The 115,343-nt window shown below is 61.4% G+C and carries 80 protein-coding genes, 6 tRNA genes and 2 pseudogenes (2 of these 88 cut by a window edge); 39 read left to right on the top strand and 49 right to left on the bottom strand.

Annotated elements, in window-relative coordinates; all coding sequences use genetic code 11:
• Nucleotides 1–285 carry the 3' end of a ParA family protein gene (locus tag G1C98_RS09020; protein ID WP_169080868.1) on the top strand. Its footprint begins 681 nt before the window's first position, so the window shows 285 of its 966 coding nt (coding positions 682–966); the start codon falls outside the window, past its left edge; it ends in the stop codon at nt 283–285.
• 1 nt (nt 286) lies between these two features.
• On the top strand, nt 287–1,705 hold the full coding sequence (locus G1C98_RS09015; protein ID WP_169080867.1) for a ParB/RepB/Spo0J family partition protein: 1,419 nt from the start codon (nt 287–289) through the stop codon (nt 1,703–1,705).
• Nucleotides 1,706–1,863: 158 nt separating this feature from the next.
• Here G1C98_RS09015 and G1C98_RS09010 read toward each other — a convergent pair whose 3' ends face one another.
• The 4 genes from G1C98_RS09010 to G1C98_RS08995 form a co-directional block, all read right to left on the bottom strand.
• Entirely contained in the window at nt 1,864–3,507 is a 1,644-nt protein-coding gene (locus G1C98_RS09010) for a RecQ family ATP-dependent DNA helicase (RefSeq protein WP_169080866.1), read from the bottom strand.
• A 1,211-nt stretch (nt 3,508–4,718) separates the two neighbouring features.
• A complete protein-coding gene (locus G1C98_RS09005) occupies nt 4,719–8,366 on the bottom strand; it encodes a murein biosynthesis integral membrane protein MurJ (RefSeq protein WP_169080865.1) in 3,648 nt (1,215 codons plus the stop codon).
• Nucleotides 8,363–10,558, bottom strand: a complete 2,196-nt coding sequence (locus tag G1C98_RS09000) for a DUF6049 family protein (protein ID WP_169080864.1) — start codon at nt 10,556–10,558, stop codon at nt 8,363–8,365. Before G1C98_RS09000 ends, G1C98_RS09005 begins: the two co-directional genes overlap by 4 nt.
• Complete coding sequence (locus G1C98_RS08995; RefSeq protein WP_169080863.1) at nt 10,555–11,259, bottom strand: NUDIX hydrolase; 705 nt, start codon at nt 11,257–11,259, stop codon at nt 10,555–10,557. The genes G1C98_RS09000 and G1C98_RS08995 overlap by 4 nt, the downstream gene beginning before the upstream one ends.
• Nucleotides 11,260–11,346: 87 nt before the next feature.
• On the opposite strand from G1C98_RS08995, the gene G1C98_RS08990 reads away from it, so the two are divergent.
• The gene (locus tag G1C98_RS08990) at nt 11,347–12,786 is read left to right on the top strand and encodes a CCA tRNA nucleotidyltransferase (protein WP_169080862.1); all 1,440 of its coding nucleotides are present in this window, start codon (nt 11,347–11,349) and stop codon (nt 12,784–12,786) included.
• 122 nt (nt 12,787–12,908) lie between these two features.
• On the opposite strand, the gene G1C98_RS08985 is transcribed toward G1C98_RS08990, so the two are convergent.
• From G1C98_RS08985 to gdhA, 8 genes and pseudogenes are all read right to left on the bottom strand, one after another.
• Nucleotides 12,909–13,541: a LytR C-terminal domain-containing protein gene (locus G1C98_RS08985; protein ID WP_169080861.1), complete on the bottom strand. Its 633-nt coding sequence runs from the start codon at nt 13,539–13,541 to the stop codon at nt 12,909–12,911.
• 31 nt (nt 13,542–13,572) lie between these two features.
• Nucleotides 13,573–14,484: a 4-(cytidine 5'-diphospho)-2-C-methyl-D-erythritol kinase gene (locus tag G1C98_RS08980; RefSeq protein WP_169080860.1), complete on the bottom strand. Its 912-nt coding sequence runs from the start codon at nt 14,482–14,484 to the stop codon at nt 13,573–13,575.
• Nucleotides 14,485–14,570: 86 nt separating this feature from the next.
• Nucleotides 14,571–15,386, bottom strand: a pseudogene (gene rsmA, locus G1C98_RS08975) (16S rRNA (adenine(1518)-N(6)/adenine(1519)-N(6))-dimethyltransferase RsmA); the annotation flags it as partial.
• A gap of 23 nt (nt 15,387–15,409) precedes the next feature.
• Nucleotides 15,410–16,963 carry an aggregation-promoting factor C-terminal-like domain-containing protein gene (locus G1C98_RS08970; RefSeq protein WP_169080858.1) on the bottom strand — a complete coding sequence of 518 codons (1,554 nt, stop codon included), beginning with the start codon at nt 16,961–16,963 and terminating at the stop codon, nt 15,410–15,412.
• Between the two features lie 341 nt (nt 16,964–17,304).
• Nucleotides 17,305–17,378 (bottom strand) — tRNA-Thr (locus G1C98_RS08965).
• Nucleotides 17,379–17,474: 96 nt separating this feature from the next.
• The gene (locus G1C98_RS08960) at nt 17,475–18,452 is read right to left on the bottom strand and encodes a DsbA family protein (RefSeq protein ID WP_169080857.1); all 978 of its coding nucleotides are present in this window, start codon (nt 18,450–18,452) and stop codon (nt 17,475–17,477) included.
• Nucleotides 18,453–18,536: 84 nt separating this feature from the next.
• Nucleotides 18,537–20,675: a serine/threonine-protein kinase gene (locus G1C98_RS08955; RefSeq protein WP_169080912.1), complete on the bottom strand. Its 2,139-nt coding sequence runs from the start codon at nt 20,673–20,675 to the stop codon at nt 18,537–18,539.
• Between the two features lie 538 nt (nt 20,676–21,213).
• Nucleotides 21,214–22,560: an NADP-specific glutamate dehydrogenase gene (gene gdhA / locus G1C98_RS08950; RefSeq protein WP_003825256.1), complete on the bottom strand. Its 1,347-nt coding sequence runs from the start codon at nt 22,558–22,560 to the stop codon at nt 21,214–21,216.
• Nucleotides 22,561–23,196: 636 nt separating this feature from the next.
• On the opposite strand from gdhA, the gene G1C98_RS08945 reads away from it, so the two are divergent.
• On the top strand, nt 23,197–24,159 hold the full coding sequence (locus G1C98_RS08945; RefSeq protein ID WP_169080856.1) for a metallophosphoesterase: 963 nt from the start codon (nt 23,197–23,199) through the stop codon (nt 24,157–24,159).
• 44 nt (nt 24,160–24,203) lie between these two features.
• On the opposite strand, the gene G1C98_RS08940 is transcribed toward G1C98_RS08945, so the two are convergent.
• Both G1C98_RS08940 and metG read right to left on the bottom strand, forming a co-directional pair.
• Nucleotides 24,204–24,977 carry a LytR/AlgR family response regulator transcription factor gene (locus G1C98_RS08940; RefSeq protein WP_169080855.1) on the bottom strand — a complete coding sequence of 258 codons (774 nt, stop codon included), beginning with the start codon at nt 24,975–24,977 and terminating at the stop codon, nt 24,204–24,206.
• Nucleotides 24,978–25,427: 450 nt separating this feature from the next.
• The gene (metG, locus tag G1C98_RS08935; RefSeq protein WP_169080854.1) at nt 25,428–27,290 is read right to left on the bottom strand and encodes a methionine--tRNA ligase; all 1,863 of its coding nucleotides are present in this window, start codon (nt 27,288–27,290) and stop codon (nt 25,428–25,430) included.
• Nucleotides 27,291–27,554: 264 nt separating this feature from the next.
• Between metG and G1C98_RS08930 the strand changes: the two genes are divergently transcribed.
• Nucleotides 27,555–28,310, top strand: coding sequence for a hypothetical protein (locus G1C98_RS08930; protein WP_169080853.1), 756 nt, complete (start codon nt 27,555–27,557; stop codon nt 28,308–28,310).
• An 89-nt stretch (nt 28,311–28,399) separates the two neighbouring features.
• On the top strand, nt 28,400–28,684 hold the full coding sequence (locus G1C98_RS08925; protein WP_205831963.1) for a variant leucine-rich repeat-containing protein: 285 nt from the start codon (nt 28,400–28,402) through the stop codon (nt 28,682–28,684).
• Between the two features lie 23 nt (nt 28,685–28,707).
• Here G1C98_RS08925 and rsmI read toward each other — a convergent pair whose 3' ends face one another.
• On the bottom strand, nt 28,708–29,634 hold the full coding sequence (gene rsmI / locus G1C98_RS08920) for a 16S rRNA (cytidine(1402)-2'-O)-methyltransferase (protein WP_240944996.1): 927 nt from the start codon (nt 29,632–29,634) through the stop codon (nt 28,708–28,710).
• Nucleotides 29,635–29,858: 224 nt separating this feature from the next.
• Between rsmI and G1C98_RS08915 the strand changes: the two genes are divergently transcribed.
• Both G1C98_RS08915 and G1C98_RS08910 read left to right on the top strand, forming a co-directional pair.
• Complete coding sequence (locus tag G1C98_RS08915; RefSeq protein ID WP_169080852.1) at nt 29,859–30,173, top strand: type II toxin-antitoxin system Phd/YefM family antitoxin; 315 nt, start codon at nt 29,859–29,861, stop codon at nt 30,171–30,173.
• Nucleotides 30,163–30,528 carry a type II toxin-antitoxin system YafQ family toxin gene (locus G1C98_RS08910; RefSeq protein ID WP_169080851.1) on the top strand — a complete coding sequence of 122 codons (366 nt, stop codon included), beginning with the start codon at nt 30,163–30,165 and terminating at the stop codon, nt 30,526–30,528. Before G1C98_RS08915 ends, G1C98_RS08910 begins: the two co-directional genes overlap by 11 nt.
• A 151-nt stretch (nt 30,529–30,679) precedes the next feature.
• Here the strand turns inward: G1C98_RS08910 and G1C98_RS08905 are convergent.
• The 4 genes from G1C98_RS08905 to G1C98_RS08890 all read right to left on the bottom strand — a co-directional run bounded on the left by G1C98_RS08905 (nt 30,680) and on the right by G1C98_RS08890 (nt 34,124).
• Nucleotides 30,680–30,752 (bottom strand) — tRNA-Ala (locus G1C98_RS08905).
• Between the two features lie 320 nt (nt 30,753–31,072).
• Nucleotides 31,073–31,966, bottom strand: coding sequence for a phosphogluconate dehydrogenase (NAD(+)-dependent, decarboxylating) (gnd, locus tag G1C98_RS08900; protein ID WP_169080850.1), 894 nt, complete (start codon nt 31,964–31,966; stop codon nt 31,073–31,075).
• A gap of 115 nt (nt 31,967–32,081) precedes the next feature.
• On the bottom strand, nt 32,082–33,410 hold the full coding sequence (locus G1C98_RS08895; RefSeq protein WP_169080849.1) for a GntP family permease: 1,329 nt from the start codon (nt 33,408–33,410) through the stop codon (nt 32,082–32,084).
• Between the two features lie 174 nt (nt 33,411–33,584).
• Nucleotides 33,585–34,124, bottom strand: a complete 540-nt coding sequence (locus G1C98_RS08890) for a gluconokinase (protein ID WP_169080848.1) — start codon at nt 34,122–34,124, stop codon at nt 33,585–33,587.
• A 223-nt stretch (nt 34,125–34,347) separates the two neighbouring features.
• On the opposite strand from G1C98_RS08890, the gene G1C98_RS08885 reads away from it, so the two are divergent.
• Complete coding sequence (locus tag G1C98_RS08885; RefSeq protein ID WP_169080847.1) at nt 34,348–35,058, top strand: FadR/GntR family transcriptional regulator; 711 nt, start codon at nt 34,348–34,350, stop codon at nt 35,056–35,058.
• 73 nt (nt 35,059–35,131) lie between these two features.
• On the opposite strand, the gene G1C98_RS08880 is transcribed toward G1C98_RS08885, so the two are convergent.
• A complete protein-coding gene (locus G1C98_RS08880) occupies nt 35,132–35,695 on the bottom strand; it encodes a M48 family metallopeptidase (protein WP_417852315.1) in 564 nt (187 codons plus the stop codon).
• A 112-nt stretch (nt 35,696–35,807) separates the two neighbouring features.
• Between G1C98_RS08880 and G1C98_RS08875 the strand changes: the two genes are divergently transcribed.
• A complete protein-coding gene (locus G1C98_RS08875) occupies nt 35,808–37,166 on the top strand; it encodes a hemolysin family protein (RefSeq protein ID WP_169080845.1) in 1,359 nt (452 codons plus the stop codon).
• Nucleotides 37,167–37,344: 178 nt separating this feature from the next.
• On the opposite strand, the gene G1C98_RS08870 is transcribed toward G1C98_RS08875, so the two are convergent.
• Together G1C98_RS08870 and G1C98_RS08865 are read right to left on the bottom strand one after the other, a co-directional pair.
• Nucleotides 37,345–37,417: transfer RNA gene (locus G1C98_RS08870), tRNA-Ala, on the bottom strand.
• Nucleotides 37,418–37,457: 40 nt separating this feature from the next.
• Nucleotides 37,458–37,531, bottom strand: a tRNA-Ile gene (locus tag G1C98_RS08865).
• Nucleotides 37,532–37,765: 234 nt separating this feature from the next.
• Between G1C98_RS08865 and G1C98_RS08860 the strand changes: the two genes are divergently transcribed.
• Nucleotides 37,766–38,419 (top strand): sugar O-acetyltransferase, encoded by a 654-nt coding sequence (locus G1C98_RS08860; RefSeq protein WP_417852314.1) that lies wholly within the window; start codon nt 37,766–37,768, stop codon nt 38,417–38,419.
• 254 nt (nt 38,420–38,673) lie between these two features.
• Here the strand turns inward: G1C98_RS08860 and G1C98_RS08855 are convergent, their stop codons facing one another.
• The 4 genes from G1C98_RS08855 to G1C98_RS08840 all read right to left on the bottom strand — a co-directional run bounded on the left by G1C98_RS08855 (nt 38,674) and on the right by G1C98_RS08840 (nt 43,394).
• Nucleotides 38,674–39,369, bottom strand: coding sequence for a carbonic anhydrase (locus tag G1C98_RS08855; protein ID WP_169080843.1), 696 nt, complete (start codon nt 39,367–39,369; stop codon nt 38,674–38,676).
• Nucleotides 39,370–39,472: 103 nt separating this feature from the next.
• Nucleotides 39,473–39,868, bottom strand: a complete 396-nt coding sequence (locus tag G1C98_RS08850; RefSeq protein WP_169080842.1) for an arsenate reductase ArsC — start codon at nt 39,866–39,868, stop codon at nt 39,473–39,475.
• Nucleotides 39,869–39,973: 105 nt separating this feature from the next.
• The gene (locus tag G1C98_RS08845; protein WP_240944995.1) at nt 39,974–40,483 is read right to left on the bottom strand and encodes a hypothetical protein; all 510 of its coding nucleotides are present in this window, start codon (nt 40,481–40,483) and stop codon (nt 39,974–39,976) included.
• 163 nt (nt 40,484–40,646) lie between these two features.
• The gene (locus tag G1C98_RS08840) at nt 40,647–43,394 is read right to left on the bottom strand and encodes a phosphoenolpyruvate carboxylase (RefSeq protein ID WP_169080841.1); all 2,748 of its coding nucleotides are present in this window, start codon (nt 43,392–43,394) and stop codon (nt 40,647–40,649) included.
• Between the two features lie 368 nt (nt 43,395–43,762).
• Here G1C98_RS08840 and G1C98_RS08835 point away from each other — a divergent pair, with 368 nt between their 5' ends.
• Nucleotides 43,763–45,523, top strand: coding sequence for a threonine/serine exporter family protein (locus G1C98_RS08835; RefSeq protein WP_205831972.1), 1,761 nt, complete (start codon nt 43,763–43,765; stop codon nt 45,521–45,523).
• A gap of 173 nt (nt 45,524–45,696) precedes the next feature.
• The gene (locus G1C98_RS08830) at nt 45,697–47,292 is read left to right on the top strand and encodes a sodium/proline symporter (RefSeq protein ID WP_205831971.1); all 1,596 of its coding nucleotides are present in this window, start codon (nt 45,697–45,699) and stop codon (nt 47,290–47,292) included.
• Between the two features lie 337 nt (nt 47,293–47,629).
• Here G1C98_RS08830 and trpS read toward each other — a convergent pair whose 3' ends face one another.
• Nucleotides 47,630–48,730: a tryptophan--tRNA ligase gene (gene trpS / locus G1C98_RS08825; protein ID WP_169080838.1), complete on the bottom strand. Its 1,101-nt coding sequence runs from the start codon at nt 48,728–48,730 to the stop codon at nt 47,630–47,632.
• 146 nt (nt 48,731–48,876) lie between these two features.
• Here trpS and G1C98_RS08820 point away from each other — a divergent pair, with 146 nt between their 5' ends.
• Both G1C98_RS08820 and G1C98_RS08815 read left to right on the top strand, forming a co-directional pair.
• Nucleotides 48,877–49,251: a DUF3073 domain-containing protein gene (locus G1C98_RS08820; protein ID WP_169080837.1), complete on the top strand. Its 375-nt coding sequence runs from the start codon at nt 48,877–48,879 to the stop codon at nt 49,249–49,251.
• Between the two features lie 431 nt (nt 49,252–49,682).
• The gene (locus G1C98_RS08815) at nt 49,683–51,071 is read left to right on the top strand and encodes an MFS transporter (protein WP_169080836.1); all 1,389 of its coding nucleotides are present in this window, start codon (nt 49,683–49,685) and stop codon (nt 51,069–51,071) included.
• A gap of 45 nt (nt 51,072–51,116) precedes the next feature.
• Here the strand turns inward: G1C98_RS08815 and G1C98_RS08810 are convergent, their stop codons facing one another.
• The gene (locus G1C98_RS08810) at nt 51,117–51,515 is read right to left on the bottom strand and encodes a sterol carrier family protein (protein WP_169080835.1); all 399 of its coding nucleotides are present in this window, start codon (nt 51,513–51,515) and stop codon (nt 51,117–51,119) included.
• A gap of 298 nt (nt 51,516–51,813) precedes the next feature.
• On the opposite strand from G1C98_RS08810, the gene G1C98_RS08805 reads away from it, so the two are divergent.
• On the top strand, nt 51,814–54,270 hold the full coding sequence (locus tag G1C98_RS08805; RefSeq protein ID WP_169080834.1) for a glycogen/starch/alpha-glucan phosphorylase: 2,457 nt from the start codon (nt 51,814–51,816) through the stop codon (nt 54,268–54,270).
• A gap of 512 nt (nt 54,271–54,782) precedes the next feature.
• Here G1C98_RS08805 and G1C98_RS08800 read toward each other — a convergent pair.
• Nucleotides 54,783–55,007: a hypothetical protein gene (locus tag G1C98_RS08800; protein ID WP_169080833.1), complete on the bottom strand. Its 225-nt coding sequence runs from the start codon at nt 55,005–55,007 to the stop codon at nt 54,783–54,785.
• Between the two features lie 153 nt (nt 55,008–55,160).
• Here G1C98_RS08800 and G1C98_RS08795 point away from each other — a divergent pair, with 153 nt between their 5' ends.
• Nucleotides 55,161–55,877, top strand: coding sequence for a rhomboid family intramembrane serine protease (locus G1C98_RS08795; protein WP_169080832.1), 717 nt, complete (start codon nt 55,161–55,163; stop codon nt 55,875–55,877).
• Between the two features lie 297 nt (nt 55,878–56,174).
• Here the strand turns inward: G1C98_RS08795 and crgA are convergent, their stop codons facing one another.
• Nucleotides 56,175–56,618 carry a cell division protein CrgA gene (gene crgA / locus G1C98_RS08790; RefSeq protein WP_169080831.1) on the bottom strand — a complete coding sequence of 148 codons (444 nt, stop codon included), beginning with the start codon at nt 56,616–56,618 and terminating at the stop codon, nt 56,175–56,177.
• 130 nt (nt 56,619–56,748) lie between these two features.
• Between crgA and G1C98_RS08785 the strand changes: the two genes are divergently transcribed.
• From G1C98_RS08785 to G1C98_RS08775, 3 genes are all read left to right on the top strand, one after another.
• Nucleotides 56,749–57,564 carry a DUF881 domain-containing protein gene (locus G1C98_RS08785; RefSeq protein WP_169080830.1) on the top strand — a complete coding sequence of 272 codons (816 nt, stop codon included), beginning with the start codon at nt 56,749–56,751 and terminating at the stop codon, nt 57,562–57,564.
• Entirely contained in the window at nt 57,471–58,670 is a 1,200-nt protein-coding gene (locus G1C98_RS08780) for a class E sortase (protein ID WP_417852313.1), read from the top strand. The genes G1C98_RS08785 and G1C98_RS08780 overlap by 94 nt, the downstream gene beginning before the upstream one ends.
• A gap of 81 nt (nt 58,671–58,751) precedes the next feature.
• Nucleotides 58,752–59,396, top strand: coding sequence for an anthranilate synthase component II (locus G1C98_RS08775; RefSeq protein ID WP_169080829.1), 645 nt, complete (start codon nt 58,752–58,754; stop codon nt 59,394–59,396).
• 520 nt (nt 59,397–59,916) lie between these two features.
• Here the strand turns inward: G1C98_RS08775 and pknB are convergent.
• The 7 genes from pknB to G1C98_RS08740 are packed head-to-tail and all read right to left on the bottom strand — an operon-like array spanning nt 59,917 to nt 68,772.
• Entirely contained in the window at nt 59,917–61,983 is a 2,067-nt protein-coding gene (gene pknB / locus G1C98_RS08770; RefSeq protein WP_417852312.1) for a Stk1 family PASTA domain-containing Ser/Thr kinase, read from the bottom strand.
• Complete coding sequence (locus tag G1C98_RS08765) at nt 61,980–62,939, bottom strand: serine/threonine-protein kinase (protein WP_169080828.1); 960 nt, start codon at nt 62,937–62,939, stop codon at nt 61,980–61,982. The genes pknB and G1C98_RS08765 overlap by 4 nt, the downstream gene beginning before the upstream one ends.
• Nucleotides 62,936–64,402 carry a peptidoglycan D,D-transpeptidase FtsI family protein gene (locus tag G1C98_RS08760; protein ID WP_169080827.1) on the bottom strand — a complete coding sequence of 489 codons (1,467 nt, stop codon included), beginning with the start codon at nt 64,400–64,402 and terminating at the stop codon, nt 62,936–62,938. Before G1C98_RS08760 ends, G1C98_RS08765 begins: the two co-directional genes overlap by 4 nt.
• Entirely contained in the window at nt 64,399–65,826 is a 1,428-nt protein-coding gene (locus G1C98_RS08755) for an FtsW/RodA/SpoVE family cell cycle protein (protein ID WP_169080826.1), read from the bottom strand. The genes G1C98_RS08760 and G1C98_RS08755 overlap by 4 nt, the downstream gene beginning before the upstream one ends.
• Nucleotides 65,823–67,505, bottom strand: coding sequence for a PP2C family protein-serine/threonine phosphatase (locus tag G1C98_RS08750; RefSeq protein WP_169080825.1), 1,683 nt, complete (start codon nt 67,503–67,505; stop codon nt 65,823–65,825). Before G1C98_RS08750 ends, G1C98_RS08755 begins: the two co-directional genes overlap by 4 nt.
• A 7-nt stretch (nt 67,506–67,512) precedes the next feature.
• Entirely contained in the window at nt 67,513–68,046 is a 534-nt protein-coding gene (locus G1C98_RS08745) for an FHA domain-containing protein FhaB/FipA (protein WP_169080824.1), read from the bottom strand.
• Nucleotides 68,047–68,070: 24 nt separating this feature from the next.
• Complete coding sequence (locus G1C98_RS08740) at nt 68,071–68,772, bottom strand: FhaA domain-containing protein (protein ID WP_169080823.1); 702 nt, start codon at nt 68,770–68,772, stop codon at nt 68,071–68,073.
• 267 nt (nt 68,773–69,039) lie between these two features.
• On the opposite strand from G1C98_RS08740, the gene G1C98_RS08735 reads away from it, so the two are divergent.
• The 4 genes from G1C98_RS08735 to G1C98_RS08720 all read left to right on the top strand — a co-directional run bounded on the left by G1C98_RS08735 (nt 69,040) and on the right by G1C98_RS08720 (nt 74,534).
• Nucleotides 69,040–71,595, top strand: coding sequence for a S9 family peptidase (locus tag G1C98_RS08735; RefSeq protein ID WP_169080822.1), 2,556 nt, complete (start codon nt 69,040–69,042; stop codon nt 71,593–71,595).
• Between the two features lie 151 nt (nt 71,596–71,746).
• Nucleotides 71,747–72,808, top strand: a complete 1,062-nt coding sequence (locus tag G1C98_RS08730) for an alpha/beta fold hydrolase (protein ID WP_169080821.1) — start codon at nt 71,747–71,749, stop codon at nt 72,806–72,808.
• 222 nt (nt 72,809–73,030) lie between these two features.
• Entirely contained in the window at nt 73,031–73,960 is a 930-nt protein-coding gene (locus G1C98_RS08725) for a DMT family transporter (protein WP_169080908.1), read from the top strand.
• Between the two features lie 268 nt (nt 73,961–74,228).
• The gene (locus G1C98_RS08720; RefSeq protein ID WP_169080820.1) at nt 74,229–74,534 is read left to right on the top strand and encodes a hypothetical protein; all 306 of its coding nucleotides are present in this window, start codon (nt 74,229–74,231) and stop codon (nt 74,532–74,534) included.
• 285 nt (nt 74,535–74,819) lie between these two features.
• On the opposite strand, the gene G1C98_RS08715 is transcribed toward G1C98_RS08720, so the two are convergent.
• From G1C98_RS08715 to G1C98_RS08705, 3 genes are all read right to left on the bottom strand, one after another.
• Complete coding sequence (locus G1C98_RS08715; RefSeq protein WP_169080819.1) at nt 74,820–75,719, bottom strand: SIR2 family NAD-dependent protein deacylase; 900 nt, start codon at nt 75,717–75,719, stop codon at nt 74,820–74,822.
• Nucleotides 75,712–76,782, bottom strand: coding sequence for a macro domain-containing protein (locus tag G1C98_RS08710; RefSeq protein WP_240944994.1), 1,071 nt, complete (start codon nt 76,780–76,782; stop codon nt 75,712–75,714). The genes G1C98_RS08715 and G1C98_RS08710 overlap by 8 nt, the downstream gene beginning before the upstream one ends.
• A 540-nt stretch (nt 76,783–77,322) precedes the next feature.
• Complete coding sequence (locus tag G1C98_RS08705; protein ID WP_169080818.1) at nt 77,323–77,952, bottom strand: NAD(P)-dependent oxidoreductase; 630 nt, start codon at nt 77,950–77,952, stop codon at nt 77,323–77,325.
• 178 nt (nt 77,953–78,130) lie between these two features.
• Here G1C98_RS08705 and G1C98_RS08700 point away from each other — a divergent pair, with 178 nt between their 5' ends.
• Nucleotides 78,131–78,454 carry a winged helix-turn-helix transcriptional regulator gene (locus tag G1C98_RS08700; protein ID WP_169080817.1) on the top strand — a complete coding sequence of 108 codons (324 nt, stop codon included), beginning with the start codon at nt 78,131–78,133 and terminating at the stop codon, nt 78,452–78,454.
• A gap of 399 nt (nt 78,455–78,853) precedes the next feature.
• A complete protein-coding gene (locus G1C98_RS08695; protein ID WP_169080816.1) occupies nt 78,854–79,312 on the top strand; it encodes an Hsp20/alpha crystallin family protein in 459 nt (152 codons plus the stop codon).
• A 161-nt stretch (nt 79,313–79,473) separates the two neighbouring features.
• On the opposite strand, the gene G1C98_RS08690 is transcribed toward G1C98_RS08695, so the two are convergent.
• The 3 genes from G1C98_RS08690 to G1C98_RS08680 all read right to left on the bottom strand — a co-directional run bounded on the left by G1C98_RS08690 (nt 79,474) and on the right by G1C98_RS08680 (nt 82,473).
• Entirely contained in the window at nt 79,474–80,877 is a 1,404-nt protein-coding gene (locus G1C98_RS08690; protein WP_240944993.1) for an ATP-binding protein, read from the bottom strand.
• 460 nt (nt 80,878–81,337) lie between these two features.
• A tRNA-Leu gene (locus tag G1C98_RS08685) sits at nt 81,338–81,420 on the bottom strand.
• A 393-nt stretch (nt 81,421–81,813) separates the two neighbouring features.
• A complete protein-coding gene (locus tag G1C98_RS08680) occupies nt 81,814–82,473 on the bottom strand; it encodes a hypothetical protein (protein ID WP_169080815.1) in 660 nt (219 codons plus the stop codon).
• A 414-nt stretch (nt 82,474–82,887) separates the two neighbouring features.
• Here G1C98_RS08680 and G1C98_RS09400 point away from each other — a divergent pair.
• Nucleotides 82,888–83,484, top strand: a pseudogene (locus G1C98_RS09400) (dicarboxylate/amino acid:cation symporter); the annotation flags it as partial.
• Between the two features lie 88 nt (nt 83,485–83,572).
• Nucleotides 83,573–84,382: a dicarboxylate/amino acid:cation symporter gene (locus tag G1C98_RS09395; RefSeq protein WP_335341306.1), complete on the top strand. Its 810-nt coding sequence runs from the start codon at nt 83,573–83,575 to the stop codon at nt 84,380–84,382.
• Nucleotides 84,383–84,646: 264 nt separating this feature from the next.
• Here G1C98_RS09395 and G1C98_RS08670 read toward each other — a convergent pair whose 3' ends face one another.
• Both G1C98_RS08670 and tgt read right to left on the bottom strand, forming a co-directional pair.
• A complete protein-coding gene (locus G1C98_RS08670) occupies nt 84,647–86,560 on the bottom strand; it encodes a S8 family serine peptidase (protein ID WP_169080814.1) in 1,914 nt (637 codons plus the stop codon).
• A 191-nt stretch (nt 86,561–86,751) separates the two neighbouring features.
• On the bottom strand, nt 86,752–88,053 hold the full coding sequence (tgt, locus tag G1C98_RS08665; protein ID WP_169080813.1) for a tRNA guanosine(34) transglycosylase Tgt: 1,302 nt from the start codon (nt 88,051–88,053) through the stop codon (nt 86,752–86,754).
• Nucleotides 88,054–88,358: 305 nt separating this feature from the next.
• Here tgt and G1C98_RS08660 point away from each other — a divergent pair, with 305 nt between their 5' ends.
• A complete protein-coding gene (locus G1C98_RS08660; protein ID WP_169080812.1) occupies nt 88,359–90,230 on the top strand; it encodes a S1C family serine protease in 1,872 nt (623 codons plus the stop codon).
• Between the two features lie 361 nt (nt 90,231–90,591).
• Nucleotides 90,592–92,772, top strand: a complete 2,181-nt coding sequence (locus tag G1C98_RS08655; protein WP_169080905.1) for a heavy metal translocating P-type ATPase — start codon at nt 90,592–90,594, stop codon at nt 92,770–92,772.
• A 163-nt stretch (nt 92,773–92,935) separates the two neighbouring features.
• Here G1C98_RS08655 and G1C98_RS08650 read toward each other — a convergent pair whose 3' ends face one another.
• Both G1C98_RS08650 and G1C98_RS08645 read right to left on the bottom strand, forming a co-directional pair.
• Nucleotides 92,936–93,946, bottom strand: a complete 1,011-nt coding sequence (locus tag G1C98_RS08650; protein ID WP_169080811.1) for an asparaginase — start codon at nt 93,944–93,946, stop codon at nt 92,936–92,938.
• 152 nt (nt 93,947–94,098) lie between these two features.
• Nucleotides 94,099–95,577: an amino acid permease gene (locus G1C98_RS08645; protein WP_169080810.1), complete on the bottom strand. Its 1,479-nt coding sequence runs from the start codon at nt 95,575–95,577 to the stop codon at nt 94,099–94,101.
• Nucleotides 95,578–96,257: 680 nt separating this feature from the next.
• On the opposite strand from G1C98_RS08645, the gene G1C98_RS08640 reads away from it, so the two are divergent.
• From G1C98_RS08640 to yddG, 6 genes are all read left to right on the top strand, one after another.
• On the top strand, nt 96,258–97,982 hold the full coding sequence (locus G1C98_RS08640) for an ABC transporter permease (RefSeq protein ID WP_240944992.1): 1,725 nt from the start codon (nt 96,258–96,260) through the stop codon (nt 97,980–97,982).
• Nucleotides 97,983–99,110: 1,128 nt separating this feature from the next.
• Nucleotides 99,111–100,562 carry an FAD-dependent oxidoreductase gene (locus G1C98_RS08635; protein ID WP_169080808.1) on the top strand — a complete coding sequence of 484 codons (1,452 nt, stop codon included), beginning with the start codon at nt 99,111–99,113 and terminating at the stop codon, nt 100,560–100,562.
• A gap of 795 nt (nt 100,563–101,357) precedes the next feature.
• Nucleotides 101,358–102,296, top strand: coding sequence for a zinc metalloprotease HtpX (htpX, locus tag G1C98_RS08630; protein ID WP_169080807.1), 939 nt, complete (start codon nt 101,358–101,360; stop codon nt 102,294–102,296).
• A gap of 206 nt (nt 102,297–102,502) precedes the next feature.
• Nucleotides 102,503–102,576 (top strand) — tRNA-Gly (locus G1C98_RS08625).
• A gap of 557 nt (nt 102,577–103,133) precedes the next feature.
• The gene (locus tag G1C98_RS08620; RefSeq protein WP_205831961.1) at nt 103,134–104,147 is read left to right on the top strand and encodes a hypothetical protein; all 1,014 of its coding nucleotides are present in this window, start codon (nt 103,134–103,136) and stop codon (nt 104,145–104,147) included.
• Nucleotides 104,148–104,275: 128 nt separating this feature from the next.
• A complete protein-coding gene (yddG, locus tag G1C98_RS08615; protein WP_169080806.1) occupies nt 104,276–105,259 on the top strand; it encodes an aromatic amino acid DMT transporter YddG in 984 nt (327 codons plus the stop codon).
• 521 nt (nt 105,260–105,780) lie between these two features.
• On the opposite strand, the gene G1C98_RS08610 is transcribed toward yddG, so the two are convergent.
• Nucleotides 105,781–108,057: a YhgE/Pip family protein gene (locus G1C98_RS08610; protein ID WP_169080805.1), complete on the bottom strand. Its 2,277-nt coding sequence runs from the start codon at nt 108,055–108,057 to the stop codon at nt 105,781–105,783.
• Nucleotides 108,054–110,783, bottom strand: coding sequence for a YhgE/Pip domain-containing protein (locus G1C98_RS08605; RefSeq protein ID WP_169080804.1), 2,730 nt, complete (start codon nt 110,781–110,783; stop codon nt 108,054–108,056). Before G1C98_RS08605 ends, G1C98_RS08610 begins: the two co-directional genes overlap by 4 nt.
• 311 nt (nt 110,784–111,094) lie before the next feature.
• Between G1C98_RS08605 and fbaA the strand changes: the two genes are divergently transcribed.
• The 3 genes from fbaA to G1C98_RS08590 all read left to right on the top strand — a co-directional run.
• A complete protein-coding gene (fbaA, locus tag G1C98_RS08600; RefSeq protein WP_169080803.1) occupies nt 111,095–112,162 on the top strand; it encodes a class II fructose-bisphosphate aldolase in 1,068 nt (355 codons plus the stop codon).
• 270 nt (nt 112,163–112,432) lie between these two features.
• Nucleotides 112,433–113,719: an adenylosuccinate synthase gene (locus tag G1C98_RS08595; RefSeq protein ID WP_169080802.1), complete on the top strand. Its 1,287-nt coding sequence runs from the start codon at nt 112,433–112,435 to the stop codon at nt 113,717–113,719.
• Between the two features lie 625 nt (nt 113,720–114,344).
• Nucleotides 114,345–115,343 carry the 5' portion of a ClC family H(+)/Cl(-) exchange transporter gene (locus G1C98_RS08590; RefSeq protein ID WP_169080903.1) on the top strand. Its footprint extends 537 nt past the window's final position, so 999 of the gene's 1,536 nt are visible here — the first part of the coding sequence; the start codon lies at nt 114,345–114,347; its stop codon lies off the right edge, out of view.

Genomic DNA, 115,343 nt, shown 5'->3' with positions numbered 1-115,343 from the left:
CCGATCCTCACCGTCTCGACCATGATGGTCACCATGTTCGATAAGCGCACGTTGCTGAGCCGCGAAGTGTACAACGAGGTGAAGAGCCACTACCCGTCGATCGTGCTGGACACCACGATCCCCCGAACGGTGAAGATCTCCGAGGCCCCGAGTTTCAACAAGAGCGTCATCTCCTATGATCCGCGAGGCATGGGCGCCATCGCGTACGGCGAAGCGGCGCTGGAGATCGCACGCCGTTCCCCGGTGGTGCTGGATGCGATCGCATCTCGAATGAAGGAGGCCTGATATGGCATCGAAATCCCGTCTTGGGAAGGGCCTCGGCGCTTTGTTCCCCGCATTGCCCGGCGAGGGTTCCCATGAGCAACACGTTGTTTCACGTGAAACTGCACGTGACGATATGAAACAGTCCCTGGCTGCGGAGCGTGAGCGGAAGGTCGTGCTTGGCGAGCCACGCAGTGCCGCCGCACAGAACGCAAAGCCGACCGAACCGAAGACTACAACCCAGTCCACGAAGCCGACCAGCGTTGTGGAGGAAGACGCTCCGGTTCATATCCCGTCCATCCAGCATGCCGTGTCCCCGCATAGCAGCACATCGAAGGGACGCGTCACCATGCCGGGCATCGAAGACATCGCGCACCCCAGCGACATGTTCTTCGACGATACCGTCTCGCTTCAGCCCAAGCGCCGTGGCAAGGCCGATGCAACGAAAACCGATGCGCCGTCGGATACCAAGCAGCAGGATGAGCAGTCCAACCAAGCCAAGCTGAAGCCGGTCGAAGGCGGGTACCTTGCCGAGCTGAATCTTGATGAGATCGGGCCGAATGCTCATCAGCCGCGTTCCATCTTCGATGAGAACGAACTGAACGAACTTGCCGCCTCCATCAAGGAAGTCGGCATCCTCCAGCCCATCGTGGTACGGAAGCGCCCCGCCGAGCAGATCGCCGAGGCACGTAAGGCGCAGGCCGGCACGAAGCCGGCGAACCGTTTCGACGGACGCATGGACAGCCCCTACGAGCTGATCATGGGCGAACGCCGTTGGCGCGCATCGCAGCTTGCCGGATTGGATACCATTCCCGCCATCGTCAAGACCACCGCCGACAACGACATGCTGCGCGACGCACTGCTGGAGAATCTGCATCGCGTGGCGCTGAATCCGTTGGAAGAAGCCGCAGCCTACCAGCAGATGGTCGATGAATTCGGCCTGACCCAGGCGCAGTTGTCCAAGTCGGTGTCGAAGTCCCGCCCGCAGATCGCCAACACCCTGCGTCTGCTGAACCTACCTGCCAGCGTGCAGAAGAAAGTCGCGGCAGGCATTCTCTCCGCAGGTCACGCGCGTGCGCTGCTCGGCCTGAGCGAAGCGGAGGAAATGGACAAACTCGCCAACCGCATCATCGCCGAGGGCCTTTCTGTACGTAGCACCGAGGAAATCGTTGCCATGGCGAACCTGAACTCCACCAAGCCGAAGAAGCCACGTGCACGGAGGGGAGACCCCTGGGCGAATTCTCCTATCAAATCTAACCTTGAGCATCGCTTTGAAACCAAGGTTTCCATCAAGGGAACACCAAAGCATGGGCATATCGAAATCGTGTTTTCCTCGCCGGAAGACATGGATCGCATTCTTGGCCTGCTGATGCCCGATCAGAAAGGTGATCAGCAGAACGAGCAGAAGAACGAAGAGCAGGGCAAGGAACAAGGCAAGGCGTGATGCCTCGGCCTGGCAGACGGGTCGCCTGATTCGTTTGCTGCGCTGTTCGCTGTGAAGCATATTCAACGGCGTGACTCCTCCGGCAATACGGAGGGGCACGCCGTTATTTGTTCCGCTCTGTGTGGCAGTACGCCTGTGCGGATCTAGCGGGTATGAGACTACTGGTCGTCCTCGTCCGATGCCGGAAGAACGATGCCCTGTTTCCCGTGGACCAGTCGACCATCATCCATGAGCAGCCGGATCACGGCCCGGATTCGCGTGCCGCTGTAGTCGGCCAACGAGCCGTATCCCTCGATGCGATCCAGTCCACTTCCCACAATCGACACGCTGCGCGACCCATGGAGCGCGTTGACGATTTTGACAATGCTATATCCGGTGCCTTGCTTGCGATGCACGGCTTGGATGAAATGCAGCACGGATTGAACCAGATCGGTGTCGATGACCTGTTCCTCATCGGAATGTTCCACATGTTCCACGTGAAACGATGCCGTGCGCCCGAACACCGCAGGGGTATCCCGTGTGCTTGTGGCACCGGCAAACCCACTGTTACCCGTGCAGCAGTCGCAGGCACCGCAATGCCGTCCCACCGATTCCTCGCCGAAATAGCGCAGCATATGCGCTCTCAGGCAGCTTCGTGTGGTGCAGTAGTCCTCCATGGCCTGGCATCGTTCCAGTGCCGCTGTCTTGGCCAATCTGCGTTCTCGGTCCTCCAACGCCGATCCCGCCGACTCGTCTATGCGCTGTTCGAGCAGATCGAACTCGTACCGCCCCCAGATCAACGTGCAGCTGGCCGGTTTGCCGTCGCGCCCCGCACGTCCGGCCTCCTGGTAGTACTCCTCAAGACTGCCGGGCATGCCGTCGTTGATGACCCATCGCACGTCGGGCTTGTCGACCCCCATACCGAACGCCGTGGTGGCGACGATGACGTTGATGGCTCCGCCAAGGAACGCGTCCTGCACATAGGCCTTGCGATCCTCATCCATTCTGGCGTGGAAGTATTCGGCCTGTACCCCTGCCGTACGCAGCTCTTCCGTCAGTTCCTCGGTTCGTGCACGTGATGTGCAATAGATAATGCCGCTTTCGGTGCGATGAGCCTTGGCATATTGCGTTATTCGTGTGGTGCGATCCTGTTTGGAATGCGCCTCGTACCGTCCAAAGTATAGGTTAGGACGATCAAAACTGGAAACAACCTGCAAAGGATCCTGTAGTTGCAGGTTATGGACAATGCCGTCACGTACGGCAGGAGTTGCGGTGGCGGTACATGCGGCTATGACCGGTCTCTCCGGTAGCTGTTCGATAAACGAGGCGATGCCGAGGTAGTCCGGGCGGAAATCCTGCCCCCATTGGAACACGCAATGTGCCTCGTCAACGGCGATGAGGCGGATTCTGAGCGATTGTGCGAACCGGATGAACTCCGGTGAGGGGAGACGCTCTGGAGCGACGTACAGCAGGCGTATACGCCCTTCACGGGCCGCCTGGTAGATGATGCCGCGGTCGGCGGCGGTGGTTTCAGAATCGATGAAGGCGGCAGGGATGCCGTGTGATCCCAGATGGGACACTTGGTCGCGCATGAGTGCACGAAGCGGTGTGATGACGAGAACCAAGGCCGGTGCGCCGTCCTTGCTTGGCGCACAGGCCGGGATCTGGTAGCAGATCGATTTGCCGGCACCCGTCGGCATGACGGCCAGCACGTCGCGATGCTGCAGGATCGCAGTGATGACGTCCAACTGCTTGCCGCGGAACGAATCGTAGCCGTAGAAGCGCTTCAAGGTACGTAATGCCCATCCTGTGATGTCTGCCATACGCACGTGTCTACCGCAGACGGTGGTCACCAATGGGAAATAGAGGCTCGCGACACGCCCGAAGCCATTGTGGATAACTTAAAACAGGTTGTGCACAGCGTGCCAAAAATCGGTGGATAAGTTATCCACAATCAGTGGATAACCCAAGTATTGCAAGGGAAGCGGTATTGTGGATAACTGTGCCGGCATGCGGTGCATGCATGGCGAAATACCCTCAAAAGTGCTGGTTGTGTGAGTTACTTTTAAAAAAGTACATCAAAAATAGCATTGCAAAACCCTTATTTTCCAACTACTTAAGCGTTTCAGTAGGACTTAATATAAGGTCATCACGAAGACGAGATGCATTGTGGATAACTCACTCCTCACCATCCACCGAGCTCTGGTAGATGCCCTCAATGCGACACAACCCCCTGAATATTCATGGCTTTCCCAGTGCTTTTTCAAGGCACATAGGCATCGATACGCCCGAACATGCTTGGCTGTACCGTCATTGCGCCGTCAAAGCCGTCATTCCTGGCGCTTGTGGCTGCGTGTAGCCCTATATCGCCGCATCGGGCTCGTTCATCAAGGCTTGTTCCTGGCCTATGGTCTTCCTTCTGCGCTCATTGAAGCTCATTGAGAGCCGTATCGACGCTGATAAAGGCAAAAACGCGAGGAAACGTCGATATATGGCCGTCGGAATCGCGAAAATCGGCAGTGTAATCGGTGTAATAGGGGGGGGAGTGAAAAAAGAGGGGTACAAGGGAAGGAAAGAGAGGGAATGAAGGGGAAAAACGAAGGGAAAACAGTGGAACAAGACGCAAACAACTGGTTGTGATTTACCAGAGGCATAGGTATGGCCCTATATGCCCTTACGTCACCCCTTATATGGCTATGATTCAGCCTTCTGCGGGGCGAAGAAGTCCGTGCATCCATAGGGAGAGCGGCTATATTCCGGGCATGCATAGGGCGAAACCCATATTCGCGATCTCTAGGGTAAAACGCCGGTAGCGCACATGCCGGAAGCATAGGGACAGGCCGCACTTTCGCCGTCAATCGCCGTTGATTGCCGTTGATTGCCGTTAGTTGCCGTTAGTTGCCGGTCATCACCAACAGTCGAACCTCCAGCCGCCAATGCAACAGCCGCCAATACAAAAAAGGGGTCGGGAACGTCAATCGCTCCAGACCCCATTCATACAGGACACCTATAGGTCACAGGCCCATAATCGAAGCTACTTGGTGAACAGATCCGTTACCTCGATATAGTCGTACTCGCCTTCATCGCTGGCGTTATTGGCACCATCGGCCTTGCCCGAGGACGTATTGCCCTCATCGCTGCCTTCGTCGCCGAACGGCACATTGTCGATGTTGCTATCAGACCATTCGTTCTGCTTGGACGTCGGATCGTTCGAATTGCTGTTGGCATGCATAATGGCCAACGCGATGCCAAGCGCCAGCAACACGACCACGGCCGCCACGGCCACCACCACGGTTGCGGTGGTGTATTTGCCGAACAGACGGGTGTCCGCAAGATCGTCGTCCTCGCTGCCTGTTGTGGCGGGCTTGGCCTGCGGGGCGAAGCTCGGAGGCTGCTGCATGGACGTGCTGGCGGCCTGATGCGTTGCTGGGTACGAGGCCGGATACGAGGGTGCCGGCGGCACGACCGGGGGCTGGGCTTCCGGGGTGCTGCTCTTGGCCGGCATATCGCTGAGACGGATCGCCTGGGTCGGGGAATCGGCATCCTCGAAGACGGGGATCTGGGTCGTCATATCGAACTTGCCGGCACCGGAGCTGATCTCGGAATCGGCCTGGAAGGAGAAGTCCTCGAACAGGTCGGTATTGCTGTATTCCTTGGCATTGGTGTGCTTGGACGGGCGGTTCAGACGCTCCTTGAACGCCTCCTCGCCTTCCTGGCCCTTGTGCCACACGGCGGAGATCGTGTTTTCGGTGGACGTGGCGAGCTTGGAAAGGCTCTCCTCGCCCTTGCGCCGCAGCTCGGACTCGTTGCTGGGCTTGGAGCTTGCCGTGCGCGGCTGGGGCGTATGCTCGATGGTCAGTTCGCGCAGCTTCTCCGTGGTGATGATGGCGGAGGGAAGATCCGCAAGCGTCTCCTTGTCGATGGGAACGACCTCGGCGGTGACGATGGAGCCCTCGCCGGCGGCGCTCGGCAGGGCGATGTCCTGCGTCGGCAGTTGGGCCAGCGGGATCCAATCGCCCAGCAACGCGGTCAGCTCGCTGAGCGAGACCATCGGAATCGTATGGTTCGTGCCGTCATCCATTCCCAGGCCGCGCATGATGATCATGCGGAACTCGCTGGGAACGGAATCGTTCAGCTTGCGAAGATCGAAGGTCATATCCTTCGACGACGGCGTCTTGGTAAGCAGGGAGTACAGCAGAGCCGCCAACTGGCGGATGACGAGCTGATCGCCCCGTACACGGTCCTCGGCCTGCGTGGGTTCCTCCAGCATGGACGCGATGGCGGTGTCCGCGATTTCCAGACCGTTGGTGGAGATGCGGAGCGTGGCGGTCGACAGGCGGGGCGTGTGCAGGTTGCCGGCCAGGGCCGCAGCGCTGCCGATGATGGAACGAATCGCCTCGTAGCCCAGGATGCCGCCGGACTGCCCTTGGAGATAGTCGGTAAGCGACAGGCCGGATTCGATGTCGGTGATCAGCACGGCCGCATTGCCGGCCTTACGGAACTGTACGACGTGGGTGAATCCCTTGGTACGACCCAAGGTGGATGCCGCCGCGGCAACATGCTCCAGATATTGCGTGGCGGTGAGGATGAACACCTGGCAATCGCGTGCCATCACGCGGTCGTTGGCCTTCCAAGCTTGGATGCCAGGTTCGTCGCGCAACAGTGCAATCAGTGTATAGCGATTGAACAGGGTGTCTCCCAGCTGAGGCTTGGTCATGTTCTCGACTCCGATTTGCGCAGATGAATGCAACGCCGAATGCGTTGACGCTGGTGTCATTTTAGCTGTGGGACTGGTCGAAATCACGGCTGGCTCAACAGTTGTTTGTGATGTTTTGGTGGGGGATGCGTCGGCGGCTGGCATGTCCGCTTCCTGCGATGCTTCGGAATCGGGCTCGGCGGCTGTCGCTTGCGGTTCCTGGGCCGCAGCGTCGAACGAGGGAATATCCGGTACGGGAACGGTGCCGGTGATTTCGGAGGGCGCGTCGATCACTTCGGCCGCCGCGTTTGCAGAATCGGATTCCGCATCGGCCGGCAGCAGGTGGAAGCGACGTGCCACGGAGGCGAGGATGCTCGTGAATTCCCGGCAGCGCAGGATGATGAGCATGCCGGCGTATACGACCACCATGATCACCGCCAGAATCGCGCAGAATGCGATCGCCTGGAACCAGTTCAGTCCCATGATGCGGTTGCCTTGCATATCCGCACGCAGCAGGGCGAACAACGGATCGGTGAACAGCTTGCCGATCGCAATGGTCACGATCATGGCGACCAGCGCCTTGCCATAGGTCACGGCGATGCGTCTGCCGTCGATGCTGCCGCCGAGCCTGCGGCGCAGCATGACCACCAGCATCGGGAAGCTCAACGCGTAGCCGACGGTGATGGACAGGCCGACGCAGATGGTCCAGTCCTTCGGTGGCAGCAGCGACATGCAGGTGAGCGAAAACGCGATCTGGATGATGTTCATGGCCAACTGGAACAGGAACGGGTGCTTGCCGTCCTCGAACGCGAAGAACGTGCGCTGGATGAGCAGGTAGGCGCTGGTCAGCGGCAGGCCCAGCACAAGCGCCATCATGGGGCCGGCGATCAACTGCGCCTCCTGGATTCCCACGCTCGGCAGCAGCGCGATGATGATCGGCACCGGCATGACCAGATAGGCCGCGGTGAAGAACATCATCAGGATGCCGACGTTACGCAACGCCTGGCTCAGATCACCACGCGCCTCGTCCAGATTGTTATCCGCGACGGCGCGCGAGATCTTCGGGAAGATCGCCGTTCCGATCGACACCGCGATCAGCGAGTACGGAAGGATATACAGCGTGAAGGCGTTTTGGTACGAGCCGTTGCCCGCGATGCCGTACAGGTCGTGACCGGCGAACGGGGCGCCGTTGGTGATGCGGGCGTTGACGATATTGGCCACTTCCTGAACGCCCATGACGCCAAGGCTCCATGCCGCCACCGGGCCCATGGAACGCAGGCCGATGCCGCGGATGCCCCATTTCGGCTTGTATCTGAACCCCAGACGGATCAACGGAATGAACAGCACCAGCGCTTGGAACGCCACGCCGAGCGTCCATGTGCCTGCGGACAGCATGACCTTCTCCGTGGTCCAGAACGACATGGGTTCATGGCTCGCGCGGCCGAACAGGCAGAGGAACACGACGAAACCGGCGCAGCTGATGATATTGGCGCCGACCGAACTCCACGCGTACGTGGCGAAATCGTCCTTTGCGGCGAGCAGCTGCCCGAGAAGGGTGTACAGGCCGTAGAAGAAGATCTGCGGCATGCACCACAGGGTGAAGGAATTCACCAATGCGCGCTGCGCGGGCCCCCAGCTGGAATTCAGGTACAGCATGGTGAGCAGCGGTGTGGCCGCCATCATCAGCAGCGTCATGGCCAGCAGCAGCGTGATGGCCACGGTGATGAGCTTGTTCAGTCGCTCATGCGCGTCGGCCATCTTCAGCGTGCGCACGATCTGCGGAACCAGCACGGCGTTGAAGATGCCGCCGGAAATGACGGTGAACAGCACCTGGGGAATCATGGCGCCGGTCTGGTATGCATTCGCCGCGATGCCGGTGGTGCCGAGGCAGGCGGCGAGCAGGATGGTGCGGATCTGGCCGGTGATGCGCGAGGCCAGCGTTCCGGACGCCATGATCAGGGAATTACGGCCGACACTGGAACTCATTCGTCAGGGTCCTTTTTTCGATGGAATTGGCGCCAGAGTCCAAGCAATCCAAGGACCACTGCCGCGGCGATGATGATGAAACCGGTCATATCGCTGATCTTCAATATGCAGGAAATGGCGGTCTGCTGCGCTTGCCCGAACTGAACCCCCGCGCGGTCCTCCAACGTGATGGATGTCATCGCCGAGCCCGATGTGGCGGCCCTCAGGCGGAACGTCGCCTGGGCCTCGCCATGGGCCGGCACGGTGATGGTGGTTCGTCGGGAGGTAGCGATCTCCGACGAATCGGTGATCGAAGAGATGGTGACCTCGGCCGGGAAAGGCGTGCCGTTGCTGACCGTCACCGGCATGGTCGCCGTTTCAGAAACCATGGTGATGGCCTCGGACGGGGTGAGCGCGATGCTGTTGAGCAGGGCGCCGGAAAGCCGCTGCGCGCCGGAGACCATGGCATTGGGCAATGCCGCATTGGAATCGTCGGCGGTGAAGGCCCGCAACGCCATGGCGCTTTGGGCGGTGAGCATGCGGTTGATCCACGCCTCCTGACCGTCTGCCGCGCCGTCATCGCGCTGGTCGCGGGACGTGGCGGGCTTCATGATGTTATTGCGGAACTGGACGATGCTGTTGCGGCTTGCCGTAAGCGCCGCGATGGCGGAATCCGTCACTGCGGCGTCATCCTTGTCGATGCCGCTTTCGCTCGGAATATCGCTCTGCGTGATCTCGTCGGACGCTTGCGGGCTGGCCTGGCAGAGCGTCGCCAGATCGGTGGCCTGCAGCCAGGGGGACGATTCGACCGCGCTCATGAAGGAATCCAAGGTCGAGGAACTGGCACCGAAACCGAAATTGACCAGCAGATTGCGCTGCGTATACGGCTGCTCCATCTGGTAGAACGCGCTTTGCGCGACGAACCGCGCCAAACGTCCCGCCTCGCTGCGCTCCGCACGCGCCTTACGACTGGTGGCGGTGCCCTGCGCAAGCTTGCTCAACTCGCGCTGCTCGACCAGCACGGTGACATCTCCGGCATCCGTGGAGACCACATTGGTGCCGGTACGCACGGTATCGCTGCTGGAAGCCTCGAAATCGGCGGTGGAGATCACCGTGTCATACCCGTGACGGCGTGCCTCGGTGAGCGCCTGCAACGTCCAATGCCCCTTGCCCTGCCACGCCACAGTGGCGATGTCGGCGGTATTGCTGCCGATCGCGCTTCGGTACTGCGACACGGCGGCCGCAGTGCTCCACATGCTGCTCTCCACGCCGGCCCCGGTATAGCGCTGCGCGTTGCTTTCCGCCGCATACGCGGTGATATCGAACGCCGCGGGCTGCATCAGCGCGGACACCTTCGGCGGCAGGCTCAATGCGTCGAGATACGTGGGGTCGGCGACGACCTGCAGCATGGCATGCCTGGACAGCACGTTGTTCAGCGTACGGTCGAACCGCGCGTGATTGTCTTCAAGCGCCACGGCCGACGATCCGTTCGTACCGTCGGCATTCGTTCCGTTGGCGCTCGCGGTTCCGTTCGCCGTCTTGCCGTTCCCGGAATCCGATTCGACCGGATCCCTCACCATCGAGGCCAGCGTATCGTCCGATATCTGCCAGTGGCCGCTCGACAACGGCGCCACCATCGTGATCTGCATGGCCGGCGTCTGCGCCGCGGCCAGGCCGGCCGAGGAACGCGTCAGGAAGCTGCGCAGCGCCTCATCCTGGCCATCATGCGTGTAGATTGCCAGCAGCGGCTTGGGACCCCATGTCACGATGCTTTTCAGCGCTTCGTTATCGGCCTTGGCGTCGATGGTCGCCGTCGTGCTCTGGCCGGGGGCCAGGGCCGGCACCGCAACGGAACCGAGCTGGTTCGGCGCGGGGATCATGTTCTGTGCCTGCGCCCACTCCTGCATATCGGTGCGCGAGGTGAACGTGTACTCGGAATTGATGTTCAGCGACAGCTGCCCTGCCTGCCACTGCTGGTCGTCGGTATTGGTGATCGTGACCTTGAAATGGTAGCCGGACGTATCCGTGACGACCGAGGTCGCCTCGTCCAGCGACAGCACCTGCTTGTGCTGCGTGCTTGATTGCGTTGTGGTCTGCGCCTGTGCCGCCATGGCCTGCGCCGGCATGCAAGCCAGCCCACAGGTGATGGACAGCACCGCGCTGAGTATACCGATGATGCTGCGGCGCAGCATATGGGGGGCGTTTTGGCTCACGCTTCCGCCTGCCTGTTCATTTTTTTGGCATAAAGCCACACGATTTTCCGTTCATTAGGATAACTGAGCACGTCGTCCAGATCCTTGAAATCCACCCAGATGGCATCTTCCGCCTCATGGTCGGGATCGCCTTCCACCGTAAGGCTGCCGCCGATCTGACGCAGCGCGAAGTGATGCACCAGCTTGTGCACGCGCTGCGAGGTGCCGGTGAACCAGTAGTCGATGGTCGCGATGGAATCGATGATCTCGCCCAGAATGCCGGTCTCCTCGTGCACTTCGCGCACGGCCGTCTGCTGAGGCGTCTCGCCCTTTTCGATATGCCCCTTCGGCAGGCACCATTCCAGGTGTCCGCTGCGCGAATGACGTGCGATGATCGCCACACGGCCCTTGTCGTCGAACACCAGGCCGCCCGCCGAATACTCGCGTACGACCGGCAGCTCCTGTGCGTCGAGCGAGGCGAACGTCGTCGGACCGTCCGTGGTGCGCTTCTGCGGCATCATGGCCGGCGTGGGGCCGCTGCTTACGTGCGTGGAAGCCACCGTGGCGATGGCGGCGAACGCGAAATCATCGCTGCGACCGTTGGCGGGAGCGGACTGCGACGTCCACAGCGGGCGCTCCTCGCCGGGGTGGTTTTGGGTATGGTTATCCGCGTCATCGTCGGCATGCTGAAGCATGCGGGCCAGGTCCGCGGGAGTAATCATGCTTCCTACCTTACTCAAACCCGTGTGGATATAGGGTAACGGTTATGCTTGTTGGCAGTAAAAAAGACATGATGGGAAAGGTTCCGCGTGAATTTCGAAGTATGGCCGGAGGCCATGGAACTGGGAGAAATGTTCGCCGCCGAAGGCTATGAACTGGCTCTGGTCGGCGGGCCGGTACGCGATCTGCTGCTGCATCGGCGCAGCCACGACCTTGATTTCTGCACGTCGGCGCGCCCCGAGCAGTTCGAGCCGATCCTGCGCCGGTTCGGGCATGACGGGTTCTGGGATATGGGCCGCAAGTTCGGCACGCTGGGGGCCATGCGCCGCCGCCCCGACGGCACCGAAGTGCAGGTCGAGGTGACCACGTACCGCACCGACGCGTACAACCCCGATTCACGCAAGCCCGAAGTGGCATACGGCGATACGCTTGAAGGCGACCTGTCCCGCCGCGACTTCACGGTGAACGCCATGGCGTTGCGCGTGCCGGAACTGGAATTCGTCGACCCGTTCGGCGGTGCCAGCGACCTGGCCAAGGGCATCCTGCGCACGCCGGTCGACCCGAGGCAGTCGTTCGACGACGACCCGCTGCGCATGATGCGCGCGGTGCGTTTCGTGGCGCAGCTGGGCTTCAGCATCGAACCGGAAACCGCCGAGGCGATGTACGACATGACCGATCGCATACGCATCGTCTCCGCCGAACGCGTGCGCGACGAACTGGTCAAGATGCTGCTGTCCGACAGGCCGCGCGCCGGCATCGAGGCCCTGGTCGAATCCGGGCTTGCGGACATCGTGTTCCCGGAGATCCCCGCGCTTGAACTGCAGATCGATGAGCATCACCGCCATAAGGACGTGTTCGAGCACACCATGATCGTGGTCGACCGTGCAGTGGCGCTGGAAACCGACGATGACGGCCCGGTGCCGCGCCCCGACCTGACGCTTCGTCTCGCCGCGCTGATGCACGACATCGGCAAGCCGAAGACCCGCCGCTTCGAAGCGGGCGGCAAGGTGAGCTTCCATCACCATGATGTGGTCGGCGCGAAGCTGACCCGCAAGCGTCTGCGCGCGCTGCATTTCGACCACCATATGGTCGAGGACGTCAGCGAACTTGTGAACCTGCACCTGCGGTTCCACGGCTACGTGGACGAACCGTGGACGGACTCCGCGGTCCGCCGCTACGTGAAGGACGCGGGCCACCTGTATGAGCGCCTGAACCGCCTTACCCGCGCCGACGCCACCACGCAGAACCGCCGCAAGGCCATGGTGTTCGCCAGCGCCATGGACGAGATGGAGGAGCGCGTGCGCGAGCTGAAGAAGAAGGAGGACTTCGACGCGATCCGCCCCGACCTCAACGGCAACGAGATCATGGATCTGCTGGGCCTCGAACCCGGCCCGGTGATCGGCAAGGCGTACAAGCACATGCTGGATTACCGTCTCGATAACGGGCCGGTGGAGCATGATGTGGCCGTGGCCGAGCTGCGGCGCTGGTACGCCGAGCAGCAGGGTGAGCAGAGTCAGAAGGTCGACTGAGCCCGGTCTGAATGGCCTGGACGGCCTATGAACGACGAAGGGCCGCTCCCGAATGGTACGGGAGCGGCCCTTCCTGTCGCTTGCGGACTGAATCGCAGGTTCAGCCGGCCAAGCGATTCCGATCAGTTGACGGCGGTATGCTCGGACGCCTTCGGCAGGCCGGCCTTCTTCAGCTCGTCGACCGTCTTGCAGCCCTTGAAGTCCTTGATGGTATCGCCCTGCTTCTTGACTTCCTTCTCCTTGTTCAGGTCGTTGAACGTGGCGCCGATCACCACGTCGACCAGACGATCCTGACGGTCGTCCATCACCATGACGGCATCCTTGAAATACGCGTTGAGCGTATAGGCCGGATTGATGGCGTTCACACCGAAATAGATCGTGGTGCGGGTGACGTTGGAAGTGGGGTAGTTGTCGATCGTCACCACATTGAACTGGCGATCCTGCAGCGCCTCGCCCACGGCCTTGGCCAGTCCGGCGAACTCGGTGCCGTTGCGCACGCGCACGGGCACGGTGTTGTTATCCGCCCACTTCATCGCGGTGCCGTCCTGGTTCTTGGCGGCGCAGGGAACTGCCTGGCCGTAATTTGGCTGGACGACGCTTTTCGAATGCGGCTCCACATCGATGATCTTGAAGGAAATCAGGCAGGAAACAACCAGCGCGATCACGAGGATCACGGCTATAACGGTGAACACCGTCTTCTGACGGCGACGAATATACGCTTTGCGGGCTGCACGTTCGTCATACGGCTCAGTCATTGCGTTTTTCCCTTCGCTTCGAAATGCTGTTTCACTGTATCGCGTCACCGTGACGCGTGATGGACGGTACCGCCGGTGCGCTCGCCGCGATGATGCGGTCGACGCAGGAGCCTTGTTTCCACGCCTCGACAACGGCCTGACGGATGGCCGGGGTGGGGGTGAATGCGACGACGGACGGGCCCGAACCGGACACGAAGGCATGCGATGCGCCTGCCTTCAGCGCGGCGTCGATGGCCTGACCGCTGCGGGGATGAAGACTGACGGCGGCCTTCTGTAGGTGATTGGCATCGCCCTCGCCGGCCCCGATCTGGTCGAACGCGGCGTAGACCTCCGGTGTGCTCAGCTGCGACTGGTAGGCACCCACCACCAGCGAACCCGCATAGCCCTGTGCGCGAAGATCCGTGGCCGTGGGCGAATCGGGCGCGAAACATTCGATGCGCTCGCCGTATCCGGTGCCGCGTGCATATCCGCCGGTGACGCAGAACGGCATGTCGGCACCCAGCGTCGCGGCCACCTGCCGCAGGCGTTCCGCTGGCCAGTGCAGATCCCACAGCTCGTTCAATCCGAGGATCGTGGCGGCGGCATCGGCCGATCCGCCGGCAAGTCCGCCTCCCACCGGAATGCGCTTGGTGATGGACAGTCCCACGTTCGGTTCGCGGTTCGCGGCCTTGGCCATGGCGAACAGGGCGAGTACGGCGTGATTGCGGCGCATATCCGCCTGCGAGGAGGCCAGATCGCCCAGATGCGTGCCGTCAAGTTCCAGCGAGAACCCCGTGTCTGCGGGCTTTTCGGTGACTGTGACGGTATCCGTCAGGCTGATGGCGCAATAGATGGTGTCCAGCTCGTGGCGGCCCGCCCACTCCTCGCGCGGTTTGCCCACGGCAAGGGTGAGATTCGTTTTCGCCGGGCATTCGACGACGACGCTGCGGGGGGATTCGCTCATGAGCGCTTCTCCTTGTTTGCCGCGTTCTTCGGGGTTTCCGCGCCTTCCACGGCTGCGGCCAAGGCCGTGAACTCGTCGATGGTCAGCGTCTCGCCGCGCCTGGTCGGATCGATGCCGGCCTTGGCGAACGCCTCGGCGGGAACGACCTTCTTCAGAGCCGCGTGCAGGGTCTTGCGGCGCTGGCCGAAGGCGGCATCGATCAGCGAGAAGGTACGTGCGCGCAGCTCCTGCGGGCGTGGCGTATCGAAACGCTGGAAATGCACCAGTGCCGAATCGACGTTCGGGGCAGGCCAGAACACGTTGCGGCCGATCGTGCCCACGCGCTTCGCCTCGCCGTACCAGGCGAGCTTCACGCTGGGGGTGCCGTAGATCTTGTTGCCGGGAGCCGCGGCCAGACGGTCGGCGACCTCCTTCTGCACCATGACCAGGAAGGAATCGAGATTATCGAAGCGCTCCAGCAGCGTCAGCAGAATCGGCGTGGCCACGTTGTACGGCAGATTCGCCACGAGCGTGAACGGCTTGCCGTCAGCGAATTCCGGTAGCGTATCGGGGCCCACGGTGAGTGCATCGCGGTTGACGATGGTCAGGCGGCCGGAAGCGTCCGGCATGAACTCCGCTACGGTCTGCGGCAGGCGTTCGGCCAGCGGCGGATCGATCTCCACCGCGGTCATGGTCGCGCCCGTCTCCAGAATCGCCAGCGTCAGCGAGCCAAGGCCCGGTCCCACCTCAAGCACATGCGTGGAGGCATCGACGTGCGCCTCGCGCACGATGCGGCGCACGGTGCCCGGATCGATGACGAAGTTCTGCCCGAACTTCTTGGTGGGGCTTACGCCAGCCTCGTCGGCGATGCGGCGGATGTCGGCGGCACCGAGCAGGTGCGCGGCGGATGCGGTATCGGAAATGTCGGTCATCGTAAAGCCTTCGATCAGTACCAGTTATGCTGCAGCCAATATTGTTTGGCCTGGCTTGGGCTGCCATAGCGTCCAGCAATATAGGTCAGACCCCAGTCAATCTGCACGGCGGCGTCGTCCCTATAGCCGGCGCCCATCTTATCGGGTGGCAGTGCCTGCGGAATGCCGTATGCGCCGGAGGAGGGGTTCTCGGCGTTCCACATCCAGCTGGACTCGTGGTTCCAGATCCAGACCAGGGCGTCCCAATCCGCGCCGGTCCAGCCGCGTTGCGCCGCCGCGGCGGCCGCGTAGGCCTGAGCCTGTGCCGGGCTGGGGTGCCAGAGGCGGCCGCTGGTGGAGGTGTTGTTCTGGCTGTTCTGGTTGTTTTGGCTGTTCTGATTCTGGTTCGATTGGTTGTTGTTCTGCTGGTTGTTTTGGTTGCTGCTCTGGTTGTTGTTTTGATTGTTTTGATTGTTCTGATTCTGCGACTGGCTGTTCTGCTGTTGCTTCTTGTCGCTGTCGCTCTTCGTGCCGGTATCGGATGTGCCTGAATCCGTCTTGGTATCCGTCTTGCTGTCCGCCTTGGTATCAGTCTTGGTATCGCTCTTGGCATCCGAAGCGCCGTTTGACGTATCGGACTTGCTGTTCTTCGACGTGTTCTGGTCATTATCGGACTTACTGTCGGAATCGCTGTTCGACGTACCATCCGACTTGCTGTCGCTGTCGGACTGCGCGGGCTTCGCCGGCCCGACCGCCACGATCTGATTCACCGACGCCTTGGTGGTGGTCTCGCTGTCCAGCGTCTCGCTTGCGGCCACGCCGTCGACGTATGTCACGTTGTACACCTGCTGGAGCTCGCCGTTCTCGCCCTGCTGGCGGATCGCCGTTTCGCCGGGCTGCAGCGAGGAATCCTCTATGGTCTGCGTCTCGAACGGTACGACCTTGGTGCGCGTCTCCTGGCCATGCGTCACGCGCTGCACGCGCAGAATGGTCTGCGAGCCCTGCTCGGTCACGCTCACCTTGTCTTCCTTGCCCACGGTGATGCCCTTGGCATCGAGGATCGAGGCGGCGGGCAGCTTGCCGTTGGGAGCCTGCGAGCTCTTGCCGTCGGCGATGACCGTGACCGGTCCCTTCTTGTTGATCACCATGCCGCCGGTGAGCTGCTTGTACACGTTGTCGATATTGACGGTGATGCTGGAGGCCTTGCTTTCGTTGGCCTTGAAGAAGCCGATGAGCTGATCGGCGCTGTCGGCGACCGTCCAGAACGGGATCTCCTCGCCATCGACGTTCACGGTGGTCTGGTAGGCGTTGCGTACGGTGACGACCGCATGATCGGTCAGAGTGCCGCCGGACGTGGATTTCACGATGTCGTGCGACCGTACGGCGATGTGCTGCTCCTGCAGCAGACGGTCGACGGTCATGGCGTATGTGGTCACCGTGGTGGTCTTGCCGTTGACGTTCAGCGCTACGGCCTTCCGTGTGGTCAATGCGAACGTCGCCACCGCCATCGCGGTCACCGCGATCACACAGACGACGACGCGGACGCGGCGCAGCATCATAAACCGTTGCGGTGTCCATCTGCGTGCCATACCAACCTCTTTCCTGACTCGCCAACGGCTGACTCGCCGCCGGTGGCGTATCGGGCATACTAGCGCCCAATCCTAGTGGCTGCGGCTGAAGTTGCGGTTGGCGGGAACCAAGTACAAGCCATTTCCCCACAAAAAATCCCCCGCGCCAAGGCGGGGGAGAAGTAGAAAGAGGGGGCGGGAGAGAAGGGGAATGTTCCCGCCCCCTCTAGGGGCAGAGCAATTTAGGGGGACGCTCCTGCCCCATTAATGGAAGGGCCGATTTTAGGGGGTGAGGCCCTTCACTCTTACTCGCGCGACGTGTTGTATATACCCCAGTCGTACGCTCCCCTGTGTGGGGAGAGAGCCTCTTGTCGGGATCGAACCGACGACCTGCCGCTTACAAGGCGGCCGCTCTGGCCATCTGAGCTAAAGAGGCGCGTGCGCTTGCGCACACAGACACAGAGAAGCATATCAGTTCCGCTGGAATGAAACGCGTATCTGCGTCTACTTATCTTATTTGCCTAGTACCTACTTACTTGTCGGCAGAGGGCGCGATGGGCTTGCCGTTCTCGCCGATCGACGGCATGGTTCCCTCGACGCCCACCTTGTTTTCCTCGATGCCGAGAGCCGCAAGCAGACCGGACTTGGTGTCGGAATACACCGACTGGGACTGGTTCATATCCCAGAACTTGCCGTTGATCGTGATGGTCGGCGTGGTCATCTGACCCTTGAGGTCGCCGCTCTTGTTCCACAGTTCGCTGCGCTTCGGGGTGTACGTGTCGATGGCGTCCAGCCAGGCGGTGTACTTGTCAGTGACGGCGGCGTCGGCGACCTTCTTCGGCACGCCAGCCTTGGTGGCCTGCTTCTTCATCTGATCGTCGGACGTGGTGACGCCGGAGTTCTCGGCCGGCTGGAAGTCGTCGGCGTACATGTTCGAGATGAAGCCGAGGATATGGTTCGGGTTGTCGTCATGCTCGGTGATGTACAGCAGCATGTTCGCGGCGCGGGTGGAATAGTTGTCGCTGCTCCAACGGTCGCCGAACGACATGGGGTGCAGTTCGAGATTCAGCTGGCCGGCGTCGAGCATCTTCTCCAGCGTGGGGTCGACCAGGCGGTTGAAGCTACCGCAGCCGGAGCACATGAAGTCCATGTAGACGGCCACCGTGGGCGCGCCGCTGACCTTCTTGTTCACGCCGTTCTTCGAGAGCAGAATGCCGCCCTTGCTGTTCGCGGTGGTCGGCTTGTTCTTCACCTTCTGCAGCTGGTCGTACGCCTGCTGCACGGTCACGTTGCTGCTACTGCTTTCCGAGGACTTGCTGTTCTTCCAGGGCTGCCAGATCGAGAGCGCGATCACCGCGATAAGGACCACGATGACGCCCAGAACGCATGCGCCGATGATGGTCTGCTGGCGGCGTTCCTTGGCGGCACGTTCGGCGGCCGCCTTCGCCGCGGCTTCGTTGGCTGCACGGCGTTCGGCACGGGATTGACGGTGATTGTCCTTGTTGGACATGCGTGCTCCTTTGTCTTGAGATTCGCTCCGTGCCCAGTGTAGCCCACAGAACCTTGAAAACGATGCCAGGCATCGGAGCGTAATTCAGCTTGATTGTATTGCAGGCGAGGGGACATCGCGTCCTGCACGTCCGCCGGTCAGTACGCCTGCGCCAAGACGGAGTATCGGCGCCTTGGGCCAGAACGCCGTCAACATCCACGTTCCCGCAGCCGCGCACGCCACAGTCAGGCCGGTAAGCGTGAAGGGCCCGTCGACCAGGTAGGGAAGCTGATGCGGCCAAATGTCGCCGATGAACACCATCTGCCAAGGCAGGTGCAGCGCCAGCACCGCGATGACGATCACGATGACATCGATCAGCATGAACAGCACGGTGCGAAGCAGAGCATGGCAGGCCGCGCGCACCAGATGCCAAGGCAGCTGCAGTATGCGCACGGCCGTATCCGACCCCTTGCGCCTGCCGCCGCGCTTACCCTCACGCTCCAGCTGGGATTCGGTGCTGAACCCCACCGTCAGCAGCACCCAGAACAGCAGCAGCGCCGCCGCAGGGCCCGCAAGCGGAGTGAACAGGGCGGCGACCGCCGGAATGACGGCCGCGAACACCAGCGGAACCGTGCTGCGGGCAAGGTAGCGGCCGCGCTTGATATCGGCCGGATTGGCCTGATACTGCGGCTGCTGTGTTTGCGGCATCGGTTGCGGTGCCTGCGCCATCGGACGTGGGAACGGCTGCTGCTGCGCTGCCGGGGGAGCGGGGCGGACTCCAGGCCAAGCTCCAGTCCGGGCCGGTTGCGCGTATCGCGGCATCCGCTGCGTTGCCTGCTGTGCTGCCTGCCGTGGCGTCTGCTGACCCTGGCCCATCCGCTGCGCCAAACCCGGCATGACCGCGGTCCGCGCGGTTTCGATCGGCGTCGTCATCGCAGGCATTACGCGTGTGGAAGCGGCGTCGCCCGCCGTCGCGGAAGTCAGCGGCCGGGTCGCCTGTTCCGGGCCCATATGGTCGCTGGGAAGCGGCACAGTGCACTGCCCGGGCGACAGCGCCATGGTGGCGGCGACGAACCCAGGGTCCGCGCCATCGGCGTCGGCGTCGACAGTATCCCAATCGGCACGCAGATTACCCGGCTGATTACGCTGCGCAAGCCGGTTCAACGCCGCCGAGCGTCGTGGTGTAGTGTCGCCTGCCTGCCCGGATTGCCTGTTCTGTCCGACCTGCCCGGTCTGTCCGGTCCGCCCGGCCTGCGATGCAGGCGCACGCATGCCCTCGGGGAGCGGCACGTCAAAAGGGCGCACCACCTCCGAAGCGTCCGCGCCATTGGTCGAATCGAACAGATCATCGGAACCCGACGTCTGCCAGGCGAATGGATTCAACGCATCCAACGCAATGGCATGCAACAGCTGATCGGACGTGCAGCGCTTACGAGGATCAGGATTCAGCGCACTGCGGAACGCTGCCAGCGTATTGGGTGGCAAACCGGCAAGATTCGCATTGCCCGACGCGGCACGCTCCAGTACTGCCATCATCGGCTTCGTGCCGAACACCGGCGACCCCGTAGCGGCAAACGCCAGCACCGACGCGGTGGACCACCAGTCGGTCGTCTCATTGGAATCCGCGCCATCGATGATCTCCGGCGCGATGAAGCCCGGCGTGCCCATGACCAGACCGGTACGGGTCACATGGCTCTCGTTCTCGCCCATGGCAATGCCGAAATCGACCAGCACCGGCCCCGTGGCCGAGATCATCACATTGGTCGGTTTGATATCGCGGTGGATGATGCCTGCCGCATGCACCGCGCTCACCGCCTCGATCAGCTTGCGCGCCAAGCGCTCCAGATCATTGCCCACATACGGGCCGTTCGCGGCGACATCCTCCTTGAGATTCTTGCCCTCGATCAGCTCGGTGACAATGAACGCCACCGCATCGTCCAACTCCATGTCGACAATGCCGCACACGCCCGGATTATGGATCTTCTGCAAGGCCAGAGCCTCGCGACGCAGGCGCTCGCGCGCGGGAACATTCTCCTTGAGATTCGGGTCGCGCGCATCGCGCGAATCGCTTTCGTCGGACAGGGAGTCGCGCAGGATCTTCATCGCATAGATATGGCCGCCGTCATCATGCACCCGCCATACCGAACCCATGGCACCCGACCCGAGACGGGATATCAGGGTGTATCCGCCCACCACATCGCCGGATTCAAGATTCAACGCGCTTATTTCGCTCATGGCCACCAGTCTATATGCCCTCCAGTCTTATGCGGTGGGCGGCCCCGGCGGGAACGCACTGCGTTTTCCGGCATTAATCGCCGTGGCCGTACAGCTCGTTGGCGCTGAGGAAACGCACCCGGCCGGCATATTTGTTCCGGGTGGCCTGTGAAACGGGACGCTAATGTAGCTGTACTTAAGTTAAGTACAGCTACATTAGCTGATTCACTGTCGTCAAGGTTCCAGGGGCTGGTAATGAGCACTATGCGATGATTCCATCAAATCCGCTACAAGGATTGGAAAAGTGAAGCGTGGGCTCAAGCGGGTCCGTTTTGCCGACAAACTCGTTTCCTGCGGCCTTGCTGTACTGATGTTTGTCCGATTTGGCCGAATCTGACATTCGAGGTGGTTGAGGGATGGCACGGATGTCCGTTTCTGGAGAATCGGACACGCGGGGTGATGAACGGGCAGCAAAAAGCCGGTCCGCATCAACTCGGGTACTCGGAGAAATACTTGAGTTGACGCGAACCGGCTCAGCAAGCCGAATCAGTATTCAGTATTCAGCCAATCACAGCACGCCCTGGGCGACCATGGCGTTGGCGACCTTGACGAAGCCGGCGGCGTTGGCGCCGAGCATCAGATCGCCCTCGTGGCCGTATTCCTTGGCGGCGGCCAGGGAGTTGGCGACGATGTTCTCCATGATGGACTTGAGCTTGTTGTCCACTTCTTCGAAGGTCCAGCTCAGACGGTAGCTGTTCTGGCTCATCTCCAGGCCGGACACGGCCACGCCACCTGCGTTGGCGGCCTTTGCCGGGCCGTACAGCAGGCCGTTCTCCTGGTACACGGTGATGGCTTCCGGAGTGGACGGCATGTTGGCGCCTTCGCACACGACCTTGCAGCCGTTGGCGACCAGGGCCTTGGCGGATTCGCCGTCGATCTCGTTCTGCGTGGCGCACGGCAGCGCAATGTCGCACGGCACGGTCCACACGCCCTTGCAGCCCTCGTGGTATTCGGCGCCCGGAACACGCTCGGCGTATTCCTTGATGCGGCCGCGGTGGCCCAGCTTGATGTCCTTGACGATATCGAGCTTGATGCCGTCCGGATCGTACACGTAGCCGTTGGAATCGGAGGCGGTGACGACCTTCGCGCCGAGGGCCTGGGCCTTTTCGGTGGCGAAGATGGCGACGTTGCCGGAGCCGGAGATGACCACGGTCTTGCCTTCGAAGGAATCGTTCTTCAGGACGCGCAGCGCCTCCTGGGTGTAGTAGCACAGGCCGTAGCCGGTGGCCTCGGTGCGGGCCAGGGAGCCGCCGAACTCAAGACCCTTGCCGGTCAGCACGCCGGAGTACTCGTCGCGGATGCGCTTGTACTGGCCGAACAGGTAGCCGATCTCACGGGCGCCGACGTTGATATCGCCTGCGGGAACGTCGGTGAACTGGCCGATGTGGCGGCACAGCTCGGTCATGAAGGCCTGACAGAAGCGCATGACCTCGGCGTCGGACTTGCCCTTCGGGTCGAAGTCGGAGCCGCCCTTGCCGCCGCCCATCGGCAGCGTGGTCAGGGAGTTCTTGAGGATCTGCTCGAAGCCGAGGAACTTGATGACGCCCTCGTTCACGGTCGGGTGGAAGCGCAGGCCGCCCTTGTACGGTCCGATCGCGGAGTTGAACTGGATGCGGTAGCCGCGGTTCACCTGGACCTTGCCCTCGTCATCGGTCCAAGCGACGCGGAACTTCACCACGCGCTCCGGCTCGACGATACGTTCCAGCACGCCTGCCTTCTCATATTCCGGGTGCTTCTCAACCACGGGCTGGAGGCTTTCGAAGACCTCGGAGACAGCCTGCAGGAACTCGGGCTGGTCGCCGTCACGCTTCTCCACCTGGGCATACACGCGCTTGACGTATTCGTTGGTGAGCATAATTGAAACTCCTCTTTGGGTCGGTCTTAATAGACGGTTTTGATTGTAGGCGCGGGGGATATGCGCCCACAAGACCCTGACCAAATGCTGGCGATGGCGGCATGGCACGGTTTGCGCGCGGTCGCGGCGGTGCGGGGAAGCGCGGATTGATGCGGGATGCCGGCGGAAAGATAGCGGAAAGATACTGAAAAGTCGCCGAAAAAAAGAGAACCCGGCGGAGGGAAAGCCGCCGGGCAAGAGAGAAGAGAGAGAAGAAAGGATTAAATTATGGGGTTCGGGAGGAACCTCGTCTGCGTTGTTGTGTTCTGCTGACGTCTTCTATATAACCGCGCGTTCCTTGGGGGAAGGATGCGTGTTCCTGTCAATTCCCTGAAAGAAATGTAATGGGGCTGTGACCAAGGGGAGGAATGGGGCGGTTAGCCGTGCGCTCGCCTGTTGCACACCGAATAACTGCGGGGTTAGTGACACGTTCTGCGGGCAAAGTGACAGCATATGTCACCTTCGTCGCGGAAGTTGTCACTAACCCCGCAGCAGTTGTCACTAGCCCCGCACAAGTTGTCATCAACCCCACAGAAATTGCTATACAGTGGTGGGTGACGCCAATGAAGCACGCCCAGCGAAGCAAATGGAGGGGATATGACGGAGCGGGAGATGCGGAACGTCGAATCGGCCAACCTGCCGGAACAAGCCGTTCCGGCCAAACGGTGGCGCAGTGGGCTGGGTAGTGCCGGCTCGCGCGACGATCGTATGTTGTTCACCGGTGACATCCATAACAAGGGGTCGCGGTTGTGTCCGATGATCGAAGAGGCCGCCAACCGTGTGGACGCAGGGACCATAGTGTTGCTCGGGGATCTGCTCAATGAATGGACCGTCACCGCGGAAGGGGAAGCGGCCGCATTCGAGATGCTTGCCGAATGGGTCCGCAAGCAGCGCCGTCACCGCAAGGTGATCGTATTGCTCGGTAATCATGATCTGGCGTATTACGTGGAATCAGGTACACGGGACTTCCGTGCATTCACCAATACGTGCCCGGGATTCCACTACGGTTCATGGCCGGACGTACACCCGCTGCTGTTGGATATGAAGCCGCAGATCATGTTTGGATTCACAGACAAGGCGGGCCACGAGGTGCTCGCTTCGCATGCAGGCATCACCGCTCAATGGTTCGCATGGATGTGTAATGAACTCGTACAGGCTGGGGAATCGATTCCGGCTAATCCTTCCGCCGTCGAACTTGCCGATATGGTCAACGCGTTCTCGCATGGCCATATCGGTGATGGAATCAGATCCCTCGGACTCATGGTCGGTCCAGAACGCGGCGGTTGGGCGGGAAGTGTCCCTTCACCCTGTTGGGCCGGCATGAACGAACTGGCCAACGATCCATTACAAGGCTTCAATCAGATTGTCGGGCATACACCGGTCTACACGGTACTGTCACGCCGATGCGCGCCCGGCACCGGCGCTCACGGTAAGCGCTCGCGGGCGCGCCTATGGTATGCGGATACGCATTCGTTGATGAGGAATGGTGCGCCTATAGGCGACAGTTCATTCCTGTTCTACGACAAGGCCAGCGGCGATGCCTGGCGCGTCAGCGTCTGACCGGCAGTGCTCGTCGCCTAGCGTCCCGGCCCGTATCGGCCTGGTCAGCGCACGGTGCGAGCGAAACGCTTGAAGCTCAGTTCGGTCTTGTGCTTGCGACGCTGGCTGACGGGTATGCGCGTGCCGTCACACATGACGAAATCCGTTCCCGCGAACGCCGTGACAGAGTACAGGTTCACCATATAGCTGGCGTGGCATCTGATGAGATAGCTGGGCATCATCGGCTCGAGCGAGCGCAGCTTGAGATAGGAACGCAGCACCCTGCCGTCGTCGTAGTGGATGTAGAGGGTGCGGTTCGCGCGTTCCATGTACTGGATATGGCGCGGCCAGACCACGTACTCCATCTTCCCGTTGTGCACGCAGATCGGGCTGGAACGGTACTCCTCGCAACGGTCCACGGCCTTCCTCAACGCGTTGCGCAGCTCATCGGTCTTCACCGGTTTCAGCAGGAACGAGACGTGATCGGTGTCGTATACCTTGGTGCAGAATTCGGCGTGACCGGTCACGTAGACCACCTGTGTGGGCAGGACGAAATCGTCTTGGTCATCTGAGGGTTCCGATGGGTGGGAATCGAACAGTCGTGATGTCACGTCGATGCCGTTTTCGGTGTGCTCGCCGGCGTTGTCTGCGGATGGTGCGGAGAGCAGGATGTCCATGAAGACGATGTCGAAGGTCTCGCCGTGCTCCCGCAGTGTGCCGAGGGCCTGTTCGAAGTCGGCGATGGCGTTGAACTGCTGGATGTCGGCGTCGTAGCCGTCGTCCGGGGAGTCGCAGATTTCCTGAAGCGAGTCCGCCAGCGCCTTGCATTGTGCCGGCATGTCATCTACTACAGCAATGCGGTACATATGTTCCCCCTGCACGTTCTTGCCGATATGCATCGGTATGGCGTTCTCCGGCAATCGGATCACCCCTGACTTCGTGGAGCCACCGCCCCTTCTAGCAATGTTTCCGCGGAAAGGGTACTTGGTTTGACTGTGTGACACGCAGTTCGTGGCAAAAATGCAAGGATTCTTGTCAGTTTCGATGAAGAAGTGTGAAGATTTCCTGAACGGATGATGTGCGGTGGCGCGTTTCGGGGGTTGGCGAGGTGGCTGCAAGTGAACGTTCAGGCGGAAACGGGAGCGGTGTAGGGGGATTGGATACGGCCGGATATGAGAGACAGAATGCAAAAAGCCCCCGGCTTCACCGGCGATTGCCAGTGGAACCGGGGCTTTCCGATTGCGATGCGGCGATTATGCCGTCACGTCGTTACGACGTGACGCGAACCGTCATTCCGCGAGCTTTGCCTTTTCGGCGGCCAGACGCTGCGCCTCGGCCTCCTTGCGGGCCTTGAGCTCGGCGTCGAAACGGTCGAGCTCTTCCTGCACGGCTTCGACCGGGATCTTCGCGAAGATCGGCGTCGGCTTGGCCACGGGGGCGCCGACCTCGATCGGTTCGCTCTTCCACGGGTGCACGTTCACGCCCAGCTTGTAGTCGCCGGTGATGATCGGGTACATGAAGCCTGGCTTGTCAAGATCCTCGACCTCTTCGATGTGCGGCAGCGGCGAGAACGTGCCCTTGCCGCCCAGAGCCTCCCACACCTTCTGCGAGGCGTGAGGCAGGAACGGTGCGAGCAGGTGGTTCGCGTCGGACACGGCCTGTGCGGCCACGTGCAGCACGGTGCCGAGGCGAGCCGGATTGTCCTTGATCTTCCACGGTTCGGTGGCGGAGATGTACTTGTTGATGTCGCCGACGACGCGCATGGCTTCCAGCAGGGCCGCCTTCTGACGGTGGTTCTCGATGAAGTTGCCCGCGGTGGCGAAGGCCTCGTTGGTCTCGGCCAGCAGCGCACGATCCTCGTCGGTCATCTCGTTCTCGTCGGCCGCCGGAATCTCGCCGAAGTTCTTGGCGATCAGGTTGGCCACGCGGTTGACCAGGTTGCCCCAGGAGGAGGCGAGCTCCTCGTTGTTGTGGCGCACGAACTCGGCCCACGTGAAGTCGGAGTCGGAGCTTTCCGGTCCGGCGATGGAGATGTAGTAGCGCACGGCGTCAACCGGGTAGCGCGACAGGATGTCCTTCACGTAGATGACGATGCCGCGGGAGGACGAGAACTTCTTGCCTTCCATGGTCATGAACTCGCTGGCCACGACCTGCTCCGGCAGGTTCAGCGGGCCGAGCTTGCCGGTCTCGCCGCCCTTGGAGCCCTGGCCGTTGTAGGCCAGCATCTCGGAAGGCCAGATCTGGGAGTGGAACGTGATGTTGTCCTTGCCCATGAAGTAGTAGCCCGGGGTGGTCGGGTCGTTCCACCAGGCGCGCCATGCCTCCGGGTCGCCCTTGCGGCGGGCCCATTCGATGGATGCGGACAGGTATCCGATCACGGCGTCGAACCACACGTACAGCTTCTTGTTCGGGTTGTCGATCCAATCCTTGACCGGCACCGGGATGCCCCAGTCGATATCGCGCGTGATGGCGCGCGGCTTGACTTCCTTGAACAGGCCGATAGAGAAGTTGATGACGTTGGTACGCCAGCCTTCGCGGGTCTTGAGCCACGCCAGGTTCGCCTCAGCCAGCGCCGGCAGGTCGAGGAAGAAGTGCTCGGTCTCCTCGAAGCGCGGGGTCTCGCCGTTGATCTTGGAGACCGGGTTGATCAGCTCGTCCGGGTCGAGTTCGTTGCCGCAGGCGTCGCACTGGTCGCCGCGGGCGCCGTCGGCGCCGCAGATCGGGCAGGTGCCCTCGATGTAACGGTCCGGCAGGGTGCGGCCGGTGGACGGGGAGATGGCGACCTTCTGGGTGCCCTTGTAGATGTAGCCGTTCTTCAGGCACTGCGTGAACAGCTCCTGCACGACCTTCTCGTGGTTGCCGGTGGTGGTGCGCGTGAACAGATCGTAGCTCAGGCCCAGATCGCACAGATCCTTGGCGATCACGCGGTTGTAGCGGTTGGCGAGCTCCTGGGCGCTTACGCCCTCCTTGTCCGCCTCCACCAGGATCGGGGTGCCGTGCTCGTCGGTACCCGAGACCATCAGCACGTCATTGCCCTTCATACGTTCGTATCGTGCGTACACGTCGGACGGAACGCCGAATCCGGCGACATGACCGATGTGACGCGGGCCGTTCGCGTACGGCCATGCAACATTCACCAAAATATGACTCATAATGCCCGATTATCCGGCGCGGCGGGGACACCGGAACGTGAATGTGGACAACGCAAAATTATCCACATGCGCGCGCACATTTCACCGGTCGTATGGGCGAAGGTATCCACATATCCACCGGCCGCACGCAGGCTGTTGCGTCCGGCTGTCGGCTCGTTCTACGGTCTGCGCATGAACAGTTTCACTTCACGCCAACGCGACCACAGGCCGCGGGCAAGACCGATAGTCCCGCCGTTACTGCATACGCACGAACTGCCCGGCCCCATGAGTCTGCACAGGCTTTCGCGGGTCGGTTCGGTATGCTCCCTGGACGGGCATAGCGGGTATTGGTCCGAACATGCGGATTCGCTGTACGGCAGGGCGCTCATCGTCCACAACATCATCCCGTCCTCCACCGTGGCGTGCATGCGCACCGCGCTGTGGGTCTGGATGGGCGGCATGTTCCCCGAAACCGTGGATGTGTTGTCCGGCTCCCATTACCGGACCACGCGGCACAGCAGGCCCATATGCGCCTTCGCGCGAAGGGTCGAACGGGAGCATGTGGTGCGGCTCGGCGATCTCAACATCACCAGTCCGCCGCGAACCGCCTGCGATATCGCGACCATGGCCAACAGGCGGCCGGGAACGGCGATATTCGCGGATCGTGTGGCCGACCTTATGCACGCCTACTGCTTCACGCCGGAGGAATGCCACGACATTCTCGACATGAACCCGTGCATCGGCACGATGCCGCACGCCAAGGCTTTTCTCAACACCGCGCGCATGTATTACGAGGAACGCAACCATGCCAAGGTGCGGGGGAGGCCGGTTGGTGCCGGCGGCGCTGGTGCTGTGGCGGGCGTTAGTGCTGGTACGGGTGCAGATGCCGGTACCAATAACGGTTTCGATACGGATGCGCTGTGGCATCGAACCGTGCCGCCGAAGGAACACGAAGCACAGGAACAGGCGGCGGAATTGCAGAACGGGGAGCTGCGGCATAGGGGATTCCGTGGAGGGGAATCATGGGAACAGGAACGATAGCGATAAGGAAGGGGAAGGCGAAGAGGGGAACGGTACGAAGAGGCAAAAGGCGTCTGCGCTCCCTACGCCAGGTACGCAGACTGGAACAATTGGACGCAAGCCGTCCCGAACCCTCGACGCAGACGGACGTACTGGAACCGCCGGCACCACCGTTGGTGCTGACGCCGGCGCTCGCCGCCGATCCGGGAACGGAGGCGGAGATACTGTGGCGTATCGCCCGCGAGGAACCGGAGCTGCGGCAATGGCTGGTGATCAATCCGAATGCGGACGCACGGCTCCTAGAATACGTGTCGCAGGCCGGCGGCCCCGGCGTGCGGCGTGCGCTGAATGTGCTGTTCGATTCCCTGGATGCGTTGGAATCGGAATATGGCTAGGCGCTCGCCGCCGTTGTTCGCTTCTACCGGCCCTTGATCTCCAAAGCGGCCGCATACACCTGCTTGCGGTTCGGCAGGGAGCCGTCTGGCAGCGGGTGCTCGGCGACCACCTGGGTGATGGCCTCCTTGATGCGCAGACCCTCCTGCTCCGCCTTGTCGATGGACAGGCGGGCCAGATCCTCGGTGCTGAGCACGCTGGGCGCGTTCGCGTTGATCTCCTCGTCGGACGCGCCTTCGATGACAAGCACCATTTCGCCGCGCGGCGGATCGTTCACCACGCTGTCGTGGATCTCGGCGATGGTGCCGCGGCGGATCTGCTCATAGTCCTTGGTGAGTTCGCGGCACAACGCCATGCGGCGGTCCGGGCCGAAGGATTCCAACAGGTCGTCCATGGAGTCGGCGATACGGTGCAGCGTCTCGTAGAACACGATGGTGCGGGGTTCGGATTTGAGCATGCGCAGATGCTGCATGCGTTCGGAATGCTTGCGTGGCAGGAACCCCTCGTAGCAGAAGCGGTCGGTGGGCAGGCCGGACAGACACAGTGCGTCGAGCACGGCGCTGGGGCCGGGTGCGCAGGTGACAGGCAGATCGCGTTCGATGGCGCGGCGCACGATGGCCAAGCCGGGATCGTTGATGGTGGGCATGCCCGCGTCCGAAACCACCAGCACGGTCGAACCCGTCTCCACATTGTCGAGCAGACCGTCGGCCTTCTCACGCTCGTTGTGGTCATGGTAGGCGACCACGCGGCCGTTCACGTGCACGCCGAGACGGTTCGCCAGATCGTACAGACGGCGGGTGTCCTCCGCCGCCACGATGTCGGCGTGCTCCAGCAGCGCCTTGAGGCGGTCGGAAGCATCTCCCATATTGCCGATCGGGGTCGCGGCCAGCACCACCGTGCCCTCAGGAACCATCACATTCGTATCCACATGCGTGCCTTGCTCTTCAGTCATGCCTTCCAGTATCGCCCACGCCCCGCACAACCGGCTTTGGGGCGGATACAGGCCGGATGCAGGTCGGGTATGGGTGGGCATGGTCTGGGCGGGTGGAATATGAGTAACGCTTGTCGATACATGTGTCTGCGAGCGTGGGGTCTTGTTCCTCTTGATGGGTTTCATCTCGCAAGGCAAAAGTATTATAATTGTAATACCATCTGTTCGTGAAACAAGGAGAAGCCATGACTGCAACAGCGCCGCTGGACACTCTGGTATCAATCAGCGATTTCAACCACGGCAAGGCATCCGCCACATTCGCCAAAGTCAAGGACAACACACCCGTGACTGTGCTGAAGAACAACCGGCCAGCCTACTTCGTCATCAGCCCTGCCGACTACGAACGGCAGCAGGAAGCCGACCGCCGCGTCGAGGAACTCGGCATGCTGGTGGAGGAACTCATCAACGAGGAGGCCCGGCGCGAGGCCACGGCAGGCGAATACGTCTTCAGCTCCGACTCCGTGGACGACGTTATGGAGTACCTGAACAATGGCGAATAGCGGGAAAAGAACGATTCATGTCACCAAACGCTTCGCCAAGGATTACCGGAGTCTGCTGAAAAAGCATTTCGATCCCGCACTTGTGAGAAGTGCCCTCGAAGCGCTTTCCGACGCGGACGGGGACACCTTGGCCACCAAATACCGCGATCATGCTCTCGTCGGCCAATGGCGGGGGTTCCGCGAGCTTCACGTGAGCGCGGATGTGCTTCTTGTCTACATGGCAGACAGCGATTCCGTGGCAGTGGTGGCGGTACGTCTCGCATCGCATGACACGTTGTTCTCGAACAGGATTGGAAAACGAGATGTGAGGGAATACTTGGCGGAGGCGCGTGAACTGTTGGAATCCCTGAAGTAAGACCGAGTTGTTCGAGGTGCCTTCCGTCTTTCCCGCATCCTGGTGAATTCCGCCAGAATGGATGAGCTGCGCCGATTCCACAGGCAGCCGATGGACCAGGCGGCAGACAAAGAAAAAAGCCTTCCGGAGGTGGAATTCCGGAAGGCTTTCGTGGAGCTGATGGTAGTCGAAACCACGACCTCTTCGATGCGAACGAAGCGCTCTACCAACTGAGCTACAGCCCCTTGGATGTTGTACTGCTTCGCAGGACAACTCACCTAACTGTAATACGACCCCCGCCTAAATGCAAAACGACGTGGCGGTGTACGTGTGTTGAATCATGGTGAACGCCGTTTGAACGGATGACTCGGGTGAGGGGATAGTGGTCGGGAAGGCGGAAGACAGGCGGAAGACATGGATTGGCGATGCCTCCCGCCTGCCTGCCAGGGAAGGAAATACAAGGAAAGTGCAAGACAATGCAGGGGCGGGAACGTGCCGGAACGTAGGTCGCTGAATCGTGCAGCCCGCGTACCGGCACGCGCCTCATGCCACTCGTGACGCCCAATTAATGCGTGGCGATCTCATCCACCTTGGTGACATGCCCGCCGAACTGCGCTCGCAGCGCTGTCACCACACGCAGAATGTCATCCGCGCCGCCACGGGAGGTCTGACGTTGCCAGAGCGCCGCCGCGGTGGCCGGCGTGGGCACGCCAAGCTCCAACGCGGCCTCGACCATCCAGCGGGCCTCGCCCGATTCGTTCGCCACAGGAGGCATGCCGGCCAACGTATGGTCGTGCTCCGTCGCGTTCTCGAACAGGTCGAGCAGCCAGCTGGCCACCACCGATCCGTCGCACCAGGACGTCATCGTTGCCGCCGGGTCGGTGATGTATTCGCTGCGCATCATGGTGGCGAATCCCTCGCCGAACGCCTGCATCATGCCGTATTCGATGCCGTTGTGCACCATTTTCGCGAAATGGCCGCCGCCGACCGGGCCTGCAAGCACCAGGCCGTGTTCTCCCTGCGGCTTGAGGGTTTCGAAGATCGGCAGCACCTTGCGGTACACGCGTTCCTCGCCGCCGACCATCAGCGCGTAGCCGCGTTCCGCACCCCATACGCCGCCGGATACGCCGGCGTCCAGAAAATCGATGCCGTTGCGCTTGAGCTCGCTGGCATGGCGGGTGTCGTCGGTGTAATGCGAGTTGCCGCCGTCCACCACGATGTCGCCGGCGTCAAGCAGGTTGCCAAGCTGTGTGATCACGGCCTCGGTCGGCTCCCCGGAAGGCACCATCACCCACACCGTACGTGGCGGCTGCAGTGCGGCGACCAGCTCTTCGAGCGACGCGACGTCCCTATCCGAATCCGGATTCATGTCGAATCCCACGATCTTGTGGCCGCCTTCGCGCAGACGGCGAACCATGTTGCCGCCCATGCGGCCAAGTCCGATCATTCCCATTTGCATGATGAGCTCCTTTGCTATGCGTTGACTGTGATGTGTTGATTCTTGTGTAATGCGATTTAAGGGTTTGCGGTTCGTGATGTTTGCGCGGTTTTGCGGTTTGTTCTGGCCGCAACCGCTACAAGATAAGCGAGAGCAGCATGACGCAGCCGAGGCCGACCACGGACAGCACCGTTTCCATAAGCGACCAGGTCTTCAGCGTCTGGCCGACCGTCATGCCGAAGTATTCCTTGACCAGCCAGAATCCGGCGTCGTTGAGGTGCGAGAAGAACACGGATCCGGCGCCGATGGCGAGCACGAGCAGGGCGAGTTGCACTGGGCTCAGGTTGGCGGCAAGCGGTGCCATGATTCCGGCTGCGGTGACGGTGGCGACCGTGGCGGAACCGGTGGCGAGACGGATGAGCACGGCGACGATCCAGCCTGCGATCAGCGGGTTCATGGCGGATTCGGTGATGCTGTTGGCGATCACGTCGCTGATTCCGGAGTCGACCAGGGTCTGCTTGAAACCGCCGCCTGCGGCCACGATGAAGACGATGCCGGCCACTGTGCCGAAGGACTTGCCCACCATGCCGTTCACGGCGTCGCGCGTGGAATGCTGCATGAAACCGAGCAACACCATGGCCAGCACGCTGGTGATGAACAGCGCGGTGAGCGGCGTGCCGATGAAGGCGAGCACGCGGCCCCACGCGGTCTTGCTCTGGCCTGTCAGATCCACCACGGAAGCGGCGAGCATCAGCACCACCGGGCAGAGGATGACGGTGATGGCCTGGGCAAAGGTGGGGCGGTGTTCGGGCGACTGTTCGGCATTTTCGGCGGCGCTCTGTTCGGGAGCCATGATCGGCACCCAACGTGCCATGACCTTGCCCAGCAGCGGGCCGGAGATGATGACGGTCGGGATGGCGACAAGCAGGCCCAGACCCAGCGTGAGGCCGAGGTTCGCGTGGATCGAGTCGATGGCGGCGAGCGGGCCGGGATGCGGCGGAATGAAGGCGTGCAGGGTGGACAGGCCGGCGAGCGCCGGGATGGCGATGAGCATGACCGGCATCTTGGCGCGACGTGCTGCGAAGAGCACGACCGGGATGAGGATGACCACGCCGACTTCGAAGAACATGGGGATGCCTACGGTGAAGGCGATGAGGGCCATGGCCCAGGGGAGCAGTTTCATGGGGGTCTTGCTCATGATGGTGTCGACGATGACGTCCGCGCCGCCTGAGGCGAACAGGATGGTGCCGATGATGGCGCCGAACGCGACGAGCAGGCCGACGCCGGAGAACGTGGAGCCGGCGCCTGTGGTGAAGCTGCTGAAGGCCTTGTCGTAGGGGACGCCGGCGCATATGGCCATGATGAACGAGCCGACCATGAGCGAGATGAACGGGTGGAGTTTGACGACTGCGATGAGCAGCACGATGGTGAGGATGCCGGCTATTGCGGCGGTGATGAGTTGCATGTCAGATTCTCCTTTGAATGCTGAGCTGGGATGCGAACTGTTGTGCGTGCGTGGGAGAGGTGAGCGGGGTGGGAACTGTGGGGCGAGAGCGGAAGGTGGGTTCTCGCGTGACGGCGTGTGAGCGGCCTGACTTGACGGCCTGATCGGCGGTGAATCGGCGGTTGGCCCGGTGTCTCAGGCACTTACCGGCGTGAGTGCGCGTTCCTCCTTGGCCGCATGCTCGACGACGGCCTGCACGGCGCGATCCACCATTTCCTCGACGGATCCCTCGATGGAGACCTCGATGCCGGGCTCGTCGGGTTCGAGCGGTTCCAGAATGGCGAACTGGCTGGGGAGCAGTGCGGGCGGCATGAAGTGCCCCTTGCGTGCGGCGAGGCGTTCCTTGATGAGTTCGTGGCTGCCGGTGAGGTGCACGAAGAACACGGGGACGTTTTCGCGCAGCACGTCGCGGTATGCGCGCTTGAGCGCGGAGCTGGAGACGACGGTGTTCGCGTTGATGGCTTCCTTGGCCGCCATCCACGAGTTGATGACGCGCAGCCAGGGCCAGCGGTCTTCGTCGGTGAGGGGGATGCCGGCGCTCATCTTGTCGATGTTCGCCTGCGGGTGGAATGCGTCGCCTTCGGCCATTTCGTAGGAGAGGCGGTCGCGGATGGCTTCTGCCACGGTGGATTTGCCGCAGCCGGCCACGCCCATGACGACTACATGGATGCTCATGATGTGCTCCTTGCCTTTGGATTATGCGAAGTTACGAAGTGCTTCATTGCTGTTCGGAATCTCCGGTTGATTCCTGATGAACAGGATACCTCTCAAAAGGAGTACTTGTCAATTTAAAAAGAGTACGTTTTTGGAAAATCGTGTGTTTTGTGCGGAAGGTACGCTGGAATCGTCCATGACGAACGGAAGACGTGCCGCAAGGCAGACGAGATGAGAGGCAGATATGACGGAGACGAACGATACCGAACACATGCACATTCCCGTCGCCAATCAGCTCGCCGTAGACATCATCGACGGCAAATGGGCGGTCGGCAGCGCCATGACCCTGGAGGACATGCAGTCCAGATTCGGCGTCTCCCGCACAGTGGCAAGGGAAGCGTCGCGGCATCTGGAGGCGGCCGGTGCCATCACCATCCGCAGACGCGTGGGACTCGTGGCGCAGGACCCCGAACATTGGCAGGCACTCAACCCGCAGGTCATCGCATGGAAACTCCACTCATCGCAACGCAAACAGGAACTCCTCGCGCTGACGGAACTGCGACTGAGCATCGAACCCGCCGCGGCAAGATATGCGGCCGTACGCGCCTCACTGGAAGACAAAGCCAAACTACCGGTCATGGCACTGCAGATGAAACAGCTGGGCGAGCAGGGCAATCTCGCCGAGTTCCATAAGCTCGACGTTGAATTCCATCGCCAGGTGCTCCAATGCAGCGGCAATGAACTGTTCGCCGCCTTCGCCGGCACCGTAGCCACCGTGTTGCGCGGGCGCGTGGAAATCAACATGTACCCGCAGCAGCCCGCGCCTGAGGCGCTGCGCGCGCACGTCGCGGTCGGCGAGGCGATCCTGAACGGCGATGCAGATGCCGCTTACGAGGCGATGCGCGAGATCGTGGACGAAGTGGACGAAGCGCTGCGCGACAACCCGATGCTCTGAGCGGGGGCTAGGGGAAGCACCGGTGTGCAGTTATACGCTCTCGGTCGTTGTGAGATGGTAGCAGCGAACCCTGCTACCGCAGCACGATATGCCGGTTGAGATCGCGCCTGCGCTGCCGCCAATCCGGCAGATACGCGCTCATGCGGCGCTGGAAGCCGGCACCATGCCCATGCTCCCACAGGTGCGTCATCTCATGCACCAGCACGTATTCCAAAAACCGCTGATCCATCAGCCCCAACTGCAGATTCAGCCGAATGCGCCCCGTTTTCGGCGTGCACGACCCCCAGCGCGAGGTCATGGCACGCAGCGTGATATGGGTGGGGGATTTGCCGATGATCGGCTCCCAGCGCGCAAGCAGTGCGGGAAGAGCCGCATTGATCTGCGCGGCGGCCTTGCGGCGAAGCTCGTCGTTCCATTCCAGAACGCCGGCCTGCTCGGCCTGCCGTGCCTGCCGGCGCATGGCATTCCGGTTGGCGTCGATCCACGCGCGACGCCCCCGCACGAACGAGACAATCGTGGTCTCTCCCACGCGTTGCGGTGCAGAAACCACCACCTTCCCGTCCGGCGGCTGGATACGCAGATACATGTTCTTGATGGGTTTACGCACCACCTGCACGTCAAGGCCGTCGACAATCACGCATCCCATTGTGGGCTCCGCCGCCAACAATCGCCAACAACTGTTGCCAGCCGGCATCCAGCCAATCGGCACCGCAACCAGCCTTGACAAGCCGAAAAGATAGACTGGCGGCATGTCACTTGGTTTGAATATCCTGCTCATCTTCATCTTTCTGCTGCTCGGATCGGTATTCGCCGGCACCGAACTCGCATTGGTGAGCCTGCGCGGCTCCCAGATCGACCAGATGGAACTGCAGGATGCGCGCGGCGCACGCGTGGCGAAAATCGCCCGCGACCCCAACACGTTCCTCTCCAGCGTGCAGATTGGCGTTACGCTGTCCGGCTTCCTGTCCGCCTCGTTCGGCGAATCGTCCATCGCGCCGTTCGTCGTGCCCGTGGTGGAAAGTTGGGGCGTTCCGCACCACATCGCCGCGCCGCTGACCACCATCGGCCTGACCCTCATCATCTCCTACTGCTCGATCGTGATCTCCGAGCTGGTGCCCAAGCGCATCGCCATGCAGCGCAACGAGGCCATCGCACGCGCGGTCGTGCCGGCCATCGACGTGTTCTCCAAGGTGTGCCGCCCACTGATCTGGCTTATTGGCAAGAACACCAACGGCTTGGTGCGTCTGCTCGGCTTCGACCCGAATGAGACGGAAACCGAGGTTTCCGACGACGAGTTGCGCGTGCTCGTCAACTCCAACACCAACCTGAGCAAGGATGAGCGCACGATCCTCGACGACGTGTTCGATGCGTCCGAAACGATCGTGGCCGAAGTGATGCGACCGCGTGCCGACGTGGTGTTCATCGACGGTTCGATGAGTCTGGAGGAGGCGGCCGCCTTCGTGCGTGATCAGCCGTATTCGCGCTACCCGGTCACAGGCAAGGACTTCGATGATGTGCTTGGCTTCGTGCACGTGCGCGATCTGCTGGATGTGCGCGACCCGAACGCGAAGACCGTGGCGGACGTGGTGCGCGAGGGCATCTCGCTGCCTGGCACCTCCAAATTGTTGCCTAGCCTGGAACTGCTGCGCAAACGCGGCATCCACCTGGCGGTGGTGATCGACGAGTATGGCGGCACCGACGGCATCGTCACGCTGGAGGACATGACCGAGGAGCTGGTCGGCGATATCCGCGACGAATACGACCTGCCGACCGAAAAGGGTGGCGAGCGGACCAACCGCAGCGTGTTCGTGAATGGTGTGGCGGCCATCGAGGGCGGCACCACGCTGGAGGACTTCGAGGATCTGACCGGCATCGAATTGGAGGATGGTCCGTACGAGACCGTGGCCGGCTACTTCCTCGCGCACACCGGCAAGATGGGTGCCGTGGGCGACGTGCTGCATTCCGACGAGGGATACGACATGACGGTCACACAGGTCGACGGCAGGCGTATCGCCATGATCGAGGTGTGCAAGGCCGGTGATGCGGGGCAGTCTGGAAGCGCTGCTGCTGACGCAAAGCAGGCTGAAAACGGCGGGAAACGGGAGTGATGCCGTGAGGCCGTAAGACCGTAAGACCGTAAGCCCTGGCTGGGCTGTTGCTACTAGGAGCCGCTGGAAATCGATTGAGATTGCCGGCGACTCCTTCGGCTTTAGCGAAGTCAGTGCCAGCAGTAATGGCGGATATTGGAAAAGCCCTCGAAACCATTCGGTTCCGAGGGCTTTATTGTGGAGCATGCCGGGTTCGAACCGGCGACCCTCTGCTTGCAAAGCAGATGCGCTACCAGCTGCGCCAATGCCCCAATGAAAAAAATAGCGACCACAATAGTCGCTGTTTTTCCGTGGGCCCGGAAGGACTTGAACCTTCGACCTCATCCTTATCAGGGATGCGCTCTAACCACCTGAGCTACGGGCCCGAACCATGCACTTCAAAAGCGCACAAGCAGTTAAGATACCAGAGGGCACCAAGGAACGCAAAACATCGGCGTGTCGTTTTATGCGCAGTGGGCGGGCAGATGCCGCGTAGCCGGGTAAAAACCCAGTAAAATCAAGCCCAGAGCAGCGGGCATGGGTACTGTGGAACACAGTCAACGGCGAACGAAAGGCGAGACATGGACGTCCCACAGATTCCACAGGAAATCCTCGATGTGATGCACACCCCCGGCGTGTACTACTGCGATATGCCCGGCATGGGCGAGGCGCAGGCCGCGCAGCTGGAGATTCTGTACGATTTCAACGCCACCAGGCCGCGCGAGGCCTCACGCAGGCGCGAACTGCTGGAGCGGTTCTTCGCCGAAGCGGGGGAGGGACTGTATATCGAGCCGCCGCTGCACGCCAACTGGGGGTGCAGCACCCATTGGGGCGCGCACTGCTATGCGAATTTCAACCTCACCTTGGTGGATGACGGCGAGATCTTCATCGGCGAGCACACCATGATCGGCCCGAACGTGACACTCACCACCACCGGTCATCCGATTCGCCCGGATCTACGCGAACAGATCGCCCAATATTCCGAACCCATCCACATCGGGCGGAACGTGTGGATCGGCGCGGGCGTGACCGTATTGCCCGGCGTGACCATCGGCGATAACTCGGTGATCGGCGCGAACAGTCTGGTCACCAAGGACATTCCCGCGGACAGCGTCGCCTACGGCAGCCCGTGCAAGGTGGTGCGGCCGATCGGGCAGCATGATTACGAGTATTACTGGCGCGATCGCCGGTATGACGATGCTGCTGGCGGCGATGCTGCTGGAGCAGCGGAGACCGCTGAAAAGGGCGATACGACTGCCGAAAAGGCGGAATGACTCGCAAATGAATCGGCATTGACAGCACTTATCGCATTCCGTAGGGGGTTTCGGGCTTCCGTAGGTGGTTGTTCGCAGTACTGCGGTTGAACAAAGGCTTATTTTCAGCGGTTTTATACCGGGGTATAGAAGCTCAACCCCTTACGGAACGGCAAAACCACCTACGGAACCGAGTGCGGGCATGAAAAACGCCACCTCTGGGCAAAATATATGCCCGAGATGGCGCAGAATCCAGAATGGTACAGCTTCAGGGGCTAGAAGCTCAAAACCTCGACTTTGCCGGAATCCATCTGGTAGCGTGCGCCTACCAGCATGAGGCGATCCTCGGCCAACGCCCGGCGAATCACGTCGGAACGGTCGACCAGTTCCTCGATGGTGCGCGCGATATGCACGCGCTCGAAATCCTCGTTGGATTCGAGCTCCGACTCATGCGCCTGCCAGATGGAGAAACCGACGGTGCGCAGCATAATGGATTCCGCTTCGGCGATGCGCTCGTCAAGATCGGTGATGCTGTCGGCGGCCATGAGCGAATCCTCGGCGTCGGCGGTCATCTCATGCAGCAGATTCTCATACTCCTTGACGCCCTGCTTGATTGCGCCGCAATTCTGATGGCCGAGCACCACCAGCAGCCGTACGCCCAACGAATCCACCGCATACTCCAGCGAAGCAAGCACGGCATCATCGACGATATGCCCGGCGGTGCGCACGGTGAACAGTTCACCCAAACCCGAGTCGAAGATGATATCGGGGCTTACGCGCGAATCCGAGCAGCTCAGCACCGCCGCATCCGGCTCATGCGTGTCGATCAGGGCTTCGCGAGCTTCGGCGCTACGATTCGGATGCACCGGCTTACCTTCCGCAAATCTGCGATTCCCCGCCAGCAGACGGCTCCAAACGCCGCTCGCCGTACCTTCGACCTCGTTCTGGTCCACAAACATCTCATCTGCCATTGATTTCCGCCCCTCCATTGCTCAGGCTACGGATATCTTACGGTCAGGGCTGCCCGTGGATGCGTTCTGAAGCTGCGGGCGGAGAGCGCCAGCAGGATGACTGTTATCGGTAGGTGTCGCGAAGCTGCAGGATGTGTTGTTCGATTTGGTGGATCACCGCGATGAACGTGGCGTCGTCGCAGCCTGTGGGATCGGGCAAACCCCAATCGGCGTCGAACGGTCTGCCTATGTACGGGCAGCCCACGTCGCAGCCCATCGATATGGCGACGTCCGGGGCGGGGATCGCGTCAATCGTCTTGCTGTACTGCGTGCGTTCCATGTCGATGCCGTACAGTTCCTTCATCAGTCGGACGGCGTCCTGATTGATGCGCGGCTTCGTTTCGGTTCCCGCCGAATAGCAGTCGAGCACATCGCCCGCAAGCAGTTTTCCGAGCGCTTCGGCGATCTGGCTGCGGCAGGAATTATGCACGCAGATGAACGCGACCTTCGCCTTACCCATGATTTGCCTCCGGTCCCCGACCTCTTCCTGGACTTCCGATGCCTACCTTAACGGGAACCGATACCAGACGACGCCGGTTCCTGAATCGGCGAAGAGACACGACGTCTACCAGCCTTCCTCCATTGCGGTTGCCCAGAGATAGAACATGAAGAGCAGCAGACTGAAGAGCGAGATGATGAATGTTGCGATTTTTGCAAAGATGTGCTTATTGGGAAGCGGCTGAGAAACACCGGGGAACTGATCATCAACGAACAGCTGCGCAATATGGAGGATTGCGACTGCAAGCCAGCAGATGAGTCCAGCACCTAATGTCGCCAGAAGCCGATGAGAATAGACGATTTGTTCAGCCGGCGTTTTCCCACAAGGAGGGGAAAACGTTGTTAATATCCGGCAAGCGACATCGTAGTCGCCATCATGAGGACCAAACCAGTCAATAACAGAAGGGGATAGCAATACCAGTCCTATCCACCACAGCGTGCGTCGGATGATTGCGAGTCTGTCGCCCGGCCTAGTGTCAGGCTTGCTGCCTTCGCCCTCCGCCCCGGCACCGTCCGCGGGCGTGTGGTCCCCCTCGTGCGCGTCCGTCGTCCCGTCCGTGTCCCTTTCCGCGTCCATATGTCCCCCTCCGATCATCCGAGTCTGTCGCTCGGCCCCGCACGCCCGTTCCACGCGCTCCGTCGCCGGCCAGTCTAGGGCCGTGCGACGCGAACGGGGAGGCCCGCGCCGTCAATCGGCACGGAACCTCCCCGCTCGCGTCATCTAGGCGGTCGGCCGGAGATCAGCCCGTGTTCTGCAGGCCGGCGGCGACACCCGAAACGGTGCACAGAATGAGGTACGTGTACCCCTCCCTCTTGCCGTGGCTGAGCTCTTCCTTGTCCACCTTCTTGCGCAGCGACTTGAGCGCCAGCACCTGGGTGAGGGACAGCACGTCCACGTACGGGGAACGGATGCGCACGGCGCGGCCAAGCACGTGACGGTGCTGCAGCGGCCACTTGTCGCCGACGATGGCAAGCACCCACTTGCGGGTCAGCTTCATCTCGGTGAGCACCTTTTCCGGCAGATCCTCGCGGTCGTCGAGGGCGAGGTACATGCGGGCGATGCGCTCATCGGTCTTGGCAATCGACATTTCGATGTTGTCGATGAACGTCGAGAACAGCGGCCACTCCTCGTACGCCTTGCGTAGCGTGTCCAGATCACCGAACTTCTCGCAGGCGGTGCCCAAGCCGTACCATGCGGCCAGGTTGATGCGGGCCTGGGCCCAGGAGAAGATCCATGGGATGGTACGCAGATCGTCGAGGGACTTGGCGCCGAGGCCACGCTTCGCCGGGCGGGAGCCGATCGGCAGCAGGCCGATCTCGGTCAGCGGCGTCACGGTGGAGAACCACGGGGCGAAACCGTCGGTGTTCAGCAGGTCGAGGAAGCGCTCATGGGCGGCTTCGTCGAGCTTGCTGGCCATGTCGGCGTACTTCTCGGTCATCTCGGTATTGCGCTTCTCCACGCTCGGAGCGGACTGCAGCAGCGTCGCGGCTGCAACGGACTCGACGTGGCGGATGGCCAGGGTCGGGTTGCCGTAGCGGGCGAAAATGACCTCGCCCTGCTCGGTGAGCTTGAAACGGCATTTCACGGAACCGACCGGCTGGGCGAGCACCGCGCGGTTGGCGGGGCCGCCGCCACGACCGACGGCACCGCCGCGGCCATGGAACAGGGTCAGGTCGATGTCGTGCGATTCCGCCCACTTCGCGATACGCTCCTGAGCGGAGTGCAGGGCCAGCGTGGCGGAGGTCGGGCCGGCGTCCTTCGAGGAATCGGAGTAGCCGAGCATGACTTCCAGCTTGCCGCCGGTCGCCTTCAGACGAGCCTGCACTTCAGGAATCTTGATCATTTCCTCAAGCACGTTCACCGAGTTCTGCAGATCCTCAAGCTGTTCGAACAGCGGGATCACGTCGATGGTCGGCACGTCCTCCGGGTGGGCGAACGCCAGACGGTTCAGCTCGTACACGTCCTTGATGTTCTGGGCGCTCTTGGTGAAGGAGATGATGTAACGGCGGGCGGCCTTCATGCCGTTGCGCTTCTGGATGGAGCCGAGTGCGCGGAAGGTGTCGAGCACCTCGTGGGTCATCGGCTGCAGTTCGCCGCGCTCGCCATGCAGACCATGCTCGCGGATATCCTCCAGCGCGCGGGAATGCACCACGGAGTGCTGACGGAACTCCATCTCGACCATGTGGAAGCCGAAGGTTTCGGCCTGCCAGATCAGGTCCTGCAGCGGGCCATAGGCGGAACGCTTGGCGCCTGCCGCGGCGAGGGAACGCTGCACGGTCTTCAGATCGGCGATGAAATCCTCGCAGGAGTGGTACATCAGATCGGCGTCGCGCACGACCGTGTAATGCAGGCGGTCGGCCATGACCAGCATGACCGCGCGGTGCAGTTCCTTGCTGGAGATCAGGGCGGCCTTTTCGGTCAGGCGTTCGCTCATTTCCTTCTGATGGTTCCACAGGTCCTTGAGCTCGGTGCTGGCCGGCGTGGTGCCGGCTTCCATCGTCAGGTTCCTGCCCACGGTGCGGGTCGCCTCTTCAAGGGCGGAGACCACATGATCGCTGAACTTGCGAGCCACCTGGCGGCTCACCTTGGCGGTGACGTTCGGGTTGCCGTCGCGGTCGGAGCCGATCCAGCTTCCCGGGTGGAAGAATGCCGGGCACACTGGCGGTTCCAGGCCGGCCTTGTCGCCCAGCAGCCAGTCGTCGAAACGGCGGTACACCTGCGGGATGGTGTGGAACAGCGTGGAATCGAAAATGTCAAGAATGGTGTCGGCTTCCTCGACGGGGGTCGGCTTCTTCAGCGCGATCGGGGAGGTGCGGAACAGCGCGTCGATCTCGTTGTACAGGCGACGGCTGTTCTCCTTCTTGTCGGAGCCTCCAAGCTTGTTGTGCTGTTCGAGCAGTTCGGAGATCCTGCGGATCTTGCCTTCCACGGCCTTGCGGCGTGCCTCGGTCGGGTGCGCGGTGAACACCGGGTGGAACTCCAGGCGGTCCAGCAGCTCCTTGGCTTTGGCCGGGCCCATCTCGTTGATGAGCTTATGGTAGGCGACGGTGAGCTCGTTGACCGGATCCACGGCGTTGATGTCGTCCACTTCGGACTCGCGTTCACGCAGTACGGAAACGCGGTAGTTCTCCTCGGAAAGATTGGCGAGGTGGAAGTGGGTGGCGAATGCGCGGGCAAGCAGCTGGGCATCGTGCAGATTCATCTCGTCGATGATCTTCACGGCCTCGGCCAGACCGTCCTCGTCCGTGTTTGTGTTGCCGCCGAAATGCTCGTCGCTTGCTTCGACCGCATATTTGCGCACGGTGTCGAAAGTGGTGAGCAGCTTGGGATCGTACTCGTTGAGCACGTCACGAAGGATCTTCAGACACAGATCCATATCGTATTTCAGATTCTCAGGAAGATCGTGCTCTTCCGGAGCCTTGCGGCCGGTGCCGGTTTCCACGATGGAAGCGTCGGCAGGCACGATTTGCTGTTCATCTTTTGCCAAAATAAACCTCCTTAGTCGAACGACGGGTTGCTCGGTCTATTTGGTCGCCCGTGGCTCCTCCACGGTTGTTGAGGCCAAATCGTTGCGAGCCCACAGCCCTTGGTTCAACGTGGTTATTGCGATTGCATAGTGTACTGCGCGCACAACAACTTCTGTGTTACGGCGTTCATTTTTGGTCACTATGTGACCGCCGTTTGTGAACATGCGCGTGGGTTGACGATCGCCGGCGGCAGGGGCGATCGCGGTTCGGTGCGGGGAGTAGAAAAGGAACCGTGAGCGAACAGAACAAAGAAGAAGCAGAACACGGCGCACAGCTCCAAGGAGCTTCCGCCGTCAGCAAATTCCACACCCACTCCATCCCCCTGGATATGGAGGACATCGAACGCGACTGGGATAAGCCGGTTACCGAAGCCGGCATCGCAGCGAAAACCAGTGTGATCGTGCGCGTCGGCATGCTCGATCTTGCAGCCGGAACCGGAAGCTTCCGCGTCCGTGAAATGATGCATCGCATCGCCTACCCGCTGGGCGTGCATGTCCGTGCCGACGTGAACCTGACCGATATCGAAGCCTCCTGCACCGACGGCAAGGACCGTATCACCGAAGTCGTCGACCTGCCCACCACCGGCGTGAACACGGAACGTATCTGGCTGCTGGAACATTTCGCCGACTGGTTCAACGTGAATCTCGGCACCGGTTCGATGTACCACCGTCAGGCCGACGTGTCCGAAGGGCTCATGGAACACCTCGATCAAAAAGACGCCTCACAGGTCTCCGCCGACCTGTCCAAACAGCTGCGAGCGCAGAAGAAGTCCAAACAGCGAGCCCAGCAGGATGATCCTGTACTCGATGTGCTTGAGGAGGTCAGTGCCCAAACCGAGGAAAGCGAACCGGTGGCCAGGCCGTTGCATCTGCATGATATCGAAGAGGCGCAGTATCGCGCCGATTATGCGGCTGCTGTCTCCGCTGCCTCTGCAACCGGCGCTTCTGCAGCCGACCGGGAATCGCAGGGCGCATCGCCGGCCAGCACCGTTCGCAAACGGCGTGAGGAGGCTCGCAATCGTATCAAAGAACGTGCGAGCAAGCCGCCGAAGGAGTATGCGGAGCATTTCGCGGACCCCGGCAGGGACGCAGGCAATCAGTCCGGCGTCACCGTGCGTCAGGCTCATGAACGACTCGACATGATCGAACGCCGTAAGCCGTTGTATTCCCCGCTGTTTGCCGGACTCGCCTCGGCCTGTGCCTGCGCCTCCTTCGTGTTCCTGCTCGGCGGCGGCCCCTTCGACATGATCGGCGCGTTCGTCGGTGCAGGGCTTGGTCACTGGTTGCGTCGCAAACTGTTCGCGCACCATCTCAACCAGTTCTTCGTCACCTTTGTATGCGTTGCCGTCGCGGCCTTGGCTTGCACCGGCACCCTGCGACTCATCGGCTTGTACAATCCCGTCGCCTTGCAGCACGACACTGCGTACATCGGTGCCATGCTGTTCGTGATCCCCGGCTTCCCGCTTATTACGGGCGGCTTGGATATGGCGAAGATCGACTTCCCTTCGGGCGTGCAACGCATCACCTACGTGCTGTGCATCATCCTCATGGCCACGCTCGCCGGCTGGATGGTCGCCTCCATTGTGCATCTGAACCCCGAAGGCTTCGAACCGCTTGGGCTGAACCCCGTCGTCAACTGCCTGCTGCGCATGGTGTTCGCGTTCATTGGGGTCTGGGGCTTCTCCGTCATGTTCAATTCGCCTCAGCGCATGTGCCTCGTCGCTGCCACCATCGGCCTGATTACCGATACTTTGCGTCTGGAAATCGTCGACGCGGGCGTTCCCGCCGAAGCCGGCGCCTTCATCGGCGCGCTGCTCGCGGGTCTGCTTGCTTCCGCCTGGCGTTCCGCCGTCCGTCGTGGCTGGCTCGCTCCGCACCTCGGCTATCCGCGCATCTGCCTGACCGTGCCGTCCATCGTCATCATGGTTCCCGGCCTGTATATGTACCAGGCCATGTTCCATCTCGGTCAGTTCGATACCCTGAACGCGCTGGACTGGGCGTTCCGTGCGTTCATGGTGATCATCTGCCTGCCGATCGGCCTGGCGATGGCGCGTGTGATCACCGACAAATCCTGGCGCTATGACATCTGAAGATCCATCTGCAGGCTCGGCGGCGTCCGGTAGCGGGCAATGGTCCATGTTTCGGTTCTTAGCGTGAGACGTTCGGGATTGATACGATGCCGAACGATTACATTGAGTCGAATCGTTGTTTTTGAAGAGAGGAAGAGGACGTGGTTTCCAAAGACATCTGGGTGCTGGTGGCCATGGTCATTTACTTTGCGGCCATGCTGACCATTGGATTCGTCTACTCCAAACGGTCGAATTCGTCCACCAGACAGTATTTCGCTGGTGGGCGAGGCGTTGGCCCGTGGCTGACCGCGCTGAGCGCCGAAGCGTCCGATATGAGCGGCTGGCTGCTTATGGGCCTGCCCGGTGTCGCCTATTTCACCGGTGCCGCCGACCCGATGTGGACCGCCATCGGCCTTGCCCTCGGCACCTACCTCAATTGGAAGCTCGTGGCCCGTCGACTGCGCCGCTACTCCGTGGTCGCCGGTGACGCCATCACCATCCCCGACTTCTTCTCCAAGCGCTTCCACGACAAGAAGAACATCGTTTCCACCATTGCCGCGCTGATCATCCTCGTGTTCTTCTGCGTGTACGTTGGCAGCTGCTTCGTGACGGTCGGCAAGCTGTTCTCCACCCTGTTCGGCTGGGACTACCATCTGACCATGGTGATCGGCGCCGCCATCGTGTTCGCCTACACCATCATCGGCGGCTACCTGTCGGTGGTCGTGACCGACTTCATTCAAGGGTTGCTCATGTTCTTCGCCCTTGCCGTGGTGTTCATCGGCTCCGTCGCCTCCGCCGGTGGCATCGACAACACCGTGGCGTTCCTCCAGGGCATCCCCGGCTTCCTTGACGGCACCCACATGGCCACGCCGGTGCTCAACGATGCCGGTGAACAGATCGTCAAGGCCGGGCAGGCCATGTTCGGTGCGCCCGCCGATTACGGCATCATCACCATCATCTCCATGCTTGCGTGGGGACTGGGGTATTTCGGCATGCCGCAGGTGCTGGTGCGTTTCCTGTCCATTCGCAGTTCCGAGGAGATCAAGAAGTCCCGCATCATCGCCACCACCTGGTGCGTGATCTCCCTCGCATGCGGAGTGTGCATTGGCCTGGTCGGTCGTGCCATGATGCCCACCCAGTTCGCCACCCAGTCGGCCGCCGAGAACATCTTCATCGTGGTCTCGCAGGCGTTGCTGCCGAGCTTTATGTGCGGCATTGTGGTATCCGGCATCTTCGCCGCGTCCATGAGCTCATCCTCGTCATATATGATCATCGGCGCCTCCGCTGCCGCGGAGAACATCTTCCACGGGTTGCTGCATCGTAAGGCCACGGACCGGCAGGTGATGATGGTGGCGCGAATCACGTTGCTGGTCATGTTCATCTTCGGTATCGTGGTCGCCTTCGACCAGAACTCCTCCATCTTCCAGGTGGTGTCGTATGCGTGGGCTGGGCTTGGCGCTTCCTTCGGGCCGCTGATGCTTACCTCGCTGTATTGGCGGCGCACCAACAAGTATGGTGCTATCGCCGGCATGCTTTCCGGCACTGCGACCGTGCTTATCTGGCACAATCTCATCAAGCCGTTGGGCGGTGTGTTCGCCATCTACGAGCTGTTGCCGGCGTTCATCGTCTCGCTGCTGTTCATCGTGGTGGTTTCGCTGCTCACTCCGGCACCAAGCGCCGAAGTGCTGCATGAGTTCGACCATTATCTTGACGACCCGAACGACAAGCAGGTCGACGACGATCTGGTCGCAGCCGAAATCGCCGCGGGGGAGAAGCGCGCGCAGATCTGAGGTACCCCGTGGCGGGTGTTTCGCCTTCTGGCGACACCAGAAGGCGGCTGTCCTGGTGCTATATCGCCTGCTTGTGGCGGATTCCAGTATTTGGGAAACACTAGGTGGCTTATTTGTGGCACCTAATTCACGAAGCCCTGTGTATGTTCGTTGGAATTCCAACGAACATACACAGGGCTTCCCCGTTGGCATGCCACAAATCAGCCACCTAGCAGAACAGCGGCTCTCAAATCTGCCACAAATAAACTAGATAAGTGAGTTGGCTGTGTTTTGGGGCTTTGCATAAGCCCCAAAACACAGCCAACTCACTTCAGATCGTCAGAATGTTGCCGCATGCTCAGTAGCACATGCCCATGGCGTCGCGCACCTGCTCCAGTGTTTCGTTGGCGATGGCGTTGGCCTTTCTGTTGCCTTCGGCCAGCACGTCGCGCACATAATCCATATCCTGAGCCAGCTCGGCGCGGCGCTCGCGCATCGGGGCCAGGAAGTTGTTCACGGATTCCACCACGTACATTTTCAGCGCGCCGGCGCCGGAATCGCCGATCTCCTCGGCGATCTCTTCGGGCTTGCGGCCGGTGGTCAATGCCGCGGTGGTCAGCAGGGCGGAGACTTCCGGGCGGTTGATCGGGTCGAAGGTGATGCGGCGTTCGGAATCGGTGCGGCTCTTCTTGATGAGCTTGGCGGTCTCCTCGGCGGTGGCGCTCAGCATGATGGAGTTGCCGCGGGACTTGCTCATCTTCTGGCCGTCGAGACCCGGGATTTCCGGCGCATCGGACAGAATGGCGTCCGGCTCGGGGAACACCGGGTTCTTCTTCGCGTAGCGTTCGTTGAAGCGGCGAGCGATGGTGCGGGTCAGCTCGATATGCGGCAGCTGGTCCTTGCCCACCGGCACGATGTTGCCCTTGCAGAACAGGATGTCGCATGCCTGGTGCACCGGGTAGGTGAGCAGCAGGCCGGTCAGCGCGTGGCCGGAGGCTTCCATCTCGGCCTTGACGGTCGGATTGCGGTGCAGCTCCGATTCGGTGACCAGCGACAGGAAGGGCAGCATGAGCTGGTTTTCGGCCGGAACGGCGGAATGCGTGTAGATCATGGTCTTTTCCGGGTCGATGCCGGCGGCCATGTAGTCGAGGATCAAATTGAGCACGTTGTCCTGGATGTGCTCGGTGGTGTCGCGGTCGGTGATCACCTGGTAGTCGGCGATGATGATGTTGGTGTGCACGCCCTTGTTCTGCATCTCCACACGGCTGCGCAGTGTGCCGAAGTAGTGGCCCATATGCAGACGTCCGGTCGGGCGGTCGCCGGTAAGCATGGTGAACTTGCCAGGATTCTTCTCGATTGCGGCGAGTGTCTCGTCGGAACGCTTCTTTGCCGCCAGGAAGCTGGCGCTCATCTCATTGCCGACAGCCGTGATCTGGCTGTTCTGAGCTTCATCCGTCATGCGTATGCCCCTTTATAAATAAGGAAAATGACCTTGCGAAATATTGCTTTTATCGTAAAAGTGCGAGAAGACAAGCCGCATGGCGTAAACAAGTGGTACTCTTCTGTGTGATGAATTGATAGCAAGCAACATTATCAGGGGGTCAGATGGGCCGCGGACGTCAGAAAGCAAAACAACAGAAAATTGCCCGTAAGCTGAAGTACCTGACCACCGACACCGATTACGATGAGCTTGCCAAGGAGCTCGGTGCCCAGGAGCCCGGTTCGGGTTCCTTCGATCCCTTCGCCGACATCGAGGCCAAGTATTCTCACGATGTGGACAGCGAAGATGAGACTGCTGCCGATGCACAGTCCGTGTCCTCCGCTGCCGAGGATGACCTCGACGAATACGCGAAGTGGGCCGCCGAAGCGGCGGCAAAGGCCACCAGCGGCGAAATGCCGGTGACCAAGGCCACGCCCAAGCCCCACAAGCCCATCCCGATGCCGATGCCCAGTGCGCTGAAGCCGAAGAAGCAGGACTGACTGCATACATAACCCTTATCGAAGAGCCGTTTGCATGGCACAAGCCACCGCAAACGGCTCTTTTATATGCCGGTTTGCATGCCGGTTTGCATGCCGACTTTCGCGCGTTTGCGTGGCGGCCCCGCCGGTAGACCTGCTGCAGGGCGGAGGCTCTCAGGTTTTTCTATGGCCGGCTCCAACAAGCCCGAATAGGAACGCCGTTTGCAGGTCCAAATACGCCGCTCTACCATGAAGGCGAATCTGGAACATCGGTTCAGGAGGGGGCGATTATGTCAGTCATTAAGGGAGATACTGATATTTCTTCTTTCAAGATCAAGATCATCATCAAGTGGTGATTACTCACTAATCGCTTCGGCAAGGCATAGTGCCCTGCCGATCGCGTCGTTTAGGGGAACGTATTTTGGGGAATATGTTGAATGGGGAATTTCGGCATGGCATCGCATGAGACTTCTGAGACTTCGCCCGCGGCCGCATCGCTGTGGAAGGGCACGGATTATGGATGGTGGCTGGCCGCGGACACTTTCACATCGATGGCGAGCAGCGTCGTCTCGTTCGTCATCCCGATCATCGTGCTGGCCGTCAGCGGCTCGGCGGCGTTGGCGTCGTCGGTGGATGCCATGGAGATCGCAGTGCTGTGCGTGCTTGGACTGGCGGGCGGCGTCATTCAGGATCGGTGCGACCGCAAGAAGCTCATGCTGGTGGAAAACGCCGCGGAGGTCGTGATGTACGTGCTGGCCGCGGCCGTGCTGGTCGCTTCGGATACGCTGCACGACAGCGCGCTGCTGTGGCTGTTGGTCCCTATTCTGATACTTGACGCGGTGCGCGGTGGGTTGCTGGGCAATACGTCCAATGCGATGCTGCGCGGCATCGTTCCCGACGAGCAGCTACCGAAGGCCATGTCGCTTAACGATGGCCGCGATGCCGTCGTTAATATGGTCGGCGGCCCGATCGGCGGCGTCCTGATGTCCATCAGCCGCGCGGTGCCGTTCCTTGCCGGGGCATGCTGCGGGCTGATTTCGCTGTTGGCGACATCTCATATCACCAGATACTGGCATCGCGCTGCGTGCCCCAAACCGGATGGGTCGGATGCGCGAGCGGATGAAGCCCGGGACGAGCCGAACACAGATGATGAAACGCAAGCCGAATCCGGGGAGGCCAACAAGCCCAGACCCACCTGGCGCGATGCGTTCGGTGGCCTGCGTTGGCTGCTCGGTGATGCGTTCCAGCGCAGGCTGACCATCGCCGCCGCGCTCATAACCGGCACTAGCAACGCCTTCCTCACCATCACGACGCTGGAGGTCTCCGAAGGCGGCCGGCAGACGGTATCCGCCGGATTCGTCAGCGCGGCCGTGTCTTGCGGCATGCTCGTTGGCGCGGTGATAGCCTCGACGACGGTGGAGTATATTCGCGGGGGCGTGCTGGTCGTGTTGTCCTTCGTGCTGCTTGCCGTCGGATTCGTCGGTGCCGCACTATGCCCATCCGTCATCGGCAGGGCGGTGTTCCTGGTGCTATCGGTACTGTTCCTGCCGGCCGGCAATGCCGTGCTGGGCGGTCTCGGCAACGTGCTGGTCGCCAAGGACAAGCTTGGGCGCGTGGGCGCCGGCAATATGCTCACGCAATATGGCTCGTATGGCCTGTGCGTGCTGCTGGCCGGCATCGGCATGCAATGCATCGGGTACGCCACGACGTGCTGGATCCTCGCGGCGGCGATCGCCGTTGCGGCCGCGTACGCGTTGTCCATGAGGGCCCTGATCACCATACCGACGCCGGGGCATTGGGCCGAGCATGTCCAGCGGTGGAACATCTCCCGTTACGAATGAGCCGTCGAGCCGCCGGGCCGGAAACCATGTTGGCCGGTCCGTACGTCAGTACAGCGGCAGCAAGGAGCTCAGGTCATCGCGCTCGCCGACGGCGGTGATGCGTCCGGCGTGTTTCTCCTCGCTCCAGGTGGTGATGCCGGTGGCGAGACGGAGCCATACGTCCGGATCCAGTTCGATCACGTCCGGCGGCGTGAGATTGTGCGGGTCGGAGGCCGGCCCGTCGAGGATCTTGACGGCGCCCCACGGTGCCACGCGCACCTCGACGCCGGGCCCCGGTGCCTTCTGTTCCAGCAGGTGGAGCGAGAAGCGGACGGCCATCGCCTTGACCTGCCTGGGTAGGCGCGGGTTGGCGGTATGCGGGTTCTGTTCCCGGCGCGCGGCCTCTTTCCACTGTTCGAACGACGCGCGGCCCTGCGGCAGGTCCTTTTCCAAAATCACTGGCATGGTTCCATTGTGCCACCCCGCCTGCGCCGCGGCGGCCGTCTTGCCGCGCTCGGCGTTCCCCGCTGTATCGCGGCTATTTTCCCAGTTATGTGCCTACGTTGTCATATTTATCCGCGTCTCGCGTGGCGTTGTGCAGGAGGGTGTGCTATGGTGTCTATGACAACGTATGCATGGCGTTGAAGGACGACGGGTGTCCCTACGGACAACGAACGTCCAAGCGGATCGAGAACTTGGTTCGCGTTACGCCGTGCACATATGATTGTTCCGTACAACCTATTGATAGAGAAAGTCAGAGCAAATGGCCGAGATCACTGCACCACAATCTCCCGTCACGGCTGAACAGTTCGCTGATGAGATTCGCGAGCAACTCAAGTACACCCAAGGCGTCACTGTCGAACAGGCTAAGCCGGCGGACGTGTATGTCGCCGCTGCCTCCGCTGTGCGTCGCCATCTCATGGATTCCTGGATGAAGACCCAGGCCGACATGGTCAACGGCAACACCAAGGCCGTGGGCTACCTGTCCGCAGAGTTCCTGATGGGCAAGCAGCTGGAGAACGCACTGCTCAACGCCGGTCTGACCGAGCAGTTCGACAAGGCCGTGGAAGCGCTCGGCTTCAACGCCCAGGAAGTCATCGATGCCGAATACGAGCCGGGCCTGGGCAATGGTGGCCTGGGTCGTCTGGCCGCCTGCTTCATCGACTCCCTCGCCTCCCTCGGCGTGCCGGCCTTCGGCTACGGCATCCAGTACAAGTACGGCATCTTCAAGCAGGAATTCGACGAGAACGGCAAGCAGATCGAGACCCCGGATTACTGGCTGGCCAACGAGGAGCCGTGGGGCCACATCGACTACAACCGCGACCAGAAGGTCTCCTTCGGCGGCGAAGTCGTCGAAGAGAACGGCAGGAAGGTCTGGAAGCCGGCCTGGTCCGTGCGCGCCGTCCCGGTCGACTACATGGTTCCGGGCTACGCCTCCGGCCGTGTGAACACCCTGCGTCTGTGGTCCGCCAAGAGCTACGACGAGTTCGACCTGCTCACCTTCAACAAGTCCGAGTACCTCGACGCCGTCAAGCCGCAGGTCGAAGCCGAGAACATCTCCAAGATCCTGTACCCGGAAGACTCCACCCCGCAGGGCAAGGCTCTGCGTCTTGAGCAGCAGTACTTCTTCGTGTCCGCCTCCATCCACGACGCCATCCGCGTCTTCTACCCGGGCCAGGACAAGCCGGATCTGACCACCTTCCCGGACAAGATCAACTTCCAGCTCAACGACACCCACCCGGTCATCGGCATCCCGGAGCTCATGCGCGTTCTCATGGACGAGTACGACTACGATTGGGACACCGCCTGGGACATCACCCGTCGCACCTTCAACTACACCTGCCACACCCTGCTTCCGGAAGCCTTGGAAGTGTGGCCGTCCAAGCTCATCGGCGAACTGCTGCCGCGTCACCTCGAGATCATCGAGAAGATCAACGACCAGTTCGAAGCCGAGCTCAAGGCCAAGGGCGTCGCAGCCGACACCATCAAGGACATGGCCATCTACACCGGTGACGCCGTGCGCATGGCGTACCTCGCCACCTACGGCGGTTCCCACGTCAACGGCGTGGCCGAGCTGCACTCCCAGCTGCTCAAGGACGTCACCCTGAAGAACTTCTCCGACGTGTACCCGGACAAGTTCACCAACGTGACCAACGGCGTGACCCCTCGCCGCTTCATCAAGCTGGCCAACCCGCGCCTGTCCGACCTCATCACCGAGGGCCTGGGCACCGACAAGTGGCTGAGCGACCTCGAACTGCTCAAGGGCCTCGTCCCGCTGGCCGATGACGACGAGTTCGTCAAGAAGTTCGCCGCCGTCAAGCAGGCCAACAAGGTCGACTTCTCCAACTTCGCCAAGCGCAAGTACGGCTTCGACATCGACCCGAACACCATGATCAACACCATGGTCAAGCGTCTGCACGAGTACAAGCGCCAGGCCCTGAAGATCCTGTCCGTCATCGCCGACTACGCCGACATCAAGTCCGGCAAGGTCTCCGCCGACGACATCATGCCGCGCACCATCGTGTTCGGCGCCAAGGCCGCTCCGGGCTACTACCTGGCCAAGCAGACCATCCAGCTGATCAACAACGTCGCCCGCGTCATCAACAACGACCCGGACGTCAAGGGCAAGCTGAACGTCTACTTCCCGTGGAACTACAACATCGAGCTGGCCATGAACCTCATCCCGGCCACCGACCTCGACGAGCAGATCTCCCAGGCCGGCAAGGAAGCCTCCGGCACCGGCAACATGAAGTTCGCCCTCAACGGCGCTCTGACCGTCGGCACCCTCGATGGCGCCAACGTCGAGATCCGTGAACGCGTGGGCGCCGAGAACTTCTTCCTGTTCGGCATGACCGAGCCGGAAGTCTCCGCGCTGTACGCCAAGGGCTACGACACCAAGGGTCTGTCCCGCGAGTACTACGAGAAGGACCCGCAGCTCAAGGCCGCCATCGATATGGTTGCCGACGGCACCTTCTCCGACGGCGACAAGGACACCTACAAGGACCTCGTCAACGATTGGCTGAACAAGGATTACTTCATGACGCTCGCCGACTTCCGCGCGTACATGGACATCCAGGCCCAGATCGAGGAAACCTACCGCGATCCGATGAAGTGGAGCCGCATGGCCGTGCTCAACGTGGCCAACTCCGGCTACTTCAGCTCCGACCGCTCCATCGAGGATTACCTCGAGCGCATCTGGCACACCGGTCCGCTCAAGTGATCATGGAGTGTCACCTGCGTTGTTCGGGACTCGACGTACCTTCGTACGCCTTCGTCCCGGACGCCTTGGTGACACACGCATGATCGCTTTCGCTCCGCTCGCCTGACGGCTCGCGTCCCGGTATGCCAGCTGCGCGCTGGTTTCTGCCTCACGGCATAGCCGTTCGGCGTTGCCTACGGACAGCCCACCGGGCTGTCCGCTTGACGGCTCCGCTCAAGTGATCATGAGCGCTGGCGGCACTGTCCGAGCTGATGGCGTACCCGCGTACGCCACGGTTCCGGGCCGTGCGGTCACGCGCTGGTAATCGCTTCTCATTCGCTCGCCTTGTGGCGTGCGACCTATAAAAAACTGTGCTCAATACGGCAAAGGGGAACAGCCTTCACGGTTGTTCCCCTTTGTCGTATCTGCCGGTCTGTTAGAGCCTTTGCATCATTTACGCAAGGCCCCGGATACAGCGAAGCCGCGCACCGATCATACGATGCGCGGCTTCGCGTAAGATTCAGAAACCCGAATCAGGCGGCTTCCGCAGCGGTCTCGGCCTCGCCGGACTCCGCAGGTGCCTCTTCGGCCTTATCAAGCCCAAGATCCACCGGAGAGGAGCTGTTCTCCCACGGTTCCTCCCACGGGTCATAATCGGGGTTCTGCTGCTTGTACACATACAGACCCACGACGCCGGCGAGCAGTGCGCCGAACAGAATCGCAAAGAACTTCCAACCGTTTGAAGAATTCTTCTCCATGACGGCTCCTTTCCGGGGTTGCTTGTTGGCATGCCCATTCAAACCAACTCTGCTCACTATGATAAAACGAATTTTGTAACGATTGGGTGGAGTGTATCGCCGTTGCGCCGAATGCGGCGGATTCTTGGGCAAAGCGACCGATAGCATGAATGCATGAATTTCAAGATTCCCAGCAAAAGGGAGATCCGGCATGCCTGGGCGGCTGGCGAACCGGTGGTCACCACGTCGATCATCGTGCTCTGCGCGGCCGTGTGGGTGGTGGAGATCGTCACCCGCTACCTCATGCCCACGGTGTTCTCCGCGATCGTGAACTGGGGCATGGCGGCCCCCGTGCTCATGGTGCGCCGCCCGTGGACGTGGCTGACCTCCATGTTCCTGCATGCGCCGAGCATACTGCACATCCTGTTCAACATGTTGGCGCTTTGGTCTGTCGGTCCGATGTTGGAACGCATGCTCGGGCATTGGCGCTTCCTGGCGTTCTACCTCATCTCCGGCTTCGGCGGGGCCGCGGGCCTGATGGTGTGGGCGCGTCTGACCGGGGACTGGGGGATCGCCGCGTACGGTGCCTCGGGCGCCCTGTTCGGCCTGTTCGCGGCGATGCTGGTGGTGTTCCGGCGTGTGGGCGCGGATATCCGTTCGATGCTGGTGTGGATGGCGGTGAACTTCGCTATGCCGTTCGTGATGGGCGGCATCGCCTGGCAGGCGCATGTGGGCGGCTTCATCACCGGCGGTGTGTTGGCGGCGCTGCTGACGGCCGCGGTTCCGGGCACACGAGGCCGTTCGCTGACATGGCGCATGGCCGTGTTCGGCGGCGCAATCGTGGTGGTGCTGGTGGCCGTGGTGCTGCTGTGCTCGCCGCAATCATGGTGATTGGCCCGACTGCGAAAGCCGTTTATCCCGCTTCGCCGTCAATTCATCCGCACAGGAACTACCGTCTCGTAATTACACACATGTAGTTTTCCACAAGTGTGGAAAAGATTGTGGATAACCTGTGGGTAACTTGTGGGTAAGTGCGATTTGAGTGTGGGTAACCGTAGTGCGGATAGTGGATAAGTAGTGCACAAACGGTGGATAACCTGTGGATAACTCGGTGCGCAAATACAGAAAAGGCCTGAAACGTAACGCTTCAGACCTTTGTGGATAATGTGGATAACGATTATCCGAATATCAACGCCACCACATCGTCATCAGGAAGCCGATCATGATGATGACGAAGCCGACGACCAGATTCCACACGCCGATGGCGGGAATCGGGAACTTGCCGGTCAGGTAGTAGGCGACGACCCAGATCAGGCCGATCACCATCAGCAGGCAGAACAGCGGGACGAACCAGCGCGGATTCGACTTGGTTCCCTTGATGGACTCCTCAACGCGCTTGGTGCTCTCCGCCTGGCGGGCCATCATGCGCTGCATCTGCGGGGTCATCATGTTCTTATCGGCAGTGGCGTTCAGCACGGCCTCGACCTGGTCCATATCAACACCGTAGTTGTCTTCGGCGGCCGTATCCTCTTCGCTCTCGGCAGCGCTGTCGGTGCGATCGGTCTGGTCGGTTGCGGACTGCAGGTCCTTCTGCTCCTCCGCACCGTTTGCTTGCAGTTCTTCGTCAGCCATCAGTATTGTCTCCATTCAAGTAGGCTAGAAGTTATCATAGTGGCTACACTCGAAAGCAGCGAATACGGTTTGCCACGCATCTCAAAAGATGTATACGATTGCATTCCCGATTGCCATCGAAAGGTCGTGTATGAGCAGGCACAGCACTAAACATGGTGTCAGACGCTCCATGGTAGGCAGCGTCGCGGTGCTGGTCGTCGTGGCGATCACCGGCTATCTTTTCGTCACCAACCTTCGCGTGAACCGCACCTCCACCGTCTCGTCGGACACGGCGGGACTGGTCGAGCAACGTGTGAAACAGGTCAACACCCTGCAAAAGGAAGTGAACACGCTCAGCAACGACGTGAACACCATGACCAAACTGTCCACCGACGACAACGAGCCCAACAACAAGGACGACGGCGGCGACGCAAGCACCGTGATGCCGGCCGTGGAAGGCCCCGGCGTGACCGTCACGCTCGACGACTCCCCGATGTGGAAACAAGCCGTGGACTCCTCCGGATCGTCGGCCGACATCGACAAATACGTGATCCACCAGCAGGACATCGAAGCCGTGATCAACGCCCTGTGGGAAGGCGGCGCCGAATACATGCAGGTGATGGACCAGCGGGTGCTGTTCAACTCGGCGGTCATGTGCTCGGGCAACGTCATCTCGCTGCACGGCAAGAAATACTCGCCACCGTTCACCATCTCCGCCATCGGCAATCCGGACGATCTGACCCAAGCCCTGGACGCCTCGCCTACCATTAGGATCTACAAGCAATACGTAAGCGCCTTCGGCCTCGGCTGGAAGGTGGATCGGAAGAAGAACCTGCACTTCGACCAGTGTGCGAAACTGCTGCAGCCGTTGAAATACGCGAAGGCGGCCGGCGGCAGCCAGGAATCGGAACAAAAGGAATCGGAACAAGCGGACGCCGGCACGGCAAAGGGAGACGACGACCAGTGAAGCATGGAGCACAGCCCCAATCACAGAGCCAAAACGGAGGCTTCCTGCGCCAGCTTATGGGCATAGTCGCGGAAATACTCATCACCCTGGCCGTGGTGTGCGCCCTGTACATCGCATGGCAGATGTGGTGGACCGGCGTACAGGCGGAACGCGTGCAGGCACAGACCCGCGAACAGACCAGCTGGTCCGACCCTGCCTCGGCGGCCAACGCGAAAATCGCCCAGCCACAGCAAGGCGATGCGCCGGTGCAGCCGGAAAGCGCCAACTACGGCGACCTGGTGGCGCAGATCTACATCCCGCGCTTCGGGCAGAACTGGGAGCGCAACATCGTGGAAGGCACCGACGCCGCGCAATTGGCCCGGCATGGCCTGGGTCACTACCCGGACACGCAGATGCCGGGGCAGGTGGGTAACTTCGCCGTGGCAGGCCACCGCAACGGCTACGGCCAGCCCCTGGGAGACGTGGACAAGCTCCAGACGGGCGATCCGATCGTCGTGCGCTCGCAGGACTACTGGTACGTGTACACGTACACCAAACACAAAATCGTGTCGCCCAAAGACACCGACGTCATCGCCGCGAACCCCGATAACCCGGGTGCCACCGCGACCAAACGCATGATCACCCTGACCACATGCGAACCGAAATACAGCACGCCGACCAGCCGCTGGATCGTATGGGGCGAACTGAAATACTGGGCGAAAGTCGCCGACGGCATGCCGAAGGAACTGGCCTCCACCGGCAACGACGGCAAAGTGAAATTCGCAGCCAACTCGACCGCCTACCTGTCACCGGCGGCCAAAATGGGCTCCCTCGCGCCCTATGTGCGCGGCGCGCTGATCGCCTGGCTTATCTTCTTCATCGCTGCCGCAGCGGCCTGGCGATGGCCCGCGATGCGCGCGATCAGACTGGGCGAACGCCCACGACCGGACGCAAGCATCTACGGCACGCTGATGCGGCTGCAACCGGGCGTGCTGCCGATCAGGATCCTGCTGACGGCGCTGCTGCTGTTCGCCGCCGCCGCGTCCCTGTTCGAATGGGGATTCCCCTGGGCCGCGTCCCACATCCCCATCATGCAGCAGATGAGCAACTACGTCGCACTGAACTAGCCGGCGCCCCGCCCCGCCACGCCACGGTACGGCATACAGCACCACGGCACACAGCACCACAGCTTTTCCAAAGGAGACACCATGACCGATTCCGCCCACATCCTCGTGATCGACAACTACGATTCCTTCGTCTACACCATCGTCGGCTACCTCAAGACGCTCGGCGCCACCGTAGACGTGGTACGCAACGACGCCATCGACCCCAGCGACGAAACCGTGACCGATGGCTACGACGGCGTGCTGATCAGCCCCGGACCGGGAGCCCCCGCCGAATCCGGCGCCAGCGAAGACATGATCCGCCTGTGCGCCAAGCAGAACAAGCCGATGTTCGGCGTCTGCCTGGGCCTGCAGGCGCTCGCGGAGGTGTACGGCTGCACCGTGGACCACGCGCCGACCATCATGCACGGCAAGACCAGCCCCGTGGAGCATGTGGACGACGAGATCTTCGCGGGGATCGCGAATCCGATGACAGCCACGCGCTACCATTCGCTGGCCGTGGAACCCGATTCCGTGCCGGATTCGCTGGAGGTGACCGCATGGACGCAGGGCGACCACATCGTGCAGGGCATCCGCGTGAAGGGCAAGCCGATGTACGCCGTGCAGTTCCACCCCGAATCGGTGATGACCGAAGGCGGCTACCGTCTGTTGGCGAACTGGCTGGCCGTGTGCGGGCAGACCACGGCGGTGGCCAATGCGGCGGGGCTCAAGCCGCGCGTCAACAAGTGATGCAGAGCCTGCAATCGCAGGTTGATCGCAGGTTGTATTCGGCTATGTGCCGCCGGCCCATGGTGACGGCGGTGCACAGCCGTTTTTTTTGATGCCTGACGAGCGCCGATCCGGTTTCTGATTTGGCGTTTTGCTCTCTGTCTTGGTGGCCGTTCGTCGGGATTATTGTATGAATAGCGCGGATGTTCCTCATGATTTTTGCACGGACAGGCCTGGTATTCGTCGGGATTTTTGCACGAACAGGCCGTTTGTTCGTCCAGTTTTTTGCATGAACAGACCATTTATTCGTCCAGATTTTTGCATAAAAGCCCCCAAAGTTCCTCATGTTTTTTGCAACAAACTTCCTGGGCGAGCTGGGATCGGGCGCGATTTCGGGTCGTAAGGGGGCCGCGCGCGGGCGTTACGGCGTTATGCGATAAGAAAGACGGATGCCGCCCATTCCTACGCAGAATGGACGGCATCCGTCGTTTATGGCAATACCGGCTGCGGCAGGGTCGCCGGCCTCCGGCTCGCCTCGGCCTCAGCCGTTGGAACCGGAGTTGGTGTTGCCGTTCGTGGTGCCCTGGTTCGTGCCGCTGCCACCGGTGTTGGTGCTGCTGCTCGCCTTGGTGGTCAGGGTGATGGTGGCGCCTTTGTCGGCCTCGCCGCTGGCGGGATTCTGGCTCGTCACCTCGTCATCCGTTCCGGTGGATCCCTGCTGCTTCACCGTGAAGCCCAGCGATTCCAGCACCTGCTTGGCGGTGGAGAACGACTGGCCCGTCACGTCGGGAACCGTGACCTTCGGCGTGGGCTCCTTGCCCTTGGAGACGGTGATGGTGATCGTGGAACGCTGTGCCACGGACGTGCCGGAATCGGGATTCACACTCACGACCATGCCCTCGGCCACCGAATCGGAATATGTCTCCTCGGTGATGATGCTGAACTGCAGATCCTGCAGGGCCTTCATGACGGCATCCTTGGTCTGGCCCGCCAGGCCGTCGGGGACCTTGGTCATGCCGGACGAGACGAACATCATGATCGACGTGCCCTTGGGCTGCGACGTGCCGGCCGCCGGATCGGTACGGGTCACCCTGTCCTTGTCCACCGTGGCGCTGTCTTCGGAATTCACGCTGGTCTGCACCTTGAAACCGGCCGATTCCAGCCGGTTGCGCGCCTCGCTCTGGCTCATGCCCTTCACGTCGGGGATCTGGGCGTTCTGCGGTCCGGCGGAGAACCACACCTTGATGGTGGACCCCTTCTTGGCCTTCGCGCCGCCGGCAGGATCCTGCTTGGTGAACGTGCCCGCAGGCTCGGTGGAATCGTTGTCCGTCATGGCCTTGAACTCGAAGCCGGCCGCTTCGACGGCGGCCTCCGCACGATCCTTGGTCATGGACGAGGTGATGGTCGGCACCGTGGCCATCTGCGTCGCATTCGACTTATGCGAACCGAACGCGAACCAAATGCCGGCGATCGCGCACAGCAGCACGATCACGCCGATCACCGAACCGATGATGATCTGCTTCTTGCGCTTGTTCTTGGCTTCCTGCGCTCGCTGTGCGGCACGGGTCTGCGCCAACGTGTTCGAAGACTTGACCTGCTGGAACTGGCCGGTCACCGGGTTGAACGCCTGCGTGGCCGTGCCCGCCTCGTTCTGGTTCATGGCGACGGTGGCGGCATCCTGTTCGGCTTGCTTGCGCGCCTTCATGTTGGTCAGGTCGGTCAGCGGGTTGAACGCGGCCGCGACCGGTTCGCCGCCGTTCATGAAGGTGAGGATGTCCTGCTTGAACTCGGTGGCCGTGGCATACCGGTTCTGGCGATCCTTGGCCATGGCCTTGGCGCAGATGGAATCCCACATCTTCGGCAGTCCCGGCACCACCGCGGAAGGCGGGGTGGCCACTTCGGACACATGCTGGTAGGCGATGGCCACGGCGGAATCGCCCGTGAACGGCGGCTTGCCAGTCAGCATCTCATACAGCACGCAACCGGCGGAATACAGGTCGGAACGCATGTCCACGGTCTCGCCGCGAGCCTGCTCGGGGGAAAGGTACTGCGCGGTGCCCACCACGCCCTGCGACTGGGTCATGGTGGCGACGGAATCGTCCAGCGCGCGGGCGATGCCGAAATCCATCACCTTCACGGCACCCTGATCGGAGATCATGATGTTCGCCGGCTTGATGTCGCGGTGGATCACACCCATGCGGTGCGAATACTCCAACGCGCTGAGCATGCCCAGCATCACCTGCGCGGCGTCGCGCTGCGACAGCGGGCCGTTCACACGGATGATGTCGCGCAGGGTCTGACCCTTCACGTACTCCATCACCAGATACGGCAAGCGTTCGGACTGGCCGTTCTCGTCGGTGACCATCTCCTCGCCGGAATCGTAGATGTTCACGATGTTCGGATTGTTCATCTGGGCGACGGAATGCGCCTCGCGGCGGAATCGCGTGAGGAAGATCTCGTCGTTCGCCAGATCGGCGCGCATAATCTTGATGGCGATCGTGCGGCCAAGACGGGTGTCAAGGCCGACATGCACTTCGGCCATGCCGCCGCGCCCGATGAGCTGGCCAATCTGGTAGCGACCGTTGGCCAGAGAAGAGGGCATGTTCATTGCTGCTCCTTCCAAAGATTATGCGTAGTGGAAGTGGGTGTGATGATAGACGGCAGATGCGGCGTGCTGGAGATGCGGCGCGGCATACGCCCCGAGACGATGGTCGCCTCGTTGAGTTCGGTCTGCTGGTCGAGCAGCCGGCGTTCGATGCGGGCCAGGGTGCGGGAGACCACCAGCGCGTCGGCGGGGCGGTCGCGCGGATCCTTGGCAAGCATCGACATGATGAATTCACGAAGCTGGAAATCCACGGAATCCGGCAGCGGCGGAACGGTGTCGTTGACATGCGCCGCGGCGATGTCGACGGGCGTGGCGCCGGTGAACGGACGATGCCCGGAAATCCCCTCGTATGCGACGACGCCCAGCGAGTAGATGTCGGACTGCGGTGTCGCCTGCTCGCCCTGCGCCTGCTCCGGGGAGATGTACTGGGCGGTGCCGACCACCATGCCGTCCTGGGTGATCTGCTCCTGATTGGTGGAGTAGCTCACCCCGAAGTCCGTGATCTTGACGTCGCCGTTGCTGCCGACCATGATGTTCGCCGGCTTGACATCGCGGTGCACGACGCCATGGCTGTGCGCCACGAACAGTCCGCGTGCCGTCTGGATGAGGATCGGCAGCAGCTGCAGTGGGTCCAATCCGCCCGGATGGTCGTGGTACAGGTCGGCCAGCGACTTCGACGGCACGTACTCCATGATCAGGAACCCGATGCCGTCATGCTCGTAGTACTCGAACAGCGCGGCGATGTTCGGATGCGCCAGATTGGCCGAATTGTGCGCTTCCGCACGCAGACGGCGCAGTTTGCCCTCGGCGTTGGTGATGTCGGAGCGCAGTGCCTTGATGGCCACGGGGCGGTTGAGCTGGATATCCCAGCCCTTCCACACCTCGCCCATGCCGCCCTGCGCGAGTCTTGCGTCGAGACGGTACCGGCCGTGAATGAGTCGTCCTTGAACGAGTTTCATTGCTGTGTCGCCTCCTGAATCATCGTGCGGAAAATCGGGCCTGCGGCTTCGACGCCGTACCCGGTGGTGTTGTGCACCACCACGGCGACGGCGATCTTCGGATCGTCCGCAGGGGCGAATCCCATCACCCAGCCGTCGATGGCATTGTTCGAGACGCCGATCTGCGCGGTGCCGGTCTTCGCGGCCACGCTCACGCCGCTGGGGGCCAACGATGGCGAATCCTTGGTGACCACCGATTTCATCATGGTGGTGAGCTTGCTTGCGGTGTCGGAACTGAACGCGTTGCTCATCACCGAGGCCTTGGTCTCGCTGAGCACGGACAGGTCGCTGGCGCGCACGCGGTCGACCAGCGTGGGGTGCATGAGCTTGCCGCCATTGGCGATGGCCGAGGCGATCATCACGTTCTGCAGCGGCGTTTCGGTCACGTCGCCCTGGCCGATGGACGCCAGCGCGAGCTTGTCGTCGGTCAGCGAGGAGGGGAACACCGAGGCGGTGGCCTTCATCGGGCTGCCGGTGGACGTGGTGCCGTCGATGATGATCGAGCTGCCGAAGCCGAGCTTGGTGGCCTGCTTGGCGATCGCGTCCTGGCCGAGGCTCACGCCCAGCTGGGCGAACGCCGTGTTGGAGGAATAGGCGAGGGCGTCTTCCAGGCTGATCTTGCCGTTGGTGCCGTTGGCCTGCCATTCCACGTTGGTCAGCTGCGTGACGGTGCCCGGCAGCGTGTAGCTGGCACCGGCGGGGATCTGCGTGTTCGTGTCGTATTTGCCGCTTTCCAGCGCCGCCGCGGCCACCACGGTCTTGAAGGTCGATCCGGGCGGGAACAGCTGGCTGGTCACGTTGTTCACCATCGGGCTGGACGCGGATTGGGTCAGCCTGGCGTAGTTCTCGTTCAGCGTCTTGTTGTTATGCGATGTCAGCTCGTTCGGGTCGTAGCTCGGCGTGGACACCATGGCCAGGATGCGGCCGGTCTTGACCTCCATGGCCACGGCCGCGCCGGACTGCGATCCCAGGGCCTGGTAGGCCGCGTTCTGCAGCTTCGGGTCGATGGACGTCTCGATGGTGGCGCCCTTGGCCTCCGAGCCGGACAGCACGGACTTGATGCGCTGCCAGAACAGCGAATCGGATTCGCCGGACAGCAGTGAGTTGCGCGACGCCTCGATGCCGCGGTCGGCACGCTGGCTGATGGAGAAGTAGCCGGTCACCGGCGCATACAGCATGCCGTTGGGGTAGGAACGCTGGAATTTGAACGCGTCGTTCGTCGCCTCGGACTTGGCCATGATGGTGCCGTCCGAAGCGAGGATGAACCCGCGCTGGGTGCCGTACTCGTGGTACAGCGCACGCACGTTGCGCGGATCGGAATTCAATTCGTTGGCGCGAATCGCGGTGATGATCGACGAGGAAAGCCCCAGAACGGTGAACAGTACGATTACCGCGACGAACAATTGGCGCAGCATCTTGTTCATGATTGAGCACCTCCCCTTGCCCTACGAGCGGTCTTGGATGCGCGTTCGGCTTCCCGTTCCTTCAATTCGCGATCGCGCAGCGCGGCAAGCGCCTCATGCTGGAACGTTTCGGACAACGTTTCGGGGGCGGGCTTGTTCGCGGCGTTGGAAATGATAATCAGCAGCGTCGCCAACAGGTAGTTGGCGACCATGGACGAGCCGCCGGCCGCCATATACGGCAGGGTAAGACCCGTCAACGGGATCACCAGCGTGATGCCGCCGACCACGGTGAACACCTGGAACGCCATGGTGAACACCAGTCCGGAGGCGAGCAGTTTGCCGAAGCCGTCCTTGACCTTCATGGCGGTGATGAAGCCGGAGGCGATGATGATGATATACAGCAGCAGGACGCCGAAGCAGCCCACCAGGCCGAACTCCTCGCCCAGCGAGGCGTAGATGTAGTCGGAATTCGCGAACGGCGTGAGATACGGGTGCCCCTGACCCAGCCCGGTGCCGAACAGCCCGCCGGAAGCCAGGCCGAACAGGCCGGTGACGATCTGGTAGGAGCCGCCGACCGCACGGTTGTACAGGGTGTCGTCGAACGGATGCAGCCACGCCTCGACACGAGCGCCCACATGGCTGAACAGCGACGATGCCGCGACCGCGCCCGCCGCGAACGCGACGCCGCCGATCACGATCCAGCTTGCGCGCCCCGTCGCCACGTACAGCATCGAGACGAACATGGCGAAGAACATCAGCGACGTACCCAGATCATGCTGCAGCACGAGCACGCCCATCGAGGCGACCCACACGATGATGATCGGGCCGAGATCGCGGATGCGCGGCAGTTGCAGGCCCAGGACCTTCCTGCCGCCCACGGCCAGCTGGTCGCGATGGTCAAACAGGTATGCCGCGAAGAAGAACGCGAGGAACAGTTTGGCGAATTCGCCCGGCTGCAGCGAGCCGAGACCCGGAATGCGGATCCAGATGCGTGCGCCGTTGATGTTCTGGCCGATGCCGGGAACCATGGGGGAGAGCAGCAGCACCAGGCCGACCACCATGCTCACATAGGAGAACCTGCGCAGAATACGGTAGTCGCGCATCGCCACGATGAGAATCGAGCACAGGACGATCGCAAGGCATACGAACATGAGCTGGCGTATGGCGACTTCGGTCTTATGCGCGTAGTCGATGCGGGCGATCATCACCGTGCCCATGCCGGTGAGCAGCAAGACGCATGGCTGCACCACCTGGCTGGCGTACGGCAGGAAATGCATCACTAGGCCCCAGAACACCAGCGACAGTACGGCGACCAGGCCGAGCATGATGGCGAAGCTCTTGGGCATGGTGCCGGTGGTGCGGGCGAACAGCTGGAAGAACGCCATGCTGCAGATCAGCAGGGAGAACAGCAGCAGCGAAAGTTGACGGAGACGGAGCTTGATCATTGCTTGTCCTCGCTCTGCCCGGAGTCGTTCGAGCTGCTGGAGTTGTTGGAACCGGAATCGCTCGATTTGCCGGACTTGGAATCGCCAGAGTCCTTGGAACCCTTGGAATCACTGGAATTCGAGCTCTTCGAATCGTTCTTGGCATCGTTCTTCGACGATGTGTCGCCGTTCTCGCCCTTCTGCAGCTTGCGGTTCTCCTCCTGCAGGTACTTGACGTGCGCACGCGCCTCATCGAGGTTGTTGCGCGTGATGCCCTCCTTGAGCTCGTCGCGCCACGTCTGTGGCAGATCGCTGGTGCTCACCGAGGTACGTTCCACCTCATGCGAGAGCTTAAGGCCGAAGATATTCGTGGGAACGCCTTGGAAAATCGCCACTTTGCCGTCCGCATCGCCCACATAGTAGCGGGTCTGGCTCCACCGGTAGGTGGCGTACCCGGCACCCGCGCCCGCGAGCAGCAGCGCGAGCACGGCGATGAAGGCGATGATATGCACATTGCGCTTATGGTTGTGCGCGGTCTTACGGTCCTTCGCCTGCTTGACCTCGATGGCCTTGGCCACCTGCGGGTCGTTGGGGTCGGACGACAACGCGCCATCGGCCTTCTGCACGATGGGGATCTCGCCCGTATCCGGCGTGGACAGCGTGCTTTCCTCCTCACGCGCCGCCGAGGGATGGGCGAGTTTCGGCTTCTCTTCCTCGTCCTTGTCGTGTTTATGCGCATCGGGTGCCTGCATCAGCGCCGCGGCACGCTGGGCGGGGGAGCCGTCGTCGCGCAGGGCGGGTGCCGCCGCCACCGGCTCATTGATGATGTCGGCGATGGGTTCGAGGTTCGCGTTCGCCGCGCCGCCCACCAGCGGGGTCTGATGCGGCAGATCGAACGCGTGCACGTCAAGGGCCAGAGTGGCGTCCGCGATCACGGCGGTGACGTTATCGGTGCTGCCGGCACGCAGGGCCATGCTCACCAGACGCTGCGCGCATTCGGTGAGATTCGACATGGACATCATGGCGTCCGCGATGGTCGAATTCTCCAGCACGCCGCACAGACCGTCCGAGCACAGCAGCCAACGGTCCGCCGGGTGCGCCTTGAGCACCGCGATATCGGGATGCGGGTCGATGTCGAAATCGCCGAGCACACGCATCACCACGTTGCGCTGCGGGTGGTTCTTGGCCTCCTGCTCGGTGATGCGACCGGTATTGATCAGATGCTGGACGTAGCTATGGTCCTGGGACACCTGGCAAAGCGCGCCGTCGCGCAGCAGATACGCGCGGGAGTCGCCGATATGCGCCAGCACCCAGTAATCGTCCACAAGGGCGACGGCGGTGACCGTCGTGCCCATGCCCGAAAGCTTGCGCTCATGCCGTGCCTTGCCGACGATGGCGTCGTGCGCGGCCATGACGGAGGTCTCCATCATCGAGGCGATTGCGGCCACGTCCTTCTCACGGTCGTCGCGTTCGATATGTGCCAGCGAGCGGATGGCGATGGTGGAAGCGGTGTCGCCGCCCGCGTGGCCGCCCATGCCGTCGCAGATGGCCACGAGATGTTCGCCGGCGAACGAGGAATCCTGATTGTTCGCGCGCACCGTGCCCACGTCGGACACGGTGGTGGAGTACAGGAACAGCTGGCTCGGAGATGTGGAGACGCCCTGCTGCAATGGCAGGGTTTGCTGGGGATCGTCAGTCATGCGGGTATCACCTCAGCTCGAAGGTCGTCGCACCGATGCGCACCGGCATACGCGGCGGAAGAATCGTCGGGACGACAAGACGCTGGTCGTTGACGATGGTGCCGTTGGTCGAGCCGAGATCCTCGATGGCCCATTGCCCGGAAGCCGGGTCACGGTAGACGCGGGCGTGATGCGAGGAAACGAATTCATCATCCAACACCACGGTGTTCGAAGCGGAACGCCCCATGGTGATGGCGTCGCCGGTCAGCGGGATGGAGGAACCGGCCAGCGGTCCGTCGATGATCACCAGCAGGGTCGGGCTTCCGTCCTGTGCCGTACGGCGCGGCGCAGGGGCGCTCGGCTGCTGCGGTTCCACCACGGCATTGGCCGCGTGGGCACCGGACGCCTGGTGCGCGCGGCGCTTCCTGCGCTGACGGGAGCGGGATGGGCGCGGGCTGAACGATTCGATGTCCTTGCGCAGGGAACGCACGGCAAGCCATGCGAACACCCATAACAGGATCAGAAAACCGTATTTCAGCAGCGCAAACGTAAGTTCAGTCATACTAGGGCCTTGACGCCGGCGGCATCACTCCTGTTCCTGGGACGAAGCCCAGTAGAGGATGCGGGTGCGGCCGATGGTGATGGTGTTGCCATCCAGCAGCGTGGCTGCGGGAACCTGATGGCCTTCGACGTATGTTCCGTTGGTGGAGCCCAGATCGCGGGCAATGACGCCGTTGGGCGTGATATCGATCTCCAGGTGCTTGCGGGAGATGCCCGGGTCGTCGATGACAATGTCGCAGCCGGAGCCACGCCCCAGCACGGTCTTCTCCTTGGTCAGCAGGTACTGGCTGCCGTTGATCTCCAGCAGCGGGCAATCCTGGCTCTGCTCCTCGGTCGTGACCGGCACGGCATTGCCCTGCACGGAAGCGGCGGTGAGCTTGAAGCTTCCCTTGGCCAGATCGAGATCCTCCTCGAAAATCACCACGACAGGCCCAACGAATGCGTAATGCTGGCTGCGTGCGTAATTGGTGAGGTTGTCGGCGAGCTCATCGGCGAGCGTCTCGCTGCCCCACTGCTCGATATGATCGAAATCGGGTGTGCTCAGCTTGAAGCGGTACTCATTCGGGGCGACGGTACGGTCGCGACCCACGGGCATGGCCTCGTTGTCAATCTCACGTTCCAGCGCGCTGGACAGGTCCACAGGTTGCAGGTCTTTGGAGCCGAACTTCGAGAACACTCCATTCACTGCGCCTTCCACGCTTTTCTCAAAACGGTCGAGAACGCTCATAGTCATCCCTTTCTATATCCCTCACCAGTGTACGCAATGGGTGCAACAGGTGCTAATCAATACGTTGAGGAATTGTGATTATTTTCGCCTGCATTGCGGTTTGACGGGGTGGCGGCGCCGATGCCCGGGCAATGCCATCGAAGGATGCTACGGGGAACCGGTTCACTGCGGCGCTGGCGTCGGAAATCGTTGGAAAACAGCCGTTTTGGGCTTGCGAGTTGACGCATTTGATACTGCCGGAGGGGCGTGGTGGGTAAGGTGGGAACTATGAATGAGCAAGCGATTGACGAATACCCCCGTTTGAAGGCCCGCACCCTGCGTTTCACCTGCGGAGCCCCGCGTTCCGCACAGGTGGTCGGCGACGGTACGCGTGCGCTGTTCCTGCGCTCGGACGGCCCGGAAGACACCGTGACCAGCCTGTGGATGAGCTGGTTCAGCGCCGACGGCGAGCATCATGAGACGCTTGTCGCCGATCCGCGCGTGTTGCTGGGTGCCGGCGCGGACAGCGAGGACGTGCCCGCCGAGGAACGCGCCCGCAGGGAGCGTGCGCGTGAAGGCGGTTCGGGAATCGTCGGATATTCGGCCGATGAGGCGGGGTCGCGCGTGGTGTTCACCCTGAACGGCCGTCTGTTCCTGGCCGAACTGGATGCGGTGGCCGAGGGCGGCGACGCCACGGTGCGCGAACTGTGCGCGGGAAAGCTGAGCGCCCAGGCCGGCACGGCACCCGTATTGAATCCGCGCATCAGCCCGGATGGCGAACACGTGCTGTACACCACGGGGGAGCGTCTGCAACTGGTGAGCATCCAGCCATGGGACGACGCCGAAGCCGGAGAGACAGACGGCAACGCCACGCTGCTGACCGCCAGCGTCGAAGCGGACGATGACGACGAAATGTCCGATTCGGCCGAATCGGACACCGAATCCGGCGACGGACTCGACGATGTCGCAGCCGGCGGCACGCACGAGGTCGCCAACACCTGGAAGGTCGGCCTTGCCGAATTCGTGGCCGGCGAGGAAATGGACCGGTACGACGGCTTCTGGTGGAGTCCCGATTCGCACGGCATCATCGTCGAATCCTTCGACACCGCGCCCGAGCCGATGTGGTACATCAGCGATCCGGCCAACCCGGGCAACCCCGCATCAGGCCGCCGCTACCCGCGCGCGTTGACCGCCAACGCCGACGTGCACCTCGACCTGCTGCACCTCGATTTCGACGACCAGGGTCGTCACTCCATCGTCGCCTTCCACGAGATCGAATGGGACCACGAAGCATACGAATACGTGGCGCGAGTGGTCTGGCAGGACGGTCATTGCCCGCTGCTGCTCGTGCAGAACAGGCGTCAGAACCGCGACCAGGTGCTCGCCGTGGACGAGAACGGTGCGACCTACGTGCTGGAAAGCCATGCGAACGACCAGTGGATCGACATCATCGACGGTCTTCCCGCACTCACCAGCGACGGACGACTCGTCTGCGCGCTGAACGATATGGAGGCGAACACCAATCGCCTGACCGTGGACGGCAAGGCCTTCACCCCGGTCGGCTGGAACGTGCGAGCCGTATTGGACGTGACCGACGACGACGTGTTGTGCGTGGTGCAGCGAGATCCCGAACTCGCGCCAGATGTGCCGCAGGCATGGCAGGACACGGCCCAACTGCATGATGCCCGCTGCCACGACGTGGTGAGCATCGACTACAGCGGCGAAGTGCGGCCGATGGTGGGAGAGCCCGGCGTGTGGGCCGCATCGCGCGGACTGCGCGGCGAAGTGGTGAGCGGCGGCATGATGGGAACAAACGCGGCCACCATGATTCACGTGGCCCACCTTCCCGCCCCCATGTCCGATTCACCCGAAAAGGACACCCACGCATCCTCCAACACCATCCACGTGACCGATTCACCAGAATCGGACAACCAGACGGGTGCGGAACAGGCGCGGATGTCCGATTCGGCCGAATCGGACACGCAGGGGGTACAGGGAGCGCAGAATACGCAGGGGACGCGTGACGTGGCTGCGGCGATCGCCAACAACGCCGCCGACCCAGGCTTCCTGCCCAACACCAGCTTCGCCACCCTGCCCGGCGAACATCACCTGCTCGCCGCCATCACCATGCCAAGCGAAACCAGCCCCTACGCACACGCCACCACTCTGCCCGTCCTGGTCAAGCCCTACGGCGGCCCCGGCTTCCAGCAGGTCGTGTTCCGCTCCTCCTTCTACCTGGACGCGCAATGGTGGGCCGATCAGGGCTATATCGTATTGACCGCGGACGGTCGCGGCACCACCGGCCGAGGCCCCAAGTGGGACCGCGCCATGTTCGAGGACATGAAGGGCGTTTCGCTCGCCGACCAGATCGAAGCGGTCAAAGCACTGCCGCTGCTGGACTGGGCCGACGGCCCCAAGCCCGACCTGTCCAAGGTCGCGATCATCGGCTGGAGCTTCGGCGGTTTCCTCTCCGCACTCGCCGTGCTCGACGCGCCCGACGTGTTCCACGCCGCATGCGCCGGCGCACCGCCCACCGATTGGACGCTGTACGACACCCACTACACCGAGCGCTATCTGGGCCTCGACCCCGAGGTCTACGAACGCAACTCCATCATCGCGGACGCGCCGAACCTCACCCGACCGCTCATGCTCATCCACGGCTTCGCGGACGACAACGTCACCATCGCGCACAGCCTGCGATTGAGCCAGGCGCTGATGGCCGCCGGTCGCGAGCACACGTTCCTGCCGCTCACCGGCATCACGCATATGACCAACGACGAGACGGTGGCGGAGAACCTGCTGGTGCTGCAACGCGACTTCCTGCGCAAGGCGCTCGCGGACTGATACGGACTGACCGCTTGACTGCAGGTCGGCCGCGAACGTGCCGACTCGTCTATGTGTCTATATAGGTGTCGGCGTGCGTGCACCGGCTCTTGTGCGCCGATTGCCGTGCCGATTGCCGCGCGCCGACCTGCGGAACTGATTGGAGACGACCATGGAAGTGACTCTGCTCAAGGAGAACGACTACGCCGAAACCATGGCGAACGTCGTCAAACCGGCGCTCGCCGCCTGCCTGACCGAGGGGCGTTTCGACCCCACGCAGGCGGAACGCGAGGCCGGTCTCACCCCGCTCGGCGGAACCCTGCACTATATGGCCTACGACGCCTCCAAGTTCGACGCGGAGAACAATCAGGATGCCACGGCAAGCTTCCGCGGCTGCATCGTGCTGAGCCATGGGTTCACCGAATTCGCCGAGAAATACGACGAGATGGTCTGGTACTTCCTGCTCGCCGGCTATTCGGTGTGTGCGATCGACCATCGCGGTCACGGCGCGTCCGCACGCGATACGAGCGACCGATGCCGCGTGTGGATCGACGATTGGCGCAGATACGTCGCCGATCTTGCCGGATTCGCCGAAACCATAGGGCAGCAGTATGCTGCCGGTCAGCCGCTGTACCTGTACTGTCACTCGATGGGCGGCGGCATCGGTGCGGCGGTGCTCGAACAGCATCCCGCATTGTTCGACAGGGCCGTGCTTTCCTCGCCGATGATCGCGCCGCAGACGGGCATGCCGTTGTGGCTGGCGCGTCCGCTGGTTGGGTTGCTGTGCGGCTTGGGGCTCGGCCGCAGAACGGTGTTCGGCAAGAAGGACTTCGACCCGGATGCTCCGCTCGACCTGAACGATAACCCCGGTGCCAGCGAGGCCCGCGAACGATACTTCCATCAGCTGCGCTGCGGCAACGTGGACTATCAGACGTACAAGCCCGCGTTCCAGTGGGTTCGTCAGGCGTTGAAGCTCAGCCGCGCCGTGCTTGCTCCGAACGCGTGCGCCGGCATCGAGACGCCGATCCTGCTGTTCCAATCCGGACGCGACGTGTGGGTGCTCAACGAGGCGCAGGACCGGTTCACGGAACGTGTGCGCGGCGGCGGAAGCCATATCGAGAAAGTGCGGTACGACGATTCGCTGCATGAGATCTTCTCCATGCCGAACGCAATACTCGGCCCGTACGTAAGCAGGATCTTCGATTTTCTGGAGATGCCGACGGCCAGCCTGTAGCGGTCGGTGGTTTTGGCTGCTTGCCGCGGTCTGACCGGTTGTGGCTTGCGGTATGCGTGCGCATGTTTCACGCATTGTTTCACGATGCTTCCGCACTGTGTTTCACATAACGTTTCACGATGCGCCTCACGTAGCGTCTCGCGTGTCACCCCGCATACCGTCGCCATCCGCCAGCAAGTCCCGCGCGTCGCTGACCGACCCGGTGCCATACTTGGCTCTGTGATGAGGAGAACGAAGAAGACAGGAACATCGCGCATCATCTCGTTCAGCAGCGACGCCAGATCCATACTGGCCGGCATGACGCTGGTACTGATCGGCGGTGCCATGTGGGGGTGCAACGCCACAATATCGAAACTGCTGATGAACAACTACGGCGTCGAACCGCTATGGCTGGCCTGCGTACGCGAATTCTTCGCCGGACTGCTCTTCCTCGCAGTCGGCGGCATCATGAGCCCGATCAAACTGGCCGGCGCGGCAAAAGACGTACGCTCCTACCCGAAATACCTCATGCTGGCACTCTGCTGCGTGCTCATCGGACAGGTCTCATACCTGCAGTCCATCAACTGGACGAACTCCGGCACCGCAACCATCCTGCAAAGCCTGAACCTGCTGGTAGTGCTCGCCTGGGTGTGCATCATGAGCCATCGCATGCCCCGCAAACGCGAGGCGATCGGCGTGGCGCTCGCCTTCATCGGCACCGTGCTCATCGCCACCGGCGGCAACCTCTCGACGCTCGCGCTGCCCCCGCAAGGACTGGCATGGGGCGCGGCGAACGCCATCGCCACATCGGCCTTGTCGATCCTGCCCACCGCAATGATCGCCAAATGGGGCAACTTCGTGACCAACGGCATCATGTTCCTGATTTCCGGCGTGCTGCTGTGCCCGTTCGTGCAGCCATGGGCGCATCTGCCGAAATTCGACGTGGCAAGCGTTTCGATGCTGCTGTTCACCGTAGTGTTGGGAACATTCGGCGCGTACGCGCTGTTCATGGCCGGCGTGATGCGCATCGGCTCGATCCGTGCGACCATGCTCGGCACGATCGAACCGGTGACGGCGACGCTGACCGCAGTGCTGTTCACCGGAGTGGTGTTCGGCCCGGCCGATCTGGTGGGCTTCGCGCTGATCATCGCAATGGTGTTCCTGGTGCGCTGAACGCCGGGTCGGTTCTTTTTGCCCACTCCAGATGTCCGATTCTCCCGAATCGGACAACCGTGGTGCGTGGTGAGCTCGTTGGATGACCGTTTCTCCCGAATCGGTCATGTGAGGGTGTGCAGAGACACTCTGGGTGTCCGATTCTGGTGAAAATGCCATCCGAGGGGTGCGGAGATGGACGAGGAAGAAGTCGGATGGCTGATAGACTTACGGCGGAAGAGTACCGGAACTGCGAAGACTAAAACATCAGTGAGCCAAAGGGGGCGGTGTGAAGCACGCACAGGAACCGTATGGGCCAGAGGATGGTTCCAAAAGGAAAAAAGAAACGGCGATAAAGATATTAGATATCGTTGGATGTGTTTTCGTCCTCATTTGGGTGGTCCAGCTGGTTCCGGCCATATTGTGTGACATGGGTTGGCTGGACGAACGGTGGAACATCGTCATAATCGCGGTCGCATTGGGTGCCCTTTTCTGCATTTGGCTGTGTGAGAAGATTTCCGACCGGCTGGACGACGATGAGGAGGACTCTACGGATAGTGCTGAGAACGAGGACATTGATGGCGAAAACATATAATCTTGCATCCTGCCCGTTCTGCGGCAAGCTTGCCGGACTCGTCTACTCGTGTGGGATATAAGGAATCCGCTATGGAGTCGGCCACAAGCTGGACGAGTGCTCGATTCTTTCCGTTATTCGGGGCGTGGCCAACGTGAAAGCGGATACTATAGCGCGTTGCTGGAACCAACGATACGGGGTGGCGAACATGCTACGTGCCAAGGGGCACGACGGTCTGACGGACGAAATGGCGGACCCAGCGTCTTTTTCAGAGAGGGGGATTGCAGCGCGCCCGCCTTCCGTCGTCTACCGCCGCAGCGCCCTGGCCAGCTCAGTCAGCGTCTGCCCGATATCCGCGTTGATGCAGATGGAACGACTGTGAATCTGCGGCGGCGCCGCGGCCTCGCCCAGATTCAGGCAAGCGTACGTGGCCTGCGGGTTGGCGTTCGCGAGCTGCCAGAACGGATACTTGATAATGCCCGGCGTATTCCCGCCCACACCGAGTTCCAGCAGCAGAATGCGGGACTTCTCGTGCCGTACGAGAAAATTGTGGTACCGTTTCGCCGCCGCATGCCAACCATCATCCTCCACGAACGAACCGTCCACGCGCAGATTCGGCATCATCGGACGTCCACAGCGCGGGCAATGCGGCACCAGCTCGCTCGGCACACGCATATCCGACTGTTCCTCGACCATCGCACGCACAGCCTGCTCGTTGTCATAAGTGACCTGCGCGCAAGGCAGCGAGCACTGCCACAGGCCGTAATCACCCTGCGTGTAGAACAGTCGTGCTTTGTCGAAACCGGCGCGCTGAAAACAGTGGTCGACATTGGTGGTCAGTACGAAATAATCCTTCGCACTGCCGGCCGTTTCGCCGCCACGTGCGCGGACGGATCCGTCGAGCATGCCCAGCAACAGCCTGTGCACGGGCTTGGGCATGGGGGCGTACCGGTTGCAGTAGATCGCGCGACTCCACCATGCCCAGTATTCCTCAAGCGTGTCGAAAGGGTAGAAACCACCCGAATACATGTCGGTGATGCCGTACCGCTCCTTGAAATCGGAGAACAGGCGGTCGAAGCGCTCGCCGGAATACGTGTAGCCGGCCGACGTGGACAGGCCTGATCCGGCGCCGATGAGTACGCAATCCGCTTCGCGCCACGCCTGTGCGAGGCGTTCGATCGCGGCGGCATGCTCGCTGTCAGTCATGGTCGGCGAATACGCGCTCGTAAATCTGGCGGTCGCGGTCGGAGAAGACATCGAAGATCACCTTCCTGATGGTGTTGGCGGGGCGATGGTTGGCGGTTGATGCGGTTGGGGTGGGCGCAGTGCCGATGGTTGACGTTGGCTGCGGTTGTGCGGCTTCTTGTTGCGCAAGCTGCCGCGCAAGAAAATCACGGACCGTGCGCACGGCGATGCGTGCCGCCAGCTCGGCGGGGAAGCGGAATTCGCCGGTGGAGATCGCGCAGAACGCAACGGTTTCGAGGCCGTGGTCGGCGGCCAGTCGCAGGCAGGAACGGTAACAGTCCGCCAGCTGTTCCTGTTCGTCCGGCGTCGGATCGCCGCTGGGGATCATCGGGCCGACCGTGTGCAGCACGTAACGTGCCGGCAGATTGAATCCCGGCGTGATCTTGGCACGGCCGACCGGCTCCGGATGCCCCTGCTGTTCCATGATCCGCGCGCATGCGAGACGCAACTGCACGCCGGCGGCGCTGTGGATCGCATTGTCGATGCAATGATGGTTCGGCGCATAGCAGCCGGTAAGCCCGCTGTTCGCCGCATTGACGATCGCATCGCAGCGCAGGGTGGTGATGTCGCCCTGCCAGATGGCGAGCGTTGCGTGGGATTGTGGGGATTGTGGGGATTGTGTGGCTTGTGGGGATTGTGGGGACTGGGTGTTTTGGATGGGCTGTGTGCTGCTGGTGGTGCCGGCGCTTGCTGGCGCGACGGTTTCGGGCGTGGCAGACTCGGTCGTGACAGATTCAGTCGTAACGGTTTCGACCGGGGGAATATCGTTCGCATCGGTGATGGTACGTTGCGCAAGCTCCGCGCCTAGATACTCGTCCTGCACGCGCAGGAACCGTTCGCTGACCGGTGCGGGCAGACGGACGTTCTGCAACGCGCGCAACAGCAAGCGCCGCTCCTCGTCGTTGCGCGGAACCGGCAGATCTGCCTCGTCGGTGTCCCGGTACTCCTGATACTCCTTGAGCAGCTGCCCGATAAGCCAGATGCGACGTTGCCGCTGATCCATCATGCTTTCCTTCCCGTTCATACCCATAGTCATATTCCGCCCACGTGCGCCCCACACGTCCCACATGTCCGATTCGGCCGAATCGGACAAACGCAAGCACGTGTAAGTACCCTACATGTCCATTTCTCCCGAATCGGACATGCAGGCACGCGAGTCGACCCCACGGATGTCCGATTCTGGTGAAAATGCCACCCACGGTGGCTTATCAGTACGCTGGATGTCCGTTTCTCCCGAATCGGACACCCAGACATGCAAACTGACCCCGCGGATGTCCGTTTCTGGTGAATCGGACAAGCGTGGGCGGGTCTGCATACCCCGGATGTCCGTTTCTGGTGAAAATGCCACGCGCTGTTCTTTGTACTAACAAGGGATGTCCGATTCGGGCGAATTGGACATCCGGGATAGCGGCAGGGCACCACGTGTGACCGTTTCTCCCGAATCGGACAACTGGGGTACGTCCCGCAAGGCCTGGATGTCCGTTTCTCCCGAATCGGACATTGAATATCGAGATTTAGGGCGCGAGATTCAGCACGCACGCCGCCGCGGCATGCGCCGCCGATCTCACTTGGTGTACACGGAGATGCGCTCGCCGACGTGCTTGGCGGATTCGGCCTCGTCCACCACGGCGATGGCGAAGTCGGCGTAGCTGATGAAGCTCTGGCCCTCGGCGTTGGCGGTGAACTCTTCGCCGGCCAGCTCGTAGGAGCCGGTGCGTGCGCCTTCGGCCTGGAAATCGGCGGCCGGGCTGATGTAGGTCCACTTCACGTCGGAACGCTCGCGCAGCTCCTCCAGCGACTTGCCCATGCCGTTGGCCAGCGGGATGAACGCCTCCGGGAAGGTCGGCAGGTCCTTGACCTGGGTCTTGTGCTCGGCGTCGACGTACAGGCTGCCTGCACCGCCGACCACGATCAGGCGGGTGTCGGTGCCGGACAGTGCGTCGCACAGGGTCTTGAGGGAGGTGGAGTGCTGCGGCTGGTCTTCCGGTGCCCACACGCCGAACGCGTCCACGACCACGTCGAAGCCGGCGAGGTCGGCTGCGGTCAGGTCGAAGATGTCCTTGATGATGGCGTGCTGAGCTTCGGACTTGTTCTCGCCGCGCACCACGGCGGTCACGTCATGGCCGCGCTTGACGGCTTCCTTGACGACGAGCTGGCCTTCCTTGCCGTTGGCTGCCACTACTGCGATCTTCATGTTTGTTCCTTTCGTAGGTTGTTGCTGTTTCGGCGGGCGGATTTCCGTGGTTCCCGCTGTTGCTATGAACATTATTTCCATACCGACCAAAACGGAAGAAGGCACAATAAAGTGCTATAGTTACCAAAAGGGAACTTTTATTGATTTTATTGCGATTGGTGAAGGAGTGATTGTTCTGATGGAACGTGAGTTACCGGCGTGTCCTGTGGAGACGACGCTGCTGATGATCTCCGATAAGTGGAAGGTGCTGATCCTGCGTGACCTGCTGAACGGGACCATGCGGTTCAGCGAGCTGCGTCGTTCGGTCGGCAATGTGTCGCAGAAGGTGCTGACGGCGAACCTGCGTCAGATGGAACGCGACGGGTTAGTACATCGCGAGGTGTACCCGGAGGTGCCGCCGCGCGTGGAGTACTCGCTGACGGAAACCGGTCGGACGCTGCAGCCGATCATCGAGGCGATGAAGGATTGGGGCACGCAGTACAAGGCCGAGCACGCCGCCTAGCGGTCGGCCGCCCATTTCGCCCATTCCCCTCTACCTCACCCTATTTTGTTGTCCGATTCGGCCGAATCGGACAACCAGCCATGCGATACGGCACCGTGGATGTCCGATTCTGGTGAATCGGACATCTGGCGCAAGTGGGGGTCGCAACATGGCGCTGTCTCGTAGCGTTACCTCATTGCGCCATCGCCTGCCCATCCCGCTTGTTCACTCTGGGTAAAATCCCGGAATGACAGACGCTCGGAATAGTTGGTGGAAGTGAAAGGTCAAGATCAGGAGCCCGGGAGGGTTCCGGATACGGCAACGAACCCGGCCGCCGGTGTCATCGGATGGTGACGCCGCGATGGTACTGCACGACCGGCTGCCAAGCCGCATCGACTCCAACATGAAGGAGTACCGATTATGGCAATGTTTCCGGCTTTGATGAATGACACGATGTTCTCTGATCTGTTCGACGATCCGTTCTTCGAGGGTTGGCGCAACATGGAGAATGGCGCCCGCGAATCGAACATGTCGATGGGCATGATGAGCACCGACGTGCGTGAATCCGATAAGGGCTACACCGTCGACATCGATATGCCTGGCTTCAAGAAGGATGACATCTCCCTGGAGCTGCAGAACGGCTATCTGACGGTGTCCGCGCATCGCGACAGCGCGCACGATGACAAGGATGAGAGCGGCAAGTGGCTGCGCCGCGAACGCTATGTCGGCTCCTGCTCTCGTAGCTTCTACGTCGGCGAGGATATGAAGGACTCCGATATCCACGCCAGCTACAAGGACGGCACGCTGTGCCTCGAACTGCCGAAGCCGCAGGCTCAGCAGCAGGTCGAGACGAAGCATCGCATCGCCATTGAGGGCTGATTGTTGGACTGATTGCCAGGCCGACTGTTAACCGACTGCCAGATTGACTGCCAGTCGTTTCATTGACCTTTGAAGGGCACGTGGTAATTCCGCGTGCCCTTTTGCGTTTGTGAGCGTGCGTGGGGGTAGGATTCCTGCGTGTTCACAGTCTTTGCTGGTCTTTATGCCTTCAGCGCCGACAAATCCACCGTATATGTGAAATTGGCTGGCAACGGCGTGGGTTTGAGAAACATGGTCATATACAGCGGAAGATAAGTGATCGCCCCATCCTGCTCGACATTGCCTTTGCAAAGCACGTAGCTGGTGTCTAATCCCCAATCTTTGACATTCAGCAGATTATCCAGCGCCTTGTGCCGTTTCCAATCGTTGCCGGACTTCACTTCGATGGGAATCACGGTTGAACCGTCCTGCACCACGAAATCCACTTTGCCAATGCGTGAGGTGATGAAGTAATGCAATGCGAAGCCGTGCGCCAACAGTTCCTGAGCCACCACATTTTCCGTGATCGAGCCTAGGTTCACCGACAAATTGCCATTCAGCAGATCGAATTGGATGTTATCCATCGAAGCGGTGCAAAGCAGCCCGGTGTCGTTCATGAACAGTTTGGACAGACTGCGATTGCCGTTGTTCTCCAATGGTGGCAAAGGGGCGGTGACGTTGGTGCACGGCAGGGCGACTCCCGCATCGGCAAGCCATAGAAAACTGCTCGCGTACCGGTTCTGTCGCGCATTCTTGTTCAAATCGGCCAAGACGAACCTGCGGTTCTTGTCGTCCAACTGGGATGGGATCGCGTCGAAAATGGCATGAATCTTGGCTTTGTCCCTGTTTTCGGAATACTTGGCGATATCCAGCCTGTATAGGGACAGCAGGCTGGTCTGTGCGTCGATGACTTGGGCGATGTCATGGGTTGACACATAGCGTTGCACAACGTCCGGCATGCCTCCGACCACGGTGTACAGGCGGAACAGTCGCATCATTGTCTCGTGCACTGCTTCGCTGACCGGCTTGCGTTGTTCGAAGTGTGCTCGCAGGGCATCGATGGTCGATTCCTGTACGCCGTTGGCCAGGCAGAATTCTTCGAAATCCATGGGGAACATGCGCAGGGGTTCTTCGAAGCCTACGGGATACGAGGCTACTTCCTTGGTTCGCACGCCAAGTAGCGATCCCGTTTCGATGTAGTCGAAGCGACCATCCTCTACAAGGAACTTGACGGCGGTTCGTGCGGCTGGACATTCCTGGATTTCATCAAGCAGCACCAACGTGTGATTCGGTACCAACGTTGTGCGCGAATATGCGGTGAGGTTGGCGATGATGGTGTTCGCATCGAGCGCGTTCTCGAATACTGTCGCGGCCGCGCGGTCTTCCAGAAAGTTCAGCTCAACGAAGGAGTCGTAATACTGTTTGGCGAATTCCCGTACGAGTGTTGTTTTGCCGATTTGACGTGCGCCGGTGATCATCAGGGCTTTGTGCTGCGGGTTGCTGCGCCAAGCTTCCAATCGTCGCCATGCTTTTCGTGCGAACATCGCTACCTCTTCTTTTGCGCTTGATATCAGGCTTGTAAGCAAGTGTCATGTTTTCTGTCACGTTTTTCGTAACGTTTTTCGATATAAAAACCCTACCTCTTGTCACGTTTTCTGTCACGTTTTCTGTAACGCTTTGCCGTATTCGTGATGATGGGATGTGCCGGTGCCGACCGGTTTTTGGGCATCTGGCAGGTTTCCCCACTTCCTGCTCGCTTGCTGTGCTGTCCCTCGGATGTCCGATTCGGGTGAATATGCCATCCGGGGGTGGCGCTCGCGTCTGTGGATGTCCGTTTCTCCCGAATCGGTCATGCGCGGTGGCGCGTGAGTGCGCTGGCTGTCCGATTCTGGTGAAAATGCCATGCACGGTGATGCATGGGTGCAGTGGGTGACCGTTTCTCCCGAATCGGTCACAGGGTTTGGATGTGGAGGAGGACGCGTGATTTGCACAACGATGGCTGGATACGAAAAAACCGGAACCCGAAGGCTCCGGTTTTCTTTTTCGTGCGAGCGGGGGGAGTTGAACCCCCACGAGCATACACTCACTGCCACCTGAAGACAGCGCGTCTACCATTCCGCCACGCTCGCAGACAATCGACTAATTTACACCGCGATTGTCGAATAGCCAAATCGGCGTGTCGCGCAATTGCCGGATTCGGCAATACCGACTGTCCGTTTCTCCCGAATCGGACATCCAAAGGGTGCATGCGGTGCTTGGGATGTCCGATTCACCCGAAAAGGACATCTGCGGGTACGTACGAGTGCTTGGGATGTCCGATTCTGGTGAAAACGACATCCAAATCTTGCGAAACGTATCTTCGTTGACCGATTCGGGAGAAAAGGGCGACCAGGTCGTGCTGCGGATATCTCTGATGACTGATTCGGGCGAATCGGACACATAGGGTGCTGGATATAGGGCGTGGATGTCCGATTCTCCAGAATCGGACAAACGGTGTGGGCGGGTGGAGTAGGATGCAGCGGCTATACGCCCAGATAATCCAATCGGTATGCGATGAGGCATTTCGACGAGGCCGCCGGGGTGATGATCGTCGTGCTGTTCACTGTGTCGGTATCTGCTGCGTCCGCGTCGAGGTTCACCGATGTCTGGTTGGCGGATCCCGTCAGACATTGCATAGTTTGCTGTCTGGTCTTCGCGCCGATGGAAAAAGCAATGCTGAGGCTCCCTTTGCCTAGGCAGAATACCGTCAGCTGGTATGTGCCGCTGTTGTGCAGCTCCTCGACGTTGCGGGTGGATTGTACGTTGAGCGCGCCATCCGAGCCGACGGTATAGCCTGGGTGCGCTTCGCCAAGGCTTATGGGATTGCCATCCATACTGCTCGCCGCTTTGTTGAGTTTGGCGATGTCGGAGGAGCTGAAATTGGCTTTGGTTTGTGGATTGGTCTGTGGATTGGCCTGTGGATTGGCCTGTGGATTGGCCTGTGAAGAGGACTGCGTTGCTGATGGGCTGCCGGGGTGGGCGCTGCCGTGGAACATATCGTGAAACATGCTGGGAAACGCGCAATATAGGCAGACGCAGATCGCACAGATCGCAGCCAGCGCTATGCAAGCAATCGCTTTCCAGGTGAGCCTTCTGCGTTTGCTGGGTTCGGGTTGCTGGGTTTGGGGAAATGCAGCCATCATAATCTCCCTTGATTGAGGCTGAATGCTTGCCCAACATTTTAGTGAAGATTTGCGATTGCTGCCCAAAAACATGTTGTCTCAAGCAACATATGTTGGTGTGCGTGTAGTGCGTGTCGGTACAAGGCGGATCGTGACGAAGTGCGACGGCTTGTGATTGTCTTTCCGATGCAGCATGTTCAGGTTGCCCAAACCGAGGTGTCAAGAGCGCACAGTAAGAGCGCACGTCAAGGCTGAACGCAAGAACGGCGCAATCCTATTGGCTTTTATAAAACATATTGGTTTTTATTAAAACAAAACGATAACGGTGCCGCGTGTGCCACTGTTCCCCTCGCCTACATTAGGCAACCGAGATGAGGCAACCGAATTGGTCCAACACAAATCAATCGTCAACAAGATGGAGAGAGGGGATAGATAATGTCGGATATCGCATGGAATTGGCTGGCGCTGGGCGTCGCCGTGGTGCTGTTCGCGGGCCTGGCGTGGCTGAGCATTTCGAAGAAAGCCGGATTCACGCCGCGAGTGCTGATCGCGACCGCTTTGGGAATCGTGTTCGGAGTGGTGTTCAAGGGGCATACGGATTTCGTGAGCGCGGTGGGGTCGGTGTGGTCCAATGCCATCACTGCCATTGTGGTGCCGCTGCTGTTCTTCAGCATCGTGTCCAGCATCACCAACCTGGGCGAATCCGTCCGGCTGAAAAGCATCGGTCTGAAAACGGTGGTGTTCCTGCTGCTCAACACCGCCACTGCGGCGCTCATCACGCTGGGCATCGCGCAGTCGATCCATCTTGGCCGCGGATTCAAATACACGCTGCCGGGCGATTACAAGCAACGCGATGTTCCCGCTGTGCTTGACACCATCGTCGCACTGTTCCCGCGCAATATCGCGGACAGCTGTGTGAACAACCAGGTCGTGCCGATCGTGCTGTTCGCCATCCTGATCGCGGTCGCCTACAATTCCGCCAACGTGACGGCGAAAGCGCATAATGCGATCGCACCGTTCAAAACCTTCATCGACGCCGGCAACGTGGTGCTTTCCAAGGCGACCCAGCTGATCGTCGGCCTGACCCCCGTACGCGGTTCTGGCTCTTATCGCGGCCGCGGTGAGCAACAGCGACCTTACGACCCTGCTGCCATTGGTTGCCGTGTTGCTTGTGGCCTATGCGGCCATGCTGCCGCAGCTCTTCGTCGTACAGCCGCTGCTGCTTGCCGGATTCACGCGACTGAACCCGATTTACTTCCTCAAGGCGTTCTGGCCTGCGGGCGTTGTGGCGTTCACTTCGGAAAGCTCGATCGGCACCATTCCGGTGACGGTACGCCAGTTGCGTGGCGCCGGCGTTCCGGGCGACGTGGCCTCGTTCGTGGCCAGCCTCGGCGCGAATCTCGGCATGCCCGGTTGCGCCGGCGTGTGGCCGGTGCTGCTGGCCGTGTTCGCGGTGAACGCCCAGGGACTGCATTATTCCGTGGCGCAATACCTGTTCCTGGTCGTGCTTGCGGTGCTGGTCTCCATCGGCACTGTCGGCGTGCCGGGAACGGCTACGATCACCGCGACCTCGCTGTTCGCTGCCGCAGGGCTTCCCGTGCCGTTCATCGCGATCACGCAGCCTATCTCGCAGATCGCCGATATGGGACGTACCGCACTGAACGTGGCGGGTGCGGCGAATACCGCGGTGATCGTGGCGAAGACGGAGAATCAGCTTGATGAGGATCTGTACTACGGCCGTAAGGAGTTCACCGAGGACGAAGAGGCAGAGGAAGTGGAAGCGGCGGAAGCTGCGGAGAACGAAGAGAAGTCTTCGCTGCAGAAGTTGGGCCTTTCTGAGGGCAGCGTTTCGCTCAGCATTTCCCCGAACGACGCGCTCGCCGGTCAGGGCGAGGATCTGTGCGGTATTCACGCTCATCCGAAGCAGTGAGGGGATGCGTTAGCTCCTGTGTGAGCCCCAGCATGTGATCCAATGCGTGATGCTTGCGTGCGTCGCGGTTCGATTTCGGAACGGAACGTTGAAGCGCGGTGCACGTGGGATGGGGCGCGCTTGGGTGTGGAGGAAAGCGCACGATCTGCACAACGATGGCTGGATGCGAAAAACCGGACCCCGCAGGTTCCGGTTTTTCTTGTTCGTGCGAGCGGGGGAGTTGAACCCCCACGATGCGCTCATTGCCCTTTGCAGGCGGCGCGGCTATCGTGCTTGCGGTGTGCTCTCCGGATGGCTGCTGACCGGTGGCGCACCTGCTTGTGGCATAGTCGCCGAGGGGTTGCCTGCTGTGGGCGTGCCTACGGTCTGGAGGATGGGGACGAGTTCTGCGATGGTGGCGGCGGGATGCCAGCCATCCATTCCCTGCCGCCATACGGGGGTGGTGCCGGTGAGTGTACCGTCGGCGGCCATGCTTGCGAGCTGTCCGGTGTCGAGGGGCCCCGTGGGTGTAGGACCCGCGGCCACGTAGTAGCCGTTTGCGGCGGGCGTGGCCCCGGTTCCCGCAGCGCGCCTGCGTTTTCTGCGTACGTGCGTTACGGCCAGCGCGATTCCGCCGAACAGCGCGGCCGTCAGCACGGCCGGGCCGCCGATTACGGCCGGCACGAACCATGGCGGCAGAAGCGAACCGTCCGATTCGTCTGCTTCGTCCGATTCATCCGACTTGGGCGGCTTCGACGACGGCCTGCCATACTCCGCCTTCACATCGTCCCAGCCGCCCTCGCGGTCCGCCTTGTCTGCCGTCGCCGTCGCGGAATACTTCATGCAGTCCGAGCCTCCGTCCTTCCGGCATTGCTCGACCTTCTTCCAAGCCTTTTTCTCACGTTGGGCTTCCTTGCCAATCAGCCTACACAGATACGAGCATTCGATCTTTTCCCCTTCAGGAGAGAACGGGTCGGTGTCGAACGCTCCTCCCTCTTTCCACATGTCATGGAAACGTGTATACAAGCCTTTCGTCTCCTCATGCTCCTCGCTGGCTTTCACCGCCCATTCGAGCAGAGGGTTGATGTCCGGGTACGCGGTCGGATCCATTCTCAACAGCTTTTCCAAGTCCACCTCGCCGAAACCGCGCTTGTGCTCCGGATCCAGCTTCGCCTCGCCGGAATCGTTGCCTTTCGTGTTGCGCACCAGCGACTGCAATACCTGATTGCCTGTCGCGTCCGGCCACTTCTGGAGTACTAAAGCGAGATATCCGGTCAAGTCCGCCGTGGCGCTCGACGTGCCACCCTCCGCAAAGATAGTCTCTTTCGAGTCCGTCTGCCCAGCTGCCGGGATACCGACGCCCGGACTTAGAATCGACACATTTCCGTCCATTGTGTCCGACACCTTCGAGATGCTCCCATCCCGGCCGATGGAGTTCGTCGTCACCGTACCGGGGAAATAGTTGGTACTCAACGGATTACCCACCAGATCGTACAGGCCGGGGTCTATGTCGTTGTTGCGTCCGCTCACGAGGATCACGCCATGCCGGATTGCATGCAGAGCCACCGGACCATGAGAATCGTTGAAACCAAAATCCCCGTATGACATGTTGACTACACGGGCTCCTGAGTCGACGGCGTCGGCCAACGATGTCTCAGGCAAATCGGCATATTGTCCATCCTCCGCCACGCATTGGTGGCCGAGCGCGAAAATGCCACTTGTAGGGCCGGCTTTAGTGAAGCTATGCGGATATGCGATGACATGCGCATCCGGGGCGATGCCCTGATAGCCTATGCCATCGTCATATCCCTTCCCGTTGCCCGCGATCAGACTGACCATGACCGTGCCGTGCGTGTTGTAGAAGCCGTCCGACGTGGACAGCGTCACATCGCCCGGCTTGTGCATCACACGCGACGAATCGTATTCGTCCTGGCATGAGGTTCCGGTCTCCAGCGCGAGCCGATACTCCACGTCCGCGCCCTGCAACGAGGGATGGTCGGCCACGACCTGGGTGTCGATCACCGCGACAGTCACGCCTTTGCCTGTGATCCCCGCGGACCACGCGCCGCGCACGCCCATGTCCTCGATACGCCAATCCACGCCGTCGTCCGCCAAGGCCGACGGCGCGCACAAGCCCACGCACGCCACCGCGACCGCTACAGCGGACAGAGTTCTCCTCAGATGTCTTCCCACCATCATGCCCAAATATCCTCCGTCTTTGGGAACGGGATGCCCACAGCGGCTCCCTAGGCAAGGGTAAACGGCACGACATGCTCCGGCAAAACCGCCGTCTCACAGTGTCCGTCATATGGGACGGCTCCGTGCCGCTTTCCAAGGAGTGGTGTGGAGGAAATGGCGTGATGGCAAATGGGGCCAATGGCCGGTGCGAATCAGCCCTTCGAACCGTTCTCGTAGAACTTCGCGAGCGTCTCGTCGCGGAATTCCTCGAAGTAGCCGCCGTCGATCGAGGCGCGGATGTCGTCGAGCAGTTTCACGAAGAATCGTTCGTTGTGGATCGTCGCCAGCGTGAATCCGTTGAATTCGCGGGCGCGCAGCAGATGTGTCACGTGGGCGCGCGTGTAGTGCGTGCAGGTGTAGCAGTCGCAACCCTCCTCAAGCGGACCGAAGTCGAACTTGAACTGCGCGCGCTTGATGTTGTAGCGTCCGTGGCGTGTGAAGATCGCGCCGTTGCGGCCGCAGCGGGCCGGGGCCACGCAGTCGAAGGTGTCTCCGCCGTTCTCCACGCAGGCGAAGATGTCGTCCACCGCCGCGATGCCGAGCACGTGGCGTGGCCTGTTCTCCGGCATCTCGTCGCAGATCCACGCACAGGTGTCGCCGATGATGCGTTTCTCGATCGCGCCGCCGATGCCCACGCCGTCGAAGTCCAGCGAGGCGATCTGCGAAGCCGCACGTCTGCGCAGATCCTCGTAGTTCGCGCCCTGCACCACGCCATACAACGCCTGATACGGCTTGCCGAGCCGTTCCTCGGTAAGCCGCTTGTGCTCGGCCACGCAGCGTTGCGCCCACCGGTAGGTGCGTTCCACGGACTGTTCCTGATAGCCGCGCGTGTTCATGAGCGTGGTGAGCTCGTCGAAGGCGAACATGATGTCGGCGCCGAGCTTGTGCTGGATGCCCATGGAGATTTCGGCGGAGAATCGGTGCTGGTCGCCATTGAGCGGGGATTTGAACGTTACGCCGTCCTCGTCCACCCATGCCATGCGTTCCTTGCCTTTGGCGATCACGTCATCGGATTTCATGCCGGAAACGTCCATGGCGAGCGTCTTTTTGAAGCCCACGCCCAGCGACATTACCTGGAAGCCGCCCGAATCGGTGAAGGTGGGGCCGTTCCAGTTCATGAATTTCGCCAGGCCGCCGGCCGCGTCGAGCACGTCTTCGCCGGGGCGTTCGAACAGGTGGAATGCGTTGGCGAGCAGGCATTGCGCGCCAAGGTCGCGCATCTGCTCAGGCAGCACGGCCTTCATGGCCGCCTGGGTGCCGACTGGCACGAAGGCGGGGGTGCGGATGTCTCCGTGCGGGGTGTGGATGATGCCGGTGCGCCCGTAGCGTGCGCCGTTACGCCCCTTGCCGTCTGCGGCATCGGGCAGGCGGGTGATGGTTTCGAAGGAGAATGCGCTGCGATCGCCGGGTTTGCCGGGTTCCGCGCCCAGAGGGTGTTCCACAAGATCAGTCATGCGTTTCACTTTAGGCGAATGGGCGATACAACGGCGCGACCGGGTGCGGCGGGTTCGTTGCGCTGTTGGCCGATAAGCGCATGATGGGCGGTCTTGCAAGGTTTGCCGGCGTTCCGTGCGCATTATGCCGGTGGCGATGAAGGCGATGGGGAATACTGTTTGCGGATTTGAACGTGGCTTCCAATAAACGTTCAGGAAACATCCAGAACAGGTATCTTTACTCTTAGGTAGCAAAACGCGTTGGCGATGAAACTGCTGAAGGTCAGCAGCGGCCAATCGCATCGTCAACCCTCTAAGGAGCGAACATGGCTGAAGAGCAGAACTCCCCGAACATGCAGGATGATCCGCAGGCCACGCAGCATATCGAACCTGCGGCGACTACGCAGGATGAACAGAACATCGCATCAGCCGCGCAGGGCGAGGCCGCCCAGAATACGCAGGACGCGCAGACCGATGCCGCACCGACCGAGCCGATCGCACCGGTGAACGAGCCGTCCGCCGACGCCGAACAGACCACGAACTTCGCATCCGCGCCGGCAGGCAACGCCGCCGCGCCCGCCTACGGCCAGTATCGCCCCGCTCCCGAATACGGCGCCTATGGCCCCGTTCCCACCCAGCCGGCCCAGCCTACTCAGCCGATCCAGCAGCCGACCCAGCCGGTGCAGACCCCGCAGAACAACGGCAACCCGTTCCTCGCGCCGAACCCGTTCGCCGGCCAGCAGAATCCGAATGCGCAGAATCCGAATGCGCAGAGCCAGAACGGCCGCCCCACGCAGCGCTTCGGCATCTTCGGCGGTGCCGTCCCGCCGGTTCCCCCGCAGAACGGCATGGGCGGGCAGAACGGCCAGCCTGTCGCGCCGATCAACGGCAAGAAGCACAACGGCACTACGACCACCGTGCTCACCGCGGTCATCGCGGCGGCCCTGTCCGCGGCCCTGTGCCTTGGCGTCGGCTATGCGGCGATCACCAGCGGCGCGGTGAAGGTGCCCACCACAAGCTCCATGGCAAGCATCAACTCCAGCGAATCCGGTTCGGGTTCCGCCACCGCAAAGTCCGGCGAAGCGCCCAACTGGCAGGCCGTGGCCAAGCAGGTCTCCGGTTCCGTGGTGGCCATCCAGGCCACGCTGAGCAACGGCATCGCCAAGGGCTCCGGCGCGATCATCAGCACCGACGGCGATATCGTCACCAACAACCATGTGATCTCCGGCGCGCAGAAGATCCTCGTCACGCTGAGCAACGGTCAGATGTACTCCGCCAAGGTCGTGGGCACCGACACCACCACCGACCTCGCCGTCATCAAGCTTGAAAACCCGCCGAGCGACCTGAAGGCCGTGAAGTTCGCCAACTCCGACAAGCTCGCCGTGGGCGAGAACGTGATGGCCGTCGGCAACCCGCTCGGCTACGACGACACCGCCACCACGGGCATCGTCTCCGCGCTGAACCGCCCGGTCACCGTGATGGATGATGACAACAACAACATCGTCACCAACGCCGTGCAGATCGACGCGGCCATCAACCCCGGCAACTCCGGCGGCCCGACCTTCAACGCGGCCGGCGAGGTGATCGGCATCAATTCCTCCATCGCCACCGCGGGCTCCTCGTCCTCCGATTCCAGCTCCTCCGGTTCCATCGGCATCGGCTTCGCCATCCCGTCCAACCTGGTCAAGCGCGTGGCCGACGAAATCGTGAAGAACGGCTCCGTCAAGCATGTGGCGCTCGGCGTCACCGTCAAGACCGATACGGTCGAAGCCGACGGCGTGACCCGCGCCGGCGCCCGCATCACCTCCAGCGCCACCGGCAACGCCGTGGTCAAGGGCGGTCCGGCGGACAAGGCCGGCCTGAAGTCCGGCGACACCATCGTGGCGTTCGACGGCCATGCGGTCAACAGCACGTCGTCCCTGCTGGGCTTCGTGCGCGCGGCGGCCCTTGGTGACAAGGCGACGCTCACCATCGTGCGTGACGGCAAGACCATGAACGTGGACGTCACGCTCGACCAGCAGGAAGACAAGGTCAACGGCTCCAACCGCACCGAGTCGAACAACCAGAACCAGTACCAGAACGATCAGAACGGTCAGAATGACCAGAACGGTCAGGGCGGTTCCGGCGACGGTTCGGACGGTTCCGACGGTTCGGACGGTTCCGGCAACAGCGACGGCTTCCCGTTCAGCCTGTGGTAAATCCCACGGGCGTGTCGTGCCAGCCAAGCCGTAAACGACTGGGCTGGCACTGGCAAACCCCAGCAGGCAGAAGGCCTTACGGGCTTTAGCGATACGTGCCTTGTGCGATTTCCCCGGAAGTTGCGCAAGGCACGTTGCGTTGATACGCTGGAACGAACCCGGCTGCGAAACAGCTGGAACACAACTGAACAACAACTGAAAATGGCAATCTTTACGCCGTGTATCGGACCGTACGTTGAGCGCATATGCGCCGGCAATGCAGCCGATGGGTTAACAAGGCGTGACGCAATACTCCGCGTTCGCGTACCTGAAACCCTTGTCACCCCAGCGAACCGGAACCGATGCAGCGTAAGGAGCAATGATGAAACGTATATCGTCATTCTTTACCACAATCCTCAGGGCATGCAGGCTCGTACCGATGCTGCCCATCACCGTGATCGCGGCCTTACCCGTGGCCCTGCTCTGGAACACGCGGCCCTGGAAGGACTTCTTCTGGAGCGTGAACCCCTCGATCGGCCAGTGGATCGTGATCGCCCTGGTCGTCTACACCGTGTTCGACTCCCTCAAAGGCATGATCGAAGACATCCGCAAAGGCTATGTCGGCGTCGACGTGCTGGTGATCGTCGCGATCCTGTCGACCATCGCGGTACGCGAATACTGGGCCGGCTGGGCGATCGTGCTCATGGTGTACTCCGGCGAGGCGATCGAGGAATACGCGCAGGACAAGGCCAAAGGCAATCTGACCGCGCTCATGGAGGCCGTCCCCGTCATCGCGCACGTGGTGAACCTGCCCGGCATCGGCTCGAACGCCAAGCACGTCAACGGTTCCGGCTGGCAGAGCACCGCAAGCGGCGAATTCCGCCCCGTCTCCGAAGCGGAACTCGACGAGATCCAATCCTCCGGCTCTCATTTCGAAACCGTGCCGGTCGAGAACGTGCGCATGGGCGACGTGCTGGTCGTGCTGCCGGGCGAAACCGTGCCGGTCGACGGCGAGCTGCTGTCCGACTCCGCCACGCTCGACCTGAGCAACATCAACGGCGAACCGGTGCCGCGCGAAGTGTTCGCCGGTGCCCGCGTGCTGTCCGGTGCCATCAACGGCTCGTCCACGCTCACCATGCGCGCCACCCAGCTGGCACGGGACTCGCAGTACCAGCGCATTCTCGAACTCGTCTCCTCCGCGCAAAGCTCCCGCGCCACGGTCGTGCGCGTGGCCGACCTGCTGGCCGTGCCGTTCACCGTGGTCTCGTTCCTCATCGCAGGATTCGCGTGGATCTTCTCCGGCGTGCCGATGCGCTTCGCACAGGTGCTGGTCATCGCCACACCGTGCCCGCTGCTGATTGCGGCCCCCGTCGCCTACATCGCCGGCACGGGCCGTCTCGCCAAGTCGGGCATTCTGATCAAGGCGCAGGAAGTGCTGGAAACCCTGGGCCGCGTGAACCATATCTTCTTCGACAAGACCGGCACGTTGACCGTGAAGAAGCCGCAGGTGGTGCGTGTGGATATGCGCGACGGTGCGAAGGCCGACGGCATGACCGGCGACAACAGTCTCGACGAGGATGTGATCCTGCTGTCCGCGGGCGTGCTGGAAACATACTCGGTGCACATTCTCGCCCAGGGCATCGTGAGTGCGGGCAAGGATGCGATCACACGACTGGCCGAACGGTACGCCGGCAACGGCAGGCATCTGCCCGGTTCCGACTGGGACGGGCATGACATCGAGCACCCCGTGGTCAAGGGCGTCACCGAGGATTCCGGCAAGGGCCTGAGCGGCATGGTGAACGGGCGTAGGATCCGCGTCGGGCGCTACGCCTACGTCACCGAAGGGGAGCAGGGTGTGCCGGACAATGCCGCCGACGTGTTCACCACGCCGCTGGCCGCCGACGAAATGGCCACATTCGTATCCGTCAACGGCCGGCTCGCCGCGCGCATCGTGATGAAGGACATCCCGCGTGCGAATGCGAAGGAATCGTTGGAACGCCTGCGCTCCCTCGGCGTCAAGCGCCTTTCCATGCTCACCGGCGACAAGGCCGCATCCGCCAACATCATTGCCAAGGAGGTCGGCATCGACGACGTGCGCGCCGAGCTGTTCCCCGAAGACAAGCTCGCTGCGGTCAGGAACGCCTCCGAGGAGGAGCCGCCCGCACAGCCGTGGTGGGATCGCCTCATCCAGAAGCTGACCGGCGAATCGATCACGCGCTCCATCACCATGATGGTGGGAGACGGCGTGAACGACGCCCCGGTGCTGGCCTCCGCCGACATCGGCATGGCCATCACCGACGGCACGTCCACCGCCGCGTCCGAGTCGGCGCAGGTGGTCATCATGAACGACGATATCGCCTGCGTGCCGCGTGCGATCGCGATCTCGCGCCGTACCAAGCGCATCATGCTGCAGTCGGTGGTCATCGGCCTGTCGCTGTCGATCATCGCGATGCTGTGCGCCGCGTTCAACCTGATTCCGGTGGTGGTCGGCGCGTTCCTGCAGGAGGCCATCGACGTGGTGAGCATCCTGTGGGCGCTCACCGCCCTGGTCGACAAGGACTGAGCGGAACCAGCGAGCGGCATCAGCGAGCGGTGCCGGGTAATGCCGGGTGGCGCTGAGCGATACAGCAATACCAAGTAGTGCCAGATAATACGAAGGGCACGTCCATGCAACATGATGGACGTGCCCTTCGTGCTGGAGTGCGGCCTGCGATGCCGGTTACCGGTTACAGCGTGGAGGCAGGAGAGATCTCGCCGGCGATGGACCGAGTCATCCAGTCGGCGAAATCCTTGCCTTCCACGCCCTGCGACAGCAGGAACATCACCTTGGCGTACGCGGCCTCAAGCGTCATATCGCCCGAACCGATCGCACCGGCGCGCGCGATGGCGTCGCTCACCTCATAATGCCCCAACAGCACTTCCGCCTGCTGGCACTGCGAGGCGATGATCACCGGCACCCCGTCATGAAGCGCATCGGCGATCACATCGGTCAGCCCCGGCTCGTCGCTCGGAACATCACCCACGCCATACGCGCGCAGTATCGCAGCTTCCGGGCGCGGCGTGAGCATCGCCTCAAGACGTGCGGCGGTAATGCCCGGAACCATGTCGATCACGGCCACATCATGCCGCGTGTACGGCTTGGGGTTCTTCCAGCCCTCGCCAGCCAGCGTGGCGCCGGCATACCAGTGCCACGGCGTTCCGGTGCGTGCCAGCGGGCCGGTGGACGGCGCGGAAAAGCCCTCGAACGCCCAGCTTGACGACTTGCTCACACGATTGCCGGCGAACAGATGATGGCCGAAGAACAGGCCCACGCCGTGCATGCGCGCGCTCATCGCGGCGTTCAATGCGCCGGTCACGTTCGCGGTGGCGTCCGACTCGATCTTGCCCAGCGGATGCTGGGAGCCGGTAAAGATGATCGGCTTGCCGAAATCGGTGAGCGCGTAGGACAGCGCGGCGCTCGAATAGCTCATCGTATCGGTGCCGTGCAGCACCACGAACGCGTCGGCCTCATCGCGGTGCGCGTTGAGATCGTCGATCATGGTCTGCCAGTTCGCAGGCGTGGCGTTCGACGAATCGATCAGCGGGTTGAGCTCGGTGAACGAGAACAGGCTGCTGTCCATGTGCGCGTCTTCCAGCAGACGAAGCAGCCAGCCGCGCATATCCGCGCCCGGTACCAGCCCGTTCGGCGAATCGATCATGCCGATGGTGCCGCCGGTGTATGTGATGTGAATGCGCAAGGTCTACCTCCTTGGAGTCTTGTCGAAGTCTTTCTGCCGTTTCCTGCCGCCGAATCGCAAGTGGACGGCGGATTTCGTATTCCGCCGTCCACTGTACCGCCGATTCGGATGATCGGCCTATCGCCAATCGATTCCCTGCCGATCGGCCGGCTTTACTTGCCGGGGGTTTCCGTGGTCTCCAGCACGTCGGGCACATCGTTGCCGTTATCGTCCAGCATCTCGTCCATCAGATTGCCGTCGATGCGACCGCGCACATAGAACCAGCCGGCGATCATGGCCACGACCACCACCGCGAACATGGCCAGCGTCCAACGGCCGGACGCGCTGGTGAGATTCGACAGCACCACCACGGCGAAGAACACCAGCGAAATGTAGTTCGTGTACGGCGCTCCCGGCATGTGGTACGCGGGGCGGGTCTCCTCGCCGGCCTTGACCTTCTTGAGGAACGCCAGGTGCGTGACCAGAATGGCGGCCCAGGTTCCGGCGATGCCGATGCCGGCCAGGTTCATCACGATCTCGAACGCGTCGCCCGGCAGCACGGCGTTGAGCACCACGCCGATCAGACCCAGCGCGGACGTGATGATGATGCCGCCGTACGGCACGTGATGCTTGTTCATGCGGGCGGCGAACTTCGGGCCGGAACCGGCCACGGCAAGCGAGCGCAGGGTGCGGCCGGTGGAATACAGGCCGGCGTTCAGGGAGGAGAGCGCGGCGGTGAGCACGACCACCTGGATCACGTCGCCGGCGTGCGGAATGCCGATGCCGGAGAAGAACGTGACGAACGGGGATTCGTTGGCGGAGTAGGCGGTGTACGGCAGCACGAGTGCCATGAGCACCACGGAACCCACGTAGAACACGAAGATGCGGATGATCATCGAGTTGATGGCCTTGGGCAGCACCTTCTGCGCGTCCTTGGCTTCGCCGGCGGCCACGCCCACCATTTCGGTGCCGCCGAAGGCGAACACCACGCCGAGCGTCAGGGCGAATACGGTGGGGATGCCCTTCGGGAAGAATCCGCCATGCTCGGTGATGTTGGCGATGCCGGCGTGGGAGGAGCCGACCGGGGCGCCGGTGACGATGGCCCAGATGGCGATGACCATGAACGCGATGATCGTGGCCACCTTGATGGCGGCGAACCAGAATTCCGCTTCGCCGAACATCTTCACACTCAGCATGTTAAGCACGAACACGACCGCCAGCGCGCACAGTGCTAGCAGCCATTGCGGTACGTTCTGGAAGGCCTTCCAGTAGTGGAAGTACACGGCCACGGCGGTGATGTCGGCCATCACGGTGACGGACCAGTCCAGGAAGAACAGCCAGCCGGTGATGTACGCGCCCTTCTCGCCCAGGAACTCGCGTGCGTACGAGACGAACGCGCCGGAGGAGGGGCGGCGGATCGCCAGTTCGCCCAGCGCGCGCACCATCAGGAACGCGAAGATGCCGCACACCGCGTAGGCGAAGGCCAGGCCGGCGCCGCCCAGGGACAGTCGACCGCCGGCACCCAGGAACAGGCCGGTGCCGATGGAACCGCCGATGGCGATCATCTGGATATGACGCGGCTTCAGGTCCTTGGCGTACCCGGAGTCGCTTTTGTCTTGCTTGACCGCGTTGCGCGGTGTTGCGTCGCTCACTTGTTGCTCTCTTTTCTTTCTTCTTCTGTGTTCTGTTGCGCTGTGCTGCCATGGTGCTGCCGTCGTGTTGCCGCGACATTGCCGCCGGCACCGTTGCGCCGGTGCCCATCGAATCCCGTCGAACGTTCCACCACGTCCCATCATCGCGATAGCAGGGTCATTATATGGATTGCTTGCAACCAAGCCGTTTGCGGCCAGGCAGACCGGTCGGAACCGTCCATGTTCGGTGCGACCATCCGATATGACGCTTTGGCTTGACATGCGCGTGCATCGCGTGCTTACTGATACAGGTACTTGATACGTCAGTACATCAGAGAGAAGCTGAAACGACTACTGCGTGATTGCGTGAGGGGCGTGATATGGGAGTTGGGGAACAGGCCGTCGGCGCGGAGACGAAGGCGACGGTAAAGCCTATGGGTTCAGGGGAAGCGGCGGAACCAGCGGAATCGGCAGTGTCGGCAATGTCGGCAACGTCGGCAATGTCGGCTGGCGCGGCGGCATCAACGCAGTCGTGTGTGCGCAACGCATCGTCCGCATCGGCTGTACCGTCCGTACCGTCCGCATCTTCCGCTTTTTCTGCATCGTCCGCATCATCCACCCCATCCGCACTGCATCGCATGTTGCACCGCCATTGGCGAGGCTTCGCCTTCGCCGTCTATTTCGCCGTAGTGGTGTGCGTGATGGCATTCCACGAACCATGGTTCGACGAAGCGCAATCATGGCTCATCGCCCGCGACGCCTCCTTCCACGACATTCTGCTGGTCCGTCCGCACTACGAAGGCCACCCGCCGCTGTGGTGGCTCATGCTGTCGATCCCCGCGAAACTCGGCGTGCCCTACGAAATCGGTCTGAAAGGCATACAGCTGGCCTGTGCCGCGCTCATGGCCGGACTGCTGATCTTCCGTGCGCCGTTCCCGCCGGTGGCCGTGGCATTGCTGCCGTTCACATACTTCATGTGCTTCCAGTACGGCGTCACCTCGCGCCCATACGCGCTGATGTGCGCGGCTATATTCCTGGTGGCCGACTGCTGGGCCACACGCGACCAGCACCCATGGAGGCTTGCGCTCAGCCTGACGCTGCTGTGCTGCACCAGCAGTTACGGCATCGCGCTCGCCTGTGCCGTGGCCTTGGTCTGGGTCGCACGCACGGTGCTGCAAGCGCGGTCGTTGCGTGCATTGATTGCCGATCCGCACCGTTTCGCCGCATGGCTGGTGCTTATGGTCGCGGGCATTGTGCTGACCGTGTGCATCCTGCCGTATCCCGATACGTTCGGTGCCACGCCGGGCGCGAACGGCAATTCCATTGTCGCGAAATTCCTGATGTTCTGGCTGGTGCTGCCGTCCGAAAGCCTGTTCACCTCGTTCGCCGGCGACGTGTCGCTGCACGGTATGCGGCTGGGCGTGCTGCCCATGGTGGTGTGCGTGGTGCTGTCGGCGCTCGTGTGGGCGGTGCTGATCCGTCTTGCGCATCGGCGCGGCGACCTCGACATCCTGCTGGTGCCGTACCTGCTGTTCGCCGTGTGCGCGGTGCGCTACTTCAGCATGCATCACCTGGGCATCCTGTTCGCGCTGCTTGTGGCGGACTGGTGGATTGTGCTGCGCGACCGGCCGCTTGAAGCCGCCGATATGCCGGAACGCTTGCGGCTGCGTATTGAGGGCTGCGGTTTGTTCAGGCGCGGTGGCAAAGGCGATCCTACAAGCGATGCCGGTTCGCGGTGGCGCAATGCGGCTGGCGTGCGCAATGCTGCTGCCCTGCGCAATGCGGTGATCGTCGTGCTGCTGTTGCCGAGCCTGTGCTGGAACGTCGCCGCTGCCGCCTGCGACGTGCGGTACGACTATTCCGGCGCGCGCGCCGTCGCATCGTTCGTCGAACGCAACGGTCTTGAACATGACCGCTGGGTGTCGTTCTGGCGCTATTTCCCTGAAACCACGTGGCCGGACGGCAGTCATACGCCGCGTCAGGAAGACACGCATCGCTACAGCTGGGCCGTGATCGCTGCTAACCCGTATTTCGATGATTTCGCTCGCGGTGCCGCACAGGACTCTGCTCGTGGTTCCGCCTCCGGGCATGTGCGTGGGCGCGTGCGTGACGGTTCGTCGCACGATGCCGCGCACGGTCTGCTGGACTGCACGTACCGCGGTCGGTCCTACGAGCCGAATCAGGTGCCCACGGCAGCGCAGATGAACCAGGAGATCAAGTCCTGCGCGGCCAAAGGCGAACCCGAATTCGTAATCGGCGACACCGATTTCCCCGACTACTACTTCAATCGGCTCGGCTATCGTATGCGCGACTACCGCAAAATCACCATCGCCACCAAGCACACGCCGTGGAAAACCTGGGTCACCACGGCCGACATCACCACCTACGTGCGTACGGATGTGCTGCGCGCCCTGCGGCTTCGGTAGGTGGCGTTGGGGTTGTCTTTCTGGCGTTTGGTTGGCGTTTGGCTGGTGGTCTGGCGTTTGGTTGTCTGGCAGTTTTGGACTGGTAGTTTTGGACTGATTGTCTGCCGGCCTGATTGATTGTTTGACGGTCTGTCTGCCTGATTGTCCGGTCTTCAGGTGGCCTGTTGACCTGATTGTCCGCCGGACTGCTCCTCTGCCGGGCTGATTATCCGTCAGCCTGATTCTCTGGGCTGAGTGTCTGCCTGTCAGCGTGCCCCGTACCCAGGCCTGTTTCCGGGCGTCGCCCGCATCCGGCTACGCATGCCAGTGCCTGCCGTGGCAATATGTGGATGACAGACGGGTTCCGCCCCGTTCGCGAATCCTTGTCGTGGTTGTGTGCGGGTATCGTCCGCATCTGGCTACGCTGGGCGGCCGTGTGCGTGGCTATATATGGATGATGATTGGGGTTGACCATGTTGAAGACGCATCAGAAGTGCCGTCCATGGGCGTCATCCTTGTCTGGCTACACTGATTGCCTGCATGCGTGGCGGTATACGGATAAGATCCTCATACGGCCCCGCTGAATCACTACATGCGTGGCAATATGCGGATGACAACCATGTCCGGCTATACCGGCACCCACTATCCGCAGCACCTTTCAGATACCATCCGCATCTGGCTACGCATGCCAGTGCCCAGCGTGGCGATATATGGATGAGGTTCGGATTCCGCCCCGTTTGTGAGTTCTTGGTGTGACTGGGCATGGGTATCGTCCGCATCTGGCCCCGCTGTGCGGTCGTATGTGTGGCGGTATGCGGATGAGAGCTGGGTTTGGTCATGTTCGCGGATGTCCGATGTGGCATCATGCGGGTATCGTCTGCATCTGGCCACGCTGTGCGACCGTGTGCGTGGCTATATATGAATGAGGACTGATTTTTACCATGATGATTGTTCTCCAGGAGCTGCATTCCGCGGCTATCATCCGCATTCGGCGACGCCAGACAGACAGGCAGTCGGCATGACTCGGCAATCGCAGATACCATCCGCCATCCACCAACCGATCGAACCCCCGAAGCAAACCCGTCAAGCGGTCATTCCCCAACAAAATGACCCTTTTACGTTTCGACGGTTTGCGTTAGGCTAGAGCGCGTGACTGACATTAATGAACTTCGTATTGCTGTAATCGGCGCCGGCCCCGCAGGCGTCTACTCCTCCGACATCTTCCTCCGCCAGCTCAAGAAACTCGGCGACGAACTCGGCCTGGGCACCAAAGCCCGCATCGACCTGTTCGAAAAGCTGCCGGTCCCGTTCGGCCTGGTGCGCTACGGCGTAGCCCCCGACCACCCGTCCATCAAGTTCATCGCCGACGCCCTCGAAAAGACGCTCGACAACCCCGACATCCACCTGTACTGCGACGTGGAATTCGGCAAGGACGTCACCCTGGACGAGCTGCTCGCCCGCTACGACGCCGTACTGTTCGCCACCGGAGCCGTGGAAGACAAGCCGCTCGGCCTGCCGGGCGCCGACCTCGACGGCGTGTACGGCGCCGCCAAGTTCGTCGAATGGTACGACGGATACCCCACGGGCGCTCGCGAATGGCCGCTCGACGCCGAAAACGTGGCCGTGATCGGCGGCGGCAACGTGGCCATGGATGTGGCCCGCGAACTCATGCGCAATGCCGACGACCTCAAAGCCAAAACCGACATCCCCGACAACGTGTACGAAGGCATCAAGGCCAACAAGGCCAAGACGCTGCATCTGTTCATCCGCCGCGGCGTGGCCCAGGCCAAGTTCAGCGTGCAGGAACTGCGCGAAATGGAAAAGCTGCCCGGCGTGCAGCTCATCATCAACGAAGACGACTTCGACCTGGACGACGAAACCATCGAAGTCGCCGGCCAGAACAAACTGACCCGCCAGATGGTCGAAGAACTGTTCGCGATCCGCGAGATGGCCGAAGACATGGAAGACGACGGCGACGTCGACTACGAAGGCAACCCCGCCGACCGCAAATACTACGTGCACTTCAACTCCGCACCCACCGAAATTCTGGGTGAAGACGGCAAGGTCAAGGCGATCCGCGTGGAAAAGACCGAAACCAGCGCCGACGGCAAGATGACCCGCACCGGCGAATTCGAAGACTACCCGGTCGAAGCCGTCTACCACGCCATCGGCTACAAGCCGGCCACCGCGCCCGGCATCGCCTACGACGAGCGTCGCGCCCACCTGGCGAACGCGAACGGCGACGGCCGCATCACCACCGAAGCGAACGGCGATGGCGCGCAGGTGCGCGAACGCCTGTACGCCACCGGTTGGGCCAAGCGCGGACCGGTCGGCCTGATCGGCTCCACCAAGTCCGACGCGCTCGCCATCGTGACCAACATGCTTGAAGATCTCGCCAAGGCCGCCGAAGGTGGTCGAGTGGCCGAAGACCGCGATCCCGAATCCATCGACCGCCTGCTGGCCGAGCGTGGCGTCAAGCCGATCGATTTCGCCGGCTGGAAGAAGGTCGACGCGTACGAGCGTGCCGAAGGCGCGAAGGAAGGCCGCGAGCACAAGAAGGTCATCGACCCCGACCAGATGCGCGAACTCGCCCACGCGTGAGCTTGACGGCGTGCGTTTGACGTGAGTTTGGCCGGCGTGTGAGTTTGGCCGGCGTGCATAGATTTGCTCATGTATAAGCCAGCCACGCACGAGCCTGTTGATGCGTGATCCACTCATGCGTGAGCTGGGCAGAGCTTTGGCTGCGTTCGGTTGCTTGCGCTCTTGAGCGCCATTGCCCCGCCAATTAAACGCTGCAGCCAGCTATACCAGACCGCGGATGTCCGATTCCCCCGAATCAGACATCCGCGGTACTTTTTGTGTCCACTGTTGTCCGTTTCTCCCGAATATGACATACGGAGACAGAAAGCAGTACCCGGGATGTCCGATTCTGGTGAATCGGTCATCTGTGGTGCTGCGGTGTTGTACTGAGTGTCCGTTTCTCCCGAATCGGACATGTGAGATAGCAAAATATGTTCGCGGATGTCCGTTTCTCCCGAATCTGCCACTGTAGTGTGGTTTTCCTCTGCCTGGATGTCCGTTTCTGGTGAATCGGACATGTGAGGTGTCATGGCACATCGCTGGATGTCCGATTCCCCTGAATCTGCCATGCAAGGTTAAGGAAACGTGGGCAGGGGTGGCTGATTCCCCCGAATCGGTCATCTGTGAAGCTGAGGCGAGGTGTTGGATGTCTGTTTCTCCCGAATCGGACATGTGGGTATATGAGTCAGGCAGCCGGTCAGCCCGCCGCAACCCGGTAACCCCATGCCGGCCTTCGCATCAATCCACCTCCGCTTCCTCTGTCCACTTTCGGGCTGCGTCCAGTAATCATTCAGGGTGGCGCTTTAGGCTGAAGCCATGAATGCCAAAATGCGTGTACATGGCCATTGCAATGGCTTGAAGACAACGTTGCTTTTCGCGTTGATGTGGGCGATCATCATGCTCATCTGGCTGTGCACCGGTGCCAGCCGCAATACTCTCGGTATTTACGTGTTCATTGGTTTGGCGACCACGTTCGGCTCCTACTGGTTTTCCGACAAGCTTGCCATCGCATCCATGGGCGCTCGCGAGGTTAGCGAGCAGGAGGCTCCTCAGATCTATCAGATTGTGCGCGAGCTGTCTGCCAGGGCTGGCAAGCCGATGCCGCGCATTTACATCGCGCCTACGGAAAGTCCCAACGCGTTTGCTACGGGGCGTAATGAGCGTCATGCGGCGGTGTGCTGTACGCAGGGCATTCTGCGTATTCTGAATGGCCGCGAGCTGCGTGGCGTGCTTGGTCATGAGCTGATGCATGTGTACAATCACGACATTCTTACGTCCGCGATTGCGTCGGCTATGGCGTCCGTGATTTCGTATTTGGGGTATTCGCTGATGTATTTCGGCGGGGGTGATCGCGATCGTGATGGTTCGTCTGGTCTGATTGGTGCGATTGGCGTGGCATTGACTGCTGTTCTTGCGCCGATCGGTGCGTCGTTGGTGCAGCTGGCTATTTCGCGTACGCGCGAGTTTGATGCGGATGAGGATGGCAGCAGGCTGACGGGGGATCCGGAGGCGCTTGCTTCCGCGTTGAATAAGATTTCCATGGGTGTGAATTCCGTGCCGATGCAGGCTACTGCGGGGAACCAGTCGGTGGCTGCTATGATGATCGCCAACCCGTTCAAATCCGGTGGTTTTTCCCGTCTGTTTTCCACGCATCCGCCGACTGCTGATCGTATTTCGAGGCTGATGCAGATGGCGCAGGAGATGCGCGGGGCTCAGGTGGGTGGTGCTGGTTGGCAGCAGGTGCCGAGGTATTGATTTTGGGCGGTATGCTACACGTGCTTTGATGACGATAGGATCCCTCTGTGTTTCACGAGATGTTTCACAGTGGGGTCGGTTGTCGAAAGGCTGATGCGCAGGTGTATACGGCGGCGCATGACACGTGATTCATCTTTCGGGCATCGCGTCGTGCCGCGTCCGCTTTGATGCTAAACTGACCACTTGTGCGCCAAAAGCGCCACTTCGCGGATGTAGTTCATCGGTAGAACGACAGCTTCCCAAGCTGTAAAGGCGGGTTCGACTCCCGTTATCCGCTCCACGTAAAATCCTTGGAATCCAACGATTCCAAGGACTTTTTTGTTATATAGGGGTCGCGCTTGCCTCCAGTTGTCCGATTCTCCCGAATATGACATCCGAATCGACACGAGCTAACCATGGATGTCCGATTCTCCCGAATATGACGAGTGCGGCCTTTGCGTGCCCCTCTAGTTGTCTTTTTCTTCCGAATCGGTCACGTAGGGCATTGCAACTTGTCTGTACATGTCAGATTCGCCAGAAAATGTCACCTGAAGAGAGCAAACACGATGCCGGTTGTCCGATTCCCCGAATCGGTCGCCAAGGGGTATTGAACATGTCCTCGGATGTCATTTTCTCCCGAATCGGACATGCGTGAAGCTTCTGCCTATGCTGGGATGTCATTTTCTCCCGAATCGGACACAAAGGTATGGCCGCACCGTCTCTAGCCGAACCAGCTGGCCCTCAAAATGTGGGCAGTATTGTGGATGACACGCCAGCCTGTGGATAACCGACCGGAGTGTCGACCACAGCCCCTGATCCGACTGGCCCGTCAAACAAGCCATCCCGTATCTTGTGGTCATGGATATGCAAACGAAAGCCCAGCAACGAATAGACGCACTGTTCCAACAGGCCTACTCGCAATATCGTCTCGCACTGCCGACCGAACCTAAGGACCGACGTGCCCTGCAACGTCGCACGCGTCTCGGCACGGTCGTCATGCCGTACAAGGGCCTGTATATCGGTGCCGCCAAATGGAATGAGCTCTCATACGCCGAACGCATCATATGGACGCTGCGCGCCGTTTGCAGCAAATACTTAGACATCGTGCTGTGCGGACCATCGGCGGCAGCGGTGCACGGATTCACCACGAATCTGAAGACCCAACGATACGTGCACATCGCGGTAACGGAACGTTCCAAAGCAGGCCGGCACGGATTCATCTTCGCGCACTACTACAAGGACCCTCCGCCAACGCAGGAAATCGACGGCATGCTCGTCACTAACGCAATGCAAACCATGATGGACTGCGCTCGCATGCTGGATTTCGTCAACTCGTTCGAGATCTGCTCCATGGGACTGCGCAAGCGCAGGCTCTCAAACGAAGCCCTGCGTAATTTCATCGGCGCAAAACGAAGGCTTTGGGGGATTATTCGCGCAAGATATGTCGCACAACGGGCGGACCCGGCATGCGAGAACGGTGGCGAGGCCGTTGCCTTGGCGACGTTCGTGGAGCTTGGCTACAAGCAGCCCCGAACGCAGGTGGTGTTTTCAAGCCCCCTGGACGGGCATGAGATTCGCGGTGACTTCTGTTGGGAACGCGATGATGGTTCGCTTGTGGTGGGTGAACTGGACGGGCGGCAAAAATACACTGATCCGGCTATGACGAACGGAGCCGAGATCAGCGATGTGATCATGCGGGAGAAGGACCGTGAAAGCGAACTGAACATGCTGCGCGTTCTGGTTGTCCGATTCCAGATGAGGCATGTGTATGAGCGGGAACCGTTGAGGAAGCGGCTGGAAGCTGCGCGGATACCACATGATTCTGCCGCCAGGCTATCGCCGTTCAGAGGGTTCCGCTGCACGGCCTACTGAACTTGTGCTGCTAGGCTGTTCCGTGTTCCAGACCCGTTGAGTCTGGCCAGTCATCACGCGGCGTTGCGTGGTATCGAGAGGGGCGCGTATGAGTTTTTTGGGGTGCGGATGAGTGTAGCGTACTTGCTGTGAGACCAGAAGAGAACAAAAGCACCCGCCCACATAATCCGCTGAACGGGCATGCGATTTCACACAGGGGAACGGTCATCGGTTTGGCCGCGATTCTGCTGTGGGGGTTCATGGCAGGCCTGGTGCGTATTGTCGCCGATAATTTCGGGGCCACGCTCGGTTCGGCGATGATCTACACCATTGGCGGGGTACTGCTGTTCATAACGCGTAGGCCGGAACCGATCCGCAACTATCCGCGCGTGTATCTGCTTGTCGGCGGTCTGATGTTCGTGCTCTACGAGGCGTCTATCTCATTGGCGATCGGCCTGGCATCGACCTCGGCTCAATCCATCGAGGTCAGTCTCGTCAACTATTTGTGGCCTACGTTGTTGGTGCTGATGACGGCCGCGTTCTCCCGAAGAAAAGGTGCGGTGCGGCGTGCGCTTCCGGGTGCCCTTGTCGCGACGATCGGCGTGTTCATGGCCGTTGGGGGAGAAGACCTTGACATCAACGTTGCGTTGCAGAACATCGCCTCGAACCCGTTACCCTACCTGTTGGCTTTCGCCGGCGCGTTCATCTGGTCCATCTATGCCACGGTGACGCCATCGCTGGCGGACGGTCATGATGGTACGACGATTTTCTTTTGCTGCGTTGCGGTAGCGTTGTGGATTATCCATTTTGTTTCCGGGCAGGGATTGCCCGCGCACATGCCGTCATTCTGGGGATTTGCGGCAGTGCTCGCCTGCGCGCTGTCGATTGCGGGCGGCTACGCGTGCTGGGGCTATGGGATGCTGCACGGCAATATGGAGACGCTGGCGTTGGGTTCGTATGCGACGCCGGTGCTTTCGACCGCATCCAGCACAGTGCTGCTGGGCGTCGCGCTTGGCTTGCCGTTCTGGATCGGCGTGGCGCTGGTGGTGACCGGTTCCCTGATCAACGTGTGGTTCGGCAAACATGCCCCGGTGTCCGATTCTGGTGAATCGGACATGCGCGATGCCGCCTGACCTCCTCAGATGACCGATTCCCCCGAATCGGCCACCCACACCACGTATTGGCACCCTCAGATGTCCGATTCTGGTGAATCAGTCGTTCCGGTACCGCTGTTTTCACCATGAATGTCCGATTCGGGAGAAAATGCCACGCTGGCTGTGGACTAGGCACCTCCGGTGTCCGATTCTGGTGAATATGACATCCAGAGCAGCTATCTATATCTGTGGATGACCGATTCTCCCGAATCGGACACGGGGAAAGGTGCGAGACAGTCTTGGGTGTCCTTTTCGGGGGAATCGGACACCCAGAGGGATGTGGAGTGGCGTTGGGCGTCTGATTCTGGTGAATCGGACACGCAGGCGTTGGAAATATAGCTGTGGATGACCGATTCGGGGGAATCGGACACTGGGGCTGGGGCGAAGACTGGGACATCCGGGCGTGAGCGACTGGGGTGGGAGCGACTAGGGGCGGGAGCGACTGGGGCATGAGCGACTGGGGCATGAGCGACTGGGGCGGGAATCGCCCACACCCAGCCTCACATCACCTTGGTGGATTCCAGGTTGCGGATTATCCAGTTGTTCAGACGGATCACGGGCTTGCGCAACACCAGCCCCAGCAGCAGGGAGGGGATCAGGAACAGCGCGAGGTACACCATGTCGAGCAGGTATTCGTTGCCGTAGGATCCGGCCATGGCGGCGTGCATGGCGTCGATGGCGTGCGGGAACGGCAGGAATGGGTACAGCATCTGGAAGAATTTCGGCAGCGTCTCGATGGGGAACGTGCCGCCGGAGCCGGCCACCTGCATCACCAGCAGCACCACGGCTATGGCCTTGCCGATGTCGCCGAACGACACGGTGAGCGTGTATACGATGTTCGAGAACACGAGCGCGGAGAGCCATCCTACGGCGAGGAATTGCAGGGCGTGGTTCGCCTGCACGCCGAGGAAGTACATGTCGCCCAGACAGACCAGCGTGCCTTGCAGCAGTGCCAGCAGCAGGAAGATCGCGTAGCGGCCGAAGTATTCGTGGTGCAGGCGCAGTCCCCAACGTGAGGCGTTTCCGGGCCCGGCGGGTCCGGCGAGCGGCGGCAGCGAATCGCCCAATCCCAGTACGTGCGCTTTTTCGCGGTCCGAGATCGACACTTTCATCATGGCGCATAGGATGATCGCTCCCACCCAGATTGACAGGATCGTGTAGAACGGCGCCATGGCCGAACCGTAGTTCGCGATCGGGTATATGGCCACGCGGTGCAGCGCGACCGGGGCGGAGATCAGTGTGGAGAGTGTGGACGCGTTGGATTTGGTCAGCGATTTCAGCTCGTCCGAGTTGTCTGCGCCGTTGTTGCTGGAATTCAGTTTGGCGATCAGGGTTTTCACCGTGGTGGCCGACGAGTCGAGTTTTTTCGCGACGGCGGCGAGCGTGGATTGGATGGACGAGACGTTCGATCCCACGGTGCCTGTCACGTCGGTCAGATCGTCCGCCGTGCCGCTCAACTGGTTGATCATGCTGGTGGTTTGCGTGATCAGTGTGCTTACGGAGGATGCCAGCGCGTCGATTTTCGGTTTGACGTTGGCGGAGTAGTCGTCGCGCACGTTGGTGATCGACTGTTGGGCGGATGTGATCTGCCCGAGGATTTCCGTACGCGATTGTTGCGCGGACGTGGTGTCCTGCGTGACCTGCTTGGAGGCGTCGTCAAGGCGTTGCGCGAGTTTCTGCGTATCGTCTTTGGCGTTGGCCAATAGGGTGATTTCGCGGTCGATGACGTCGAGCAGTGGTTGTTTCGCCTCGTCGCCGTCCGGCAGCTGTTCCACTGACTCGCGCATGTGCTGCAGGCTGGCGGTGTACGTGTCGTATACGGATTCCCCTTCGCTGACCTGCTCGCTGAGCGTCTTCAGTTGTTTCGAGGCTTCGGCGGCATCCTGGCCCAATGCGTCGAATGACTTGTTCACTTTGCCGCTCACCGTGTCCAACGCTCCTGACATCTGGTTGAGCGCGGAGTTTACGGATGCGGTGACGTCCTTGCCGGCCGTGGTGAGCGAGGTGGCACCGGATTTGCCTTGCCGTAGCGCATTCTTGGCCTGCTTGCCTGCGGAGGTGGTGGATTTGAGCAGTTTGTTGGTGGAGTCGACGATGTCGTTGGCCGATCCGAGCAGCTGCGAATACGACGTGACCTGTTGCGAGGCGCCGGTCAGCGTGTTCACCATGGTGTTGAGGTTGCCGTTGAGGTTTTCCATGTATTGCGCCATTTGCGGGCTTTTCGAATAGCGCAGTACGCTTGAGGCCACGTCGAGCCCGACCTGCGCGATGGTTTTGGCGAAGGTCTTGTCGATGGTGTTGGCCACGGTGGTCGCGCCCTGATCGGTGATGTGGGGCGCGATCGGGTTGATTTTCTCGTTCAGGTAATACTGGAGTTGGGCATGTTTGATGTCGGGGGAGAACAGCGTCATCATGTCGGCGCTGAATCGTTTCGGAATCACGATCGCCGCATAGTATTCGCCGGATTTCACGCCGTCGATGGCCTCGCTGCTGCCTACGAACTGCCAGTCGAGCTGGTCGTTGGCGCGCAGCGTGCTGATGATGGTCTCGCCCACGTTGATGCGTACCGGCACGAGGTCGGATTTGTAGCCTGCGTCGGTGTTCGCCACGGCGACTTTCAGCGCCTTGGTGTTGCCGTACGGGTCCCAGCTGGCGGCGATGTTGAACCAGGCGTACAGGGCCGGCACTACTACCAGACCCATCGAGACGATGACGGCGATCACGTTGCGGGTGGCGTGGCACATGTCCCGCTTGAAGATACCCCAGATCAGCTTCACTGTTCGTCTCCTTCCCTGTGTCCGAATGCCGTCGCGGTCGTTTCCGCATCTGCGCTCTCAGACGTCTCCTGCGCCTGCATCGGCGCAGCGTGCCTTCCATGCTCCGCGGCGTTCTCGTCCTCATGCTCCCCGAGCACACGCGCGTGCATGGCGTGGATTGGCTTGTAGTGCATGCCCGGCCGGAACAGCAGGTTCTCATGCAGGATCGCACTGCGGAACTCGTCCGCGCTCATCGCATCCTCGCCAAGGAAGTTGGCGTATCGTTCGCGCATGTACTCCACCACGATCAGGTACGTGTCGATCGCGATGATCGAGATGATCCATCCGAGCAGCATGGCGAGCTTCATCCGCGTGATGAACAGCAACAGCAGGAACGCGAACGGCAGCACCGCCAGCAGCAGGAATCCCCAACGCACCAGACGCGGGTACAGGCGGAAGAAGTAGAGCGCTCGCTTCGTAATGACTTCGGGGTAGTCTTCGGCGAACTGCTGTGCGGTCGCGGTCAGACGCAGCGGTTCCACCGTGCCTTCGTTGTGTTCGGTGATCATCAGGTCAGTGTCCGCCAGACGGTTGTCGAACAGTCGGTTGAGGTTCAGCGACAGCTTGCGCACCACCAGTCCGATGAACAGCGCCACCGGCAGGTACCAGAACAGCGACAGCATGTCGAGCCAGTAATGGTTGGCGTAGGTGCCGCCGATCGGACCGCGCATGGCGTTGATGCCGTAGGTGAACGGCAGGAACGGTTTCAGACGGCGGAAGAACTCGGGCATCATTTCGATGGGGTAGAGGCCCGCCGCGCCCGGGATCTGGATGATCACCAGGATCACGGCCACGGCCTTGCCGATATGCCGGAACGCCACGGCGAGCGCGTAGATGATGTTCACGTATACGAACGAGGCGAATACGCCGGCGAATATGAACAGGAACGGGTGCTTGCATTGGATGCCCAGCGCGAGGTCGCCGATCGTGGCGATGATCGCCTGCAGGAACCCGATGACGACGAACAGCAGCCAGCGGCCCATGTAGCCCTGACGTGGCGTGTACCGGCGGATCTTCTCGTCGCGGTCGACTTCGAGCTTGTAGATAGCGACGAGCACGAAGCCGCCGACCCACAGCGCCAGATTCGTATAGAACGGCGTGACCGCGGAACCGTAGTTATCAACCGGGTACAGCACCTTTTCGTCCAGGTGGACCGGTTCGCCTACGAACGAGCCGATTTCGCTGGTGTCGATGCCGAGCATGTCGGAAAGCTGCTGGAACATCTGCGAACTGCTCAACGCGGCCACGTCGGTGCGCGTGGTGTTGAGCTGTTTGCTCAGGTTGGCCAGTTGCGTTTGCGTGCCGGCGACGGTGGCGTTCGTCTGGCTGACGGTGCGCGACAGCTGGTCGAGCAGGCCGTTGCCCTGTTCCAGCGTGCCTTGCAGCGTGGTGAGCGTTCCGGCCAGCGAACTGTTGGCCATGCCGAGCGTGTCGAGCCCGGTGTTGAGGTTCGGCATGATGGTGCCGGTGAGGTTCGTGCGTGCCGTCGTCATCGTGGCGGTGCCGTTGCGCGACAGCGTAGCGACGTCGCTGTTGAACGTGGTGGCGGTGCTCTTGCCCGAATCGATGATCGACGTGGTGTCCCGGTCGAAGGCCGCGATGCGCTGCTGCTGGGTTTTCAGCTGTTTGCGCGCTTCGTCGATCTGCGCGGAAAGATCCTTGTAGGTCTGGCTGTTCGGGTCCAGCTGGCTGTTCTTCAGTGCCTTCTCCATGCCGTCGAGGGCATCTCCGGCGGTGGTGTTGACGCCGTGCATGGTGCTGGAGACCTGGCTGAGCGCATCCTGCGTGCTGTTCAGACCGGTGACCACACTGCCGGTGACGTTGCCGACCGTGACCTGCAGTCCGGAAAGCTGCGTGCCGCCATTGTCGAGCGCACCGACCAGCGTGTTCGAGAACTGTTGGGCCTGCGTGCGCGTCTCGTCAAGCAGATTGGACGTGTTCTTGATGGTGCTGAGCGAATCGGTGATTTCCGAGGCGAACGCGGTGTTGGACCGTTTCGCCGAGTCGATGGTCGTGGTGGCCTTGTCGAGTGTGGAGCGGGTGCTGCTCAATTGCCGTTGGACGTTGTCGAGCTGGTTGATGGTGTCGTTCAGGTCGTTGACGACATCGCTTTGCGCGGTGCTCAGACTGTTCGTGGTGGTGCCGGCCGCGGCCTTCACCTGTTTCGCCACGGCGTCGGCCACACTGGAGACGAACGTGGAGTTGATCTGCTCGTCGATGGTGGTCGCGCCCGTGTCGGTGATCTTCGGGGCGATGGCGTTCTTCTTCTCGTTGATGTAATAGGTGATCGATGGACGGTCCTTCTCACCCGTCACGGTGCCGATCAGACTGGCGCTGAAATCCTTCGGCAGCACGATCGCCGCATAGTATTTGCCCGATTTGACGCCTTCGACCGCGTGTTCCTTGGATACGAACCGCCATCCGAGCTGATGATTCGACTTGAGCTGGGTGACGGTCTGCCGGCCGGCATTGAGATGCCCCACCAGCGCGGAGGTCGTGCCCTCGTCCTCGTTGGCCACGGCCACCTGGATATTGCCGGTGTTCGAATACGGATCCCAGTTGGCCAGAATGTTGCACCATGCGTACAGCGAGGGGATGATGGCCACGCCCATGGTGACGACGAGCGCCACGGGATTTTTCAGAATCCTTTTCACGTCACGAAGGAAGATGGCGAAAACTGTGTGCATCACACCTCCTGAAGCCCAAGCGTCGGAGCGTCATGCCGAAGCGGTGCGGAATCGGATCCATGCCGCCCGGTACACCGCTGTCCAGTCCTGCGATATTCTATGTTGCCCGCCGGGACGTGTACAGGCGGTTTCCCGAACGAATTACGCTATTTGACACATTCATGGTCACATTTGCGACATATCCGACACATATCCGCTTTCATTTCCTCTGGGCCATTCCTCTATTCTGGGCCATTCCCTATGCATTCGCCGGGCGCATGGCCTGGTGCCGAAAACGGCGTGGCGGGGGAGGGCGGGGCGATAATGGAACCATGACTATCGCAACACCGGAACGCTACGCGCAGATGCTGGACGCCGCCCGTCAAGGCGGATACGCCTACCCCGCAATCAATGTGACCAGCACGCAGACCCTGAACGCGGCCCTGCAAGGCTTCGCCGAAGCGGAATCCGATGGCATCATCCAAGTCTCCGTAGGCGGTGCCGCCTACCTATCCGGGCAACGCGTGAACGACCGCGTCACCGGCTCGCTCGCCTTCGCGGCCTTCGCGCACGAAGTCGCAGCGAAATACCCCAACATCACCATCGCCCTGCACACTGACCATTGCGCCAAGCAATACCTCGACGAATGGGTGCGCCCGCTGCTCGACCACGAAACCGAACAGGTGAAACGAGGCCAGGAACCCACCTTCCAATCCCACATGTGGGACGGATCCACCGTGCTGCTGAACGAAAACCTCGACATCGCCGAGGAACTGCTCGACAAATCCCAAGCCGCACACACCGTGCTCGAAATCGAAATCGGCGCGGTCGGCGGCGAGGAAGACGGCCACAGCGCCGCAATCAACGACAAGCTCTACTCCACCCCCGCACAGGGCATCGCAGTCGCACAACGCCTCGGCCTGGGCGAACGCGGGCGCTACATGGCCGCTTTCACCTTCGGCAACGTGCACGGCGCCTACAAGCCGGGCGTGGTGAAGCTGCGCCCCGAACTGCTCGACGAAATCCAGGCCACGCTCGCGCTCGCGGTCCAGGCGGGAGAGATGCCCGATCCCGCGCGCACGTTGGATGTCGCCCCCGGCAAGCCGTTCGCCCTGGTGTTCCACGGTGGTTCCGGCTCCACGCCGGAGGAGATCGCACGGGCCGTGAGCTATGGCGTGGTGAAGATGAACATCGACACGGACACGCAGTACGCGTTCAGCCGCGCGGTGGCCGGCCACATGTTCTCCCACTACGATGCCGTGCTCAAGATCGACGGTGAGGTGGGCAACAAGAAGATGTATGACCCGCGTTCGTGGGGGCGTGAGGCGGAAAGCGCCATGGCCGCTCGCGTGGTGGAGGCCTGCAAGCAACTCGGCAGCGCGGGCAAGGCGCTGAAGTAGTTTGGGCGCTGCGACGGCACGGTAGCCGTTGGCGCGGCTCGTGGCACGGGTACGTGCGCGGCTGACTGACGGTTGGCGCGGCTCGTGGATTAGTAGCCGGCGATGGTTTTCGCGATGCTCCGCCTGTGCGGGCCGATAGCGGTCGACCGTGTCCAGACTGCGATTTCGACAGCGTTTCGGCGTTTGCCCGGTAGAGGGCGCAGGGTAGGCTTTGTAAGGCCTTGGGTAAGGCTTTGAGGCGAAATCGCGTACGCACGGAGGTGCAACAACATGCCTGGAATTGTTTTGATCGGTGCCCAGTGGGGAGACGAAGGCAAGGGTAAGGCGACCGACCTGATCGGTACCAAGGTCGACTATGTTGCCCGCTTCAACGGCGGCAACAACGCTGGCCATACCGTGGTGGTCGGCGACGAATCGTATGCGCTGCACCTGCTGCCTTCCGGCATCATCAGCCCGAACGTGACCCCCGTGATCGGCAATGGCGTCGTCGTCGATCCCGAAGTGCTGTTCGAAGAGATCGACGGACTGGAAAGCCGTGGCGTGGATTGCTCCCGACTGCTGGTGAGCGAGGCCGCGCACGTGATCGCGCCGTATCATCGCACGCTTGACAAGGTGACCGAACGCTTCCTCGGCAAGCACAAGATCGGCACCACCGGCCGTGGCATCGGCCCGGCATACGCCGACAAGATCAACCGCGTCGGCATCCGCGTGCACGACCTGTTCAACGCCGAGCACCTGCACGACAAGGTCGAAGCGAGCCTGCACCAGAAGAACCTCATGCTGGTCAAGCTGTACAACCGTCGCGCCGTCGACGTGGACCAGACCACCGACGAGCTGCTCGCGCTGGGCGAGCGTCTGAAGCCGTATGTGGCGAACACCTCCCTAGTGCTCAACAAGGCGCTCGACGAAGGCAAGAACGTGCTGTTCGAAGGCGGCCAGGCCACCATGCTCGACGTGGATCACGGCACATACCCGTTCGTGACCTCCTCCAACCCGACCGCCGGCGGCGCATGCACCGGTACCGGCGTCGGCCCCACGCGCATCAACCGCGTGATTGGCGTGGCCAAGGCGTACATCACCCGCGTGGGCGAAGGCCCGTTCCCGACCGAACTGTTCGACGAATCCGGCGACTGGCTGCGCGAGCAGGGCCACGAGTACGGCGTGACCACCGGCCGTCCGCGTCGTTGCGGCTGGGCCGATACCGTGGTGAACCGTTACGCCGCCCGCGTCAACGGTCTGACCGACATCGTGCTCACCAAGCTTGACGTGCTCACCGGCCTGAAGGAAATCCCGATCTGCGTGGCATACGACGTCGACGGCGAACGCCACGACGAAATGCCGACCGACCAGGCCGCATTCACCATCGCCAAGCCGATTTACGAGACCATGCCGGGCTGGACCGAGGACATCTCCACCTGCCACAGCTTCGACGAGCTGCCGGCGACCTGCCAGGCGTACGTGAAGCGTCTGGAAGAGCTGAGCGGCTGCCGCATCTCCGCGATCGGCACCGGCCCGCAGCGCGACCACATCATCCAGATCAACTCGCTGATCGACTGATTCCTGCGGCCTATATGGCTACGAGTGGTGCCGGCTGGGCTTCAGGCCCGCCGGCATTTTCGTTATGCGTGCGAAGCGCAACAGGACTGCGTGCAGTCGGGCCATCCCCAATGTCCGATTCCCCCGAATCGGTCACGCAGCCCCACAATCCTCGCCCCTGGATGTCCGATTCGGCCGAATATGCCATGCGCGGTCAACACCAATACCCCCTGGATGTCCGATTCTCCCGAATATACCTTCTGAGCGTGTTCCTAGGTAGCGTGGATGTCCGATTCGGCCGAATCGGACACGTAGGGTTGATGAAAGACACCGCAGATGTCGTTTTCTCCCGAATCGGTCATCCGGGGTGACGTTACATGCGTCTGGATGTCCGATTCTCCCGAATCGGACATGAGGGCGCGTAAATATGGTGGGGAACCGGCAGGCGTAAAGATAGTAGGGAAGCGGCAGCCAGGTTAAGCGCCATACATAGCCAAGAGGCATAGCCAAGAGATGCGGCCAAAAGACGTAATTAAGATGCAACCAAGGCACGATCAAGGCGCAACCCAACACACCCAGGAGGCGGCAAGTGGCAGCAGAAAAGCAGGAGACGAGCGTGGCGCAGCGTGTTGAGCGGATCGTCCCGATGTTCACCCGCATGAAGTGGAAGATCGCCGCGGCCGGCATAGTCGTGGGTCTTCTGTCCGGTTTGCTGGTGGTGCTGTATCGCCTGGGCATCGAGCATTGCACACGGTTCGCGCGGTGGATGTACGCGCAGATTCGCGTGAATCCGTGGCTGATCATTCCGTGGGTGTTCGCCGCGCTGGTGGTCGGCCTGCTGATTGCCTGGATGGTCGGTAAGGAGCCGATGGCTTCGGGGAGCGGTATTCCGCAGACCGATGGCGTGGTGCTTGCCGGTTTGAAGATGCGGTGGCAGACGATTCTGCCGGTCCGTTTTATCGGCGGTTTGCTGGGTGCACTGTTCGGGTTGTCGTTGGGCCGCGAGGGCCCGTCGATTCAGATCGGCGCTTCGGGCGCCCAGTTTCTGTCGCATCGACTGCGTGGCCGTCGCCGTGAGGACGTGCAGGAGCATTATGTGGTGACTGCCGGTGCCGCGGCTGGCCTGTCGGCGGCGTTCAGTGCGCCGTTGTCTGGCATGATGTTCGCGTTGGAAGGCATTCACCGTAGTTTTTCCCCGGTGATTCTGATGGGTGCCACGGCGGCTTCGCTTACTGCCGATGTGGTGTCGAAGTATTGTTTTGGTTTGCGACCGGTGCTTGATTTCGGTTCGGTGGAGCAGTTGCCGCTTGGCGAATATGTGTGGCTGATTCCTCTTGGCTTGGTCGCTGGTCTGGTCGGTTCGTTGATGAATCGTTCGCTGTTGGGCTTGCAATCCTTGTATGGCAGACTTCCTGCGTGGTGCCGTCCGCTGATCGCCTTGGCGATCGCACTGCCGGTGGGCATTTGGCTGCCGGACGTGTTGGGCGGCGGTTCGAATCTGATCGATATGGCCGAGCATGCCAGCGTGGGCTTGGGCATGTTGTGCATCCTGTTCGTGGCGAAGGTGCTGTTTACGAGCACGAGTTTCGGCTCCGGCGCACCGGGTGGCATTTTCATGCCGATTCTTGCCGTGGGTTCGCTGGCC

It is taken from the genome of Bifidobacterium erythrocebi, assembly GCF_012932675.1.
Lineage (GTDB): Bacteria > Actinomycetota > Actinomycetes > Actinomycetales > Bifidobacteriaceae > Bifidobacterium > Bifidobacterium erythrocebi.
The sequence above is the reverse complement of the archived record's forward strand: the minus strand, read 5'-3'. Positions and strand labels throughout refer to the sequence as shown.

Excerpts from the sequence above, each read along its gene's own strand:
- G1C98_RS09015 (WP_169080867.1), top strand. The coding sequence starts at position 287 with ATGGCATCGAAATCCCGTCTTGGGAAGGGCCTCGGCGCTTTGTTCCCC.
- G1C98_RS09010 (WP_169080866.1), bottom strand. The coding sequence starts at position 3,507 with ATGGCAGACATCACAGGATGGGCATTACGTACCTTGAAGCGCTTCTAC.
- G1C98_RS09005 (WP_169080865.1), bottom strand. The coding sequence starts at position 8,366 with ATGAGTTCCAGTGTCGGCCGTAATTCCCTGATCATGGCGTCCGGAACG.
- G1C98_RS08995 (WP_169080863.1), bottom strand. The coding sequence starts at position 11,259 with ATGATTACTCCCGCGGACCTGGCCCGCATGCTTCAGCATGCCGACGAT.
- G1C98_RS08985 (WP_169080861.1), bottom strand. The coding sequence starts at position 13,541 with ATGACTGAGCCGTATGACGAACGTGCAGCCCGCAAAGCGTATATTCGT.
- G1C98_RS08980 (WP_169080860.1), bottom strand. The coding sequence starts at position 14,484 with ATGAGCGAATCCCCCCGCAGCGTCGTCGTCGAATGCCCGGCGAAAACG.
- G1C98_RS08970 (WP_169080858.1), bottom strand. The coding sequence starts at position 16,963 with ATGGCACGCAGATGGACACCGCAACGGTTTATGATGCTGCGCCGCGTC.
- G1C98_RS08960 (WP_169080857.1), bottom strand. The coding sequence starts at position 18,452 with ATGTCCAACAAGGACAATCACCGTCAATCCCGTGCCGAACGCCGTGCA.
- gdhA (WP_003825256.1), bottom strand. The coding sequence starts at position 22,560 with ATGCTCACCAACGAATACGTCAAGCGCGTGTATGCCCAGGTGGAGAAG.
- G1C98_RS08945 (WP_169080856.1), top strand. The coding sequence starts at position 23,197 with ATGACGGAGCGGGAGATGCGGAACGTCGAATCGGCCAACCTGCCGGAA.
- G1C98_RS08940 (WP_169080855.1), bottom strand. The coding sequence starts at position 24,977 with ATGCCGGCACAATGCAAGGCGCTGGCGGACTCGCTTCAGGAAATCTGC.
- metG (WP_169080854.1), bottom strand. The coding sequence starts at position 27,290 with ATGAGTCATATTTTGGTGAATGTTGCATGGCCGTACGCGAACGGCCCG.
- G1C98_RS08930 (WP_169080853.1), top strand. The coding sequence starts at position 27,555 with ATGAGTCTGCACAGGCTTTCGCGGGTCGGTTCGGTATGCTCCCTGGAC.
- rsmI (WP_240944996.1), bottom strand. The coding sequence starts at position 29,634 with ATGACTGAAGAGCAAGGCACGCATGTGGATACGAATGTGATGGTTCCT.
- G1C98_RS08915 (WP_169080852.1), top strand. The coding sequence starts at position 29,859 with ATGACTGCAACAGCGCCGCTGGACACTCTGGTATCAATCAGCGATTTC.
- G1C98_RS08910 (WP_169080851.1), top strand. The coding sequence starts at position 30,163 with ATGGCGAATAGCGGGAAAAGAACGATTCATGTCACCAAACGCTTCGCC.
- gnd (WP_169080850.1), bottom strand. The coding sequence starts at position 31,966 with ATGCAAATGGGAATGATCGGACTTGGCCGCATGGGCGGCAACATGGTT.
- G1C98_RS08895 (WP_169080849.1), bottom strand. The coding sequence starts at position 33,410 with ATGCAACTCATCACCGCCGCAATAGCCGGCATCCTCACCATCGTGCTG.
- G1C98_RS08890 (WP_169080848.1), bottom strand. The coding sequence starts at position 34,124 with ATGAGCATCCATGTAGTCGTCATGGGCGTGGCCGGCTGCGGCAAATCC.
- G1C98_RS08885 (WP_169080847.1), top strand. The coding sequence starts at position 34,348 with ATGACGGAGACGAACGATACCGAACACATGCACATTCCCGTCGCCAAT.
- G1C98_RS08875 (WP_169080845.1), top strand. The coding sequence starts at position 35,808 with ATGTCACTTGGTTTGAATATCCTGCTCATCTTCATCTTTCTGCTGCTC.
- G1C98_RS08860 (WP_417852314.1), top strand. The coding sequence starts at position 37,766 with ATGCACACCCCCGGCGTGTACTACTGCGATATGCCCGGCATGGGCGAG.
- G1C98_RS08855 (WP_169080843.1), bottom strand. The coding sequence starts at position 39,369 with ATGGCAGATGAGATGTTTGTGGACCAGAACGAGGTCGAAGGTACGGCG.
- G1C98_RS08850 (WP_169080842.1), bottom strand. The coding sequence starts at position 39,868 with ATGGGTAAGGCGAAGGTCGCGTTCATCTGCGTGCATAATTCCTGCCGC.
- G1C98_RS08845 (WP_240944995.1), bottom strand. The coding sequence starts at position 40,483 with ATGGACGCGGAAAGGGACACGGACGGGACGACGGACGCGCACGAGGGG.
- G1C98_RS08835 (WP_205831972.1), top strand. The coding sequence starts at position 43,763 with ATGGAGGACATCGAACGCGACTGGGATAAGCCGGTTACCGAAGCCGGC.
- G1C98_RS08830 (WP_205831971.1), top strand. The coding sequence starts at position 45,697 with ATGGTCATTTACTTTGCGGCCATGCTGACCATTGGATTCGTCTACTCC.
- trpS (WP_169080838.1), bottom strand. The coding sequence starts at position 48,730 with ATGACGGATGAAGCTCAGAACAGCCAGATCACGGCTGTCGGCAATGAG.
- G1C98_RS08820 (WP_169080837.1), top strand. The coding sequence starts at position 48,877 with ATGGGCCGCGGACGTCAGAAAGCAAAACAACAGAAAATTGCCCGTAAG.
- G1C98_RS08815 (WP_169080836.1), top strand. The coding sequence starts at position 49,683 with ATGGCATCGCATGAGACTTCTGAGACTTCGCCCGCGGCCGCATCGCTG.
- G1C98_RS08810 (WP_169080835.1), bottom strand. The coding sequence starts at position 51,515 with ATGCCAGTGATTTTGGAAAAGGACCTGCCGCAGGGCCGCGCGTCGTTC.
- G1C98_RS08805 (WP_169080834.1), top strand. The coding sequence starts at position 51,814 with ATGGCCGAGATCACTGCACCACAATCTCCCGTCACGGCTGAACAGTTC.
- G1C98_RS08800 (WP_169080833.1), bottom strand. The coding sequence starts at position 55,007 with ATGGAGAAGAATTCTTCAAACGGTTGGAAGTTCTTTGCGATTCTGTTC.
- G1C98_RS08795 (WP_169080832.1), top strand. The coding sequence starts at position 55,161 with ATGAATTTCAAGATTCCCAGCAAAAGGGAGATCCGGCATGCCTGGGCG.
- crgA (WP_169080831.1), bottom strand. The coding sequence starts at position 56,618 with ATGGCTGACGAAGAACTGCAAGCAAACGGTGCGGAGGAGCAGAAGGAC.
- G1C98_RS08785 (WP_169080830.1), top strand. The coding sequence starts at position 56,749 with ATGAGCAGGCACAGCACTAAACATGGTGTCAGACGCTCCATGGTAGGC.
- G1C98_RS08775 (WP_169080829.1), top strand. The coding sequence starts at position 58,752 with ATGACCGATTCCGCCCACATCCTCGTGATCGACAACTACGATTCCTTC.
- pknB (WP_417852312.1), bottom strand. The coding sequence starts at position 61,983 with ATGAACATGCCCTCTTCTCTGGCCAACGGTCGCTACCAGATTGGCCAG.
- G1C98_RS08765 (WP_169080828.1), bottom strand. The coding sequence starts at position 62,939 with ATGAAACTCGTTCAAGGACGACTCATTCACGGCCGGTACCGTCTCGAC.
- G1C98_RS08760 (WP_169080827.1), bottom strand. The coding sequence starts at position 64,402 with ATGAACAAGATGCTGCGCCAATTGTTCGTCGCGGTAATCGTACTGTTC.
- G1C98_RS08755 (WP_169080826.1), bottom strand. The coding sequence starts at position 65,826 with ATGATCAAGCTCCGTCTCCGTCAACTTTCGCTGCTGCTGTTCTCCCTG.
- G1C98_RS08750 (WP_169080825.1), bottom strand. The coding sequence starts at position 67,505 with ATGACTGACGATCCCCAGCAAACCCTGCCATTGCAGCAGGGCGTCTCC.
- G1C98_RS08745 (WP_169080824.1), bottom strand. The coding sequence starts at position 68,046 with ATGACTGAACTTACGTTTGCGCTGCTGAAATACGGTTTTCTGATCCTG.
- G1C98_RS08740 (WP_169080823.1), bottom strand. The coding sequence starts at position 68,772 with ATGAGCGTTCTCGACCGTTTTGAGAAAAGCGTGGAAGGCGCAGTGAAT.
- G1C98_RS08735 (WP_169080822.1), top strand. The coding sequence starts at position 69,040 with ATGAATGAGCAAGCGATTGACGAATACCCCCGTTTGAAGGCCCGCACC.
- G1C98_RS08730 (WP_169080821.1), top strand. The coding sequence starts at position 71,747 with ATGGAAGTGACTCTGCTCAAGGAGAACGACTACGCCGAAACCATGGCG.
- G1C98_RS08725 (WP_169080908.1), top strand. The coding sequence starts at position 73,031 with ATGAGGAGAACGAAGAAGACAGGAACATCGCGCATCATCTCGTTCAGC.
- G1C98_RS08715 (WP_169080819.1), bottom strand. The coding sequence starts at position 75,719 with ATGACTGACAGCGAGCATGCCGCCGCGATCGAACGCCTCGCACAGGCG.
- G1C98_RS08710 (WP_240944994.1), bottom strand. The coding sequence starts at position 76,782 with ATGAACGGGAAGGAAAGCATGATGGATCAGCGGCAACGTCGCATCTGG.
- G1C98_RS08705 (WP_169080818.1), bottom strand. The coding sequence starts at position 77,952 with ATGAAGATCGCAGTAGTGGCAGCCAACGGCAAGGAAGGCCAGCTCGTC.
- G1C98_RS08700 (WP_169080817.1), top strand. The coding sequence starts at position 78,131 with ATGGAACGTGAGTTACCGGCGTGTCCTGTGGAGACGACGCTGCTGATG.
- G1C98_RS08695 (WP_169080816.1), top strand. The coding sequence starts at position 78,854 with ATGGCAATGTTTCCGGCTTTGATGAATGACACGATGTTCTCTGATCTG.
- G1C98_RS08680 (WP_169080815.1), bottom strand. The coding sequence starts at position 82,473 with ATGATGGCTGCATTTCCCCAAACCCAGCAACCCGAACCCAGCAAACGC.
- G1C98_RS08670 (WP_169080814.1), bottom strand. The coding sequence starts at position 86,560 with ATGATGGTGGGAAGACATCTGAGGAGAACTCTGTCCGCTGTAGCGGTC.
- tgt (WP_169080813.1), bottom strand. The coding sequence starts at position 88,053 with ATGACTGATCTTGTGGAACACCCTCTGGGCGCGGAACCCGGCAAACCC.
- G1C98_RS08660 (WP_169080812.1), top strand. The coding sequence starts at position 88,359 with ATGGCTGAAGAGCAGAACTCCCCGAACATGCAGGATGATCCGCAGGCC.
- G1C98_RS08655 (WP_169080905.1), top strand. The coding sequence starts at position 90,592 with ATGAAACGTATATCGTCATTCTTTACCACAATCCTCAGGGCATGCAGG.
- G1C98_RS08640 (WP_240944992.1), top strand. The coding sequence starts at position 96,258 with ATGGCATTCCACGAACCATGGTTCGACGAAGCGCAATCATGGCTCATC.
- htpX (WP_169080807.1), top strand. The coding sequence starts at position 101,358 with ATGAATGCCAAAATGCGTGTACATGGCCATTGCAATGGCTTGAAGACA.
- G1C98_RS08620 (WP_205831961.1), top strand. The coding sequence starts at position 103,134 with ATGGATATGCAAACGAAAGCCCAGCAACGAATAGACGCACTGTTCCAA.
- G1C98_RS08605 (WP_169080804.1), bottom strand. The coding sequence starts at position 110,783 with ATGCACACAGTTTTCGCCATCTTCCTTCGTGACGTGAAAAGGATTCTG.
- fbaA (WP_169080803.1), top strand. The coding sequence starts at position 111,095 with ATGACTATCGCAACACCGGAACGCTACGCGCAGATGCTGGACGCCGCC.
- G1C98_RS08595 (WP_169080802.1), top strand. The coding sequence starts at position 112,433 with ATGCCTGGAATTGTTTTGATCGGTGCCCAGTGGGGAGACGAAGGCAAG.